Below are 114,293 nucleotides of genomic sequence, written 5' to 3' on the forward strand. Positions count from 1 at the left end.
TGGCCAATGTAGCGCAAGTTGAAGTGCTCAAAGGGCCCGCGTCTGTCCTGTATGGAAGAGGCGAACCCGGAGGAACCATCAACATCGTTACCCGTCGTCCGTCCACGACCTTCGGACTTGAAGCCTCGGTGCAGGCGAACGACTATGGCCTGCGCCGCGGACAGATGTCAGTGACCGGCCCGGTGAGCGACACTCTGTCCGCGCGCGTCAGCGTAGCCGCTCAGCAGACCGGAAGTTTCCGCGATTTTCAAGCCGACGGCGAAAGGATTTTCTTTGCTCCCACAATCGCATGGCGACCATCAAGTTCGACGCGCGCGGACATCGATTACGAATACACTTACCAGAAGAGCCCGGGCGATCGCGGCCTTGTTGTAGTCGGTGATACAGTTCCCGGACCGGCGTCGCGAAGCTTTGGCGAGCCTTGGTCCGAGAATGAGGGGCGCTCACATACTATCCGTGCGCGCATCGAGCAAGATGTTGCAGACTGGCTCACATTGCGCCAGATCGTGTCGCGTCAGGCCGGGGATAGCGGCCGGAACTTTGCAGACTTCACCGGCATCTCGGCCGATGGTCTTTATCTTCTGCGTCGCGGCGTGAGGCAAAACCAGCGCGTTGAGGCGACAACCAGCCAGACCGAGGCCCTTTTGCGTTTTCGCACCGGCCCTGTACGCCATCTGGTCTTGGCCGGATTCGAGTATGTCGATGCGCATCGCGACACAATGGAGGACCGGGCAACGCTCGCGCGGATCAGCATTGCGGATCCAATCCAGGGAGCGCTGCCAGGGCCATTTGCTTTCGCACGTGCGGTTAGTGTCGATGCGAAGTTCATGGCGCCGTATCTGCAGGATCAAATCAAGCTGGGCGAAACTCTGAATATTGTAGCCGGTCTGCGCTGGGACGATGTCGATCAAACAACAACGGATAATGGCATCCGTACAGTCGAAAACGGTCGCCGGGCTTCTCCCAGACTGGGCCTGGTATGGCATCCCGATCGGTCGCTGGCTCTTTATGCGAACTGGTCGACGTCCTTTCGTCCGCGCGCCGCAACTGTCTTTGGCGGTGGCGCTGCTCCCACCGAGACTGGTCGGCAATATGAAGCCGGTGTAAAATGGACACCGGAAGGCGGCAAGATCATTGCGTCGGCGGCTGTATTCGAGATCGTGAAAAACAATGTCAGTTCCGCGGACCTTGTCAACAACGGTTACGTCGTTGTAACGGGACAACAGCGTGTACGCGGAGCCGAATTCGATCTTAGCGGAGAAATTCTTCCCGGCTGGCAGGTTATCGCCGGTGCGGGATATCTCGATGCCGAAGTGACGCGCGATACCGTGATACCTGTCGGTAACAATCTGCGGGGCGTTCCTCGCTTCAGCGCCAATGTGTGGACCACTTACCGTTTTCAGAACGGCCTACTGGAGGGGCTGATGCTCGGCGGTGGGCTGACACAGATTGGCAAACGCTCAGGCGATCTCGCCAATAGTTACTCGGTACCAGGCTTCACTCGCTTTGATTTGACTGCGGGCTACAAGTTCGCCGATCATTATCGCATCAGCCTGATGGTTCGCAATCTGACCGATCGCTATTACATCGAGCAGCCGGTCACGCGCACCACCAACTATCCTGGGGCACCGCGTACCATTTCAGTGACACTGGGTCTGGAAATCTAACGTTTCCTCGCCGCGCCATCCAGGGTGCGGACTTGCGACATCGTCAATCCGTAAGCTCTGCCGAGCATCGGCACGAATACAATTGGAACGATGGCCGCCGCTGCACGACTGCCTTGGGCATTTTCCAAGCACATGTTGATTGGAAAACGCTCCAAACCAATGAGGCAGAGCAGCCCAGACCCAGCAGCCGGATCTAAACTTGATCTAGCACATGACATCGACAGAGAAGGGAATGTCTATCTCGAAAGCGATGCCGTCTTGATCCTTGAGCCGACAGCATGTGACACTTCCTCCGTGCGCTTCAATGAGTGCGGAGGCGAGCGCGGGCCCAATCCCATTTGGCTTGTAGGTTTGTTCTTCGGAATGAAAAAAAGGAATGAAGAAGTCCGCAGCCTCAGCTGCGGTAAGAGTCCATCCAGGGCAGCAGAGGGTCAGGACCGGATCTTCGCCGGAGCTTCCTTTAATGACAACGGATCGACCTTCAGTCAGATGGCTTTGCGCGAAGCGCAGGAGTATCTCCAGCGCCTGGGTCAAGCGAAGGTGATCACAGCGCACAAGCGCTGGGGCATTTCCTTCAAGCAGGCCGGTTTGCGTGAAGCTGGCTGAATGGCCGATCCGGTCGATTGCACGCTGGACAACTTCGCGCAAATCAACGACGCGATAGTCGAGAATGAGATCGCCGGCGTGGGCTCGGGCAAATGTGCCCAATTCGTCGACGATGCGCAGCAGCCCATCGACCTGATCAAGCAAGCGCTGGCATTCTCCGCTCTCAGGCCTGATTACGCCATCTTCGAGGCCATGAAGCCGACCCTTCAAAATCGTGAGCGGTGTGCGCAGCTCATGAGCGAAACCCGCCAAGAAGATATCCCGCTCCCTCGTGCGGCCTTCCGCCTTATGGTTTCTATCGGCTGGTGATGCCGCTTTGCCAGGGACGGCCATTCCATTGCGCTCCGTTGAGCCAGTCATGTTCTTCCCGCCCATCATCGGTAACCGTCCCACCAAAGGCGAGGGGAGAGGCAGAGGGAGAGAAGCCACGTATCGGTGAAGTTACGCATCACGCTTCCAACCACAACCGATAGCCCACGCCGCGGACCGGCTCGATAAGGTCTCTGCAGCCGACTGCGGCAAGTTTCTGCCGAAGTTTGGAAAGGTGGCTGTCAACGACCCTGTCGAAAGCTTCACTGCCCGGTGCGGCAGCTTCCAGAAGCTCCGCCCGTGTAAACGCGCGGCGCGGGTAGCGCGCCATATGCGCCAGTATCTCGAACTCGGTTGGTGTGAGATTGAGCCGCTGCTCACTGGCCTCGCCTTCAACACAACTCGCGAGCCGGGACTCGAGATCGATGACGAGCGGCCCGATCGTGATACGTTTGGGCTCGCGGGCGCCAGATGCCCGGCGCAGCACCGCTCGAATGCGTTCAATCACCTCGGAAGGATTGAAAGGCTTCACGACATAGTCGTCAGCCCCTATCCGGAACGAGGACAGCTTGGACACATCGTCGTCGACGGCCGTCACCATGATGACCGGCGTATCCGTTCGACGCCGCACGGCAGCGAGGACGTCCAGGCCATCGCCCCCGGGAAGGCCGATATCCAGCAGCACCAGATCCGGCGCGCTCTGGCTATGGATCATGATTGCTTCCGGGACCGAGACTGCGCGCAGGACCTGCATGCCGGCCCGCTCGATATAGGCGACCAGCAGGTCGGCGATCTCACGTTCATCTTCGACAACCAGTATTTTCGACATTTTCCATTCACCTCAGGAACCTCCATGCCGCAGCTTGATGGAGATATGGTGGAGATATGTTCCTGGCGGGATCATCTGCTGCCAGAAGGCCGCGCGGTGAACGGAATTTATCAATCGATGAGACGAGGTAGGGTGGTGGGCCATGCCTGCCGTCTCCTGATTGAACACCCAATCTCGACGGGATCGACATGAAGCATCCATCATTCACTCTCCGCGCCTCGCGAGCTTTCCGTGCCAGCTTGGCGCCGCGCGCGGAAACAGCCGTGATCTATCCGTTCCCGTTTTCGCCCCGGGAAGGCGCACGGACGAGGGTTGCGCATTTCGGCTCAGATTACCAGAAGGATGGGACATCCATGCCCTTGCAGATCGTCACGTCGAGGCAGCCAGTCGTTCAGCCCCACACGGCGAATGAAAAGCTTATGCTCACCGCCGGCATATCCCATGAGCTGCGCACGCCCCTCACGATCCTCAAGGGCAGGCTCCATGGCATCGAGGATGGTGTTATCGAACCGGACAGCGGAGAAACCGCGCGTTTGCTCAGGCAGATTGATCATGTCCTCGAAATCGTCAACGACCTGGACATGCTCGCACAGGCCGATCTTGGACGCCTTTCCCTGGCGCTTCAGCTTGTCGATCTCGGCGATGTCGCCCGAAAAGTCATTTCTGATCTGAGGCCGCTGTTCGAGCGGCACGACATCACTATTGTGGAGAATATCGCGTCAACGGACGTCATGGGTGACCCGGTACGCCTGACCCAGATCATCACGAACCTCATTACCAACGCGGCGAAGCACTCGCAGGTCGGTGGTCGTATTCTTGTCGATGTCGATAGTCACGACGGTGAAGCACTGTTGACGGTGCGGGATGAGGGCCCTGGTATCGAGGCGGGCGATGAGGAGCGAATCTTCAAGCCTTTCTGGCGTTCGGCATCGACAATCAAACGTGCCGGGTGTCCCGGGACTGGCCTTGGCCTTGCTCTTACGGCGCGTCTTGTTGAAGCGCATGCGGGCGCCATCACTGCTAAAAACAGGCAGGATCGGTCCGGAGCCAGCTTCCAGGTGAAATTTCCGGCGTCCGAAAGTGAGCGAAAAGGACCTCTGGCGCGGAACTGAATTTGGAACAGAGGTGCCAAGGGTCGCCTCGATTGACCTGATCCAGGCGGGCTGGAGATAAGTCTCCATCATATCTCCATGGAACTATGCTCAACCGTGGCGACGGACGTCAGCGACCCCTTCGCGAACAGGAACGAGAGATCATGCTCACAAAATCTCAAATCCGCATCAATCACGAAGCCATCAAGCCGAACATAGGCAGTTATGTCCTTAACGCGAAGCAAGAATTGCTAGGCGGCGAACTGGCGAGTGATATTCGTGAATTGCTCGAGCTTCGCGGTGTGCTGGTCTTTCCTGAGATCGGTTTCACCGATGAGGAACAGGTCGCATTCACAAGGACACTTGGCACATTCGCGCCGGAACGTGGCGATGGCCAGGGCGTCACAAAGATCACTCTGGATGCAAAAGAGAATCCGGCGGCGGCCGAATATCTCAAGGGCTCCCTCTACTGGCATATCGATGGCACCCGCAACGATGTGCCGATCCTTGCGTCGCTTTTGTCGTGCAAGGTTCCCGCGAGTTGGGGCGGAAATACCGGCTTCTGCAACACATATGCCGCGTATGAAGATCTGAGCGACGAAGACAAGGCTCGGTATGAGCAACTGCGCGTAATCCATGCGCCTTGGGCTTCGCTCTTTTATTATGAGCCCGAGCCGAGCCTCGCAAAACTCAAACTGATGCAGTCGATTGGTGAAAAGGAGTTGCCTCTGGTCTGGACGCACCGTTCTGGCCGCAAATCGCTGGTTCTGGGTTGTACCGCTCATCACGTCAAAGACGTCAGTGCCGAGGAGAGCGCGCAAATCATCGTAGGCCTGCGGGAATGGGCAACAAGTGAGCCATTCAGCTATAGTCATGAATGGAAGGTGGGCGACCTTGTCATTTGGGATAATAGCGGCACGATGCATAGGGCCGAACCCTATGATCCTGCGTGCGGCCGCATGATGTTGCGTACCAAGCTGGAGGGCGAAGAACCTTTCGAGTAGGGCCAATACGTTTCGAAATTCACGAGAGAAATGGATCACAACTGGCATGTCGATATCGACTGGCCTTGCGGCCATTTAAGCTGGAGCGATAAGTACCGTCACGAATAATCGATTTTGCGGGCTGTGGCGCCCCTTTTGTTACTCACTGACCAATGTTGAAAACATGCTCAGTGAGTAACATCGACCTATAAGCGTCGATACGCCACAGCGCTCGGATGGCGGGAGACCATTATTGCGCCTCGTGCGATCGAAAGATGGCCTCGCGATCTGAAATCGCAATGGATCATTGATGCCATGCCAAGGACAGCCATCAAATAAATCCCATGGCAGCCAATGCTCCACCATCAACTTTAATATCACAGCCACTAATATAGGATGCGCTTGGTGAGCACAGGAAATGTGCGACCGAAGCTATCTCTTCTCCAAGTCCAAGACGTCCGAGCGGAACTTCGGCAACCATGCTCGCAAGCCGCGTACTTGTTTCCAACTCACTTCGGGTCATGCCGGTATCTATGAAGCCAGGAGCGATCGACACTATACGAGCTTTCATCTTACCAAGCAAAATCGCTTCACGGGCCACCAGGGCGATGACTGCTCGCTTGGATAGCGGATAGGCGGCTTCAGGCGAGCTGGCTAGCGCCAGCGCGGGCTTTGGATCGCGATCGTTGACCAAAGACGCGATTGCGGCGGCTACGTCCTGCGAAGAAACCATATAAGCCGAACTTGATGAGATGAGGACGATGCATCCGCCTTCTGCCATCTTCGGGCGGGCCGCCTCGACCAGACGCTCCGTCGCAAAATAGTTCACCTCCATGATGCGTTCCCCATCGGCCATGCTTGGCGACAGGCCAGCCGTATGAATGAGTGCGTCGATAGTGCGGGTGCCAATAGCAGAGGCTAGGTGTAGGGAATAAGTGGGATCCGCGACATCGCCGACCAGCGTTTCCACGAGCGCTCCAGAGTCCCGCAGCGACTGGGCGAGCGCCTCCAGTCGATCCTGGAAAAGGTCGCAAAGCAGGAGTTCCCGCCCATCCTTTGCGAAGATCTGGGCGGTGGGCGAACCCATTCCGCCTGTAGCACCTGTTATAATCACCAAACCCACGCAATCCTCCTCCATCCATTGTATTGGCGGCCGGTGTCATTCAACAGACCGGCGGCTTTCAGTCCCGCATTTTTGCATTTGTATACGAACTATACGCCTTTCCAGATCGCTAAAGCGTCCGTGCTGCAGACAGGCACGCTGCAAGCCTTGCTTCATGCCCAACACCGGCCTTGGCCTGGGCCATCAGCGGCACTTCAAGGCCGACAGGACAGCCGTTTGGTAAAGCTGCTAGGAACGCGGTCAGAGGCAGTATGCCGTCCCCGGGGATTAGTCTTTCGTTTCGGGCATCGTGGAAATATCCGTCGTAAAAGCTCATATCCTTCGCATCGCAAAGCTGCGCATAGGTGATGAGGTCGGACTCCGCACCGCTCAATTCGTCGACTGTCCCGCCAGAGCAGAACCAATGCATAGCATCGACCAATATGCCGGCGTTGCTCGCTCCCGAAGCCCTGACCAAGGCGACTGCGGCCTGGAAGGAATCGACCGGTGTGCCGGGCATGAATTCCACTGTCACAGGTATGCCGCGCGCATCGGCCATTTCCGCAAGGGCGGCAAACTGGTCAATGTTACGAACGGCATCCGTATCCATTGCGCAGGCGTTGAGACGGGATGCGCCGAGGTCCGCCATCAGGTCGAAATCAGCTTCCGCATCTGAGATGTCGCGGCCGGGCAGGATAATAAAGCCTTCCCCAAGGCTGATGGTAACGGCGTGATCCGCCAAAGCCTGCTTCATGTCGCGAACCAGGGACGCATTGCCCCTGAAACTCCAGGTCGGTTCGCCCGGAAGCGGCCCAGTGACCGGCGCGGGAGCCATGCCGATATTGGGACAGCCAAGCTTACGGGCTAACGCGACGAATTCAGTCGGTTCCAGTCCAAGCACGCTGATCAATTCGATACCGAACGCCTCCTGCCAGTGTTTCACGGTGACTCTCCCATTTTGAGTTCTATTTGCGGTCAAGCAGTGAACCGTTAGCGCTGGAGGAGGCGCTCGCTTTCCGTCCAGAACCGCTCCAGCAGGGCTAGGTCGTCGACGAGCGGGTTCGGCGTGCGCGGCTGCCTCTGATGCCAGTACGTGCCACTATTCCGGCCGCCATCCTCGGATGTCGCCAACCAAATGATCGTGTCGGCCCCATCCGCTTCCGAGATCTTGGGCATGTCCTTCGTACGCTCCAGCGTCTCGGCTGGAACATAGGAGAAGAAGTTGGTCGCCACGGCGCCGGGATGGATCGAGTGGGCGACGATCCCGTCATCGGCCAGCCTCAGCGCCAGCGCGCGCGCAAGCAGGACATTGGCGAGCTTGCCGGTGCAATAGGCAGTACCGGGATTCCAATCCTCGAGATTTTCCAGATCGTCGAGATTGATCGTGGGAATGAACTCGCTGGCGTCGGACGCGACGTTGAGAATACGAACTGAATTTGAAGGCATAGCCTTTGCCGTTTTTCGCAGGAGTGGTAGCAGGCGCTGCGTCAACAGAAACGGACCCAGATGATTGCCCGCGAAGCTGGCCTCGTAGCCTTCACTGGTGATGACCAGCGCATTGGGCATTCCTCCCGCATTGTTGACGAGGATATCGATCCGGTCGGTCAGGGCTGCTATATCACGAGCGATTTGGTCGGCTTGCGCCATCACCGATAGATCCGCACGAAGCATTGTCACCTCGCCCCCAGCGCCCACAGCCCGGATCTCCGCTTCGGCTGTAGCCATGCGTTGGGAATCGCGCCCCGTTCCGATTACGTTCCAGCCTCGGCTGGCCAGCGCCTTCGCGGTTTCCTTGCCGATCCCGGAGCTGGCCCCCGTTACCACCGCAGTGCGTTTTCCTTCGAGCATGGTCGTGATCTTTCTAGAAGCGGCCGTGGCCATTCGTTTCCATGGTGCCCCTCTTTCACCGCAGCATCAATCGGGTGCTATATTGCATCTTGGTGTTCTGACGACGTCGTGACCTGAGCCGGAGACGGACGCGGAAGGCGCAATAAAAGAAGGCTACCGACAATCACCGATGTCGCACCGATTGTGAGGAACCAAACGAAGCTGCCGGTCAGGGCCAAAATCCACCCCAGAAGCAGTGCGCCCAATGACGTCGAAATAGCGGTCGCCGCGGTCATGAGGCCCATCACGCTACTGAACAGCCTTACTCCAAAGCTGCGGACGACGAGATAGGCGACAAGATCACCCTCCGCGCCGAAGGAAAGGCCAATCAGAAGGACTGAAAGCATCAGCACTGGAGCTGCGTCGAAGGGGGAAGCAATCAGATACAGCCCGATTGCTGGAAGGGAGAGGCTGCATGCAGCGATCAGATGAGGAGACCAGCGGTCCAATGCGATGCCGCAAGCGAACCGACCCAGAAGAACGCCAGCCGCGAAAAGGGAAATCATGAGCGACGCGCCGCCCGATGTCACCCCGTTGTCCAGTAGGAGTAACTTCATCTGCGTGAGGGCGAGGACGTTGGGCAGGTTGCACAGTAGCATCGTGGCGATCAAAACCCAGAAGGCTTCGTTACGCAGGATTTCTGCGTAGTCGATCTTGGCCGCGCCCCTCCTGACAGGCCTGTCGGTGCGTTTCGCCTCTGCAGGAAGCATCGAAATGGCCGCCACCCCTGCGACTGTGGAAAAGGCAGCTACGGCCAGATATCCCGCTCGCCAGCCATGCGCGATGACGAACTCGTTGAGAAGGGGCGCGCCAATAACGCCTGTCAGCGCGGGGCCTGAAGCCACGATGGCCAGTGCCAGGCCCCGGGCTCGTACGACATGCTGGACGACCGTCCTGCTGTAAACCGTCGCCGTTGTTGTTATGCAAAACACGGAATGGACGACATAAAGCGCGATGTAGATGCGGATGTCCCCGTTGAACAGTGCGAGCGCGAGAAAGACTAGTGGACCGCAGATGACGCCGATCATCGCCGTCTTCCGCACCCCGAGTAAGTCGGCGAGGCGCCCGACAACAGGCAAGGTTGCGACACTGATCAGGCCAAGGCTACCGATCATCGCGAAGGACGATTGCGACCATCCAAATGCCTGCAGCAATTGCGGTGCCATAATGCTGGTCACATAGCTGAGCATCGAAAGCCCCGAAGCCATTCCGATCAGTGCAGCTGTCAGTGGGCGCCATTGCTCCCGAAGCTCGGCAAGATAGGTCAGGTCTTGTCCGAAGCTTGTCGTAAGGCGCGGCGAGCGGTGGCGAACAGTCACACCCCCGCGGCCATGCCGCCAGTGACGCGCAGGATTTCTCCCGTGATGAAATTCGCGTGCCGCGAGGTCAGGAAGAGCATTGCGTCCACGATATGCGCTTCCTTGCCGTCGTCGCTGATCATCTGCATCGCCTTGATCCGCGCCTTGGTTTCGGGTGGCAGTTCAGCGGCGATCGTCTCGGTCAGCATGAGGCCGGGCGAGATTGCATTCACTCGTATCCCGTCAATTCCCAGTTCGCGGGCGAAAGTGATGGTGAGACCGGACACGGCAAGCTTGCTGTCGCCATATGCGGATCCACCCATATGTGCAGCGGAGGAGGAAATGTTGATGATGCTGGATCCCGTTCGCCCCTTCATGTGAGGCACAGCGGCCAGAGTGCAGGTGATGACGCCCATGACATTGACATCAAACAGCCGTCGTACCTTGGCGAGGCCGAGCGTCTGAATTGGCTGTCCATATTCCTTGCTGTGCAGCCCCGCATTGTTGATCAGGATGTCGATCCCACCGTGAAGGGCGGCTGCCTCTGCCATTACATGGGCCATACGGGCTTCCTCAGTTACATCACCCGCTACACCAGTCGCGGAAAAGCCAAGGCTGCGGATCTCCGCCGCCGCTGCTTCAGCCTCGGCGCCATCGACGTCGATCAGCACCGCATGAGCGCCTTCGCCGGCCAAGGCGTGCCCGAAAGCCTTGCCAAAGCCGCGTCCGCCGCCGGTGATAACCGCTGTCGTATTTGCGCGCGGAAGTGGAGTTTCACTGCTCAAGACTATTTCCTTACTCGCTTTGATTACTCGATCCTGGGCCAGGCCAGCGGCAATTTGGGTCATTCGATGCCGGATGGATGGGGCAGCGATGGCAGCGCCCTTTCGATGGTTCTGGCAACGCGCAATATTGTCCCCTCATCGCCTACGCGGCCGATAATCTGGAAACCTGCCGGCATGCCGTGGACCAGACCACATGGCACCGTAATCGCGGGACGCCCCGTAGCGTTAGCGATGAATGTGAAATGTGTGCCCGAATAGCTGTCAGGGTAGGGATGGGCCCATCCGTGCGGCACGCGTGGCGCAACCGTTGCGGTCGTAGGAGAGCAAAGGACATCGCAAGTCGCAAAGATCTGATCCATCGTCTCTCGCAGTTCGCCGAGGGAAGGCTGCACGGCCTCACGGTTCATATAGGCGGCAATCAACTTTTGTGGCGGCGACAAGAGGTGGGTCCACCGCTGAACCCACTGCATGACAGGCGGCGCTGAGAAATAGCTTTCCAACCTGCCGCTGGCCGCCGCAATATCTGCCTCGGGAAAGCCGGTCTTGGGTAAATCGCCGAAGCCTGCAGGGTCCGTCTTCGCCCATGTTTCTGCGGCTTCGCTCACGGCCGCCATAAGCGCGCCGCTGCCCCATGGATGGGGGATTATGCTATCCAGTGGTTCGATTATGGCTCCACCCGCGATGAGTGGGTCCAATGCTTTCTGGGCGGACAAGACGATGTCAGGGTGGACATCTATCCGGCCAAAATCCGGCGACCAGGCAACCCGCATTCCATCCAACGGGCCCTCGATGCCGGACAGGATATCTGGAGAGGGGCCGTCCAGCGAAGCAGGCACGTCAGGATCAAAGCCGGCGATGGTCTGTTGCAGTAAAGCGACGTCGCTGACCGTTCTGGCCATCGGCCCGGCACTGCTCATCGGGCTGCAAAGAAAACTGCCATAGTCGGGCACCCGGCCGATCGTCGGCAACAACCCCACCAGCCCGCAGAACGCTGAAGGAAGCCTCACCGAACCGCCGCCATCGGTTCCGATGGCAAGAGGCGCCATGCCGGACGCAACGGCGACTGCCGATCCTCCGCTAGACGCGCCCGGAATGCGATCAGTGTCCCAAGGATTAAGTGACTCCCCGCCGACGTAGGATTTTGATCGCGGCCATGAGGTGAACTCGGGTAAGTTCGTCTTGCCGAGGATGATGGCGCCGGCAGCGCGCAGTCGCCTGGCGACGGTGCCGTCGCGCGACGGGACAAAATTCGCGAAGATCAGAGAGCCAGCAGTAGCAGGCATGCCCGCCACCCAAAGATCGTCTTTGAGCGCAATCGGGATGCCGTGTAGCGGGCCGACCGGTGCACCATCTTGCATCGCTTCGTCGGCGCCGCGCGCTGCCGCAACCGCACCAGCACGATCGACAAAGGTAAAAGCACGCAATCGGCCGTCCAACTTGTCGATCCTGCCGATACAGGCTTCGACCACGGCGAGACACGATACTTGTCTACGTGCGATCAGGTCCCGCAATGTGATAGCGGACTCCCAGATCAAACTGTTCGACAAATTACCCACCTCCCCAAATGTTACTTTCGACTGCGATCGATCGGGCTCGATCTCCTCAACTATCGGACCTTAGAGGCGCGTTCGTAAGCCAAGCCATTCCTTAGAATTGTCCAAAACAGTCAGAGTTTCGCATTTTTGCCCTAATCAGACGAGAAGCGGCGCATTCTATGGTCGAGCCAGCAGTTTTCCGGTTTGTGTCGGGACGCAATCGGGCCAAGCTAGGACCAACTTGGAAACGGCACCGGTCCAACCGTGAGGGCTGAAGCCCGTCGGCGAATTTTAAGACCTGCCAGGCAAGGGGAAATCACAGTGGTAATGAGGACCGTGGCCGACCGATATTTTGCTGCAGTGCGAGCTCGGGATATCGAAGCCTGGATTGCTCTGTTCGCCGAGCATGCCATTTACAATCTACCCGACAACCGAAATTTCCAGGGGAAAGACGCAATCCGAGAGTTTCAGCTCTCGGTGTTCGCATCCGGCTCTCCCAGTCCTAGCCCGACTGCCTATATCGTCGGGGAAAATGCTATTGCTGTCGAGATTGAAGCAACGCTTCCCGATGGCACGGTCCGTAACACCGCGAACCATTTTCACTTCGACAATAACGGCAAGATAGCGAGACTGACCATTTTCAGAAAAGTCTGACAAAGTGATCGGAGCAATTGTGATGATCGAGAGAGCCGGATAGGCCGACGCAATCGGATCGAGGCGTTGAGCATGACAAGAAGTTCTCGCAAGACAGCAGTGAAATCTATCCTTGGCGCCTTGCCCTGCGCGCGCATTCTGACGCATAGCAAGGTGGGGCTGTGATGCGGCGTCATCACTGGGTTCCAGGTTCGGGCAGTTCGCCCCGCAGGGTGGGGACCGATGCCAGGTACGGCGATGAAAAGGCGGCTTGTGGCATCATAATGGCTCCTGTCCATGGCGTTCGGGATCGCAGTCCCGAGCAACTGTTCGGAAGTGTGACCAACGCGAAAGGGCCCTTGCTCCCTGTCGCGCTCCGCACCCTCGGGGGATGGGCTCCCTTCAGCAAGCACCTCGTCCCACCTTCGTCAGGCGTTGGTTCATGCATCATCGCGGGCTGACTATGGGATTGGTCCATGTCCCTTTTGCGATCGCGGGCATGCCCCTGCTGAGCAAACGCGCGCTAACACTCGAGCACGGCCATGTGACATACTTGACGCTCGCGAGGACTGTCGCCGTCTTCGTTTTCCTGCACTAACGGCCCGCGATCATTCAGCCCGCAGAACGCAACAGACAAGAGGGAGGACGGGGAACGGCCATTGGAACGGAACCTGCAGCAAATGGCCGTCTAGGCTCTTGGAAGCGACCACAAGTTAATCTACGTCGGCATCAGAATAAAGGACGCCGGGCAGCATCGTGATGCGTTCGAGAGCTGCGACTCAAACCACCCCCCTCAGTATCGTTCTGTGATGGTGTCGAGATGTTGCTGTGATGTTCTCGCAGCCGCTCATTCTTTGCGCGAAGGGATCATTATGAAGGCCTATGTAGCAACCGGAACTGCGGCGGATGCACTGCGGATCGAGAACCTGCCTGCCCCCGATGCTCTGTCGCAAGGAGAGATCAGGATCGCCATGCGAGCCGCGTCGGTCAATTATCGCGACACGGTCATGCTGGCGGGCACGTTCGGGGCGCCCGACCGGATGATCCCGTGCTCCGACGGCGCCGGCGAGGTGATCGAGGCGAACGGCAATAGCCGCTTCAAGGTCGGTGATCGCGTATCCCTGATCTTCAATCCCGACTGGATCGGCGGCGACTTCACGCTTTCCGCAGGATCGGTCGGACGCGGTAGCAACGTGATACCCGGTACGATGCAGGAGGAGATCGTCGTCCACAGCTCGGAGGCGGTGTCGATACCCGCTCACCTGAGCTTCGAAGAGGCCGCCTGCTATCCCTGCGCCGGCGTGACCGCCTGGCACGCATTGACGGCGGGCGCACCGCTGCAGCCGGGCATGACCGTGCTGCTCCAAGGGGGCGGCGGCGTCTCGACCCTGGCCCTGCAGTTCGCGAAGATGTTCGGTGCGCGGGTCATCATGATTTCCTCTAGCCCCGAGCGGTGCGCGCAACTGCGCGATTTGGGCGCGGACGAGACGATTGACTATAATGCCCGGCCCGATTGGGACGATGCGGTGCGCGCGCTGACGGGCGGCCAAGGCGTCGACCTGACCGTCGAGGTCGGCGGCGCGGCAACGATCGACCGATCCCTCCGCGCAACCCGCACGGCCGGTCGACTCGCGCTGGTCGGCCTGCTGACCGGCCGCGCCAATGCCGTACAATCGCTGGCGACGTCGGGCGTATCGATCTTCCCGACCAAGGTCGGCAGCCGACAGGATTATGAAGCGCTGAACCGCGCTGTCGCCTTCCACCGATCACGTCCCGTGATCGCTGCCCAGTACGGTTTCGATGCGCTTCAGGAAGCGTTGGACTACCTTCGCTCCGGCCGGCAGTTCGGTAAGATCGTGCTGTCTTTCAGCTGAGGGAAGGGTAGGAGCACAGGCCGAGGCTGGCGGCGTTCACAACAAGGCCCCGCCGTCGATGCAATGCACCTTGCCGGTGACGAACGCTGCCTGTTCGGACGCGAGATAGACGACCGCCGCCGCGATCTCCGAGGGCTTGGCAAAGTTGCGCGGCAGCACGCCAGTGCGCAGCAGCTTGCCCTTGAGATCGTCGCGCCCCAGCGTCTCGTCGTGCGCGAAAATCCCTTCGGGATGGAAGCGGCTGCCGCTGCTGATGTGCGACGGATCCTCCGGGAAGGTCGCATAAGGCGCGACGCAGTTGACCGTGATGTTCTGCGCGCCGACCTCCAGCGCGAGCACGCGGGTGAAGGCATGCACCGCGCCCTTTGCGGCCGAGTAGACGCCCAGCATGTAGTCACCGACCTCACCGGCGGTCGAGCCGATGTTGATGATCCGGCCCGCCTGGCGCGACAGCATGTGTGGCAATGCCGCATGGGTGCAAAGCAGGGTCGATTTCAGATTGAGGTCGATATCGGCCTGCCACTCGTCGGGATCGGAATCGGCGAACAGACCGAACTTGCCGGTGTTGCCGCCGACGTTGTTGACCAGAACCTCTACCAGGCCGAGCCGTTCGCTCACCGCTGCGACCATCGCCTCGACGGCATTGCGATCAGTCATGTCTGCGGCAAAAAAGATCGCGTCGGCTGCGCCGGCGGCTCGTGCCAAGCCGGCGATCTCCTCACCTTTGGCCTGATCGCGACCTACCAGCGCCAATGACGATCCCTCTCCCGCAAAGGCCAGCGCGATGGCTCTGCCGATGTTGGCCGTCGCGCCTGTGACGACAACAACCTTCCTAGCCAGCCCACTCTCCATGGCGTTTCCTCTTCGTTGATGCGTTCATCGTTGGGCGATGGATCATCGACCGCTCAGAATTCCCCGGCCTACGTCATCCCGCTCAGATATAACGGCCGCCGTTAACGCCGATGATCTGACCCGTGACATAGCCCGCCTCGTCGGAGGCGAGGTAGGCCGCAGCGCCGGCAATATCCTCGGGCTCACCGTGACGGCGGATCGGGCCGGCCTGGATCATCGGCTCGAACTTGTCCTTCATCTCCGGCAGATCGAACGAGTAGTTCGACATGGTTGTATTGTGGACGAAGCGGGGCGGGATCGTATTGCAGGTGATGCCCTGCGGCCCGAACTCCTGCGCCAGCGTCTTGGTAAGCGCGATCATACCTCCCTTCGACGACGAATAATGCGCCATATGCGCGGCGCCCGATTGGGCGCTGGACGACGAGATGTTGATGATCCGCCCCCAGCCGGCCGCCATCATGTCGGGGAGCACGATTTGGGTGACGATGAATGTGCCCTTGAGGTTGATCGCCAGCATGCGGTCCCAATCCTCGTCGGTGAGATCGAGGAAAGGCTTGAAGCCTGTGATGCCGGCATTGTTGACGACGATAGTGACGGGGCCGAACGCCTCACGCAGCGTCGCTACCGCTGCTTCCACCGCGCCGCGATCGGCGATGCTGGCCTTGAGTGCCAAAGCCTCGCCTCCAGCCGCCTTGATCTCTTCGGCGACGCTTTTGGCATCGTCGATCAGGATGTCGAGCACGCCGGTCGCGATCCCGTCGCGCGCAAGCCGCCGTGCGATCGCCGCGCCGATGCCGGCGGCCGCCCCCGTCACCAATGCTACCTTGCGTGCCATCTGCGTCTCTCCCAATCGTGTTCGTTAGTGCTCGATCAAAGACTGGCCGCCAGCATCGTAGCGGTTGCCCGCCACCGCCCCAGGCGGCATCAGCCGGTCGATCTCGGCCATATCATCGGCCGACAGGCTGATGCCGGCGGCGGCGACATTCTCCTCAAGCCGATGCAGCTTGGTCGTTCCCGGTAGCGGCACCACGTCCGGGCCGCGATGGAGCAGCCAGGCCAGCGAGAGTTGCGCCACGGTGCAACCCTTGGCCATCGCGAACGCGGCGAGCGCGTCGACCATCGCCTGGTTGCGGATGAGCGCCTCGCCCTGCCAGCGGGGCTGCGAGCGGCGATAGTCATTGTCGCCGATGTTGGGCGCGGCGCCTGCGAGGAAGCCCCGACCCAGTGGGCTATAGGCGACGAACCCGATCCCCAGCTCGCGGCAGGCGGGCAGGATGGCTGCTTCCGGGTCTCGCGACCACAAGGAATATTCGGTCTGCACCGCCGTTACCGGGAAGGCCGCGTGCGCCCGCCGGATCGTGTCCTCGCCCGCCTCGGACAGGCCAAAATGGCGGACCTTGCCGGCCTGAACCAGATCACCGACGGCGCCGGCGACCTCTTCAATCGGCACCGCGGGATCAACGCGGTGCTGGTAAAACAGGTCGATCGTCTCGATGCCGAGCCGGAGGAGCGATGCGTCGCAGACCTCGCGGATATGCTCCGGGCGGCTGTCGAGCCCGAGCGGACGGGTTTCGCCGGGTTTGATGCGGAAGCCAAACTTGGTGGCGATGATAACCCGGTCGCGCGCGGGCCGAAGCGCCTCGCCGACCAGCATCTCATTGGTGAAGGGGCCGTACATCTCGGCGGTGTCGAACAGCGTGACGCCGATCTCGACCGCGCGTCGCAGAAGTCGTTCGCCTTCTGCTTGGGATGGGGCGCTTCCATATCCCATGCTGAGGTTCATGCAGCCAAGCCCGATAGGTGCGACCTCAAGTCCCCCGAGCTTCCGGGCGCTGGGCAGCATCACGCGAAGCTGCCCAGTGCGGACGCCTCGAACGGAAGTAATTCGCCCTGCCGACCCGATCGCACCTTGGCGGCCCAATCAGGATCGGTGATCAGCGCGCGGCCGACGGCAACCAGGTCGAACTCGCCCCGCTCCATCCGGTCGACGAGTCCGTCCAGGCTGGTCGGCTCGGAGCGCTCGCCCGAAAACACGTCGACAAAGTCTCCCGACAAGCCGACCGACCCCACGCTGATCGTGGCCGCGCCCGTGAGTTTCTTCGCCCATCCGGCGAAGTTCAGCCCGGCCGCGCCGTCGACTTCCGGGAATTCCGGCATCCAGAACCGCCGTTGCGAGCAATGCAGAATGTCGACGCCCGCCTCCACCAGCGGGAGCAGCCAATCGGCCATCAGCTCCGGTGTCTCGGCGAGCCGAACCGCATAGTCTTGTTGCTTCCACTGGCTGACCCGCAGGATGATCGGATAATCGGACCCGACCGCAGCGCGCATCGCCGCAACGACCTCGGACGCGTAGCGCGATCGCTCGCGCAAGGTCGCTCCACCGTAAAGATCGCTTCTCGAATTGGTCCCGCTCCAGAAGAACTGGTCGATCAGATATCCGTGCGCGCCGTGGGCTTCGATCGCGTCGAAGCGGAGGCGTTTCGCCTCTTGCGCCGCTCGCGCCCAAGCGCTGATCGAGTCCGAGATATCTTCGTCGCTCATCGCGACGCCACGCGGCTCGCCCGGCGCTTGTAGCCCTGATGGACTTTCCACCGGTGCGTCAGGGCGCCAGTCGGTCGTTTTGCTTTCGACGGGTCCCGAATGCCATAGCTGCGGTGCCATCTTGCCGCCCGCGCCGTGGACCGCGTCGATGACCTCTTGCCAGCCTGCCAGCGCTGGACCGTGGAAAAAAGGAATGCCGGGCTCGTTACGCGAGGCCGGCCGATCGATCACCGTGCCTTCCGACAGGATCAGGCCGATCTCGCCTTCTGCGCGGCGTCGGTAGTAATCGATATGCGCCGGACCAGGCAGCCCTCCGTCAGCGAAGCCACGGGTCATCGGAGCCATGACGATGCGGTTGCGCAGCGTCAGCGACCTCAGCGCGAAAGGTTCGAACAGGATATCGGTATTCCGTGCCATCGGGCTTCCTTTCGACCGGGATTTTTTTCGCCGATGCCGCCGGCCAGACGACGATCAGACCTGCAACGCTTGGTGGCCAAGGATCAAATCAGAACAGGACGTCGGCATCCCGTCAATGACGACCTTGGCAATGAAAGCGCGGGTTCAAACCAACGGTTCCTCGCCCACCAATGTCGTACGATGGAGAACGCGCCCCGAGGCTGGCGGGTAGTAGGACACACGGTGAATCACCCCGGTGTTGTCCCACATGAGCGAGTCGCCCAACTGCCAGTCGTGCTTGTAGACATATTGAGGTTGCGTCGCCCATTCCTGCAGCGTCCGGAGCAGCATCTTTCCCTCGACGTCATCCATGCCCTCGATGCTGGTCGCGGACATGCCGAGTACCAAAGACTTGCGGCCGGACCGATGGTTCCAGACGAGCGGCTGCGTCCTCGGCGGCATGGTCCGCCAGCGCTCTACCTGCTCATCCGTCGGATACGGAAAGATGAGACGCTGGATTGTTTCCTGACGGTGAACGACACGGAGCTTCGCAAAGCGTTGTTTGTCGTCCTCGGACAGGTCATCATACGACGCATAGGTATTTGCGAACTCGGTTTGTCCGCCAGTCTCGGAAAGTTTTCGTGCCGTGAGCATGGAAGCACGCGTCGGAAGCTCGTCGGTCGAGCCATCGAAATGCCAGCCGAACGCTCCAAACAGCAGATCGGCGGTCGCGTTCTTCTTCTGGTCGAGCGAGATCTTATAAAAGCCATCCTCGCCTTGTCGAAAGATTTCACCGAGCGTTTCCGAAAGCGCCCAATGCTCTGCATCGGAGAGGTTCATGCCGCGAAACAGAATCACCCCTCGCTGCTCGAGAAGTTCGCGAATTCTCTCGGAATATGCGCCGCTGATCAGGCCCTCACGATCGGCCTCGATCCTCGTGCCGATGCGCGGTGTAAGGTCGATCGTTTCAAATGTCACAGGTCTCTCCCAAATTGCCTCGTCGCGGAGCGCCATAGGCCGTACGCTGGAAGCAAGTACGTGATGTTGACCGATCGGATAGCATCGCACCGTTTAGAGTGTCAATCGGGGACGTCCTCGTCCCGAGTTTAGACGATATTGGAGGCGAGCCGAGGAATAGATGAGGGCGTTTGTCGCGATGTTCTGGGCCGTGGTGAGCCCATCAGACCTGCGTGGCGCCAACGCGAGCAGTGATCGCCGACTTTTCATTAGGCGGATATTTTGCAATCCTGTGGTAGATGAGGGGCATACGGTAGAATGACATCTAAGAGAAGGATCGGTGCGGAGGGATCAAAGCAACGCACTGTACTTATGGACGCGGCGGAAGCGATTCTGTGCGACGAAGGCTATGCCGGAATTTCCGCGCGCAATGTCGCGGAGCGGGCAGGTCTGACCAAGCAACTGCTCTATTACTATTACAGGACAATGGACGATCTCATCCTCGATCTGGTACGTCGGATCAATGAGCGACGATTGGAGGGCTTCAAGGAAGCTTTGAAATCGGCTGACCCTTTAAAGACGCTATGGTCGCTCGCTATGACAAGCTCTGGTGGAATCCTCGCGATGGAGTTGTCAGCTATTGCAGGACATCGCGAGGCGATCCGGCTCGAGATCATTTCTTCTGCCCAGAAATTCAGGGCGCTTCAAATTGAGGCAGTCTCAAAGATGGTCGGCCCGGGCAAGAGTGACCAAGTCCCAATCGCTGGCATGGTCATGATTGCGGCCGCGCTCGGCCGGATTATTCCATCGGAGGCCGCGCTGGGGCTTTCTGAGGCGCATGCCGAGGCAATCGCCATCGTCGAAGACATGCTTGAACAGCTATCGAAGCAGATCGACACGTCCCCATCGCGTTAATTTGCGATACATTGACTCCGAACGGTTGCAGCGCTATCCAATCGGTCAGCATCAAGTTATGTAACGGTTTGGTATGCGGCGCTCCGACCGTTGTAGAGAGGTGATACGCGACGCCCCAGGCAACGCGTTGGCAGGGGCACGGCTGTCCGCTGGAAGGCTTTCCGCGGCCTTGGCGGCAGGGTGTCGAACTGATCGCAAACTCGATAAATGGCAATTATCTCAAGCTCGATGCTGACCGAAAAATAATAGGCTTTTTGAGAGGAGAACGGCATGCTGACGGAGCGATCTGAACTGACGGTCAGGGCGGGCACCGAAGACGATTTTGGCACTGCGCTCAAGGATAAGGCCGTCCCGCTGTTGGAAAGCGTGGACGGGGTGCTGTCGGTCAAGGCCGGTCGTGGGGTCGAGAACCCTTCGAAGTTCATCATGCTCGTCGAGTGGGCATCCATGGATGCACACACCGCCTATAGCCAGACGCCAAAGTCGACCGAGCTTCGCGGGATCATGGGTCCCTTCGTGACGGGCGGCGCAATGGAGCATTTCGAGATCGCGTAGCGATCGCGTTCGGGTTGCTGCCTCGGACGCGCCGATATGGTCGTCGAAAACATAATCGGATGAGGATCTTACTATGAAAATCACGTTCGAGAACATCAAGCCCCATGTTGGCTGCATCGTCGCCGTCGCCAAGGATGATCTGTGCGATCCGGAGGTCGTCGAGGCGATCAACGACGCTCTTGAAAAGCGGACCGTTCTGGTATTCCCTGAGATGGGACTGACGGACGAAGAGCAACTCGCTTTCACGGACGCTCTCGGTAATCGGGTGACGTTCACTGAAAAGGCGCCCGGACATGATCTGCCCGCGAAGGACATCTATCAGATCACGCTCGACCGTAAGCTGAACAAGGAGCCCGATTACGTCCTTGGTACCTTCTGGTGGCATATCGACGGCGTCACAATGGACCTGCCGCTGCCGAAGACCACCTTGCTTACCGCGCGCTCTGTCGCTGCAAGCGGCGGTGCGACCGAGTTCGCCAACCTCTATGCGGCTTACGAGCAGTTACCAGATGATGAGAAACGGGCACTAGACGGGCTGGATGTCATTCATCATACCGAGGCGAGTGTCCGGCCGGTCTTCGGCGTGCCGAGCCAACAGCGCATCGATCGCTATCGTTCTATGGCCGCTGCGATGGAGCGGCCGCTGGTATGGACCCATGACGATGGCCGCAAATCGCTGCTGGTAGGAACCCATGCCGACGGCGTGATCGGCATGCCCGGACCGCACGGCCGCTCGCTTCTGTGCCGGTTGCAGCAATGGGCGGCGCAGCCGGATTTCGTTTATACGCACCACTGGAAGCTCGGAGATCTCGTCGTGTCCAACAATCACGGGTCGATGCATCGGGTCGAACCCTATACGGACGAAACCCGATCGATGCACCGCACGACGATCGCCGGCACGGCCGAGCCCGGGCAGGTCGCGCCCATGGAAGTGGTCGACAAAATTCTTGAGCCGGTGATCTGATCGGACGCAGGTCGGCTCGTCGCGCGAGCCGGCCCTAGTTTCGGTTTTGATCCGGCAGTTGCGCGCCACCGCGTGGGTCGTCGCTGACCGTGTCGCTGAGGGGGGACAGATGGACGTGGGCGTCATTTATCCGCAGATCGAACTCGGCGGTGATCCGAGGGCGTTCGATTCGATCGTTCGCGCGACAGAAGCGCTCGGCTATGCCTCGCTTGCCATGTTCGATCATGTGGGTGGGGCCGACCATAGCGACCGCGATCCGCCGCTATGGGGCCCGTATACGGAGCGCGATCCGTTCCATGATCCCCTGGTTGCATTCGGTTACGCCGCCGGCATCACCGCGACAATAGAACTCGTCACCGGCATTCTGGTGCTGCCGCAACGCCAGACATTGCTTCTCGCCCGCCAAGCCGCCGATGTCGATCTCCTGTCAGGTGGGCGACTGCGTCTGGGCGTCGGCATTGGCTGGAACTACGTTGAGTTCGAAGCGCTAGGCATGGATTTCCATACGCGTGGGAGACGTATGGCTGAACAAATCGGCCTGCTACGCCGGCTCTGGAGCGAGGAGATGGTCGATTTCGAAGGCCTGTTCGATCGTGTGGATCGACTGGCTCTCAATCCGCGTCCTGGGCGACACATCCCGATCTACTGCGGCGGTGTCTCGGACCCGGCTTACCGCAGGGCGGCGAAACTCGCGGACGGCTTCATCTTCGGCGGGCCACCCGATCGAGTGCTGCCCGCATGGCACCAGCTGCAGAACTATCTTCGAGAGGAGGGGCGCGATCCGACGACCTTTGGCGCCGACTACCAGTTTCCCGACGGCACCGACATACCCACTGCTCTCGACCTCTTACGCCGCTGGCAGGATGCCGGTGGGACGCAATGCGCGGTCCGGACGATGAAGCTCGGATATGTCACCGCTGATCAGCACATCGCACATATCGCGGAATTTCGCTCAAAAATTGGATAGCAGACGTCCATAAACGCCAGCGTTTTGGGATTCAGCCCATAGCGGGGTAAGGACCCTGATGCTTTCTTTCGACAGTTGGAACTCGGCTAAAGACACGGCTGCGAGATGCGGACGGTGCTGTGAAGAACACTTGCAACAAGGCATTCTCCTGACGCGACAGGATCAATGATGCATCTTTACAGTCCGAGACTAACTACTAGCCTCGCCGGCCGCCAGCCATATTCTTGGCGCAAACATTCCCCTCATGGGGATACGCTTGTTTAAAGCATGATGTTCTCTGCAAATCCTGCCTCGAAAATGTCCTGTCGGCGTGGCCCGGGTCGACCAGAAAAGCACACCTGTGCCGTGTTGATCCAATCCACGTGAGTTTTCGAAAACTGATCGCTGATCGCTAATTCCGGCCATGATGCGATATGTTGGCATATTTGAGCAAATATCCAACGTTGATACGCCGCTTGCGATGAAAGTACATGCAGGCCTTAAATGAAAATCTCGTATATCCTTGTGATCGACGTGCATCGCGCGATGTAGATCATTCATCATATGCGAGATGGGTGTTTATTGCCCATGCCAAAAGGAAGACGCACGGAGATGCGTTTTTAGGGGAGTGATAATGAAGGCAACATTCAAGATATTCCTTTTGGCTACAACTTTTTTCGGAGCCAATACCCCACATGCATTCGCTCAAAGCGCTGGGAGCGAGGCTGACATCGTAGTGACCGCCCGTCGTACTGAAGAGCGATTGCAGGATGTGCCAATCTCCATAACGGTGTTCAATCAGCAGCAGATCAGTAACAGGAACGTGGTCGCCGCATCAGATCTCGCGACCTATACGCCTTCGCTGAGTACAAATACCCGCTATGGCTCGGAAAGCTCGTCCTTTGCCATACGTGGCTTCACGCAGGAGGGACAGACTTCGCCTTCCGTCGCCGTGTATTTCGCCGACGTTGTCGCGCCTCGAGCCCAGGGTGGAACGGGTTCGGGAAATGGTGCAGGCGTCGGATCTTTTTTTGACCTTCAAAATGTTCAGGTTCTGAAAGGGCCGCAGGGCACACTGTTCGGGCGCAACACCACAGGCGGCGCAATCCTGCTTGTCCCTCAGAGGCCGACCGGGCGGTTTGAAGGCTATGTCGAAGGATCGGTAGGAAATTACAATCTGAGGCGGATTCAGGGGGTGATCAATATCCCGGTTATGGATACCCTTCGTATTCGCGTGGGGGTCGATCGACAGACTCGGGATGGCTATCTTAAAAACATATCCGGAATCGGTCCCGAAGATTTCGCTGATATTGACTACACGGCTCTGCGCGTGAGTGCGGTTGCGGATCTCACACCGAACCTCGAAAATTACACAGTCGTCACTTACGGACTCTCGCATACTAACGGGTTCTATCCGCGGATCTACAATCAGGATAATATCGCGCGCGACCCGTTCCCGAATTTGCGGGCCTCGCAGTTGGCGCAGACCAATGCCGCAGGATACTATGCGGTCGCCAATGGCAACCCGAACGCGGCCCAGCGTATCAGGCAATGGTCGATCATCAACACCACCACATGGCGCGCCAGCGATACACTGACGTTGAAGAATATCGCCAGCTACTCGGAGTTCAGGCAGTCACAAGCCACGAATATCTATGGAGAGAATGGCTATCAAAACGGCACGACATTGCCCTATTACGCGGTGGCCATTGGCCCTCAACCTAACGGCGATGCGACAGCTCAATCGACCTTTACCGAAGAACTTCAGCTTCAGGGCCGCAGCGAGAACGACCGGCTAAACTATCAGCTGGGCGCCTATCTGGAGCTTAGTGAGCCGCTTGCTGGCTTCCAGGCCGGCTGGTCGCCCAATGCGGTAATCTGTACGAATATCTATGCGATGCAATGCCAGGATCGTGTTCCTGGCGCAGGCGGCTTCATTACCGTGTCGGCCAGCAAATATCACTTCCGCAATCTTGGCTTCTACGGACAGGGCACGTTCAAGCTGACAAATACGATAAGCCTCACTGGCGGGTTCCGGTACACCTCTGATATAACATCAGGACTGGGGCAAGTTCTCAAAATTTCGTTCCCGACCGCAAACGCGCCGAGTTACGGCTGTGCCCAGCCTCCCTCCCAGGTGCAAAGCGGCACACCAAGCGAGATACTGGCTGACCGGTCACGGTGTGACTTTGCCCGGCGGGTGACATCGGCGAAGCCGACCTGGTTGATCGATGTGGATTGGAAACCCAGTGACAACATGTTGGTCTACGCCAAATATTCCCGCGGATATCGCCAGGGCAGCGTGAATGTCTCCAGCTACGGCCTGGAAACCTGGGGACCGGAAAAGGTTGATCTCTACGAGATCGGTGCCAAAACCAGCTTCGACGGCCTGGTCCGCGGCACCTTCAACGTCGCGGCCTTCTATAACGACTTCTCCAACCAGCAGATCGCGATCAACACCGTCAGCTGCGGCAATGTCGCGCCGCTAGGCCCCATTTATACGACATTGTTCCCGGCATGTGCTGGCATTCCGGCCGCCGATTTTCCATCTCCAGCACAGGGAATCGGAAATGCCGGAAAATCGACCATCAAAGGGGTCGAGATCGATGGTTCAATCAGGCCTTTCGAAGGGCTGAGCATCGACGGTAGCTATGCGCATCTGGATACCAAGCTGAAGGAGATAAGCATACCGGCAATTCCATATGGCTTTGCGCGCCTTGATCCTGCCGCGATACTTGGCGGACCGCTGGCCCTCACTCCGCGAAACAAGTATGCTGTGACTATCGGATATACTTTGCCGCTACCGGAAAAAGTTGGCCGACTTACACTCGGAGGCACTTTTTCGCATCAGGATAGTACATTCGGCAACGCCAGTTCAGTGGGCGCTATGCGGTATCTTCCGCCCCAGAATAACCTGAATCTGAACGTTAACTGGAATAATGTTGCGGGTACGCCGGTGGACGTCGGCCTGTTTGCAACGAATGTGACGAAGGAAAAATTCTACGTTTTCACGACCGGAGCCTCCTTTGGCTGGGACGCGGTGGTCCTCAATCAGCCCCGGATGTACGGTCTGCGTCTGAAATATCGGTTCGGCAGCTGAAGGCGAAATACCTCCCTTTCGTAACTCAGCGCGAATACCTGGCCGCCGCTCTGGCGGCCATTTTTTTATGGACGGCCAAAAACGGTGTTCGACAGTCAGGTGGGTAGGACGGGAATGGACTGTGCGCTGGGATCGGCGCACTATGTCACATCGCCTGACATGTCGATCGAGACCCGCAAGAGGTACGTGATCAAGGGCAACGGAAAAGCTTGAGGATGGGAGAGGTGAAGCCGATGGGCGCCATGATCGCACTGCCATTTGGCCTCGTAACGATCGAGGCCGAGATGAAATCGCCGCGGATGTCCGTTCAGCTTCTTCACGTCGAGGCGTCGACACCTAAGAGAGCCGTCCTGAGCGATGACAGGGGCTTCAGGCTAGATTTATCATTGACCCCTCGGCCAACCACCCGGCTATCGCTTATCGACCGTTGGCTACCTGGTCGCACTGAATTGGCAGGGCGCTTTTTTGTGTTGCCACCCGGCCAGGTGGCCAAGCTTGAGGCGGAGGCTGGAAGCAACATGTCGATCGTCTGTCATGTTGAACCCGCTATTTGCCACGATCGGCCGGACAAAGACATCCGGTGGTCTGAACAGCAGCTGGAAGCAGGAAGGAATGTAAAGAACGCAAGTATTATTTCTTTGCTTTTGAAGCTTGCCGAAGAAGTTCGTAACCCGGGCTTTGCGAGCGATGCGCTGATGCAAGCCTACGGTATCGAAATTATCGTAAACGTTGAGAGATACTTTCTGGGCTTCGGTGAAGGATCAGCGGCTGGTGGTCTTAGCCCGTGGCGCTTGCGCTTAATTGACGAGCGTCTGCGCGATGGCGATGCAGCACCAACACTAGCGGAATTGGCGTCTTTATGTAAATTGTCCGTTCGTCAGCTTTCACGGGGCTTTCGGGAAAGCTGTGGCGTTTCAGTGGGTGAATATGTGTCGAACCACAGGCTTGATCAGGCGAAAACCCTGCTGGCAGCAGGGCAGTCCATCAAGGCTGTAGCATTTGCAACGGGCTTTCGGTCGGCTTCCAGTTTCTGCCACGCTTTTCGCAAGGCAACGGGGCTGGCACCAAACAAGTATCGCGTTTCTTCAACGGCTTGCCGCACTCCATTATGAGGCTGCTGCCGAAATTGTCGAGGTTGGAAGATTTTGGAACCCGAGCCGCATAGATAGGCATATGGAAGCGGTCTTACGGGCGGCTATGACGGCCGTGGGAAGTATGAGCCGAGGGTGGAAGGCGCATAGTCCCTGCGCTGTAAATGAATGGAACGTTGGATGCACGATCGGATCGCAATCAATCATCTTTGTTTTATGAGCGACCCAATGCCGAAGTTTTGGGAGCATCTGACGGGCCTCGGCGCGCGTCGGGTGAGCTTGATCGGCCCCTATCTTCTCGCGGAAGGTGGTCACGCAGCGGCGAAGGCACTCATCGCATCGAACAAATGCGCTCTCGAAACCATTACGCATCCTTTTCAATCCGGACAGCATATCTCGGATAACGAGGAAAATTGGGCCGTGCCGCGCGCCCGCCTTTCAAGGCTCATCGAAATCGCCAGTGATCTGGGTGCTCAGTCAATCTACATGGTGACCGGGGGCCACGGCTCATTGGAATGGGAACAGGCAGCACGCTGTTTTGCAGAGGCACTTTCGCCATGTGTCACCCAGGCGGATGCGGCTGGCGTGCAGCTTATGATCGAAACCACCAATCCCTTTTTCGCTGACATCGACATCAGTCACTCGTTAGCAGACACGATTCTGCTCGCGGAAATGGCAGGGATCGGCGTGTGTCTGGATATCTTTGCGTGCTGGACGAATGCCAGCCTCAAATCGCTCGTATCCAGAGCATTGGCAAAGTGCCGCGCGGTCCAGTTCAGCGATTATGCCTATGGCGACCGCACTATCCCTGAACGCGCTGTACCTGGTGACGGTGCGATTCCTTTGGAGCGGATCGTGGGTTGGATCCTTGATGCGGGCTATAGCGGGGCTTTCGACATGGAGTTGAGCGGACCTCGCATTCAGGCGGAAGGCGAGTTTGCAGCCGTCAGGCGCTCGGCAGACTATATGGGCGAATTGCTGTACAGGTTGGGCGCATGACCATTTTCTGGTTCACTATCGCGGGGAGCGAAGAACGGTGTTCCAGATCGGAGATATGCTCTCACAAATGCCGATACGATCGCACCAGCTCTGAATTTCTCCCCTTCGCAGGGGAACATGCTTTGGCACGACCGCCACGCCTCCCGCATCTGGGAGAGCCGGAGGAATCCTAAGTCAAAAGAGGCAACGGCGTTGCAGGAATGCCAAGATGTTCGCGCAAAGTCGTGCCCTCATATTCTCTGCGTACCAGACCGCGGCGGCGCAGTTCCGGTATGACCTTGTCTATGACATTCTCAAGTGACAGCGGATTGACAGCGGGCAGGAAGTTGAAGCCATCGCACGCTCCCTCCGCAAACCAATGCTGAAGTTGATCTGCAACGTCGCTCACAGTGCCGACCACGGAGTAGTGCGCGTTGGAAGTCGACGCCCGGATCAGAACCTGACGCAACGTCAGCCCCTCGCGCTTTGCTGCCTCCACATGATTCTTGCCCCGGCTTATGACGGATTCCGGTGGAACATCGGGGAAGGGGGCGTCCAGATCATAGCTGCTAAGGTCGAAAGCCTTCAACGAAAGTTGCAGCGATGCCATAGCTGCTCTCAGGTCGATCAGGTTGGTTAGTTCGGCTAGCTTGTCCTCCGCTTCCTGACGCGTATCGGCAACGATAACCTGCGCGCCCGGCATCACCTTGATATGATCCGGGTCACGCCCCCAGGCAATGGCACGCGCGCGTATGTCGTCGCGAAATCCTCTACTTTGCTCGAAGGTGGACTGAGCAGTAAATATGACTTCCGCCACGCGCGACGCCATGGCTCGCCCTTCCGGGGACTGACCTGCCTGTATCAGGAGCGGTCGCACTTGCGGCGAGGGCACGCCCTTCAGTGGTCCGCGCACCCGATAATATTTGCCCGCATGATCGATCAGGTGAATCTTGTCCAAATCCTTGTAGATGCCGCCGTCCTTGTCACGAACATAGGCGCCCGGCTCGATGCTGCCCCACAGCTTCAGCACAACATCGACAAACTCGTCGCCGCGCGCATAGCGTTCCTCCTGCGCGACAAAAAGCTGGTCTGCATATTGTGTCGCATCGTCCGGCGAAATGCCTGTCACGATGTTCCACCCGACCCGCCCACCGCTGATGACGTCCAGCGACAACACTTCGCGAGCCGCATCATAGGGTGGACGATAGGATGTGGCGATGGTGCCGGCGAGGCCCAGATGGGTAGTATGCTGGGAAATGGCGGCGAGGAGCGTCATCGGCTCCAGATTGTCGCCAGCTGCGAGATAACGAAATACGTCGGGATTCTCCGCGTTGCTTGGGGATGCGGTATCCGCCACGAACAACATATCGAACCTGGCTTCCTCCAGCTTGCGCGCCAGTTCGATCCATTGCTTGATGTCAGGCGCGAACGCTGCTTTGCTTTGCGGATGCCGCCAGCCGGCCTGATGATAGCTGCCCCCGCAAAAGGCGCCAAGTTTCATTTGTTTGATCTCGCGCTGCATATCTGATCTTTCGTCCTCGCCACTCACACTCAGTCACCGAAGCGATATCTAATTCGAACGCCATACGCCCGCGGTTCGCCTACAGACATGCCATCGAACCCGAAGCTCGGATAACCGCCGAAGGATGCTGTTGCGTACCGCTGCTTTGTGACATTGGTTGCGAACAGGGAAAGGTCCACGGGCGAACCCGCCACTGACGCCCAGTTGATGTTGACGTTGAGGAGGTCGAGAGGAGGCAGGATCCCCGGATCATATCCTAAAGCTCCGCTCCTGGCACAGTTGCCTATGCCCGTGATGCAATTGGTACCCTGGTAGCTGACTTGTTGACTGTCCACATGGGAAAAGGTCGCGCCTACCGAAATCTTTCCGAAGCTCTCGTCCAGCGGCAACACATAAGTGCCCGTGATCGTGAATTTGTTCTTGGGCGAGAAGGTCAGCGGGCGGCCGACCAGCGCGCCGCTGGGCGTGAGCAGGTCGAAGGGCGTATTCGCTGTAGACGGCGCGACTATGGAAACCACCTTGGTATCGAGATAGGCGTAGGCCGCGTCGATTGTCAGTCCCCGAAGTGGGCTTAACGACGCGTCGACCTCGACACCGGCGATACGGGATTTGCCGGCATTTGTTATCAGGGCGGCCGGTGTCTCAGTTGGGAAGGCCGCAAAACGGCCGGACGTCGCTATCTGCTGATTGGAAAAATCATTGTAGAAGCCGGCAAGATTGAATGTGCCCCGCACCGGCCCGCGCCAACTGGTCTTCAGGCCTAGCTCATAGGTATCGATTTTTTCGGGATCGAACGCTGGCCGGCCATAGCCTTGTGGTGCAACCTGCCCCTGACGATAGCCGCGCGCATATTTCGCATAGACCAAGATCGCATCAGTCGGCTTGTAATCGAGGCCGAGAACCCAGGTGGGCGCCTTGGAACTTCCTTGATAAAAGGTCTGGCATTGTGCCTCGGTAAACGTCCCGGGGTTCCTCGGATTGCTGGGGCCGGCGGGGCCGAAAAGAAAGGTGTCCAGACAGTTGCCGATGGGTTCCGGGGTCGTCACTGGCGCCATTATCATGATCTGACGAGAGACTACATTATAATAGTCCCACGTATATCGTGCGCCTGCAGTCAGGCTGAATTTGTCTGTCAGCTTGAATGTGCCTTGAGCATATATTCCATAGTCTTCAAAAGAATATTTGTTGCTCCGCGCCGTCACGGACATCCTCGACTGTGTCGCTCCGGCAGCAGCTTGAAAAGAGCGGCAGTCTACAAGGCCGTTCTCGCCAGTGCAAAGTGCCGGGTTGTTGGAGAGCGCGCCTGAGAAACCGAGGGGGTCGGACAGTTCAACATAGACACCTGCCTGCCAGGCGAGGCGGTCGTCGAGCAGCGAGCCTTGAAGGCGAAATTCTTCGGTGAATGTCGATTGCGACGCATTTTTGCGATTGGGAAAAGGACTGGAAAATACGCGTAGCGCGTTGCGGCCGGCATCCGGCCCCGTTTGAATGACAAGGTTTTCGCCGTAGATTGTGCCACGAAGAGCTTCGCGGAACTGACCATAGCTGATGATATTACGCGCTGTGAGCGTGTCCGAAATGCTCCACGTAGTCGTGTTCATGATCTGCCACTGCTCAATCCGCTGAGAAGGATTGATGACGCCATTTTCGCCCGTATAGAAGTCGCGATTATTAGCTCGGTCCAGTTGGTTGCACGCCAGAGCAGACAGCGGGTTCGGCGTCGGCGGATTGCGGTCGCAGACAGAAACGCGGGGTAGAAAGCCATGGGTATCGGACTTGCTATAGGTCGCGATGAAGTAATTTTCGAGATTGGGCGTCAGATCGGCAACGGAGCTGAAGCGGACAGCTGTATAGTCAATGTCATTGAAGTCTGATGGGCCGATTCCGGAGACATTCTTCATATAACCGCTACGTGTCTGACGATCGACGCCAAGTCGTATACGCAATGTATCCAACAATGGAATATTTGCCACCGCTTGCACCCGGCGCAAGTCGTAGTTGCCTATCGATGCCTCGACATAGCCGCCCAGTCTGCTTGTTGGCTTCTGAGGCACCAGAAGCACCGCGCCACCCGATGTGTTGCGACCAAAGAGTGTGCCTTGCGGCCCTTTGAGGACCTGTAGATTTTGGAGGTCGAAGAAGGCGCCGGGACCAGCACCATTTCCGCCCGTTGTACCACCAATCGACCTTAGGGCCGGGACATCGGCAAAATAAACGCCAACCGAGGGAGCAGTGCCGTTGTCCTGATTAAAGCCCCGGATTGCGAAGCTGGTCTTTTCAGGTCCGAAACGACTATTGGCGGCGAGCGAGGGGGTATAGGTCGCGATGTCTCCTGCCGAGACGATGTTGCGATTGGCCAGCTGCTGCTGGGAGAAGGCCGTGATTGAGATAGGGACATCCTGCAGGCGCTCCTCTACCCGCCGCGCTGTGACGACTATGGCGTCGGAATCCTCCTCCTGTGCCATGGCAGGGACGACGGTCGCGGCCATGGCAGCCATGCTTACGGGCAGCATCATCGTGTACGATCGGTTTTGTTTCATGTCACCTCTCCTGTTATGATGGGGGTCGCCCATTCACTTTTTTTGTCGGCCAGAATGAATCCTTGCCTAATCTGACGGGTATTGGCCTTGGCGCCCTGGCTAGACTGAAGCAGGGGCTGGTGATGCCTTCCATGCGGGGTAACTGGGCAGAGTCATCATCAGGATGCCGCTCAGCGCGCAGCCAATGCCTCCGATAGCCAGGAACGGGGCATAACCCTTTCCTTCGTCATAGATGATCCCGGCAAGTAGTGGGCCAAAGCCCGCAGCCAACGCCATCAGCGCCGCCATCACGCCATAAATGGCGCCGAAATTCTTCATCCCGCCATAAGCTGCGGTCAGATAGCCGGTGATCTGGGTCTTGGTACCTGCCGCGTAACCGTTGACCAGCATCGCAACGATGATGAGGGGTGGCGAGCGAACGCCGTCGATGAGCAGAAAAAAGGCCAGCGCCGCTGCGCCCAGTGTGACTCCTCCAATGAGGTTTGGGCGAAAGCGGTCCAGGAGATAACCCGTCAACAATTTGCCCACGATGCCCACAATTCCTGCAAGGCTCATCAGCCAGGCTGCGTGTGTTCGCGTAACGCCCGCTTCGGTCAGGATGGGGAAGATATGGATCATCAGGCCGATGGTCAGGGTCATCACCAGAAAATTGGAGATGCCCACGCGCCACAAGGCGGAGTCCCGCACGGCTTCCCGAGGAGTGAGGCCCTTCAGCGCCGATATGGCTTCTGGCTCGCGTCCGGCCCGCACTTCCTTGCTGGCACGGTCGCGCGCGTCGTAGAAGAACAGAAAACAAAGCAGCAATGTGATCCCGCCCCAGCCAAGAGAGAGCCACACATAGGAGGCGCGCCAGCCCAAGCTTTCGATCAGCCAGTTGACCAGGGGCGGCACGCCGGCCTGAGCGACCGCCGTGCCGGAAAGCGTCAATCCAAGCGCGAGCCCGCGAGACTGGTTGAAAATGCCCAGCACTGCGGCAGTCCAAGCCGTTGATTTGATCGCCCCCGATACAATGCCAAAGACAATCCAGAGCATCGTCCAACGTAGGGTGGACCCGTCATTCAGACTGAACGCCGCGATCGACGCCATCACGACCACTAGTCCAGGCAAGGCAATGCGCCGGGATCCGAACCGGTCGATCAGGGCGCCGATGAACGGCGACAAGATGGCGGTGATGATAGCGGCTATCGATGGTCCGGACGAAATGAGGGTACGGCTCCAGCCGAAATCCTTCGCTAGCGGACCCACGAACAGTCCCGTTGCTGACAGCAGGATAGAATAAAAGGAAAACCCCATCGAGGCCGCCAGGACAAGCGTCCAGTTGGATTTCCATTCCTTCAATGCGAAGGTCGAGCCGGCATCTTGCATGGGGTTTCCGATATCGGATTGGCTTTTGGAGGATGTAGCTGCGGCTGGCACGAGCCGCAGTCTCTCAGGCTTTTGCCTCAGAAGGTGTTAGATGGACGAAATGTCGGCAGTTGTAGCGACGCCTGCCGGGATCAGAAATTCAGCCCGTAAAGCTCGACTGCGTTGGTTTCCAGGATACGCTTTCGCGTCGCGTAATCCTGATTACCCAACACTTCGACAAGCTTGTCCTGAACGCCAGGATACAGGCTGGTTGGATGAGGATAGTCGGTTTCGAACAGGAGTTTGTTTACACCAATATCATCCAGAAGCTTTGTGGGGGCCACGGTCTCGAACCAGAAGGTCACCCAGAAATTGTCCTGAAAATATTCCTTCGGCCGCTTTTTGAGACCGTGACTTTCGGCGGTGCGGAATTCATCGAGTTGATGCTCCATGCCCTCGAGCCAGAAGGGAACCCAGCCGGCGCCGCTTTCTATCAGCCCGATCTTCAGATTTTCGTATGTGTCCAGAAGACCCGAAACCATGAAATTCGACATGGTCGCCGCGCAGCCCATGTGCAGGATTAATGCGTTGATAGGGAGACGCTGGTCGAACGCCAGATTGTCCCAGATTGCTGTGTTGGGGTCCAGCGAGGCGTTAAGGTGGAAGTTGAGAGGAATGCCGGTGGCGTTGCAGGTTTCGAACACCTCTTCCCAGAAGGGCGATACTTTGCCGTCGCGGCCGATATAGCCTTCGGAAAGGCGCTCCGGCCGGTCGGGCAGGACGATCCCTCTGATCCCCAGATCGACGATCCGCCGCATTTCCTTGTTCATGACATCCTTGTCCCAATAGGGCAGGGTGGCCATGCAGTTGATGCGCCCATCCGACGCCTTCATCCTGTCTGCGCAGGCATCGTTGAATATCTGCGTGATGGAGATTGCCAGCGGCTCGTCATTGAGCGCAACCAGCGATCCAGCCTGTGTCACGCCGCCATTCTGGAAACAGATCTGTGCCCATACCCCCATGGCATCCATCGCCTCCAGGCGGGACTTAACGTCATAGGAGCCGGGGTCAATCTGGTCGTAATTCTGGAAAGCCAGACGGCCGAGCAGCTTGTTCTTGTCCTTGGCAATGACATTGCCGCCGATAGAGCCGAAATGCTTGTCGCCGACATACCATTGATCGGCGCCATCAACCCGCTTCACATGCGGCATCTTGTCTCTGAGGCCTTCAGGAGCGTTCGCAGTCCACAAATCGGCAGGCTCGGTGTAATGAGTGTCGCAATCGACAATCTTGATGCCCTCGAACAGCGGGTCGACGCCACGTGAATTGGCTTCGAAATCTATCTCACGTATAAAACCACCTGCAGCACGACCCTCGTCCAACCAATAGCTGCGCGCGTCATCCGCGCCTGCCTTCACCACCGTTACTGTGCCCGTCTTGTCCACCATCTTCAGATCCTTTACCGCATAAATGTCAGCAGGCACGGCGTGCCGACTGTATCAGTCCGCCCGCAGCATCACCGCTGCAGGATCATGGAAGAGGCTTCCACCGGGACAGACGAGGGCTGTGCTGGCACCCGTCGCCTGTCGGTCGCCTTCGGTGCCGCGGAGCTGACGGACCGCCTCGCTATAGAAATTGAACCCACCCGCCCGGCCTTGCGACAGTCCGCCGCCATGGGTCGTGACCAATGTCTTGCCGCCGTTGAACCGCAATATGTCGTGCTGAGGGTCCCACGCCGACCGCGCGAGATCCGATGCTTCGCCAGGTCCGCAGAAACCTGCCGCTTCTGTTAGCGCAACTGTGTTGATGGCATAGCCGTCATAGGGGTAGAAGAGGTCGACATCTTCCACCTTGATGTCGCTGCGCGCCCACAGGTGACGCATAACGTCCCACAGGGCATTCTCCGTCCAGGGCAGGCTGTTCTCATAGAATTCGCCCACGCGGGTTCCGGCGAGAGCCATTGCGTGGATGTAAACAGGCTTGCAGCGCAGATCTTTCGCCCGCTCTGCGGTGGTGATGATGATCGCTTCGCCGCAATCGACGGGGACATCCATATCCAGGATCTGCATCGGTTCCCATACCGTGCGGGAGGCATGATAGTCGTCCAACGTCAGGGGCGTCCGCATGACCGCGTTGGGATTTGTGACGGCATGGCTGCGGTTATTGACGACAAAGCGCCCGAACACTTCCTTCGTCACGCCAAAGTCATGCATGTATCGGCCCATCCACGCGGCATAAGGCTCGCCTGAATGGATCCACCGGCGGGCAAAGTCCCAGCTATCGCTTGATCCCCCCGCGCTAAGTCCTGCCATCTCGGCATTGCGCAGCCGGAAAGGATCACGGGCGGCGGAACGCGACATGGTGACTTCACGCGTGTAGGCCTGCGCTACGAGCGCCACATCGCACAGCCCGGAGAACACTGCCTCAGCGGCATATACGAAGCAGGATCCGAGCCAACCATTCTTGACCCAGGAAGCGTTCCTGATACCCAACGTTCCTTGCAAAGAAAGGAAGCCGGCACCGCCCATCTCCAGTACGGTCTGGCCCGACCCGCAGATGCCATCTACGTCCTGCCGATCGATGCCGGCATCCTCTATCGCCCGAATGGATGCCTCGGCGGCGAGCGACAGCTGTGTGCGTTCCAGGTCACGACCGTACGGAGTGGAGCCGACGCCGACTATGGCGATCTGGTCCCTTAGCGGGTTGCGCGCCATGTTCAGTTCACCCCGCCGCTGTGCATCGGTTCGAAAGCAGGCACTTGGTGTTCGCCCTGCGCGACCCATGTCAGTTGGAGAGGCATATCGTGGACAAGCCCATGCAAAGGACAGTTTACGACCGTTGAGAGATAGCGCAGTCCCTGACGCTCTTCGAGCTCCACCGCCGCGGCAACGAGAGGCTCCATCAAGGGTGCGTTCGGGTCGCGCGCCTGATGGATCAGCGTATACATGAACAATTTTGCACGCCCGCTGACCTGTGTTGGCACGACATCCCAGCTCAGGCATTCTGGGCAGACTGGGCGATGTGGATAAATCCAATAACCGCATTTCTGACACTGATTTATCAGCAGCTTCCTTGCCAGAAGGCCGCGATAGTGGGCGATATTGTCCCGGTCGATCCGTAGATTCGGAAGGGCCGCAAATACCCTCAGGTCTTCGAGAATCTGGTCGCTCATGCCACTTGCTCTTCCCGCGCGGCATTTTGCAAGGTTACCCTGTCCAGTTTGCCATTGGCGAGGCGAGGCACTGCGTCGAGGAAGATGATTTCACGGGGCATTTTGAAGACGGCCAGCCTTGGTTTGAGCCAGGCCAGCAGTTCCTCTTCCGTCAATGCGCCGCCTTTCCGCAACGCGGCATAGGCACGGGCGCGTTCGACCTTGCGGGCGTCGGGCACCCCGATCACGGCGCAATGCTCCACATCCGGGTGACTGGCGACGACCTTTTCGATCTCCTCGATGGAGACATTCTCACCGCCGACCTTGAGCATCAGCTTGAGACGGCCGACATAGGTGATGTAGCCTTCGTCATCGACCTTGACGATGTCCTCGCTGCGGAGCCAGCCATCGGAGCGAAGGACCTTTGCCGTAGCTTCCGGCTTGTTCCAATAGCCACGCATGATGTTTCCGCGCAGCCATGCTTCCCCGGGTGTGCCGGGGGGGACATCCTGTTCAGTTTCCGGATCGACGACGCGGATTTCATTGCCGTCCAGCATCCGGCCCGAGAAAGCAAAGCGCTTTTCGGCCGGATCGTCCGGACTGTTGGTCGCGGCAGGGCCATAGGTTTCGGTAAGGCCGAAGGGAAATATGCAGAAACTTACGTTCGGCATGACCGGATCGGGGCCGCCGGGCGGCAAGTGGCCGATCCGCAATGAGGGGAACGTCTTGCCTCTTTTTTTAGCTTCGTCGATCACCTCTTGCGCCAGCACGCCCATCATGACTGTCGGCTTATATGTTTCGATCAGATCAACGGCGTATTCAGGCGCAAATGCCTCGGTAAAGACAAGGGTGCTGTGATTGACCAGCATGGTGGTGAGCCCCCAGATGCTGCCACCGCCGTGGAAAAAAGGCATCATACTGAAAAAGATGTCGGTATTGCTGATGCCGACCCGGCGTGAGTGCATTCGCCCATTCAGGACAATCCCGCCCTGTTCCAGCATGACGCCCTTGGGGAAGCCAGTGCTGCCGGAGGTGTATTTGACCATGGCAAGATCCGTCGGCTTTGTGCTGGCAGCCAAATTGTCCGCCAACGCCAAGGCATCTGCATCATCTGTCTTTGCCAGTTCCCGCCATTCATGAACCCTGTCATCGACGGGGTTACCCTCTCGGTCGAAGACGATGACGTTGCGAAGATCCGGCAGGGCCTCATCATAGAGATCGCCCGCTGTATGCGGCGTCGCGAAGGCCGGGCATATTTCGGCCAGCATCGCAGCCATGTCCAACTGGCGAAAACCGTCGATCATGATCAGGTGGCGCGCGCCCGATTGCTGGATAATATAGGCAATTTCAGGCGGGCGCAGGAAGGTGTTGACTGGCACGATTGCGGCGCCGAGACGGACAACTGCAAGGTAGGAAACCACCCATTCGATGCGATTGGTCATCCACAGGACGACGCGGTCCCCCCTGCGAACGCCAATCTTCGCAAGCCCGGCGGATACTATTCTGGCGCGATCAACCAGCTCTGCGTAGGTGATTTCGTTTACCACCCCCTGATCATTCGCTGCGACCAACGCTGCGCGTGCCGGGGCATTCACAGCTGACTGAGTCAGCATTTGCCAGATACTTTCGGACCGTAAATTGCTCATGCTCTCTCCCGCCATGACTCGGGTCAATCGCGCCCCTCGCCTGGTCTGAAGCAGCTAAGCCGGTGAATGTATTTCGGTAATCCCCAATTCATCGAAGAAGGGTTTCGGCTAAACCGAAGTCTATCGTATTTGAGGGAAGGGGAGTTTCGAAGATTTGTTACGTAGGCGATATGATATCGCCGCGCACAACGCCAAATCAGAGCAACCCTCTTACCGCTGAAATGCGCCTTTTACGGCAACTATTCTATCTCCGAACGAACTACCCACAACCAAGTCGGAGCCGCTTTGAACCGCTACCGTCGCGCTGCCAAAAATTGTGCCCGGAAGCGAGAGGAAGCGTTCGGCGGTCATTCGAGCAGTATTGACCAGATAAATATCGGACGGGGAATGGCACACCGACGCGGGGTCGGCGAAGCACGGTGATGACGAGGAGCCGGCTGCCACCCCGGCCACCAACAATCTGCCGTCCTTGGTCCACGACGCATTGTCGGCATTTGGCACGGGAACGCTGCCAAGGATTTTGCCCGTCAGCAAATCCAGCTTGCGAATATCACCACCGCCACCTGCGGTCGCTATAAAGGCAAGGCGACCTGATCCATCCACCTGCACGCCGTTGGGGCTTGGTGTGTCGCTGCCAATCTGCTTGCTCAACCCGGAACGCGGACTCCACCGCCAAAGGAAGCCAGTATTTTCTCCTTTGCGGGCCCGCTCCATTTCGGTTCTGGTTTCGGCGTTGTCGCGTCTGTGCATTGTCGTAACGAGAAATCCGCCGTCTGGAAGAGCGACGACGTCGTTCAGTCGGTTGGGCGGTGGAGGCACAACACAACCGCGCCAGCTTAACGACCAGCGCCCGGCTGACTCGGAAAGTTCAAAAAATTCCACGGACTCGCGCGCGCCATGGTTGACCACCAACAGTTCTCTGGCGCCATCACGGCGTCGCGACAGATGGATACCGTGCGGTAGAAGAGCAGAACCTATCTCGCCCGGGCAAGCTGGATCACCCCAGTCCGGGCGAACGGGAGGAGAGAATGCGCTGGGATAGAGGATTGTCACAGCGCGAGTTTTGAGATTCACGCTCCTCAGAATGCCAGGCTGGCCAGCAATACCGGTCGAGCCACGAGTGATATGCATATCACTCGTGAGCACTTCCACTCCGTCTGTCAGTACCTCAAGATCTTCAGGATGTGAAAGCCCGCAATAAGGTATGAGCGTCCCTGCGGCTGTGCAATCATCAGTATCGCCATTCACAACAGCTTTTGGGCCGGGCTGCTGGGCATTGGCTGGAAGTGCGTAGAGAAGAAGGATTGCTATCGCTGTGATCGACGCCGATCGGTCCGACATATTGATGAACTCTCCCTCCATGCGGCGGACAAGCGGTCCACTCGTCAGTCCGCGGGAAAGCAGGCTACGGTCTATCGGATAGTTCTCTAACCCCTAATTGGTCGAACTATATATTCGGCAAAACCGATGCCTTTGCGTCACCTGACGGGGTCGGAAAGTCGCCATGGTCCAGAAGAAAGCTATCGAATGCCCGTGCGAGGCGGCTGCGCCACATGTTCCGGGGGCGGGCCAGGCTGAGCGTGCGCGTGAAATGGAAATCCACGACATTCAATCGTACTAGATGGCCATGATCGATATCGCGGTCCACAAGGCTGCGTGACAAGCATGCTATTCCGCCCCCCGCGATGGTCGCGAGACGAACGGCTCCGTTGCTGGTGGCTGTGAAAACAGTGTTCATCTGACCCACCTCTTCATGGACGAGGACACGCAGGCGCGATGTGATGGAGGCGTGCGGTTCTCGTGAACACCAGTCAACACCTACCAGATCTCGTAATTTCAAAGTGCGGCGAACTGCCAGCGGATGGCTGGGGGCTGCAACAAGCCATAGTTCGTCAGTTCGCCACGGGCTCAGTTCTATATTATCCAGTTCCGGAAAATACTCGATAATCGCGGTTTCGAGTTCGAAACTGGCGAGATTCTGAAACAGTTCTCCAGCCGTCGCAGACTGAATGTCTATGTGCACGGCGGGAAATCGTCGCATAAAATCTACGCAAATGTCTGGAAGCGCCGTTTCCGCAATCAGTGCGGAAGCACCTAGCCGCAAAGTACCCTGTAGGGGCGCATCGACGCCGGTTTCGAATGCCTGTGCCTCGGTGAGTATCGATCGGGCATGAAGGCGCAGCCGCTTGCCCTCGTCTGTTATCTGAAGACGTGCCTTCGCCCGAATGAACAGTGGGCGTCTGATGATGATCTGAAGGTCCGTAAGCGACCCGCTCACAGCACTCTGGCTCATGCCCAGCTTCTCTGCTGCGCGTGTCACGCTCCCCAGCGTTGCAACCGCATCGAAAATTTCAAGCTGTTTTAAAGTGATTTTCATGCGGAGTATCCACGATCCTGTTCTTCGGCAGAACCGAACGATATAACAGATCGCTTCGGCATTGCCTAATCTCTATGCGGTGCCGGGCGCTAGCCAACAATATCCCGAGAAGAGCGCTGCTATTGCCGCTCTGAAATCCTATGGAGTGCTCGACACACCGAATGAGCCTGAATTTGATGCTATCGTTAAGGAAGGTACGAAAGTCTTGCGTACGCCGGTTGCACTGATTTCTTTGATTGAGGAGCAACGTCAATGGTTCAAGGCGAAGATTGGTATCGATGCGGCGGAAACGCCGCGCTCCATCTCATTTTGCACACACGCTCTGCAAGGTAACGACGTATTTGTCGTCGAAGACGCTACGAAAGACAAACGGTTCAACACCAATCCCATGGTCACAGGCAGTCGCCATATTCGCTTTTATGCGGGAGCACCGTTGAGAACGGCGACGGGAAAGCGCATTGGGACCATCTGCGTTATAGATAAAAGGGCTCACGGCTCCCTCACAATTCGCCAAAAGTCTGAACTGGCCGCTCTCGCTAGCCGGACGATGGCGGAGCTGGAGGCACGCAAGCAGCGGCTGGCCAGCAAAAAAAGAGTATGACAACGCCAGAAGCAAATTCGTGCCTTTTGTCACCTCCGATATTTGATGTTGTCCGACACTGGCTGAGGCGATGCCAAGCGTGACGATACGCTCGGAGCATTTCGAGGCATGTATCGCAGCGCTATGCCGCCCAAGGCCCTGTCGAAGCTAAATTGTTAGAAGCCGATTTTGCGCGTGTCCTTCACATGATGTGGGAACGAGCAGGCGGGCGAATAAGCCTGCGAAAAGTGGTGGAAATCGCTGGTCGTCAATCTGAAGTCGCCTTCGATCTCGTGCGGGCGAAGCGTTCCAATATGTCGTCCCGGCGTCGTTGGGCCTCGAACCGCGCGAGGCCGGCATCCTGCTTGAGGATGGCGTCGATGATCCCGTGGCGCTCCCTCTTCCAGCGTTCGGTTCCCTCGACGCCCGTATAGATGGGAAATCGGGACCCCGATTCATGATGCTGCATCGTCACGCGGGCGAGCATCTCCATCAGCGGGCGGTCCACCATGGCGTAGATGATGTCCTGCATGACATGTTCGAAGGTGCCGCGCTGTTCCGCTGTGTCGCAATCGTCAATCTGTCCTGCGAGGTCGCGCAGCCGGGCGCGCAGGCTCTCGTCGGTTGCGAGTGCGGCCGCCGGTAACAGGTCGCAGTCCAGCAGCGTCATGATCTGGATCGCCTCGCGCTCGTGCGACTGGTTGATCTGGAGGAAGCCGGCAATGGCCCGGCCCAGCGCCGCGGCATCCGGCCGGGCGCCATAATAGCCGCCGCCATTGCCCCGGCGCACCTTTAGGAAGCCCTCATGCTCCAGCACGCGCGCCGCCTGCTGTACGGTGACGACCCCGACGCCCAGGGTGTTGGCGATGTCGGGGAGGGAGCCGATCTGGGTGTCCGGCTCCTGCGCAACGATCATCTCGCGCATCCGGGTTGCGGCCATCGTGACCAGATTCTCTTTCGACGGCTTGCCAGCCATTTCGTTGATGCTCCCACCGTGCCGACTATCGCTTGTGATTGCGGACGCCTTCCCATGCGGGATGGGCGGCCTTCAAGTCCCTGTTCAAATATAGCATTGTTTGTTAGGATTATGGTGTATTATCGCCGATATGGCCAGTTGACGTTCCCATAACATGCCTATTATGAATGGGCGAAGGGGATTGATGGTCTGGACGGAGGAGGGATGATGTCTGATGGATCGGCCCGCCCGGCGATGGCGTCCACGCGCAATGCCGCTCGCCGCTGTACGGAGATCGAGGGGGTGGCGGGTCGTGTCCGGCTCGTGCGCGTCGAGGGCGTGCCCGCCGATCTGGCGATCGAACCGGATTGTTTCCTCGTCAGCCTCAGCCTGACCCCCCGGCGCAATGCGAAGGGATGTTTTCCCCGATGCTGGGGATCGCATCATCATGTGCCGGTCGGTGAACTGATCGCGCTTCCTCCGGGCGAGCCGGTCAATATCGTCGGCGATGGCGCCTTATTTTCTGAAGCCCTGGTGTGCGAACTGCGGCCCGAACTCGTCACCCGCTACATCGGGGCGTCCTTTGAATGGTCCGACCGTCATCTGGAATCGGCTCTCGGCATATCCGATAAGGGCATCCATGCCATATTGCGCCGCCTCGCGGACGAACTGCGCAGTCCGGGCCTAGCGAGCGAGGCTCTGGTCGATCATCTCGTCGGTCAACTTGCCATTGACCTTGCGCGCTACTGGAAGGCGATCCCCGACGGGCCGGTTGCCGGAGGTCTGGCGGCGTGGCGGCTCCGCCTTGTCGACGCGCGGTTGCAGGCGGCGGGCGCACCGCCGTCCCTTCAGGAACTTGCCGAACTCTGCCGGATATCGGTGCGGCAGTTGACCCGCGGCTTTCGGGCGAGCCGGGGCGTGTCGCTGGGGCAGTATATCGCCAACCTGCGGATCAGACGCGCGCAGAAGCTTCTGATCGACGGCCAGCCCGTGAAGTCGACGGCCTATCAGCTCGGCTTCTCGTCGACATCCTCCTTCTCCTACGCATTTCGCCGGGAAATCGGCGTGAGCCCCCGCGAATTTGCCCGGACCATGCGGCCCGCCGGACTTGTCCACTGAACCCCGCTCCTTCCTCCCTTTCCTCAGCACAGGCATAAGATCATGACGCTCCATCCGGCGGCCAATGCCGCAGTCCAGCAGGTTTTGAACGATCTGGTCGCAGACGGCACCGAGATCGGCGTTCAGGTCGCCGCCTATCTGGACGGGGAGCTGATCGTCGATGCCTGGGCCGGGCTTGCCGACCCGGACAAGGGCATAGCGGTGGACGGGACGACCCTGTTCAACGTCTTCTCCGTGACCAAGGCGGTGGCGGCGACCGCGCTCCATATTCAGGCCGAGCGCGGCCTCGTCGACTATGACAGTCCGGTCGCGCTTTACTGGCCCGAATATGGCGCCAACGGCAAGGAAGCGGTGACGGTCCGCGATGCGCTGTCGCATCGGACGGGAACGCCCCAGATGCCGGAGGGCGTGACGCCGGAGATGATGTGCGACTGGGATGCGATGGCGGCCGGCATCGCCGCGCTGGAGCCGGCCTATCCCGTTGGCCAGCCCGCCTATCAGGCGGTGTCTTTCGGCTGGGTGATCGGGGAGATCGTGCGCCGCACCGATCCCAAGGGGCGCAGCTTCCACGATTTCGTGGCCGAGGAGATCGCGCAGCCTTATGGCATAGAGGATCTCTGGATCGGCATATCGGATGCGGTCGAGCCGCGTATCGCCAGACTGGTCGATGCGCTGGGTTCCAAGCCGCCGCCGCTGGGCTCCGTGCTGGAAAAGGCGATGCCCTTTCAGGTTCGGCTTGCGCCGGACATTTTCGAGCGGCCCGACATTCGCCGCGCGACGCTGGCGGGGGTAGGGGGCATCTTCACCGCGCGCAGTCTCGCCCGTTTCTGGGCGATCCTCGCCAACCATGGCGTGCTGGACGACAAGCGCCTGCTCTCTCCGGCGCGTGTCGAGGAATGCTGCCGGATGCGGCCGGGCGGGACGCTGCCCGATCCGGTCTTCTTCGGCATGCCCATGCCGCTCAGCCAGGGCGGCTTCTGGATGTATGACGGCCAGTCGCCGCTGACCATGGCGCTCGCTTCGAAGACGGCCATCGCCTGCCCCGGCGCGGGCGGATCGCTGGGCTGGGCCGACCCGGAGACCGGCCTTGCCGTCGCCTATTGCCACAATCGGATGAGCGGCGCGGATGGCGCCAGCCTTGTCGGCAATGCGATCCGTGCCGCGCTGGACATCGGCTGATGCGGCCTGCCTATGATTATATCATTGTCGGGGCCGGCTCCTCTGGCTGCGTGCTCGCCAATCGCCTGTCGGAGGACCCCCGCAATTCGGTGCTGCTGATCGAAAGCGGGCCGTCCGACCGGCATATCTTCGTCACTATCCCCATGGGCCTCGCCAAGCTGATGGGACCCACAAGCCCCTATGTGTGGAGCTATATGGCGTCTCCGGGCGGCAACAGGCCCGGCGAATATTGGATGCGGGGGCGCACTTTGGGTGGCTCCAGTTCGATCAACGGCATGGTCTATACGCGCGGCGCGCCGGACGATTATGAGGATTGGAAGGCGAGGGGCTGTCCGGGCTGGGGCTGGGACGAAATGGGTCGCTGCTATGCGGAGATGGAAAGCCACGAACTGGGCGCGGCACCGTCGCGGGGCGGGGAGGGGCCTCTCCATGTCGGCATCTCGCCCGACGACGATCCGATATTTCGGGCGACGGTAGAGGCCGCTGCGGCGCTGGGCACGCCGGTTGTGGACGACATCAACAGCATCGAGGCGACGACGGAAGGCGGCGTCGGCAGGCAGCCGCGCACCATCCTGCGTGGGCGGCGGTTCAGCGCATCGCGGGCCTTTCTGAAGCCCGCCATGCGCCGCCCCAATCTCGACGTCATGACCGAGTGCGATGTCCTGACCGTCGAATTCGAGGGACGGCGGGCGACCGGTGTGCGGGTCAAGCATCGCGGGGTGGAGGCCAGCGTCTCGGCCAATCGCGAGACGATCCTCAGCGCCGGCGGCCTCAACACGCCCTGTATCCTCCAGCGGTCGGGCATTGGGTCGGGGGAGTTGCTCTCCAGCCTTGGCATCGCGACCCTCGTGGATCGTGCCGAGGTCGGGCAGAATATGAGCGACCATCGGACTTTGCCGATTCAGTATCGGATCAAGCGAGGCGGCAGCAATGCGGGCCTGCAGGGGCTTGGCCTCGTCCGTTCGGTGCTGGCCTGGGGATTGCTGCGGCGGGGGGCACTGGCGCGTTCGACCTTTGTGGCGGGTGGGTTTGTGAAGACCGATCCGTCACTCAGATTGCCCGACGCGCAGATCGGCCTTGGTCCCTTTACTTCGGGACGAGCGGGGCCCAGCCCCTATCCCGCGATCACCCTCTATGGCTATACGCTCAGGCCAGAAAGCCGGGGCGAACTGGCGATCACATCGGCGGACCCGTCCGCGCCTCCCCGCATCGACGCCAATTATATGGCGACGCCTTTTGACCGGGAGAATGCGGTGGCGATCCTGCGCTATCTGCGCAAACTTGCGGCGCAGCCTGCGCTGGCGAGGCATATCGTGGAGGAATTGATTCCGGGAGCGGCTGTCCAGAGCGACGAGGCGTTGCTGGAGGCGACCTTCACCCATGGCACCACGGGCTTTCACGCCGTCGGGACCTGTCGGATGGGGTCGGACGAGGGAGCGGTGCTCGATCCGCAGTTGCGTGTGCGCGGCGTAGAGGGTCTGCGGGTGGTCGATGCGTCCATCATGCCCTCGATCACCGGCAGCAATACGAACGCGCCGGCCATGGCCATCGGCTGGCGGGCCAGCGAAATCATCCTGGGGCAGCAATAGATGGAGGGCGCGGAGGCGCATCGTCGGCCCGGAGTGCTGCAGACCTGCCTGCTCGTGCTGGGCGTGGTGCCGTTCATGGCGGGCCTCTTTTCCCTCTACACCCTGCTGGGGATCGGCCTTCCCTATTTCGGTTTCCTGTTCCTCATCTATTGGGCGGGGATATTGCGGCAGGAGCCGGCGCACTATCTGCCATCCGTGCTGGGCGGAGCCGGCGGCATAGGTCTCGGTTGGGCGCTTGTGACGCTTCCCCATCTCCCGGCGCCATTCGGAATGATCGCCGCCGGACTTGTCCTCGCTGCGGTGTTGTTCTGCTTCATGCGGGGGCATCTGCCATGGGTGTGGAACAATGCCGCGATGCTGTTCCTGATCGTGGCGACGATCCCGGACCTGAATGTCGGCCGGACGGTCGTCACGATGCTCTGTTCGCTGGCGCTGGGTGCCGGATATATGGGGGCGGTGGCGCTTCTGGTCCGATGGATCGCAAAGCGGCGGTCGGCGGAGTGATCGCTACTCCTGCATCCGTTCCTGCAACCGGTTACGAATATTCTCCCGCCTTTCGAGGAGCGGTTGGTCGATGGAATCGAGACGCTTTGGAGAATCCGTGTTGTTCAAACCGTAATCGCGCGCAATTGCGAGTGCACGGCGTCGATTGTCTGAAGGTCGTGGCTTACCTTGCGCATGGCCTCGATTGGCGGTCGCAATGCGAATGGCACCGGCCATGGCTGTCGGCTTACGGAGCAGCGAGATAGTCTTGGAGCGCTGATCCAGTCATCTGATTAGGCCAGTAAACCAGGCGGAATCCTCCGATCCTTGATCAAAAGCTACGTTCCAACCTGAGCATTATCGTTCTAGGCTGTTGGGGCGTAATCTGCGGCTGCAGTCGATAGGTGAAGGGGTTGCCAAAAGCGAAACTGTTCGAGCGATCGTCGAGAAGATTGGAAACGCTTAGTACGGCGCGCCACTGGTCACGCGCGATCGATACACCGGAGCCAACCATCCATCGGGAAGGGACTTCGAGCGGCCGCGTTGGATCGAATCCGAGGCGCGCAGTATCCCAGTAATTCGCGGAGACATAGGCGCCAAGCGTCCAGTCACCGAGCCGACGTCCCCAGGTCAAACGAGTGCGACCGGAAATGTCAGGCAGAACGGGAAGCCGCACATCATCCTGCACCCCCTCCGCGCTGTCCAGACGGCCGTGCTGAGCCGTCAGCGACAATTCAAGGCCAAAGTCGCGCCACGTGCCTCGCGCCGCCATTTCAATGCCGTAGTTTGTGGCATTACCGATGTTGGTGGTGACAACCAGCCCGTCAAAACCGACCCTGTCGCTTTGGAGATCCCGCCAGCGAAGTGCGAATGCCGTCAGGTCGAGGTCGAGGTAGCCGTCTAGAAGCGAGAGTCTGCCGCCTAGCTCGACATTCCGGAGCTTGTCCGATCGAAAAGTTGTGAGAGTGCCCGCACCGTCCACGCTCCTGCCGCCGGGACGAATGGCGCTGGCATAGCGTAGCCAGAGCATCCGGCCATGAGCAGGGCGCCAGGTCAACGCGGCGCTGGGGGATATGCCATTCTGTTCGATCGAGGGACCGGTGGTGGAGCGGGGATCGTCCCAGATATTGGAAACGAAAGCACGAACACCCGCCGTCAGGTCGACCGTCGATGTCAATGCCAGGGTGGCCTCTCCGAAAGCGGCAGATTCCAGGCTGAGATTGGCCTGAGTGCGCGCTTCCTTAGTGGCAGCAGTACCGGATGTGAAACTGCCCATGTTGGTATTGATGGCATCGACGATCGATACGCCGGCCAGCCATCGAAATGGTCCTTGCGAACGGCTCAGTCGGAATTCCTGCGTGATCAGAAAGACCCCCCGCGTCTCATCGAACGCGACCGGGCCTTCCAGGCCCAGCGAACCAGCCATGCTGCTGGCATCATAGCGGCTCTTCACCTCATTGCTTTCGATCGCGGTCGATGACAGGAAATCCAGGTTGCCGATCGGCCCCTTCGCTTCGACGCGGAACAGCATGAACTCATTGCGGCTGGGCTCGGCGACAGCCGTCGAGCGCGTGGTTCCTTGCGTGGCGTAGGGGGTATCGCGAGAGCGCAGATTCTGGGCGACGAGAGAGACGTCCACCGTCCAGTCGTCATCCGGCTTCCACCGCATCTCGAGGCGCCCGCCAGCGCGGCGCGAGCGGTTGATATCGGACCGGCTTCGCCCGGCGTCGTCGATCCAGCCGCCATCACTTTCAAGATAGGCATTGGCGCGCAGGGCAAGCGTGTCACGGTTAAGAGGCACGTTGACCCACCCCTCTACGGCACCTCCCAGACCGCCGCCTTGAACGGTCGATCCCTCGATCGCGACATGCCCCGACGCCTCATTCAGTTGTGGCCGGTTGGTGACGATCCTGATGACCCCGCCTAGGGTCCCGGCGCCATAGAGGGTCCCTTGGGGGCCGCGCAGAACCTCCACGCGGTCAATATCTACGAGCCGCAGGTCGGGGTCGGGCAGGGCATAGTTTATCCGTGCATCGTCAAGAAAGAGCCCCACGGTAGACTGGGTCGGTCCATTGAACGGACTGTCCGCCACGCCCCTGAGGAACAGCCTCTCTTTCCCTGGCCCGAGATGGGTGGAGAAAACACTTCCGGTTTCCTCGGCGATGTCGCTCGAGCCGCGAGCAGGCGATCCACCCGAAAAGCGATCGCCCTTGACGACCGAGATGGCGACCGGTGCCGTGGAAAGAAGCTGATCCCGTTTAAGAGCGGTTACGACGATTTCGATAGGTGGGGCGGGGACAGGTTCGGGTGCGACGGGCGGCCGCACCGCTTTGCTCGGGTAGGATGGAGCTGGGACGAGCTGCCACAACGCCGACGTTACACGCCGAGCCCTCCACCCGCTGCCTGCCAGCAATTTGCCCAGAGCTTGTCCCGCCTCCATGCGGCCACGCACGGCTGGCGTGCGGATCCGCGGCAAACGGCCCTGCACGGCGATTGAAATCCCGGCCTGCCGCGACAAGACGGCGATGGCTTCGCCCAACGTGCCTGCAGGAACATCGACTGTCCTGGTCTGCGCCGCTGCAGGATCAGCGGCCAGACCGGCCCACAAGGCGAATATGCCGATCGTCACGACGTGCCTCGATGGGAAGTATCGCACTGATCTGATCGACAAGGTCGGAACCGTTCCTGATGAGTAATATGCCGGACAGCTTAAGATGTGCGATCGCCGGATCGACCTCTACCGGCTTGCCGGTATATCGGGACAGGTCAGCGGCGACCAGCGGCAGCGGCGCATTATCGTAAACGAGACGCCCTTGCCGCCAACTGGCAACCGATGCTGGATCGGTCTCGCTGATCACTGCATCGCCCGTTTTCTCCTCACCCTGGAACGCGTGGCCGGCATTCACCCTCGTGGCCTGTTGATCCTGCCACGCGACATCGACGATGCCCTGCTCGACAGCGACGAACAACTGGCTTTCGCCGCGTGTGACGGTGAACCGTGTACCAATGTCGTGAACGGTGAAAGCACCCGACTGGATTTCGAGAGGCCGGCTATTCTCATGACGGACATCAAAGTAAGCGGCGCCCTTGTCCATTCGGACCTTGCCGTTCGAGCTCATTGCGAATTGGCTATGCGCATCGAGTGTCGCCTTGCCTCCTCCGGGCAGGCTGATGGTCCGCTGGCTATCGGCAGTCGCATAGACGACGGGCTGATCCACAGGCCCAAGAATATGTGGCAGGCCCAGGAGCGCGGCCGTCAGGGAGGCCGCCACCGCTCCGCCAATCCACCAGCGGCGCGAGCGGCTGGCAGGTTCGACATCATTGACGCCCATATCGTTAGCGGCGGCCAGCTCCATCTCGCGATTCTCCGGCATGCCATATTCACGCGTATGCGCCTCGACTTCGGCATCGATCATGGCGATGCGATCATAGGCCGGCTGGTGATCCGGCGCCTCATCGAGCCAGTGCGCAAAGGCGTCCCAATCGGCACTGCCCGTCAGGACCTGGACATGCCACTGCGCGGCTGCCTGTTCTATGTCGTTGTCGAACTCGCGGGTCACGGCAGCGGCCTTTTCATCATCGATCTGGGGTTATAAAGGGGAGACGGCATGGACGGCCCATCACCCCACCTGCAGAAATGGCTCATTCGTCGATTTCCTTCGCGAGATGGCGAAGGGCCGTCGACATATGCTTCTCGACACCTTTGCGCGAAATTCCAAGTTGCCCGGCGACTTCGGCGTGACTCAACCCATCGATGCGATGCAACCGAAACACGCGCGCGGCCCCGGGCGGCAGGGACGCCAGCGCCCGGCCGATGCGCGCGGCTCGCTCTTGTCCCGAAACTTGTGCAAAAGGGGAGGGGGATTCATCGAGAAAATCATCGCCCAGACGGCTCGTATTGCTGTCCGTCCAATCCTCTTCGCGCCTGGCACGACGCGCCCTTTCTCGTGCGCGGTCGACCACGAGGTTAAGTCCCATGCGGTGAAGATATCCGACCGGATCGGCGACGGGCCCATTTGTCCGGTCTAGCCGCAGATAAATCTCCTGGACGATTTCCTCCGCTTCGGAAGGGTCTCGCGTTCGCGCGAGAAGAAAACGGAACAACCGGTCCCGGCTCGAAAGAAAAACCGCGGTTAGTCCATCAGGGCTCGATGTCTCCCTAGACATGGTCGCAGCATCCCTGACAAGGCTCCAAGCCGCAAACGGATAGAGGATTTTGATCTTCTGGCATCATGCCTTCTGCTTACATCCAGTCATGCCATCACGCCAAATTTCGCGAAGGCCAAACAGGCAATTTTCATCGCGCGATTGGGTGGAGGAATGATGGAGGTGGTCTCCACCGCTTCTCCATGGAATGCCGCATCTTCCTCCATGGGCGAGGGCTATCGCTCCTTTTACCCAAATCGATGCAAGGAGCATGAAGTGACTTCAAATCTTTCTTTGAGACTGGCGGCAGCCTTTCTGGCCGGCGCGTTGCCGACGATCGCCCATGCCCAGACTTCGGAATTGCGGCGTGACCGCGAGGAAATCCGCAGGGCTGAGCGCGATCTCGATCGGGCCGAGCGGTACGGCAAGGATCGCCATGTGCGTCAGGCGCGCGAGAACGTCCGTGATGCCCAGCGCGAGTATCGCGCGGACTGGCGCGACTATCGGTCGCGCAACCGGAGCGTCTATGCGCGAGGACAGTGGCGGGCGCCATTTGGCTATCAGCGCTTCTCGCAAGGATCGACGCTGCGACCGGGCTATTATGACCAGCGCTACTTCATAAGCGATTATCGCCGCTACCGTCTCCCCCGGCCGCCGGGCAATGCCCGCTGGGTGCGTCATTATGACGATGTGGTCCTTGTCAATCCACGGTCGGGCAGGGTGCTCGACGTCATTCACGGCTTCTTCTGGTGACCAGGGAGGGCTGGCTCGGACGGTTGCTCGAGCCTGCCCTCCTGCACATTATCCGCCGGAAAGACCAAAGCCCTTCAGGCCTTTGAGATACTGCATGCGAATACGCAGCGACAGGGGGGCGCTGGCGAAGGTCACAGTGGCCTGCGAGACGCGCGGCCTCGCCGAGCCCAGCGAGCGAGCGGTCGGTAGACCGAGGCCATCCTTGCCGATGCTGAACTTGTCGCGGCCGTCGCGATCGTGAATGACGATGAGAGCGTAGCGCCCCGGCCCCGGCGCAGTCATGCAGAGCCGGACCGGTCCTTGCGCGGGAACGGGCGTTACGGTCCGCCGAAAAGTCTTGCCTTCCCCGAGCAGTTCATCCTTGGCCTTCAGGAAGTCAGCTTCGGTCGCCGGATACAATTCGATGAACAGGCGGCCTGTTCGATCTTTCAGGTCTTCGACTGAAACATCGATCGCAGAACCGCTACAGGAGGCGCCATGCGATGCCTGCGCTGCAAATGGCACGAAAAGCACCGCGAACGCGGGAATACAAGCGATAGCGAAGTCGGACGATTTCATGTGGCTATCCATTGAAGCGCCGACCTCGCATTTACACGATGACCACGCCGCTCTTTCAAGCGGCGTGGTCGGCCCTGGTGCGACCCGAGGGCATGCTTTGCAGTCAGGCAAAAGGGTGGATCAGAACTTGTAGCGAACGCCCAGAGTGCCGGACAAAGTGCGCATCGTCGGCTCGTAGACGGCCGCCTGGCCGCCGCTTACGCCGTCGAACTTCAGGCCGCTGATCTGCGTGTAGCGTCCGCCAACCTCGACCGTCACCTTGGGCGCCACCTTGAAACCGACGCCGGCACCGACATGCCACAGCAGGCCCCAATCCTTGCCCGAATAGCTGCTGCTGGTGCCCAGCAAATTGTCGGTGCGGGTCAGGTTGGCGTCCACCCGCGCCACGCCCACGCCGCCGCCGACATAGGGTTCGATGAAGGTGCCGGTGGGAATGTCGACATAAGCGCCGAGCGCCACGAACATGGCCTTATTCTTGCCTTCGCCCGAGAAGCCGTCCTCGTCCAGGCCCTTCGCCTTGACGCTCATATAGCCACCGGCCTGCTCGACGCGGACCAGGCCGAAATCATAGCCGCCGCCCAGTTCACCGATGACGCCCGACTTGTACTTCGTCTTTTCGTCGAACGTCGATCCGCTGGGCAGATCGGCGGTGTCGAGCTTCTGATCGGGGCTGACGGCCATGCCGGCGCGCGCGACAGCGTAGAAACCTTTGTCGTCGTCCTGGGCGTAAGCGGCGGAGGTCATTGTCGGAAACCCGATCAGGGCAGCCAAGCACATCTTGGTCGTATAACGCATTTCAATTTTCCCGTCGTTTACGCCGCTCCCTGTGAACGGCGTTTGCAAGGGGTTTAGGCCGCCTTTCTGGATGTCCGTGGTAGAAGCGATGGATGTTCGATGAAGATCGCGCATTTTCATTCGATAGATTCAAACATGAACGTGCATCACATGCGTGAACTCTCGAAGCTTGGCTCGAAAGCTTATACCAAGAATCTCTGATCATGACCTATGCGCCCATTTGCGTAACCCGATGGACATGATGCGCCATGGCTGATCGGTGAGGCGGTTCCAGGCGTGGCAGCAGTGGTCCACGACGTTGTTGTACGAGGAGAAGATGCGGTTCGACAGCCAATTGTCGCGCATGAACTGCCACACGTTCTCGACCGGATTGAGTTCGGGACATTTGGGCGGCAGCGGCAGGAGGGTGATGTTGGCCGGGATGTCGAGTTTTCCGGACATGTGCCACCCGGCGTGATCAAGCATGAGCACGGCGTGAGCACCGGGTGCGACCTGGCTGCTGATCTCGGCGAGATGCATGTCCATGGCCTCGCTGTTGCAACGAGGCATGACCAGCGCGGCGCCTTTGCCTTCTGCGGGACAGATCGCCTTAAAGATCCATGCCGAAGCCCGGCGCAGATCACGGGGCGCGACGGGTCTCGTCCCGCGTTTGGCCCAGCGGTGGGTGATCTGCGTTTTCTGCCCGATCCGGGCCTCATCTTGCCACCACAGCTCTATCGGCGTGCCTTTGGGCAGGCACCTTCGGATTTGCGCCAGACGGGCGGGGAAGGCTTTTCAAAAGCGGCAATATCTTCAGGGCGCTGCCCCTGATGGCGTGGCCGGGCCGAGAGCTTGCGATAGCCCATGTTCCGAAGTTCATGTCCCAGCGCCTGCTTGCTGATCGAGATTTCGAACTCCTCCCATAGCCATTGGACGAGGTCGATGATCCGCCAGCGAACCACACCGTGAACAGCAGGAATAGGGCCCGCTTCGATGGTTTCGGCCAGCGCGCGTCGATGGCAGTCGTCAAGGATAGTATCCGGCCCCGGCGCCTTGCGGGTTTCCAGACCGTCAGCACCATGCGCGTTGAAGCGCAGCAGCCAGTCCCTGACAATCTGCAGCGTGACCCCGCCGACCTTGGCTGCGTCGCTTCGGCTTCCGCCGTCGAGGATCGTCGCAATCGCGAGCAGACGACGTACTTGGTCTGCATCCTTGGCGCGGCGAGCAAAGGCCGGAACCTACCCTGGGCTGAAATCATCTCGAAGTCTGACTGGCGCGGCCATGGCAAAACTCCAACCGTTTGCGATGGTGAATAGCGTCAGCGCCAAACCCGATACCCTCGGTGAGTCAGATTCCACAGGTTTTGGTATTATTGACGGTCTGTCGAGGGACAAGAGCAAGAGTTTAACGGCCTCGCGCTCTTGGGGTGAGCATGACCCAATTGAAATTGCGAGGCCTCCACCATGCCTCCACCGATCCTCGCATAGGCATCCATCGATTGCCCTTAATCCCGCAAGCACAATAGCCGGGATTTCGACATGGCACGTCCCATCGAACCCGAGACGTCAACTCGCGGGCCACCATGGCCGGCCAACCATGTCGAGACAGCAACATGAATACTCTTGTACAACACCCTCTGCCGCGCTTCATCCTTGCCCTGTCGGTCGCAACCCTGGCCGTCACATCTCCAGTGCTTCTCCCGTCAGATGCCTTCGCCCAGGCCGACATCGAGGTTGTTGGCCGTCGGCATGAGGCTCCCGCCACAATGGCAACCGTCGCCGTCGAGGATGTCTTCAACATCATCGGCTTCGACAATGTGAAGCCTGGAAGCAAAGGCCGTCTCGAAATCGGCCCAGAAGGGCTGAGACTGCAGACGGACAAATCCGATGGGAGCATCGCTGCAAAAAACATCGGCTTCTTTGCCATAGATCATAGCACCAAAGCGTTGCTTCGAGGGGCTCCCGGAGTCCTGGCCAGTCTTGCTCCCAATGGGGCAGGGCAGATCTACAGCGCGATTCGGCCCGGAGCCGAAACACTGACTCTCTTCTACCGGGATGACAATGATGCCCTTCATGGGGCCGTCCTCCTGCTTCCCAAATCCAGCAAGGAGGAGGTGATCCGTGCCTTCGCTGCGTTGAACCTTGAGCCAGGTGACAATGCCACGTTGGAGGAAGTGTTTGCCGACCGACATGATGCTTTTCTTCCGGTCAAGAATATGGACCCATCGGACGATTTGCCTCGACCGCTGAGGAGAGCCGTAGCGATCACGCCGCCGAAGGCGAATGGGCTCATGCCCCCGGCCTTTACCGCCGCAACCTATGAGGCGATGATCATCGAAGTGAACAAGGGCGGCACGTTCAGCGACGTCTGGCGGGAGGGCGACAATCGCGCGGACCCTGATGCCTTGCATCTTAGCCTCGACATCACGGAGTATAAAAAAGGCAATGCGGGTGTCCGCGGCGCCATACCGGTGATCGGTATGATAGCCGGGAAAACGCTCATTCAGGCTGATCTTCGGCTGCAAGACGCATCGGGCGAACTGCTGTTCGAAAAAGAGGTGAAGGGCTCAAAGCGCATGATGGGTGAAAGCATTGCCGCGAGCACTAGTCTGGCGCAACGTGCCAGCAAGGCGTTGGCAAAAGCGCCGGGCTTGTCAGGCACCCCCTCAGCGAACCGAGAAGTCGCAATGAGACAGCCAACGCCGCGCTGATCCGCGGTTGACCGCGATGGTGCCTCGGTGTCCATGCATATGAGTTGGCCACATTCGTGGTATGCATGGGCACCGCGGTATCGATATGTAAGAGGGTCTCTCGCTATATTGGGAATCTGCCACGTAACTGATGTTGCAGGCATGTCTTGCCGCACCGAGTGACCAAGTCAGAGAGATTTTCTCTGCACAAAACGCTCGCCGTCGAGGTAGCCCCGCTAGTCCTATTTGCGCAACTGACGCGCGCCCTTCAGTCAGGTACCAGGAATTCCAGCGGTGGGAGCTGCCTTATGATCAAATCGCCGCCTGGAAATGCTTCGCCATCGAGAATGAAGTTGCTTTCCAATCTAAGAGACACCTCATCGGTCGCAACTTGCTGATATCCCATCGCCGCTATGCTCGGCGGATAGCGCCCGGCCAATAGGACGGGAGCAGCAATCGCCAGAAACCGTGGAGGTGCTGCCACGTTCAAGATCCGCATCCCAGGCTCTCCCGTTCCAAACGGCTTTACTCCCGCAGGCAGATGTCGAAGCGTAGAAGCCAGGAAAAGATAGCGCCGCTCCATCTCCGCGGGTTCATTTGGTAAGCGAACGCACATTTCCTCGCCCCGACGCCAAATATTGGCGTTGTTAGCAAAGGCAGACTGCATGATCGCAGTCGCGAGTGCGCAGCCCACTGCCAGACCGCTGAAAGCCCCAAGGCGATGGAAACGTTGGGCAAGATTGGTGGCATGCACGAAAGCACCTGCGCCAAAGAGAAATCCCACCAAATTGCTGTGTGAAAGGTCTCGATAGGCGATTTCTATTGGCGACCGTCGAACTGTCCTTAGTCGCGTAAAGAACGCTAACGCGTCCAGAAGGTGGAAATCCATCGGTACGTTCAGATCATGCGCAAGGGCATTGGTCTTTCCGGATGGCAGGATAATCAGGCGCGGCATCTGGTCTCCATAGTGACGGCCCGCCACACTCAACACGTCGCGAACCGTGCCATCTCCTCCGTCAATAATGATTGTTCGCACGGAGCGATGCCGGAACTGAGCAAGCACAAGATTCAGCTCGGCTCCTGTCTGCGGCCTTCTCACCATAATGTGGGAAGGCAACAGCCCGGGCTGGCTGAAGGCCAGTTGGTTCCGATGCGCTCTGGCGTTAGAGATGACACCCAAAGGCGTTCTCTGCTCCAGGTCGAAGGCTGATGATAAGCAAATTGGCCGGGTAGCCTGACGCTGGTCGAGCACATGCGGTGGCAAGAAGAAGGGCTTTCAATATTCCTATGTCTTGCGATTGTGTCGTTCATTGATGTGGGATGGCAGGAGATATGATCGAGAACCAATGGAGGATCTGAGATTTAAAGGAATGCGCTAGTGCTGGTAGGAGTTTGAGGGGATCCCAAAAACCAATTCTATCTCCAGGAGATGAGTAGCGGTCGTTCTGACCCAGTCCGTGAAGATGTATCCGGTGGGAATGAGAACGATTTTGGCAAGATCGAAGCTGATTTGGGCTGCAGATTTTGCATGAAGAAGTCGAAGTTTACAGGCGAGCAGATAGCGTTTGCGCTGCGTCAGGCGGAGGTGTGCCGGAAGAAGATGGGCGTGGGGGTTAACCACAGCCGATGAAGCGTCAGATCTTTCTTTCTGGCCGGCTCCATTCCGGGAACAGGGTCCCCTACATTCCATTGAAGGGAAACCGGGGGGCGTCGATCCGGTACGACCCCTGCTTCCGTTAGCCCCGCAAAACTCAAGCCATGTTCAGCAGCCTTAACTACTGACGGCGCCTCCACACCCGCTACGATCGCTGTGCCCACGCCTTTGTCTCAGCCATCTGCATCGCTCCCGACGTCATTTCGCAGGTCGATCAATCAGCCCTGTTCTTAGCTTCGTTACTGCCTCATCACAGATTTCGACCCGCCCAAGCGAGGCATGACCATGCATTTCGATAAGTGTGACACAACTGAAGATGTTCAAACGGCTTTTCTGACCACCTGCGCTTTCCTTCCGCGTTTGAACCAAAAGGTCCACACCGTCAGGCTGCCGAGCAGCCCGAGCGCAAGGCCGGAAATTGTCATCATGAGGCGAAAGGCCAGTCCGCCCACTTTCCCGGCATGCAGCGGGAAGAGCATGTTATAGCCCTGCACCTGCCGGGGCGCGGTGCTGGCATCGCGCGCCTCCACCAGCATGCCCGTGTCCGCCGCGAACCACAGGGTCGTGCGGCCGTTGGGCAGCCATTCCCAAGGCTGTTTCATGCGCAGGGTGATGAGGCCGTTGTCCTTGCGCGGCAGGGACAGGCTGCGGAAGCTGGCGTCCGGGAAACGGGTCCGCGCCTGCCGGACCATCGCGCCCCAGTCGAGCGTCTCGCCCATCGGCACCGGTTTGCCTACCGGCGGCTTGGCCGCGCGGGCAATGGTCTCCGCCGCGCCCGGCCCCAGCAGGACGGACGAAAGCGGACGGAACACCAGGATGCTGCCCGTCACGAACGACAGCAGCAGCAGTGGCGCGACGATGACGCCCAGGTCGCGATGATGGCGCACGATCGCCGGGCGGCTCATCCGTTTGGGCAGCAGGCGGAATTCAAATGTCCGCCGCGTCCGCCACCAAAGGATGATGCCCGTGACCACGAACAGTAGCCCCGCCAGTCCGGCCACGCCTATGATCATATGGCCCGTCTCCCCGGCGAACAGCGTCTTGTGGAAGTCGGTCAGCCACAGTTCGGGCCGCGCCCATAGGCTGTCCCAGCGGGTGACGATCATGCCCGCCTGATCGGCATAGGCGCCCGCGCCATGGCGAAAGGCGAGGCGATCCATGCCGAAATCAGGTGAGGCAAAGGTGATCATCTCCGGCCGTTGGGCTGGATCCTGCATCATCGCAGTGACCGCCTGTGCGATCCGCCCCGTGTCCTGCACCAGCGCGTCGCCCTTGTGAGGGGCGATGGTCCACAGATCGCGATGCACCAGGATCGCGCCCGACAGGCCGAGCAGGGCGAGCAGTAGCCCCACCAGTCCGCCGGTCCAGCGATGAAGAAGGTCCAGCCAGCGCATCAGAAGCGATAATTCCAGCTCAGTGTGAAGTTGCGTCCGCGCCCGCTGAAGAAGCGTGCATCGTCGGTCGGTCCCTGCGTGTCGGTCAGGTAGGTAATATAGTAGCGGTTGGTCAGGTTCTGCACGCTCAGGCTGACCTGTCCGACGGGCAGGTCGTAGCTGACATAGGCGTCGAACACCTCATAGCCCTCGAAACCGTTGGCGTCTGGTTGCCCGGCGAAGGTGCGCGACAGGTAGAAGCGGCCCTGCGCCCGCGCCGCGAACTTGCCGAGGCGATAATCGGCGGTCACGTTGATGCGGTCGGGCGAGATATTGCCGCCGTCGAGGTCCGCATCGAGTATGCCGTCGCCATTGGTATCGGTGCGGCCGAGGATATGGCTGTAGCCAAGGCCCAGCTTCAGCCCCTTGAGCGGCATGGTCGCATTGAGGTTGAGGTCTAGGCCCTCGACGCTGACCGGCTGGCGCGTTGTGCTGTAAAAGCCGTCCGCGCCGCGCACCAGAACTTCGCCCAGCTTGCTGGACGACCAGTAATAGCTGACGCTGGCATCAAGCGGGCCGCGCACGATCTCGAAGCCGATTTCCTTGTTGTTGGATACGACGGGCGTCAGTTCCAAGTAATTGTCGATCCTGACATTGGCGAGATTGATCGACCGCAGGATGCGGCCGATATCGGCGACCGTATAGCCCTCTGCATAATTGGCGTAGGCGCGAATGCCCTTGACCGGTTCCAGCACCACGCCTCCATTCCATAGCGCGCGGCTGAATGAGGGCTTTCCACCCGTGACTGCCCGCGATCCGGAGGAGGCGAGGGTGGTGTAGTTCGGCACGTTGAGCTGGACATTCTCGTAGCGCACGCCGCCCGCCAGCCGGAGGCGCTTGTCGAACAGGCCCCAGTTCAGCTGCCCGAAGGGCGCCAGGCTGCGGAAGTCGGTCTGCGGCACCCAGCTGCGCCCCGTCACGACGAGCGATTGTGCGGTGCGGTCGAACAAGGCATCGAAGCCGGCGGTCGCGGTCAGGTCCGGCACGCCCGGCACCGCGCGCTCATAGCTGATCTTGCCGCCCAGCTTGCGTGAGATGTTCTGCGACTGGTCGAACAATGTGCCGCTGGGCGCGATTGACGCGTCCTGGAAGGTCGTCAGCGTGCCGCCGCTGAACACATTCTGGATGCGGTTGTAGAAGCCGAGGAGCGAGAAGGTGCCGCCGCCCAGATCATTGTCGATCAGCGAGGCCGCCAGCATCTCCGTCTTGCCGGACGCCTGCTCGCCCAGCGTCGTGCCGAGCTTGCTGGTCGAGGGGATGTTCAGTGCGCGGTTGCCGTCGACATTCACATAATGATTGTTGCCGGTGATCTTGAAGCGGCTCGCCAGCACCTCGAACCGGGTGCTGGCCGACAGGTCGATGCCGACGCGCGCGAAAAAGGACAGGGTGTCGGTATCCTGCAACTCGCTGTGGTTGGCGTCGATACCGACGCCCTTGTCATGGCCGTCAAGGAAGACGCCGCGCCGCTCGAACGCTATGCCACCGGTCGCATCGAATGCGCCTTGACGATAGCTGAGCAGTGCGCCGACCTTTCCGCCAAGCGATGCGCTCGAAAAGTCATTGCCCGCATTGCCTTGCAGGAGGAAGCGGCCGCTGATCCCGTCCTTCTTCGGCGGGCGGACCGTCACCTGATTGACGACGCCGCCGGTTGCGCCGATCCCCTGCAAAGCGTTGGAGCCATAGATCACCTCGATCCGGTCGACGAAGAAGGGGTCAATGGCATAGCCATCGCGCGCGTCGTTGCGGATCGGTGTGGACTGCGGAATGCCGTCGATGGCGTAGAGCGCCGAGCGGCCGCGCAGCTTCACGCCCGACCCATTGATCTTCTCCTGCGTGGGGGAAAAGGCGGGGAGCAGAGCGGAGACCGCGTCCACCGTCGATCCGGACACCGCGACCTGCCGCGCCAGTTCCTCCTCAGAGATGACGTCGATCGTGACGGGCAACGCGCTCGCGGGGAGCTTCGTGCGGGCTGCGGTCACGATGATATCGTCGCCGCGCGACCCGACATCGGGCGTCTGGGCGAATGCCAGCGACGGCGATAGGGCGGCTGAGGCCATGAGGAAGATCACTAGGTGGGTGCGAGAAAGTGGATTGGACATATGGACCCCGTTTAACTAATGCGTCGCATTCGCATTTTTCTGGCGCTCTAGCGGTAGGAATCTGATTTGTCGCCCATAAGTTGCGGCGAACATCGGTTTCGTGCTGCTCCTAACTAGTGATCGTGGTTGGACTGCAATCGCCCGGTCATCCGACGATCGCGGCTGTTATGGCCTGCCTTCGCCGCCACCGTTCGCCGCGCTGATCCAATCCGTCGAGACCGCCCCGCCCGGCGATGCGGCCCGGCTTGTCGACAATTTCAATGGCTTGCCGTTCTCGGTTCGGCTCGAACGCACCGCGCCGGACGACCTAGGGGAGGTGCCCGAAAGCATGGCGTCGCTCGCCGACGCTTATCGCCGCGCGCTCCTGCATCATGCCGTCCTCATAGACGGCGGACCGAGCCGGCTGAACGGCCTCTTCGGCGATCGTGCCCGCTCGTTTTGGTTTCTTGTTCCCATCCGCATCGCGATGCAGCACCGACACGGCGGTGTCCTCGTACTGACCGGCAAGCCCGCCGACGTTCTGCGCGCTTATCTCGCCCAGCGTAGTCTCATCCGCCTCGTCGGCTAAGTGGCGCAGTTGATTGTTTTTAGTTCGCCCTGCCCAGACGACGGGACCGCTCCAGCGGCTGACGCTGCGCGTTCGCGCGTTCAGCGACGACCTGAAGATGTAGGATGTCACAACCGGAAGCAGTCGCGATATCCATGTGCTGGCAGGCCTTCGACGAGATGAAGCGCCGCATCGTGAAGTTGGTCGAGGAGCGGACCCGCCTTCTCGCGAGAATTGCGCATGACATGCGAACCCTTCTGACCCACCTGCATTTCGGCGCACCGAAGTATTTGCGCTCTTTGATGGGCACTGAGGCGTGACGTACTCTAGCTCCTCACGCCCGACAGCGTGTTTATAGAAAGTTCGCCGCATCAACCAGCGTCGATCTTTTCGGTGCGGTTTCGCGGGCGCACCGACTCACTAATGTTGGAAAATCGACAGGGTTTTCGCTATAATCGCAGTCAAGGAATGACCGATGACTATCGAAGGCAACATGAAGGCAATCGATCCCTCAACGCCACGGCTGAAACTGGCCGACTGGCTATGGCGCCCGTGGTACGCCAAGATGTGGTGGACCGCGATCCCTGTCTGGTGGCTGGGAAAGGCTGCATCGACACAGATTTCGATGCTGGAGAATTTCTACGAAAGCGCGCTTTCCGGATATCTGAATATCCTCTTTTTCCCAATGACAGCGCTTATGGTGCTCGGGGTTGGGTTCGCGCAACGCTGGTTGGATCAGTTTCAGTTCCATAGTTCTAAGGAAGCCGTGGACGGTGAGGATCACGGTGACGAGGGACGTCGCTTTCGCGATCCGTTTGATGATTTTCCCAATGGACGGCCGGGCCAGCCGCACTGGTCGGTGGACATTTTTGATCCAAGATCCGGCTCACTATATATTGGAAATCCTCTAAATCCGTTGAGTGGGTCACATATCCCCAAGAACGGAACCAATACTATCGGCTTTTAAAGCGGCTATCGCCATCTCCGGGACTCCCGTCGATATCCGTCGAGAACCGGCCGGTTCTCAGTACAGAATTCTGCTCGATTGAGGTGAGCGGTCCGGTGATGTCGAAGGTGGCCCGTCCGGCATCTGCCTCCTTGAGATAGCGATTGCGCAGGCCGTCACTGCCGAGAATTCGGGTCGAAAGTTCCTCCGAGAAGGCCGCCTCAGGAGTGCTGGAACGAGCCGCAGCACGATCTGCCGCAGCGAGTGCATCGCGAACCTCATAATTGACGATATCGAGGCTCGATTGGGCACTTTCGGTGGTTTGTCCCATGTCGGAACTGCTGAATCCCAAATTCGCACCAAAGCGGCCGGAGGTCGATCTTTCGAGCCTCGGATCCTGGGCTCGCCCCCGCTGATTACCCCGGCGCGGAGCGCCGGTGCCACCCCCCAAATCCTTCGTATTAGATGTGGCGACCGATCCGCCGATCTCAGCGCCGACCGTCGTTCCCATCGAAACCTGATCTTGTGCCGATCGCGTAAGCCCCCGCTGCCATCCCGTCTGCGCGATCACGGCCTGCACGTCCCGCTGAAGCGTGTCGGCGACCTGAGGCTTCAGTCGCCATTCGCCCTTGCGGTCCATTTCGAACCCGCCACGCAGCCAGTTGGCAAGCATCGCCTGCCCTTCGGCACCGCCGCCCATGAAATGTTCGATCGTGTCCGGCCCTGCCTGTTTGCCGGCTTCGAAGCGCGTGCTGGTATCGCTGCGCGCCGATCGACTGAATGCCGTTCCGCTGGAAACCAGCAGATCATTGTGGGCGAAGCTGAAGCGTGCCTGACCGCCATTGGCGATCGCGCCGAGTTGGCTCTCGTTGATGAGCCCCGCCTTCCACATGGCGGCGGCAGTCTGGGGTGTGAGATTGAGGCTGAGGTCGCCGTTCTGGTCCGTCGCAATCTGGCGTTTCGTGAGATTGATGCCACTGTCGGCCAGAAGGCGCTGCATGCGAGTCAGTCGCTCGCGATCGACGATCGACGTTAAACGCTCATTCCGCGCACGGTCGCCGATGCCCTCGGCGCCCCCCTCTGCCATGTCGACCTGATTTCCCGCCGTACGGCTGAGGGCCTGGATGAAACTGTCCAGCCGCGCCGCCTCGCGCGTCGAGACCCCCGCCGCTGCGGCGCCTTCGGCATACCCAAAATTCTCCGATTGCCGGCGCTGTTCACCGATGCGCGCCGCGGAGCGTGTACCATCGGGGCCAGCTTCCCGTTGGGCATCCAGCTTCCCTGAACGTTCGGCGAAATCATAGCCAGCGGCTTCTTTCGTGCGGCCATAGATAGTGGTGCCCTCGCGAGCCGCCTCCGCGCTGGCACCGTCCGCAGTACCGAGACGCGTGGCGGCGCTGTACCGTTCGAGCGCGGCTTCCACCTGGGCCTCATTCCTGCCGGTCGCGCGGGAGAGTTGGGTGATGGCAGTGCTTCGCGCCTCGCCGGACAGCGCATTGATGAAGCCGATCCGCCGCGAGGTTTCATCGACGGAAAGGCCAAGCATCGACGCTGCCTGCCGTTGCCCCTGGTTCCCGCCGCTACGCCAGGCCTGTTCGGTCGCGACATTGGCCCGCTCGACGCCCGTGACATTGTCACCTGCATAGTCTCGCCGCCCCTCCATCGCGCCCACCTGGACCTGCGCGCTCGTGAGATCGTTTCGGAGCATCTGCTCCTGGTCGAAGCTGTTGGCGATCAGCTTGGCGAAGGTCGGGTCCGCCTGGGCCTCGCCGACAACGCCTGATGCCTTGAGCTGTGCATCCTCAGAGGAATAGCCGGCCCGCTCGAAATGCCGCGTCGCCGCCTGCATCATCATTCCATAGGCTCGGCTGTCACCGAACGCTCGCCACTGGACCAGATTCTGACTGAAAGCCGCGAAGGTTTTCTCACCGGTCTCGCCTTTCCCGAAATAGCTCGTGCCGAGACTTCGCAACGCGTCTTTTTCGGCGAACTGGTGGATCGCTGTCGTGGCGGCATTGGCCTGCACGGCACGGGCAACCTGCGGATCGGCCAGATCGCGTCCGCCAAGCACTGGCGCCAGGCTCCCCAATTGACGAGCCCCCTCGAGGCCACCAAGCGCGAAGGCAGTGCCGCCGGCCGTTCCAGGGCGTTCGCCGAGAATGTGGCCGGCCTCGCCATAGATCCGATTGGCACCGAAGGCCGAGCGCTCACCAAAGTCGCCGAAGCTCGTGGCCGCAGCGGCGCGCGAACGTGTGCCCATCGCCGAGGCCTGCGCTTCAAGCGCCGACGCCTGGCCTTCGGCCGTGCCCATGGGCGCCGCTGCGGCCGTGCCCTGGCCCGCAATGCCAAGCGATCCCGACGTGAAGGCGGTGAACACATTGCCGCTGAAGCGAAACACCGTGAAGACGAACGCCCCGGCGAGCCCCGCTGCCGCCGTGCGGAAGCTGCCAAAGATCGCCAGTGCTTTCATGGCCGCAGAGGGGGCAAGCAGCCACGCATTGGCGGCCAGCGCGTTCGAGCGCAGTTCCTCAAGCGTTGCGATCGCGCGCCCCAGCGTGAGTTGATAGATGCCAGCGTCGATCACGCCCCAAAGTGCCACGAACACAAACATGCCCAGCGCGAAGCTGGCAACGCGCAGATTGATCGGCGTCAGGATGAACAGGAGGGCAATGGGGATCATGAAGAGCATGATACCAAACACCGTCGCACGGATCGTCGGCATCCATTCGTTTGCAACGGACATGGTCGCAAGGCCGTTGGAAATTACGGCGCGGTTCGCCATCACCCGCGCGGCGCTTGCCGGAGAATCCTCGAACAACACATCGCCCACGGTGCTGCCGAGCAGGATATGCGTCATGAACGCCTGCGCGGTCAGCGGATGGCCAAGCATCATCTGGCCCATTTCGCCCAATTGCTGCCGGCATCGGGCCATCTGCTGGGCATTGCCGGTATCATAGCCGGTGCGCGCGCAGACCTGGCGGCTATATCCCTCAAACAGTGTCGGGTCGGACAGGCGTTCCGTGATGTGCGTCCAGGAATCGGCGCAACTCACGGTCGTCCCTCCCTTGTCCGCCGCCGTATAGACCGTGGAAAAGGTTGCGGGACCGGCCATCGCTGCGAATGCTGCAGGCAGGTCGGTCGATGTGCGAAATAGCTGATCATCATCCACGCCATAGGCGGCCGAGACCCGGGCGACGGGATAGCATTGGCGGACATAGTCCTTGATCGTCGCGTCCAGGAAGATGTCGGTCATCGGACCGCGCGGCGAAACGGCATTGAGGAACAGATCAAAGCTATGCCCGCCAGCGCCGAATTCGATCTTGGCATTGGGATCGAGCGTGTTGTCGTCGATCGTCTCAACGACCGCGCGCTCCATCATATTGGTTGCGCCCGCGACGAGCACGAGCAGGTTCGGCACTCCGCCGACGGGCTGATAGGCGTTTCGTACCCGATCATAGACATGGACCGTCCCGGTCGTCGCGATCAGGCCGACAAACAGACCCACCCCTATGAGAATCTGAAAGCCAAACGCGACCAGTCCCATGCCGGTCCCCCGCACGCTGGCGATGATCGCGCCCAGCCCGATGCCGACGGTCGCGACGATCATCACCAGAGTCTCGTAGCGTGGATCGCCAAAGATCATCGAGACGAGGCGGAAAGCATCGACCGTCTCGGCGAACCCGTCATAGGTGTGGAAGCTCGTATCGACCGCCAGTGCGGGCGATGCAAGGAAGAGGAAGGGAAGGGTGACAAGTAGCCTCAGGGCCCGGTGCATGGCGGTTCGATCCTATTGATTGCGAGCGGCAGCACCGGCGGCGTCGCGGGCATCGCGGTCCCGGTCGCGCAGTAGTCCTGCATAACTGGCCGAGAGATTCGCCTGGCCCAGCGCCGCCATATAGCTCTGACGCATCTGCGCGCGCTGGCGCAGCACCTCGTCCCTCAGATCGCGCAACTGCTCGAGCCCCTTGGACAATATTCGAGTCTGACAGACATTGGCATTGTTGCCGTCGGCCGATCCCGCGACCGTCGCCCCACGCTCGGCATTCGTCACGGTGAAGTCGATTGTGCGGGTGAGGTCGTTAAGCATCTGATAGGCTAGGGTAAGCGCAACCAGTTCATCGGTATCCGCAATCACGGAATCGACTACGCCCTGGCGTACACCCCACTCCAATATTCGGTAGACCGGAAGGGTTCGAACATTGGCGACGAATTGGCGCTCCTCCGCAGATAGCGCCGCGCGGGTGCGGATCTTGGTGGCGATCGACTGCATGCGCTCGCGCGCCAGGACGAGAGCGCCACGGCCGGTTCCATCCTGCGCGCAATCCGCCGCCGTCGGCGGCAGGTTAAGCGAGCGACGCTGCACTCGCCCGGTGAGGAAGTCCTGGGCGCTTTCGGTGTCCTGCGCCGGGCATTGCGGAATAGCCGTAAAGAGCGGCACCCTGTCGCCATCATCCCAGCGCATATAGACATCTCCTACACGCGCACGCATCACGCTCGCCCAGTCACTGGCACCTACGCGCGAGGCAGCATGAGAGAGGAGTGAACCGGTGCGGAAGATGTCCGTGACCTCTGCCGGGCAGTTCGCAAGCGCATCCTTCAAATCCTCCGTGGGATTGTTGTTGTTGGCCTCTATCTTTTCGCGACTATTCTGATAGCTCTTCGCAAAACCCTGTTTGACCGATCGATAGCCAGTCATCTCCTCAATGATCCCCGACATATTGTCGTCGCCCTTCGCAATCTGGACCATTCGATTGGCGAGGCGGCAATCGTTGACCTGGATCGAGTTCAGGAAATTGGTGGCGGCCTCCATCTTCGAGATGATGTTCCCCATCTTCTCATCCAATGTTTCGAGAAGATATTGGAAGGCGACAGCAGGGGCCGCCTGGAGAATACTTTCCAGCTTCTGGACAAGATAGTCTGGATCGAGGAACGACATGCCGCCTAAGAACATGTCGATCCCGCCGCAGCCGGCGCGCACCTTCGGCAGGCTCACGGACATGAGATAGTCGTTATGGACATCGACCCGTCCCGACATGCCGCCGGCCGTGACATAGCCCCGGGTCTGATCCTCGAAGCTGCCAGGGGAGGTGTAGGTAACATTATCGAACCAGCTTTCTGCCCAGCTCTGTGCATGGGCAGGCGTGGTCGAAACCACCGTGGCGAGGAAGAGGGTGATCAGCGCGCTTAGGGCTGCGCGGGGGCGAGCGAACATGGCGGACTCCGGACAAGCGTGGCTGTTCGAGGAAGGACTGAGGTCGCCATCGCTCAATGCCTTCCTAGTCGGGTCGCCGGCAGCCCCACGATGCCAGTGAACTTCGACATGGCCCGGACACCGACAGCGGGCCTCACGCCCGTCAGCATCTTCGCGGCCAGATAGAGGTTGCGCGCAAGGTTCGGTGCATGGTCGGTGCCGATGGCCATTGGGACAACGCGCGCATCGTCCGCGATCGGTCGCACCCAGGCAACCGGATGCCCGACCCAGGGCAAGCCGAGGCGTCCCGAACGCATCATCGCCTCCCGGGCACCGATCGTGCGGACCTGCCAGCCATAGCGTGTGCTCAGAGCCGTCAACTTGTTCCAAAGATCGCCACAAGGCACGCAGCCGGGTGTCGTCGTCATCTCGATAACGAACGCTGCACCGTGCCCGCGCAGCGTGGTCGTGAAGTCGTCAGGGAATTCGCGGGTGAGGGGAACCCGCGACAGCCATGCCTGCATCGTTTTCGCGTCGCTGACCGGGTGGATCGCAGCCCGCATGGCATCCTCCCGAGGGACAGTCTGCGCTGCGGCCGAACCCATGCCGACAACCAGGCCAGGGATTCCAAGGAGGATGAGCGCACGCATTACGGCCTCTGTCCGGTTGAAGCTTCGACGAGGTCGCCGCCGAGCGCCCTCGGATCGGTCGCCGACACCGGACCATTGCCCAAAGCGTCGAAGAAACCGGCATCCTCGCCCGGACCGGTCATGAACTGCTCGGGCCGGATGTCGCCGCGGAGCAGACGCACCGCTTGATAGGCCATCTGCGCGAGATTGGGATAGGCCTCGACGCCCGAAGCGATGATCATGCGTTGCTGGCTACCCCGGCGGATGATCATCGTGGTGGGCGTAGTCTCGACCCCGAACCGCGCGCTCACGCCGGGCCGCTTGTCGAGATCCATGAGCGTCACCTGCCAGCCCATTTCCTCCTGGAAGCGCTGGATGATTGGCCACTGGACCCGGCAATAGCCACATGTGGTGCGCGAGAACATCACCAGCGCGAACTCGCCCGCGTGGGCGCGCAGATAAGAGCGTCGGATTGCATCCTTCTCGGCAGACATTTCCGAGCGCGCGTCGCCGACCATCGGATTGGCGGACTTTGCGTTGAGTTCGGGATATTGCAGCATCGCGATTTGGGTGACACCGGCGAACGCGCGCGCCTTGCGCCGCGCAAAATCTTGCAACCGCCAGAAGTCTGCTACGGCATCGACGGTCAGGACAGTCGCAGCATAGTCCCGCTGATCCTCTATGAGCTTGCGGATCTTGGGCGGCGTCCAGGTCGCCAACTCCGCCATCGGCGGGATGACCGGTTTCACGAGCGTATCGGGCTCGCTCTTTTCTTCCGGCTTGGGCCTAGGCGCTTCATACCACCAATAACCCTGACGTTGCGCTTGAGGCTGCCCCGTCGCTTGCGCATTCGATGGTTGCGGGGCGCAGAGCATCGCCATCACCGCGAGACCTGTTCCTCCTACCCGAAAATAGGTATCGCGTGAATGTATTGACAATGTCGTGGCAAAATACCAGATACGCCCAAGGAGTTTAGAGACATGGCACAAGCTCGTTCGGACCGAGGCGCCTCGCCGCGCAAGGATGACGTGATCCAGATCCGCGCGGCTGCGGAGCTCAAGGCACTGCTGAGCCGCGCGGCTTCGCTGCGGGGCCAGAAACTCTCCGAATTCATGCTCGCGAGCGCACGGCGGGAAGCGGAAGCTGCTATTCTGGACCAGCGAACCTTCTTCCTCGATGCCAAGAGCCATGAGCGGTTTCTGTCCATGCTGGATGCGCCGCCCGCTCCGTCGCCGAAGCTTGCGGAACTGATGAAGCGTCAACCGCTCTGGGAACGCTGAGCGAACGTCGCATCCGATCCGATGACCAAGCGCCGCGTTACGCCTCCTGAGCGATTGAACCTCGACCATATCGTTGACGGGTTCGACAACGGCCGGCATCCCTCGCTCGACCACTGGCTCGCCGAGCGGGCACTCGCCAGCGAAGGCGCTTCGGCGCGCACCTATGTCGTGTGCGATGCCAGGCAGCAGGGCCGGGTTGTGGGCTATTATACGATCACAACCGCCATGGAGGAGCGGGCGGCCCTCCCGACTGCCAGGCTGCGTCGCGGGATGCCGGACAAGGTTCCACTGCTCCTGATCGCCAGGCTCGCCGTAGACCGGACCTTTCAGGGTATTGGCCTCGGCGCCGACCTGCTCGCCGATGCGCTGCGGCGCTGCGCTGCCGCCTCGGAGATCGCCGGTGTCCGCGCCGTCATCGTGCATGCGATCGATGAGGATGCGGTGGGCTTCTACGAGCGGCGCGGCTTCATCGCATCGCCTCTCGGAGAGCGGGTACTGCTGATGCCCATCGAGGCCGTCCGGGCTCTGCAAGCCTGATATTAGCCAGCCGGGTCCGCGCGCCCTCACAGGATGCGCTCCATGCGAACGAGATCCGCGATCGGCAGCAGCCCAAAATAGCGGCTGTCAAACCCTTGGGGATGCGTCGAGCCGACATAGGCCTTGCCGGCGGGAATGATGCCGCTCCATTTCATATGGGTGAGCTTCAACCCGTTATGGGCCTGAGGGAGGCTCACACCCAGCAGTCGACCATTGCAGTAATAATGCCCGTCCCGACTTTCCGGTTTGAGCAGGGAGGGTGTCTCGAACATCGTGAGACGGTCGCCGGGCAGGCAGAGCGCATGCTTGGTGACGGAAACAGGTTTCGGGCCGGCAATGGGATGGTGCAGCGTGAACATCACATAGTCGCCGCGCATGATCGGCCTGGGACTTTCGATCACGGCGTAGGCTTCGATTGACGGGCTCATGACCAACGTAATCTTCGGCATGAAACATGCTGCGAAATAAGCGGGAGGCAAGACCACGAGCATGGCGCGCCAGAGCCGACCGGGGTGGGCAGGCTGATCAGCCCCCGGGGCTCCGAGCGCGATCGCAGCCTTGCGCGGCAATTGTCGCAGACGCGGCCAGAGGCCGGCAATCCATCTAGCGAGCAGACAGAAGAGCCTGAGCATGGCTTACCTCCTCTTTCCCGCCGAGGCGGGCATAGGCTTCGAACATTCCGGAAAGAGCGCTGTCGCCGAGGACGACATGGCCGGCGCGGGGGCTGTCATCGTCGCGTTCGCAGTGGGCCTCGGTCGGATCGCCAGGGATCATCGCGAGAGCGGGGACCTGGACGATGCCATGCTGTCGGAACACGATCGGGTCGATGACGAGCTGGACGTCGCGCATGACGCAGTTGGGACCTTCACAGCCCGGATCGAGCCGCAGGATCTGGGCCGTCAGCTTCGCCATCGGGCCCATCTTGCGAAGTCCGCCCGGCACGCCGCGAAACGCCATCACTCCATGAACATGCTCGAGCTGGACGGCATAGTTGCGCAGCGTCGAGATCGGCATCGAGGAGGAGACGAACAGGACCGGTACCCAGCCCCTGGCGGTCACCCCCGGGCCAGCCTTGGCGAGCGCCTGTTCCTCAGCGGGCTCGAGCCCGAGTGCCCGGCGCAATGCCTTGGCCTGCCGCTCTCGCTCCGCCGCAAGGCTCGCTTGCCCGCGTGCCTGGGCCGCGCGAGCACGGGCCTCCATGTCGGGCGCCGGTGTTCGGCCACGAAGCCCCTCGAACGCGCGTCGTCGGTGCGCGGGATCGTCCGTCCGCGGAAGCGTGGGATCGGGCACTCGCCCTGCTGCGTCCTGCCCGCGCGCGATAGCGCTTTCGAGCCGGTCCATGCTGACCTCGCCCTGATCGGCGGCGGCTTGCCTGGCAGCGTCGCGAGGGACGTCACTCGCGCCGCCCTGCGCAAGTGCAGCGGTGGCCGCGCCAATGAGCATGATAGCACAGGCGCTATGGATTGACGGCTTTGAGATACGCATCGATGCGCTCCCCCATGTCTATCTGGATGTCGGATTGGGCGCGGGCCTCGATGTCGGCATAATATTCGGAGAGGTCGATCTTGCTGAAGTCGAGCGCCTGAAACTCTTCGGGCGTAAAGCCGCGGCACATCGGCTTCTTGGCTGTTCCCCAGAGATTGCCGTTGAACGCCTTGAGCTGAGGACGGCCCTGTTCCTGGATGATGCGGCCAAGCTTCGTATTGAAGCAGCAATGGCCCCGCGCCTTCTGCAGGCAGATGCCCAGGAAACTCGATGTGCAATAGCTGCCGATCTCATGGCACATGCCCGACGAGCGCAGCATCGCCGTCTCCATGTCCTGCTGGTCACAGCCCGAGAACAGGAACTCCATCATGAAGTTGATCGCGAGACTGACCGCGATCGAGGTCGGATCGAGCCCCACGATCAGCGCATTCGCTCCAGAACTTGCCGCCTGGCTGGCGGTCGCCCCGGCCTTGAACGCCGTATAGGCCGCCTTCATGCCCGTGAACACGCCCTTGGCGACCGCGATCTTGGTGCCGATCGACGAGATGGATGAACCCATTCCATCCTTCACGATCTTGCCCTTGTCCTTGCAGCAATTGGCGAAGGTGGTGCTGAGCCCGGCCGGGCGACAGCGCACGCCTCTTCCGGAGAAGATCTCGATGGTCCCCATGCAATTGCCGTCGGCATCGATCCCGCCGTCGGGTTCAGTGCCGGGATCATCCATGGGCGGCTCATCGACGATCGGATTGGTCGCAAGGTCGGCGCATTGATTGGGCGAGCAGGCGGGCGGTCCACCAGCACTCTTGATAAGGCAGGCATATTGCGGGCCGATCGGGCAACTATATTGCCCCATGGCATCCGCGACGCAGTTGGCCTCCTGGATCGGACACAGCCATGCGCCGGCGGTGGTGGCAAGACAGCTTGCCTGCTCCCCCTCATCGGCGGCATCGCCATTATTATTGAGATCGGCCGCACAAATCTGTTGCGCCCTGACCATCGTCGGGCAGGCCAGGGATATTCCTAGGCCGAGCACCAGCATGAGTGCGGCACTACGTGGGCCGAGGCTCCAATATCTGGCGTCCGCGAGGCCGATCATTGCACGCTTCCCGTGCAGACCAGGTCAGCGCCGGCAAGACGCACCGTTTGCATCATCACCACGGCTTCAGGGAAATCGTCGAGGCAACCGCACGCCGAGACGATTTCCTCGCCAGGGCCCGCCGGGCATCGATTGTCGGCGGTGCAGGCGTGGAAGAAATTGTCGTAGCCGGTGGGCACATTCTGCTTCGCACCCACCACGCCATCGAGCGCGGCGTCGCTGTTCGGCTTGGGCGCGCGCGTCTTGCAGACGGGTTCGCAGGCCGGAACCGAGCCACGGTCGGGTAGACCGAAGGGGCGCGTTGACGCTGTGAAGCCGCCGTCGCTCTGCCGCGTCCGGTCGGCCAGAAGCGTCTCTGTCGAATGGTCTATGATATAGGCGCCGCGGCTGGTGTCGGGCTTCGCGATGTCGTCGATGCTGCAGCGATAGGTGCGGTCCTTCAGGAAGAAGTCGCGGGTGAGGTCGGTCGGGCAGGCAGGGCCGCCCAGGATACGGGTCTGGGGCAGCGGTCTAAGTCCCGTCGCAACGCCATTGATCCAGGTCTGGACGCCGTCGACCAGTTCGCTGTCGAGCTTGCACTGCGGATCGGCGGCAACTGTGCCGCAATCGTCGACGAGCTGCTCAAGCGTCTTGCAGCTATTGTCGACATCGACATGAATTTGCGCATAGGCTTCGCCCCGATCGCCCACAGCGGCGCGCAGCCATATTTCGTGATTGCCCGGTGTCAGAAATGGTTTCAGGTCGATATTGGGGGACGCATAGAAGGTCCTCTTCAAATCGCACGCCCCAGGCGGATAACCGCTTGAAGTCCAGGATGAAGGACCGGAGGCAATGAGCGTTCCATCGATGCGGACCTGAGCCCAATCATCGGCGAATATCTGGCTCAGACGTGCTTCGACTATGCGGTCTGAGTCCCCGACGTGCAAAGTCATGCGAAAGTCGAAGAGCCCGCAACCGCCTCCATAGAGACTGTTGTCTGCAGGGGAGCCCATCAGAAAGTCGAAGGAAGAGCCATTCTCAACAGTCGAATATCCGCCTGAAATGCGGCTGATGATGTCCTCGGCCGCAGGCTTCAGCACCGTCACGCGTCGCTCGACGGTGCAATGGCGATATTGCAGCGATGTCCCGGTGCCGACCGCCGAGCCCTTGAGGGCCTGGAACACGGTGCTCCCGGTGGAAGCGGCATAGGCGTCCGATGCTATCGACGCAGGATTGGCACGATAGGCCGTCTGCGGCAGGTCTGGATTGGGTGCGCACGCGGTGGATTGCGCGCCGACATAACGGATGGCGGGCCCGTCGATCACAGCCTCGGCCACCCCATAGCGGGGGTCGGCGGTCGTAAGCGCTCCAATCATGCCGCCACCCAGATCGCGCAGGACGGAAGTCATGTTGCTCCAGGCGAGATTGGTGCCGCAGCTATTGTTGATGCAGTAGCAGCCGGCGAGCTTGGGCATGTCGACGGAGGTCAGCTTCAAGGCCTTGGCCGCATCGACCTCCCAAAGGTAGAAGCTGCAGCCATTCCAGCTTCCGGGCTGGCATGACACAACGCCGTTTGCGCAAATGGCCGAGACCGGCACAGGCAGGTTCGAGGTCGCATCGACCGTGCCATCAAGATCGGTGTCGCGCGCGATGGTGACCCTGCCGAGGTCGCCGGTGCCCGAAGGCTGGACGAGCACCTCGAGCATCGTAGCAGTCCTTTGGCAGGCAATGTTGGGCGCAAAGGTGCGACTGTTGTTGATGGTCGAGATTTGCTGTCCGGCGAGCCCAGGCGTCACATAATTCTGCTGGAGCGCGTCGCTGTCGCTGGTCTTGGCGCGCGACGCCTCGGCGGCGGCGCGCGCGCGCTCGTCCATTGTTTGCGCCGATGCGCACGAAGAAAAGGAGATGGCCAGCGCGGTCGCGATCATGGGACAGGCGGAGAGGAGGCGCCGGTCCCACCGGGGGAGCATTGCGGCCGCGCTGGCCGGGGGTGGAGCGACGTCGCCAGGGGGGCTTGGCGACGCCGCTCCTGTCCCGCGCGGCAGCCCTCGACCGTAGGGGTCTTGGCGAACAGACCTCCGGAAAGGACGGTTGTCGCGCGCGGGAACAGGGGAAAGTGATCGGCTCATGGCACCGGTATCCCGGCGCAGCAGATCACCTTTTCGAAGAGCATGAACTGGGCATTGTCCTTGCCCGGTGCGTGCTTGGCCGAGGACCAGAGCGCGCCCGGGCGCCCGATATTGACGCATTTGCCGCCTTTCACCGGCTCCATGATCTGGAGCTTGTAGCGGGACTTGGTCCACACGGGCTGGGGGATGAACGAGCACCCGTCGGCCGAACTGATGGTAAGGGCGCCGAGGCGGCCCATCATGAACACGCCCCGTGCGGCGAGACCTGCCCAGGCTTCGACGCTGTCGTCGAAATGGATGTCGCCGGCGATCGGATAGGTCGCGCCCCAGCTCCCCATGCACCAGAAGAGCGGATCGATGACCTTGCCAGCGGCGGCCGCAGCGCTGTCGCCCATGCAGGCAAGGCCGGCGGCGGGATTGCCAAAGAGGATGCCCTCGGGCTGGATGATCGCGCCCAGCGTTCCCGACTGCCAGGTCGGCAGCACCTCGGTGATCATGGCGACATCGAAGCCGTCATTCTCGAGGCAGGGCAGGTCGGTAAACATGTCGAGCATCGCCCAGACCGGCGAGATATAATAATGCATCTGCGCGAACATCTTGCGGGTGTTGGTGCCATCCGAGATCGACGACTGGCTGCCCTGCAGCTTACCGCCGGTCGGCAGGAGATCGGCGCCAAGCGCCATCATGCAGCCGGGCTCCGTCACCACGTCCATCATGCGGTTCGGAGACCAGTAGGAGACCTTCACTCCGAACCAGAACTGGATTCCCTTCCGACAGGCGCATAGCGGCTTTGCCGCCGACTGCGCATCAAGCGCCTTGTCGAGCTTGTCGTAACTGCCGACGCGAATGCCCCCGACCGTGATCGGGAAAATGCAGGTCCACCGCACTTTCGTGATCGGATTGAAGACGGTTCCCGCCTCGCATTTGGAAGCGTGGGCCTGGCTCGGCCAGGCGAGCGTCATCAGCAACCCGATAACAAGGCCTGTGACGAAAAGGGGAAGGCGCCCGATCATTGCATTACGCCTTTCGCAGGAGACGAGACGGCGCGGCGCCTGGGACCATATTCAGTGAGCACGAGCCGTGTGCCGGACTGCTCGACAATGACCGGCGCCACCGTCAGCCCGAGCCGCTGCTTGACACGCTCCTCCAGTATGTAGATCGGGCGACCGGTCTTCTCGCTGAGGTCGATCGCGTCGCCATTCTGGCTCCCAAGCGCGGACAAGAGGATGAAATCGCTGTTCCGCGCATTGCGAAGGGCCCAGCCGAGATCGCGCGGATGCACGACGACGAGACGCTGCGGCAGCTTCACATAAGTCAACGGATTGAAGGTGAAGCCCTTGGGATAAAGCGTCTTGCCGTCGGGCAGCGTGATGTCGAAATCGAGCGTGTAGAAGGGTACCACACTGCGCACCCGGTCGGTGCCGGCGATCCCGAGTGGAGCGGCCTTGAGCGCGGTCCATTTGTCGCGCGGGCCGAATGCCTTGCTCATGTCGTTGGGCAGCGTCGCGGCCTTGGCCTCGATCTCCGCAAGCGCGTCGGGTTCCGCAATCGGCCAGGTGCGTCCGATCGTACTACGCGACGGAGAGGTGATGCTCGCAGGCCCGGCCGCCGCGAAGGCGGCAGCAACGACCAGAAGATTGCCCGTAGCGAGCGCCAGCAACATGGGGCCACGCCGAACACGGCCGAGCGGACTATCGGCCATGGCGCTGCCTCCAATGCCGTTCGGGCGGCTCGGGAATACCGATGAGCGCTGCGACGAAGGCTGAAAATGCCAAAGATGTGAGGACCCAGATCAACATTGCGCAATTCCCGTCGAGCGCGGGCGAGAACAGCAGGAGGGCGCTTTGCACCAGCATCAGCAGGAAACCGCTCATCGTGAGCCGGATGGCCGAAGGCGACGGCGTGGAAGAGGTGAGGCCGTTCATTTGCCTCTCCACCGGCGCAAGCGGCTCATCAGCTTCGCGGTGCCCGCCGAAAGGCCGAGCAGCAGGAGACCGGTCGCGAGGCAGGATGCCGCCACCAGCAGCGAGGCGCGCAGCACCATCATGGTCGGCTGCCTGAGCACAAGCCCGGCGACGAGCACGAGGAGGCCCATCATCACCGTCTCGATCATGACGAGCCGCAGGCGCCATTGGAAGGATTCCGCCTCGAACCGCTCGGCAAGGCGTTGCTCGACGATCAGTTCGATCGCCTCATTGTCGGACCAGTTGAGCGGCAACTGGTCGGGGTGCGGAGTGAAGCGCGCCATGCGATCAGGCTTCCACAGGGCCAGACGTGGCAGGCACGCCCAGGATCTGCGAGGGTTCGACGCCGGCGAGACGGCAAATGGCTTCGAGCGGCGAAAGACCCTGGCGCATCAAAGCCTCGAAGGCGGCGACTTCGTCGGGCGCGGAGGTGTTGATCCAGTAGCTGAAGGGATCGACCACGAGCCGGGCGATACCCAGACCCAGCGGGGAGTCGATGAACACCTCGCTGTAATTGGGTTTGGAGTTGCGGACCGATTTCAGCAGGTCGAGGACGAACCCCGAATAGTCGAGGATCTTGTTGTCGACCGCGCGATCGTAGGTCGAGCCCTGCAGCAGGAAGCGCGTCGCGGCATTCTCGAGGATCACCTGACCCGTGCCGCCGAACAGCGTCAGGTCGTTCATCGACTGGAGCACTATGCCGAACGAGCCACGATATTTGCGCGCGCGCCGGTAGCCCTGGCCGAAGGCCTCGGCGAGACGCGAGAGGTCCTGCCCGTCGGTGCGCGTCATGAACTGCGCCGCCTCGTCGCACAGCACGAAGCGCGGGCGGTCGCGTGCTGAAAGGTAGAGCTCCTGGGTGACCGCGTTCACGACGACCATCACGATCACGTTGAACAAGTCCGGCATGGATTTCAGGCGCTCGAGTTCGAGCACCACAAATTCGTCATGGCGGATGTCGAGCGTCGAGGGACCGTTGAAATAATGGCCATAGGCGCCCCCCGACCCGAAATCGCGCAAGTTGAAGGCGAGCTCACGGGCGACGGGAACGAGATGATCGACATGATCGAGCGCGGTCTCGACCAGCTCGGGATAGGTGCCGAGCCACTCGCGTACGGCATCGATGCCATGATCTGCGCGACCCGTGTCGATCGTCCATTGGACGGCCGATTTCAGCAGGTTCCATTCCGATGTCGTGACACCCTTGCGGGTAGACGCATTCGCCATCTCGGCGACGATCGCCACTGCCATGGTGATGGCGGACTGCTTATCGTCGCCGTCGAGCGCCAGCCCCATATCGAACGGGTTAAGGACAAGATGTTCCTCGCCGATGTCGATATAGCGGCCCGAACAGAGGGTGCAGAGCTTGCGATAGCTGCCGCCAATATCGATGATGCGAATGAGCGCGCCGCAGGCGAAATATTGCTGGCAAAGATTGTTGAGCAGGAAGCTCTTGCCAGCGCCGCTCTCGGCCGAAACGATGAAGTTGTAGTTGTTGATCCTGGGGTCGAACAGATCGAGCGTAATGAGTTGGCCCTTGCGGCCCGTATAGAGTAGGGCAGGGCGGCCGCCGCCGCGGAAGTCGGTCTGGATCGGCGCCATCAATACGGCCGCCTTCACCGGCATGCGGAAGTCGCGCTCGAGCAGCCTGAGCGTCGTACGGTCGGGATAGAGCCCAAATGGCAGGCTCATCACCAGCAACGTCGGGTTGAGATAGCTTTCCTCCTGCATCGAGAAGGGGAGGGGCTCGCCTTCCCAAAGGCGCTTGGCGCGCGCCGCGAGATCGCGGGCATGGGCGCGGTCGCGACCGAATACCCAGACAGTCGGAATGACGCGCACGAACTTGCTGTTGCCCGCTTCGTCGAGGATCCAGCCGATCTCCTCGATCTGCTTGCCGACCTCGACCGCGAAGCTGCCCGCAGCCTTCTGTGCCGAAAGGATCTGCGCGCGCTTGTGGATCTCGAACTGCGAATGGTCGAACAGGATGTTGAGCGTGTAGAGGAACGGGCCGCCGATCTGGTCGCTGTCCTCGGACGCGCCACGCATCCCGCCCATCAAGCGGTTCGCCCGTTCTGCCGTGATCCGGCGCGCGGGTGCCTTGGGCGTGAGGCAGCGCGCGACCTGGTTGCCGAGGAACACCTCGGCCCCCTCGAACACGAGATCCGGCCCGGCATCTATGATCTGCTTGGCGATCGGCGGCGCACCCATCGCGGTGCCATCGGCGAAGACGCCGGGCGCGCTATCCGCGACGCCGTTGAAGATGCGCCGGTAGAAGGCCACTAGTTCCTCCGGCGGCAACCGGCGGATGCCGAGCTTCGACAGCTGCTCCTCAACCTGCCGACGCAGATCCTCGCCCAGTGGCCGCCGTGTCTTGATCGAGAGAAGCGTGCGGAAATTACGAACCGGGATGCCGTGCAGGGCCTTGAGGCCATGACGCCCTTTGCTCAGATAGGCATGGGTGTAGCGCGCCGAAGCCTGGATCAGCGGATCGTCGCGGGTCTTCAGATCAAGGAAGGCGTCGAGCGCATCGTCGATCAGCGGGTCCGCGAGGGTGTGAAGCTGGAGAACCGTTCCGTCCGGAAAATGGATGTTGAGCAGTCCCTGTAGCGCGCCCTGGACGTGTGCGAACATGTACGCCGTGGGCAGCAGCTCCCAGGCATGGCCCCAGCTATCGTCGATGCAGAGGAAGGCCTCGGTCTCGGCCTCCCAGGCGACCAGCGGGAGATAGTCTGAAAAGCTGTCGCGCCGCACGGCGCTCCGCAGCCGTGCATAGGAGAGGCCGCTCATGGCTTAGGCTCCGGTGTGGGCGGCACGATCGCGGGAGCAGCTGGCACGGTGGCCGGCGCTGGCTCGCCATCGGCGGTTACCGGATCACGCACCTGGCCCAGGATCGGTGCCTGAGAGGCACGGTCGGGCGCGGCCACGAGCGTGCCGCCCACGACCCAGACCGGCTTGTCGACCACCGAATAGACGTAGCGCGGCATGTAGAGCCGGTCGGGCCGCTGACGATCGGCATAAGGCAGGATGAGCGTGCGCACCGTCCATGCCGGCTTGAGCATCGGCGTGACCGGCGCCTCGATCAGACCCTTGAGCTCGCGGTAGACGCTGTCGCGGTAGCTGCCATAGGCGCCGCCCGCGGCATCGGAGCGCGACCTCGCGCCTTCCTTCTTTACCTCCTGACCGCGCAGCATGGCCCGGTCATTGGTGACCCTGGGGTCCGACTTTGACGCAACGCCTGCGACCGCATCGGCATAGGCTTGGGTAGGATGGATGCACTGCCCATGATCGCTGTTCTTGCAGTCGAACTTTTCCGAATAGGGCGACATCATCGACCCGACCGCCGCACAGCCTCCAAGACTGGCGAGCAGACCGACAGACAGAAATGTCCGGTGTAGAAACTGGTTGGCCAATATCGGCATGGCGGAACCTCCGGTGGGTGAGGGCGGGCGCATCAGAATTTGCTCCCGACCGATGGCTTGATCTCGAGCGCGAGGCCTTCCTGGATGACGACCACGACATCCTTGGCCGCGCCGACTTCCACGACCGGGCCGGCCTGGCGGGCGAGATCGAGGTAGAAGTCGGTGAGCTTGTCCGAGGACTTGGACAGGCCTCCGGCGATCCCCGACTTGACGGCGTCACCGGCATCGAGACTGCGAACACTCCCGAGCGCTGAGGTCGAAAGGCTGCCGAACGACCCTTCGACGCTCTGCGAAATGCCCGCGATCGTACCGGCAATGAACGAGCGGGCGAGCGTCGCTCCGGCGCGGGTCACGACCTTGCCGGACAGGCCCTTCTTGCCGTCGGCATCGACGAAGAAGCCCTTGATCGCCTGATCGACGACCGCATGGCTTTCGAAGTCCACGCACGAAATCGAGACGAGCTGGATCTCGACCCGTTCCTTTGCAAGGCTTCCCGTAGCATTGCCGATGACGAAGCACCCGGCGAGATTGGCCTTGACCTCGTTGGGCAGAACAGCAGGCGCCTGGACGCGCGCGATGATCGGCTCCGGGTTACTGGTCGCGTCCCGACTCGCCAGCGCGTCGATGCCGGTCAACAGCCGCGCCTTCATGAAACCAGGTGGCAAATAGATCGTCCGCTTCCCTTTTTTTGATGCGGCCCCGCCGCCGGCGCCTCCTTCCGACGCTTGCGTGGCGGTCGCCGCGCCGATCGCGCCGACCTGCCGCTGCGTGGGCGGAGCCGGCGGCGCTGACGGTGCGGCCGGCGCAGCGGGCGGGACAGGAATTTCATCGGCCGCGCCCCGGGCTTCTGGCGGCGCGGGCGGATAGGCCGGAGCCTCGCCGGGTATGGCCGGGGGGAGATCGCCACCATCCCCGGTAGCGGACACGTGAGAACCGGCACGGGTGCCGGGAACCACTTTGCCTTCCTCGATCGCAGTGACCCGGTCGCCGAGCAGGCTCTGCCCATCGAGGATCTTCTGAAGGTCGCCGCGCAGTTTTACCTCAAGGCTGTCGCCGCGGAGGCCAGCGCCCATGTCGAGGTTCGAGGCCTGGGGCGCTTTGGGCGCTTCCTTGTTGCCGCTGGTGCTTGCGGTGTAGAGGCCTAACCCGAGCAGTGCGATCGTCGAGACGACGCCCAATTGTTTGGCGCGCAGCTTCTGATCGGACGTGAGCTTCGCCCATTGTGCCGGCAGGTCGAGAAGGGCGGGGCGCGCGGCAGCGCTTTCCTCGCGATCGTCGTGGGCTGCATAAGATGTTTGTTCGGGCGCCATATCCCGGTTTTCATCAGGCGTGGTCATGGCTGGACACTCCGGCGCACGACGATCAATCGGGCGGTCTCATTGGGGCCCAGCGTCAATCGGTCGATCGTGATGGCAAAGATGTCGGCTCCGAGCGCCGTGTCGAGGAAGTCGCGCTCATCGAGCGTGGTCGCGGCGCCGGCGCGAACGAGATACTCGCTGACCGAAAGGCCCGCCCCTTCGACTTCGAGCCGCCGCCGTTCGGTGAGCGATGCGGTGGGAAGGTCGGCAAGGATGAGCCGATCGCGAGACGGCGCCACCTCGGAAAATGAGGCCGGGATCCGGTCCTGAAGGATTGCAAGCGCGATGCCCACCGCCCGCTCTTCCTCGACGAGGGGGCCGAGCAGGGCCTCGTTCGCCCGGGCGCGCTGGGGACTGCCCGGGGCCAGGGTAACCGTCTGGGCGGGAATGTCGGCGGGCTCAGCGTACAGCGGATAGATTGCGCCGTTACACGAGACGAAGAATTCCGACGGCGTGGTGACATAGGTGCGTGTTTTCGCGTCACTCCCGGCGAAATTGAGGTCTTCCGTCTCGAGAACGAGAAACTTGATCCAGGCGTCCGAGCCGCCGCGTTCGACAGCAAGTCCTTTCTCGGCCGAGAATTTGATGTCCTCGATCTCGCCGCCGACACACACCACATGATTGACGTCATGGTTGGAGAGCCGGATCCGGCTTGTCTGGTCAGGGAGGGCCGTGATCGATTGCGCGAAAGCGGGCGCGGCTGCAACAAGGGATGCGGCCAATATGCAAAGGGTGGGCGCCCCGGCGAAGCAGCCCATCCGCGCGCGGTTACCGGATATCGGCACTGAAATTCTCCTCCTGGAGGGCGGTCAGCCAGAAACGGCCATTCTCGAGCGCGTAGCGAATGCGCAGATTGCCGCGGAATTTGCGGATCACGCCGCCGATCACCCGGACCTTTTCTACGGGCACGAGGATCTCGCTGCCGGTCCAGGTTACGGGCTGATCGCCGCGGATATACGTGGCGATCGACAGCGTCGGGTTGTTGCCGAGCTCGTCGAGCAGGCGGCTCAGGCTGTCGCGCAAGCCATTATAGGCACTGGGATGTGCGATCCGCAGCAGCTCCTGGAACTGGCGGTCGGCTGAATATGCCGAGTAGGTGCCGACCAGGCCGACAATGTTGAAGGTGATCGACCGGAGATAAGCCTCGGAAGGCTTGTTGCCCGTCACATAGAGGTCGCCGTCCGCGCCGAAGGGCACGATCACGGTGCGCGTGTTCTGGTTCGAGGTGTAGATGACGGTGCCGAGCACCGCGGTGATGCCAAACAGCCCCGCGATCGCGACCTTAAGCAGCCGGTTTTCCTCGAAGAGGTTTGCCGATCCCTGCAGATAACGATGCAGGTGCCAGCTGGGCCGCGTGTCGCCGATCATATCGGGCTGGCGCTTGCGCCTGAAGGGAAAAGCCATCGCGCCTACTCGAAGAAGCGGGTCTGGGTTGGACCCGGATAATTGCGGAAGCGGGCGAGGCCCCAGCGCCAGGCCATGTGCGGGATGAAACCGCGCGGCTTGGTCCGCTTCCATGGGATGAACAGGAGAAGAGCGCCGATGAGCAGCCAGCCGATGACCCCGCCGACAATGACCGCGACGAAAATCACGCTCATGACGACGATGAATTCCTGACTGTCGAACCAGAGGATCTGGACCGGCCGATGCAGGAACTGCGGCAGACGTTCGTCCACGCTCTTCTCCCTTGCTTCACCACGTCGTTGGACGTGGGTTGCGGAAGGCGACCACCGCCTCCCGTTCGGTTGCACGGGTGCCGGCTAGGCGGCGGCCCGGCGAGCTTTCAGATCAGCATGCCGAAGGTCTGGAGGATCGAATCCGCCTTGATGAGGCAGACGGCCGCCACGATCGTCGGGATGCCGATCATGATGTTCGAGAAGAGCCGCGAAACGCCGAACAGGAAGGCGGCAACGCCGCCCACAAAGCCGAGCGGGCCCTTGACGCCCTGGTTCACGACGATGTCGTAGATGTCGTAACCAAGGTCGCCGGCCGCCGGCGCCTGAAAGGCGTAGGCGACACTCGTGCAGGCGATCGCGGCCAGGAGGAAAAGGCCCACCGCGTCGGTCGTGCGGAACGTCCTTCCCTGGATCATAGTCAACATATGCAGTCTCCATGTCATTGGAGCCGTCCGGATCATGCTTGCCGGTCGCGAGGTCGGATCGAGACACATACTTCGTTCCGACATGTCCGGCCGACGAGGGCGTTGGACGGCCCCTGGAGGCACGCACCCGCCGGCATCCCGGCCCTCGCTGGCGCCGCCGTGAGCGCGCTCGCGCGAGGTCCGCCAAATCGCTGAACTGTTGGCTCAGGGGCTGGCCCTGGGCTTCTTGCTGTCTGCCTCGAGGAAGGCTTCGAGTTCGGCCTGCTGGAAACCCGAGACGAGCTTGCCGTCGACGAACAGCGTCGGCGTCCCCGAGACACCCATCTTCCGGACGGTGTCGGCGTCGCGGGCAACCTTCTGGGCACCGGCGTCGCACGTGCGCAGCGCGGTCGGCTGCGCGCCGGCGTAGACCGCCTTGAAGGTGGCTTGCGGGTCGGGCGAACACAGGATGTGTTCGGCTTTTGCCGCCGCCTGCGGATGGATGCCGCTCACGAAGTAGATGAGACGCTGGACTGGCTTGCCCTCGGCTTCCTTCGCCAGCCAGAACCGCTCGAGCGCCTGGCAGTAGGGACAATCGGGATCAGTGAACTCGATGACCCTGGGGGCACCGGCAGGTCCCACGACCAGGGCGTCGGCGGGATCGATCGCACCCAGGCGCTTGCGAGCGCTTGCGTCCTGCGCCAACGCCGTAAGATTGGTGCCGTTCTTGTCGTAGATCGCGGCGAAGAGAAGATGTTCGCTTTCCGGTGCGAAGTAGATGACACGTCCGCCGGCAATGGCCTGATATATGGGGCCAGTGACAGGGGCCGGACCAAAGTCCTCGAACGTCAGGTTCGTGAACGTCTGCCGCAATTGACGCTGGGCCTCCGCGACTGCCTCCGCCAGTGTTTCCGCCGTCTTCTCTTGTGCAAAGGCCGGAAGCGGCGCCCAGAGTAGCGCGGCCAGGATCAGCTTATTGTTGCGGAACATTGGCGCTCTCCGGACGAACGAGGGAGGTGCGAGCGAAAAGTCCGCTGTCGAGGCTGAGTGAGGTGCCGAGCCTGATCGCCGCGGGTCTTGCGGGAGGCGCAGGAGCCTCGGTCTTCTCGCGGATCGCGAAATTGCCTTCGCTCTGGACAACCGTAAGCTGACCGGAGCGGGCGCAGGGATAGCCTGCGGCATCTGCCTGCCGCTGCTTCGCTGCGACTTGCCCGAAGGCGCTATGCGGGAGCATGATGGCGCCGCATGCGGCGGCCAGTATCGGAAGCCCATAGGCGGGGTTTCGAACCATGAGTTGCGGTCCTCCATTGCGGGCCGCGCATCGTTCTGCCGGCCGGATCGTCTATTCGGTTCGGCTGGGAGCTTTGATCATTCGGGTCTGCTCACCGTCACCGCATTCGATGCGATGTCGTTGGTCGAGGAGGCGTCGGGCTACAACGAGCAGGGCAATATAGTTCCGGTTCGAGGAACTATGTTGCCGGAAACCGGAAATGAGCTGCCGGAAACCGGCAGTATATTTCCGGTTGCAGCATTTCCAGCACGTTGCTGGCTTGGCATGTTCGTGCCTTGAAGCCCGGTCGAATCGACATCACTCCAATGTCGGCATCCAGACAGTGACTGTCCGAACAGAACCGCAATCTGGGAGCGAAATCATGACGGTCAGATCTTCGCGCACATACAAGCTCAAGCTCTCAAGCATGGGCATCGGCCTGTACCTGGAGTGCCATTGCAGGCTATGTCATCTCGTCGAGGACCTACTGCCCTATGGCATGACGCTCTATGTGGCGATGCGGCTGGTGGAAATCGGCCCCGTGGACGAGGTGATAGGGGATATGATTTCGCCCGAGCTAAACTCCCTGGGCGGCCGCGAGGTGAAGTTCGTAGGCACCTCTCCAGACCTGGCCGAGACCACGAAGCGGATAGCGGATCGCATCGCGGAAGCGGGTTGCCTCTATCCGGCGCCACAGATCTGGAAGCTGTATCTTGCAGCACTGATGGGCTTTCGCGCATCGGAGGACAGACGAATTGTTAAGATATATCAGGATATTTGTGGATGCGCAGCGCCCGGTCAGGGCGGGTACAACTGAAGACCGCCGATAGTGGCAGGTGAGTTCCAGTCCTATCAAAGTGATAAGATTAGTTCTTGCATACAGGCGGATAATACACCAGCATTTCGGCATCGGGTAAATGCTACCGGGAGCTTTGAGCCATTGCCAGGGAGACCTGTCCATGTCGTCTCAAAGTCGTCCGTCGAAAGAGTTGCCGGTCATCTCCTTCATGAAGGAGCTCTCGGGCAAACGAATTGAGCAACGCCGCCGTCGAGATCATATCTCGCAGGCCCGAATGGCGAGCGAGATCGGAATAAGCGAGCGGTGGGTGAGAGAATTGGAGTCTGGCGGCCCCGCGCCGACCATCGAGGACCATGTGCTGTGCTCGCACTGGCTCAATCTCTCAACCTTTCACATGACCGCGCCGCTGCTGTTTGTGGAGCGCCGGATGCCGATACCTTATGAACTGCTGGCGATGGAGGATCTGTGGGACCTCGAGGAAGCCTGCGTCGCGCTGATATCCGAACGCCAGGACGCCGCAAAGGCAAGGCTGGCGTTTTCCGGCCGTGGCCGCCAAGCGCCGTAGTGCGGAGCCATGTCGCCCAAGCCCGTAACCACTGCCACCATCTATGAGCGGCTGCGGGCCGATGTCCTGAGCGGCCGGTTTCCGCCGGGGGCGCAACTGAATATCCATGCCCTTGCCGTGGAATATGGCGTCAGCATCGGCCCGGTTCGGGATAGCGCGGAGCGCCTCGTCGGCGAACGCCTTCTCAGGGTTCATCCAGATGGCGGATTCAAGCTGCCGGGTCTGAGCGCGAAAGGGCTCCGCGATCTTTATCTCTGGCATGGGCAATTGATCCGCAACGCGCTCAAGCGTCCGGCTCGCGGCGACCGGGCAGGGGCATCGCCAGGCATTCTTTTCGCCGAGGCGCTTCAGACACCCACCGAGGTAGCCGAGGCTGCCTCATCACTGTTTGTGGCGATCGCACGCCGATCGCGGAACTGGCCCCATGTCGAGGCGGTCATCCTCCTGAGTGGGAGGCTGAATGCGCCACGACTCGTCGAGCCGCTGGTCATTCGGAATGTGGCGAGCGAACTCAAGACGATCGCTTCCTTGACCGCGCGCGGTAGTGACCCTGACCTCAGGGAGGCGATTTGGGCGTACCATCGCCGGCGTCTGAGACGAACGCATGATCTCGTCCAGCGGGTCTGGCTTGCCGGCAACCTCGGTTAAAGGCTCGTGAGAGCATGATTCCGGTTGTCGATGCCGCTCTAGGGAGCGCCATCAAAGACCTTCCAATGCCGTTTGTCGCGCGACCGAGACCTTATAAGATCGGCGATAAGCGCAAACTATCATATCCTCTGCATGTCGTAATTCCCTGCGGCACAATCGAAGGAGGTTATTATGGAGCGCGATCATGAGACGGCCAGCGACGAACTGATCGACCTCGGAGCGGCAACCACCCAAACCAAGGGGCGGGATTCCGGAGCCAATGACCATGACGGCGGTTTGCAGTCCGACATCGGTCTCCTGAGCGATTGATCTCGTTACGAGGGGCGCGTTGCCGCCGCGATCGACTCCGTTGCGGTTGGCACGCGTCCTGAAATAATCAGGGATGCGATATGCCCTATAGGCTCCGAGACAACGTCCACTACTGCATAAGGTCAGGCTGGGCGATATTTTTGGACGTTGAGCGCGATCGATACTTCTGCCTGCCAGACGAAGCAACTGCTGCATTTGAAATGTTTGTAGCTGCCCCGCGCGACGAGACAGCGCGACATAGTGCCCTTCGTCCGCTGTTCGCCCACGGGCTATTGGTTGAAAGCGACGACCTGCACCGCTGCCCTCCACCAGCTAATATGCCCACCGCTGAACGCGAGATCGAAGAATCGGACAACCGACAGCGTTCCACGAAATTAATTTCATACGCGATTTTGGCGAGACTGAACGCTCTTGTATCCCTCCGTTACCGTAAATTCTCGCACATTATAGCCTCCATCAAGCACAGAAGAGCCGCTGTCCGTGTTGGAGAGACACAATCAGTGACTGACCTTCCTGCAGTTCTGTCCGCTTTCATTGCTTCAGACAGCCTGCTTCCGCCAGCGGATCGCTGTCTGTCGCGATCTCTCGCATTCCTCCTCGTATGTTATCATTTTCGATTCACTCCTTCTCTCGTCATTGGTGTGCGAGCTGCACCATTTGCTGCCCATAGCTGGGTGCAGGTTGATGATTGCGTGCTTACGGGAGATTTTGACTACGCCAGGCGCTTCAGCCCGATCTTGGTGATCTGATGAATACGCATTATCTCCTTATCGTCGCGTACGAAGATATGGATATAAAGGACATTGCTCAACAAGTTGAAGTGCATTTAAACCAATATTGCCGCTTTCAGGTCGGTTCGATTGCTTTATTTCTCGATGAGCGTGGCGGCGATTTCATGCCATTTGACAATGATCTTGGTTTTATCATAGGGACGGCGTTCCAGCGGCCCGAGGCAGGCGACTATGCTTCGAGCAAAAGTTCTTCTAAAGGCTGGTCTACGACTCCGGCTTTGCCAGAGGATATGGCGAAAATATACTGGGGCGCGTATGTTTCCGCGTTTCTCGGTAAAGATCGCATGGTCCGTGTAATGCGAGATCCTTCTGGAGCTTTGCCATGCTATTATACCTACTGCGATCGATATGTTGCGTTCGCGTCGAGCATCACGCTCTTTCGTCTTGCACATATTTTTGCCCCGTGTGTGGACTGGGATGGAGTAAGTCGCTTTCTATACAGCGCTGGACTTCCAATGGCGCAAACAGCCATGTCCGGCGTATATGAACTTCTGCCCGGTACCGAGATTGCCATAAGCCGAGGTCTTGGCGTCACAAGAGCCTATTGGTCGCCTTGGGACTATGCCAAGCCTCCTTGCTCTTGCAGCCCCTTCGACCTAGCCGATCAGTTAAAGGACATTGTCGAATACTGCGTATCGATGTGGTCGTCGCAATATAGCCGTACATTGCTGACCGTCTCGGGTGGCCTCGATTCTTCTATCGTGGCGGCATGTCTGGCGGCCGCAGCGCCGCAGTGCTTGACCATGTACACGGACGATCCCGCTGGTGACGAGCGAATTTATGCTCGAACACTGTGCAATGCGCTCGGTCTGGACCTCATCGAGAAACGCTATGCTGTTGAAAATGTCGATATAACCGAATCCGTCAGTCAGCATCTCCCACGACCGGTCGGTAGAACTCATAGTCTGGCCTATGAGCTCGCCCTCATTGATGCCGGGAGGGGATGCGAAATTGACGCCTATTTCACGGGTAACGGCGGGGACAATGTCTTCGGGTACTCGCAAACGGCAGATGCAGTAGTAGATCAGTTCCTGATGGAAGGACTGCATCGGGGCATTCTACGGACAGTCGCGGACGTCTCGAAACTGACGGGGGCGGGACTGAATGCAGTGCTGAGGGCGGCTCTGAAGAGGTTGAGGTCCCATTCATTCGCCTTCACCTGGCGACCTGACAGTCGCTTTCTCCACCCGGATGTTGTATCACATCAATCGAAATATGAGCTTTCGCATCCTTGGCTTGAGGGGCTGGACGACGCCATGCCTGGTAAGGCGTCGCACATAGCGGGGCTATTACGAGTGCAACAAAACTTGTATCCCATGAGGACGACTTACGCGCCAGTTATAAACCCGCTGTTGTCTCAGCCAATTGTCGAGCTGTGTCTTCAGATTCCAAGCTGGTATTGGTGCGCTGGCGGCCAGAACCGGGCAGTCGCGAGATTGGCCTTCAGCAAGTTACTGCCTGGCCGAATTTTGAACCGGAATTCGAAGGGGGGACCGGACGGATTTAGCGTCCAGATCCTCAGGAGGTATCTGCCTGCTATCCGCGAAAGATTGCTAGACGGCAACCTGGCCAGCCGCGGTATTTTAGAACGGGTTGCGCTGGAGGCTATGTTAGCAAGTGTCGGTCCCAATCTTGGGCTCGAGCATGTCCGAATAATGGAGTTGCTCAATACCGAGGCCTGGATCGCAAACTGGTCCAAGTTTGCCGCATGAGAAGATTTCAGTCAGATGGTCGCCATTCGTGCCTCAGCGATTCCCAATGTGAAAGCTCGGACTGTTCGCCCATTTCCGGGGCGTGCTGACCTTTGAGCCAAAAATCGAACCAGGCGATACTGCGGTAAAAGACGGCGAGACGGTGAGCCGGCTGCCACTTCACATGGGTCTCATTGGGGAAAACGAAAAGGTCGATCGGCTTCTTCTGTTCCCGCAATGCCGTGAATGCCATCAGCGCGCTCATATATTCGCTGTCAGCCATCTGCAGCAATATAGGAGCAGACATTTTTCGCGCGTTCGGGACCATCGAGACTTGACGCCAGAATTCGGTGCTTTCATCGCTTACACGTGGCCAACCTTCCGCGCTAAAATGCGCCGCCGCGTAAGGACCGACACGAGCGGGCAGGGTGAGGTCCCAGCAGCAACTGCTCATCGCAGCGGCGGCAAACAAATCGCTGTGCAGTAGCGCAAACTCCGCAGTCGATCCACCATCACTCATTCCGGTGATACCAACTCGCTTGGGGTCAACAATTCCTCGTAAAACTAAGTTTTTAACACCGATTTCCAGGGACGATTGCACGCTGCGGCGGTCGGAAAAATCCTTGAGGTCTGCCTTTCCAAATTCGTCAGCGTTTGTAGCAGCGCTTAGATAGCCCATCTCGAGCGGACGGCTGAAACTCAATACGGCATATCCTTGATTGGCGAAGGCCTGAATCGGAAACTCATTGCCCGTGCCCCCACGAAGGAAGCCTCGCGTATCATATTGCACTACGATCAGCGGATATTTTGTGCCAGCCTTGTAATCAACCGGTAAGACAAGGTCGCCGATGGTGGTGATCCCAAAGCTGTTTTCCCAGGAAAATCGTGTCACTCTTCCGAGGCGGAGATGATCGAATTCGGGGTTAGGGTCGAACAGGATTTTTGACGTGCCCGTATCCGGATCGAGCAATGATATATAGCGCGGCGATATGGAGCCCTCCCGAACGCAGATTAGGAGGCGGCGGAGGGGGCTGCAATCGTTCAAAACGTCTTCTGTCGAATAGATCCGTCGAGGCGATCCTTTGCGCGGTGACCATTCGTAGATGGCCGTTTCAGCGAATGCAGTTCCTTCGCGGCGGAAATAGCGTACTTTGCCCCCGTTAACTGTCCACCATAGATTGCTGATGCGTCCGCGACAGGAGGGCGCAACGCAGAGAGTTGGTACGCCTCGCTCATTCGCCACGATGAGGCCTATCGGAGGTCTTATAGGGTTGCCGGGCAAATTAATCAGCCATGCTGCCTGACCGGTCGCAGATTTCGCGAATTCCAGAGCCTCGTCCGGAGCATCCGACGGTAGCTGCAGCAGGCGCGCTTCGGCTGGCAGCGCCGGCCGGATCGTGCCCGTCTTGAGATTTTGAGCGTAGGCTTCGGTCGGAATCGGGGTGGCGGGGAAGGGGCGATCGCTAGCGGACGGAGCATAGCGTCCATCATAGTGGAAACCCGCGAGCGCTTCGCGCTCAATATCCGCCAAAGCCTCCCGCAACTTTGGTTGGCCCGAGTATATGATTGTCGTGCCATCAGCCGTGATCTCGAAGTCAATTATATCGAAATTCTCATGGGTCAACGGACTACTCCCGTGTCCATCTTTGAAGGCCCGCCATATTTGAGTGGTTGGGCCCACCCTCTTAAGGAAGGCGATCCATTGTCCGTCGGGAGCCCATTTTGGTGATATCGTCTTTGGAATACCGCTCGGAAAGGCGGCTTTTCCTCGGAAATCGAACGTGGACCGGACTAGTTCTCCTCCCTCGTCGACGATCAGTGGTTGCGCGCCTGCTTGGGTCTTCATGACGAATATTGCTAGGCAGTAGCTGTTGTTTTTGGTGTCGGCCTGTCTCAGCTGAAATGCGATCATTCCTTTGTCGGGAGATAACGAAAACATTCGACGATTTGGCGGAGATTGCCCGTCGGAACCGATGTCTCGCAGTCGCACCAAATCCTCAGGCAGCAAAGGACGATTGCTAAGCGAGGAGATTTTGGTGGGCGGGGCAATCTGTGAACAGTTTGTGGTTTGGCCGGATGCCGGGCTTAGGCTGGCAGCCATTGCGGCTACCACACCCAATAGGGCTCGCCGAAACGATCGCATTACCATGCCCTAGTTATTGTGAGACCGACAACACGGCCAGTGGAGGGATAATTAGCCGAGTCATAAGGCGGGTTAGATGGATCGCTACTTCGTATGATTGACGGCTTGGCGTTAAGGATATTCTGGACCGATATTATGAAGTCGAAACCTCCAAGCAGTCCTTGGCTGTCTGTTGCCTTAATCCTTGCGGTCGTATCGACAGTAGTGAAGGCACCAACGCGTATGATGGGCTGAAATCTGTTATCAAGCGTACCGCCAATGTAGCTCAGCGTCGTGGCCAACGCGACGTTGCGCCGCTCCCAAGTCCCGCCGAACCGCGCTCTCCAGTGTGGCGGATTGAATATGGTACCCGCCAGGTCAGCGGTCGGCTGACCAGAACTCAGTTGCCGTTTGCTATCCAGGTAGCTTCCAGCAGCGGTGATCCGCAGTTGGTCATCGGTCCCGAGACTGTGCGTATAGTCGGCGGCGACGTCCACCCCCTGAATTCTCTGGCGTGCGGTATTGCGTAGCGAGTTGTCCATGATCGCCGCGACACTCGCTGGATCGAAGGGTTGCCCGGTCTGATTGAGAATCCCTTGCGGAAGATCCGCAATGGCATCAGCAATTTGCTGAGAGGTGGGGCTGAAGGTGATAAAATCCTGATAAATCGGGTTCAAAAGCGCGCTCGATGTGCCGATGATCGGGGTTGCAACGCGATCATTGTAGTGAACGTCGAAGTAGCTCGCTTCGACGCTCAGACCACGAATGAACGCGGGGCGAAAAGCAACTGAAGTCGTCCAGGTCGTCGCGCGCTCCGGTTTCAGATTCTGGTTGCCGCCGGCTAGCAGTAGCACGGTTGCTCCCTGCGGTAGATTGGAGGGAACGAAGTTGGTGCCCGAAATGAGATTGCCCTCGCGGAGTTGAAACTCCTGGAAAAGCGTTTGCGCTTTGAATGATTTTCCCCAGCTAGACTTTAGCGTGACGCCCGATAGTGGTTCGTAGGTAAGTCCGATCTTCGGCGTTGCGATCGATCCGACGCCGCGGTAGTTTTCATAGCGAACCGCCCCGGTTGCGGTCAGCCGGCGTATTAGAGGCATCGTGTTGTTATTCCCGACCACAGGGATCGACAGTTCGCCATAGGCGAAATACACATCCCGCCCGCCCGTAAAATCGGAGGTAACCTGCGTTATGCCGGCGGCTGTCGAATTAACGAAGACATCGAGTTTCAGCGACCGATAGCCCGCGCCAACAGCCATGCGAGCGATACCGCCGGGAGCACGGAATACCGGCCCCTCGCCATTGAGCTCGACGGAGTCGGTCCGGTTATTGTAGATTAGGAGGCCCTGGCGTGTTTCAGCACCCCCCGAAAAACGGCGAGAGCGGATCGCTGTTTTGCTTCCGGCATGTGTGGCACTGAGGGATGCTTCCCATTCCGAAGGGAGGGCGAATCGAACCGAGGGCGTGACAGAGTAGGATCGAGCCCCGACCTTGTTAACGTTCCCATTTGCAAATGCGCTTTGCGTAACGGAAAAAGGGGTTCTTCGTTCGGAGTTACGATTGTTGAACTGTGCGTCCAACTCTAACCGGATTATGTCGGTCAGTCTTTGATGGCTGGAAATGACGAGGCTAATTTGCTTTTGCGACGGCAATAATGTCGCAGAGTCGTCAAGCGTCGCGGTATATGACCTGTCCCGAGCGGTAACTGCCGTTGAGTGGCTGAAATCGACAGCAGCCATCAGGCCACCACCAGACCATCGCTTGCCCGCTACCGCACTATATTGTTGTTGCTCATTTCCACCGTCAGTAGATGCGCCAAAATGTGCAGAAGTCTCAAGCCCGTCGAAGTCACGCCGCAAGATCACGTTTGCGACTCCGCCAACGGCGTCGGATCCGTACAGGGCCGACGCGCCATCTGCCACAATCTCGACCCTCTCAATGGCAGCAAGGGGTATAGCGGAGATGTCAACGCCTTGACTGATGGCATCATAGGCGACCCGATGACCGTTCACTAACGTCAAGGTGGCGTCCGGGCCCAGCCCTCGTAAGTTCAACGCCGACGAGTTGTTCAAATTTTGATTCGCCGCCCCGCCTCCGGGCACTACTCCTGGATTCTGGCCGCCGCTGAAATTTTGAGGGATACTTCTGGCGTAACTGCCCAGGTCAGTGAGCCCTTCGCTTTCGATGTCTTCTCGGCTAGCCCTGATGACCGGCGAGGATGGGACAGCGCCTCGGATCCGAGAGCCGGTCACGATGATGTCCGACGATTCACCCGCCGCGTTCGCTACATCCGATCGCGGCGTCGCCGATCGCCCCCGGATTTGAACGACCTTTCCCTGCACCTCGGCGTAAAGGCCGGATCCTTCGAGGAGAAGTCGAATCGCCTCCTCGACAGTGAATCGACCCTTGAGAGCAGGCCCGCGCTTGCCTTTCACATCGTCGGAGAAGGCGTAGAGCCTGTAGCCGGCTTGGCCGGCGACGGCGAGAATTGCGCTCTTCAGATCCTGGGCCGGAATGTCGTAGACTTGCTCATCTGCCTGTTGAGCGTAACTGGTCCCAGCCGAAATCAGCGCAACCGCAGTTATCCCGATCGCCAGCCCCTTTTTCGCAATTCCCATCGTGTCCGCCCTTCCGAGTGCCCGACCGTAATTTGGTCATTGCACTGAGGAGACGACGCTCAGGGAAAAGAAATGCTGGGAGAACGAGAGGGGGCCTATCTGAGGATGATTTTGCCGCGCTGACTACGATCAACCTGCAGTCGGAACAGTGTCGCCAATCCTTCCGCCACGTCAGAAATGTCTCGGATGTCGCACTGGATCACGACCAGCTTGTCCGCGAGCGCGGGATCCGCGAACTCGATCTTCACGCTTGAATATGTGTTGGCTTCCGCAACGACCTCACGCGCGGGCACATCGTCAAAAAGCTTCACACCCGACACCCATTGCGGATCAGAATTCCTGATCTTCCCGCGCTCGACGGTAGCCTGTCCCGCACCGGCTGTGAACGAAATCTTTTGTCCGGGCCTGAGGATGAGAGGGGCATGGGGCGCGGCGCCTGGTCCCGCTGACGGAAGGGTGATCTCGACACTCCCCTTCAAGAGCTGAACTTCAAAGCCATTGCGCAGGGTCACATCGAACAGCGTACCGATGGCGACAACCTTGCCGCCACTTCCTGTCACCACGAAAGGCCGTTGCCGGTCATGTGCTACGTCAAATCGGGCCCTTCCGCTGATCAGCGTTATCTCGCGCTTTTCAGCAGAGAATTGCACCATCATCGCGCTATCGGTGTCCAGCACCACGGCGGAACCATCGGGCAGCCTGATTGATCGGACTTGCCCGACCTCATTGTAGTAGATTCGGTTCTCCGCAGCAAATCTTGAAGCATTCTCCCGGCTGCCATTGCTGAATATCGGCGTCGCGATGTATAATGCGGCGCCGCCCACTGTTAGGAGCGCGATAACCGCGAAAGCAGGTGTCGGCACAATTTCCGAAAACCACCACCGCCTCGCAACTGACGCATTCCCGGACTTCGGACGGACGAGGCGCCTGGCACCGACACGGGAAGCGTTGAGCGCTCCGACTATATCCTCATAACGCTCGCGGCGGCCAGGCTTTGCCGATGCCCATTGCTCAAACGGGCGTTCGTAACGCGACCGGTCGCGGATCATGCGTTCGACCCATTTCTGTGCCGAGCGCTCTTCGAGCCAGTTCTTGATTGTTTCGCCAAGCCCGGCGCGGGGTCGATTACTCACCGTGAGTTTCCCGCATCTTTGCTACGTGTCGAATAGCCTTGAGCATATTGCGTTGAACGACCCATAGGGGAACACCGAGGCGGGCTTTGATCTCGTTGTATGTGTAACCCTCGACACGGCTCAATAGAAAAATCTCCAATGTAAGCGGCTTGAGTTCCAGAAGCACGTTCGACCAGTATTCGATTTCCTGCCGCGCTTCGACCTCGCGATGGGGATCAAAATCGGCCGCCCTGTCGAAACCTTCCTTCAGTGGAACCGACAAACGCGCCAAGCGCGTCGAACCTGCGTCCATCCGGTCGCGCAGCAGATTGGTCGCAATGCGCCGCAGATAGCCCTGAGGGGATTCGATGTCGGATGACGGGGCGATGCGCAGGAGGCGAGTCATCGCCTCTTGGGCGAGATCGTGGGCATCCTCCGCAGACACGGAATGCCGCCGGAAATAGCGTACGAGCCACGGCGTTTCGGCTTGATAGAACTTTGCAAATGCTGCCTTGCTTCTGCGCCCCGGCGGGGACCCGTCCTCCACTTCGTTCGGTTCACCCATCCTTTGTCCCTTTGGCGCCGTCAAATCTGCACCTCGCGCGAGATTGGAAAGCCGTAACAGGAGCGGTAATGGAAATCAATAAAGCGTTGTATTATACAACACAATTACGTTTATGGATGGGCCCCGTGGCTTATTGTTTTGCGGGTGAGCGTGCCGTCGGACATAAACAAGCGATTTGGAAGCACGGTGTCGGCTCGCCGCGAGCAGTGTCGGCCAAAATTGACCCAGGCCGGGCTGAGTGAAGCCGTGGGCATGTCGGTAAACATGATTGGAAAAATCGAGCGCGGTGAGACGGGTGTTTCGTTTGAGAACGTCGAGCGCTTCGCCAAGTTTTTCGGCGTCGATGTGTCGGAGATGTTCGCTTACGATCCTCAGTCTTCCCATGACAAGCGCCCGGCGCTGCTGGATTTGACCACCGAACTCGCATCGCTTTCTGACGACGAACTGAAATGGACGGCTCAGTTTCTCAAGGTCACCCTTGACATGCTTCGGACGCGTCCAAAACGGTGATAGCCACGCTTATCAGGGCCTCTCGCCGATCGGCTGATCCAGGGGCTTCGCACTCAAAGTTGCTCGAAGGCGAGGCGTGTCGGGCTGAATGACATAGGATCGACCAGCATCCTCGCGGCTGCTTCTCAACCGGATTGGAACGGACGCCTTCAGCATATCTGAGGGTCGCTGGAAAACCGCCCAATATTTATGCTATCCTCCGCTCATTGCAAACCTTCCCCAATGAAGCACCGTACTTTTCCGTCACTGACCAACTGTTTCAGAGCATGCCTATGATGAGCGCAACGGACATCTTCAGGGATATTCTCTCAGCAGCCAAAGCCTTGGCCCTTCATCATGGCATCACAAACGAGCTCGGCGACGATTTCGACCGTTGGCTCGGCCTGGGGCTGGCCGAGCGCTATAGCGAGAGCGAACATTCGGAAGCCGACTACCAAATGATGGGTCAGGCGCTTAGGTTTCATTGCGGCTTCTCGGCTACTGCATCCTTTGCCAGCGCAATGCTTGATCAAGACGTTGAGATGCCCTTCTTTCTTAACGCGGACGGAAGGTTTGAGGATGATGAGAACGATCCTGGGCGGCTTCTCCTGCCGACTATGGACATTTTCGCCTTGGCTTATCAACTTCGCGAGAGTGGCGAAATGATCCCCGAGTGGGGGCCCTTCAGAGGTCCCGCAGGAGATTTGTGGCAGGCGGGGATGACTGGTGCTGATCCTGAAGATCCCGATATCGTCCGCGCAAATATGGAGTTGGCTCGACTTCTCATGGGTGACGACGCTACGCCGGAGCGTCCCGCTGCTGCCTCGCCGATCGCTAAACAGGGAGGTTTCCGCATTGCGCTAAAGCGCTTCTTTGGTTAGCGTTCAATTTCAACGAGGTGCAGGACCAGATAGACTCCTCAATCACGTCAACTATCACCAACTCCGTCACCTCACGATATATCGGTCACCTTGCGGATCATGGCACGGAAAGGTTCGTTCCTGACGCCGGTCACCAATATTATAGCAGAGCATCGTGTTCACACGCGGTGGCCGGGCAGGTAGGGACGGGTGCCGCCTTCGCAGCGGTCCAGATTAAAACCTCGACTTACACCAAAACCTGTAGGATCTGACTCGTGGAACCTTCTCGGTTTGGTGCGGAGGTGATTCATCATAGCAAACGGCTGGAGTTGGGCGGCGATAGCACCTGTCAGGCTTGGCGATAATTTACGCCCTGCGGGGGCTCGCGGCGCGAAGGATACGGCCCAGGCCATCCGTCTTCTAGCGATTGCGAAGATCCTAGACGGCGGCAGCTAAAGCGACGCAGCCAAGATTGGCGGGTCGATGCCGCAAAATCCGGAACGTGGTACTATCCTTCAACGCGCGGGGCCCCTGAGGGGCTGGGAAGGCGAGAGGCCCAGGCTCAATATACGCACTTAGCAAGTCAATTTAAAAAAATCAGGTGTATTGTCCGTAGCCAGCCACCGCCTGAACCACATTATCGATCGCCTGCCGCGTTGATATTGCTGGCATGGTGACTTTCCACCCGAATGCCCCCCAAATGGGTACACCCACATCTCAACGGGTTTGTGCAGATCCTGCAAACGGGTGAACAACTCCATGGTCGGTTGCCACCCGTCGCTCTCCGGTAGCTGCATGAGCAATGGTGTATTGATTTTCCCCGCGTTGAGCGCAGGAGCAATGTCGCTCCAAATACCCGAAGGATCGTTCGAAGGGGGAGGCAGGCCCATAACGTCGAACGTCAGTTTCCGCCAGGAATCAGCGGTCGGCGCGGTCAAATAGTAGGCGAGAGGATCGATGGTGCTCCATGTCCCCATGACAGCAGCCGCGAACAGACTTGAATGACTGATCGAGTATGCCGTAACCATGCTGCTGAAGCTATGGCCTGCGATGCCAACCCGCGTTCGGTCAATCGTGCCTTTTCGCGCCAGCAGATCGATGGCCGCTTGGTAAGAAGCCAGCGCGGCCTTATGTTGTGCCAATGGGATCACCTTGCCCGCGTCGTCGCGTTCGCGTTGTGTGCCGTTATTATTGTTCACGCAAAGGGCCGCGATTCCATTTTCGGCGAGGATTTGTTCTGGAGCCAGAAAGCCGGTGCCGCCCTTGAGAAAGCCACGGCAGCGATATGTTGTGAGCACCAATGGTGGCGGTGATGCGCCGGGGGATGGTAAGAAAAGGATGCCGTTAGCGGGCCGGTCCAGATTATCCCTCCATTCGAGGTATTCCCCTTGAACGAACTTCTTTCTCGCCAGGTCGAAATTGGGTTCTGCAAGAACCTTAATCGCACCATCGAGCAGATCGACGCGAACCAGACGGGGGGGCAGCGATGCCTCCGCCTGCACACAGATGATGGCGTTGGTGACTGGAATGCAGCCACGGGGAGGGCCATCGCTGGTGCTAATGCCATCCCCGGTACCGCTGCCCAATGATCCCTTTGGAGCGATGAGAGTACGTTCCTCACCTGAATGGGGATTCCAGCCGAAAAGACCGGTTCGACCGGAATAGTCCTTTTCATATAGGATGAAGACTTCATCGGTCGAGGACTGATACAACACCTGGCGGATGGCGGGCGCGTCGCCGGAGCAGAACTCCGCGAGGCAAGGCTTCATTTCGCCGTCAGCGTATCGAACGGCAACCCTGAACCGGCCGTAGCGTTGGGCGAGAACGGGATCGGGCCTATCGAGGGCTTGGAGAATGATTCTGGCACCAGATCCGCGTAGTAATATTGACTCGTTGGATCCTTCAACACCAATCCCGTTTATCTGTTGGTAGGCCGTCTCGCCAGTGGTTTGGGCCAGTGCTGATGGCTTTCGTAGGGCAACGCGTTTGGTCTGGGGTGGCCCAAGAAATGCTACATTGATCCGCGCAGGGCTTTCCCGGCGTATAGCGACCTCGCGATCTCCTATCCTGAAGCTTCGGGTTAACCGCAAACCCTCGGCGGCAACGGTTCGATCAAGTCTTATGCCATTGCGCTCCGCCGCAGTTTGTTCCTTCGCCAGATAATCTCTGGCGTTTCCCGTCCTATATTCCAGCCAGCGCCCATTCGGATCGACGGTAAAGTCAATGACATCTGCTGAGTCATGCGTCACTTGGGTCATACGTCGACCGATTCCGATCTTGTAGACCTGTATCTGCGATTCCTGCTGAGCGGTTATAAAAAATGATCGGCTATCATTGCTCCACTGACCAACATCACCTTGCGCCAGGTCGTATACCGGAAGCCAGACAGGCTCGGTCCTTTTGCCCATAGGTGTGGCTGGCTGGCTACCATTGGTTGGCACGGAGTACCACTGGACGAAGACCTTGTCCTCTTTCAGGGAGGGCATAAGAACGCGAAAAGCGATCTTCTTGCCGTCCGGCGACAATGTCAGGCTATCGATAGATCTGGCTTCAACGATATCGATAAGTGAGGGTTGGGGATTTGCGGCAAGGCCCGGGGCTGTGACTATTGAGGCAAAACCGCCTGAGGATAAACAGACAGTCGCGGTCCAGACCGCACTGAGTAATTTGCACGCCATCGGATTTCCATCTTCCAAATCGTTTATTACTGCAGAACTCTTGCCGCTCAGAGCAAAGAAGGTTGCAAGTGCTAGAAACGTTTATTCAAGCCGGCGATCACAAACCTCCCGATCGGAGAGTAGTTTGTTGAATCAAAGGGTGGTGCCGTAAATGCATAGTTCGGCACCGGCGTCGGCTTGTCGTTGAAAAGATTCTGAACAGAGATCGATATTTCGATCTGCCCAAATGCGCGCCCTCGCAATCTCAAACGAGCAGCAACATCGGCGGTCGTCATGGCGTCAAGACGATTATTCGCTGCGGTCCTCACGTCTGTTACGCCACCGATATAATTTACGAATGTGCCCAACGTTAGTTGGGCTACGGACCACGTTCCGCCAGCCCGCCCTCGAATATGTGGCGGATTGAAGATTGTACCGGCAAGTTGGCTGACGGGTTGTAGGGAGCTCAGTCTGCGGTCGCTATCGATGTAGCTCGCTGAGCCGGATAACGCCAGCTTTCCATGCGGGCCGAGGTCAATGTCATAGGATGCTGCCACGTCGACCCCGCGAACGTTCTGGATCGCGGAGTTCATATTAGTGTTCTGGACTAAGGCCACAACTTTGGTAGGGTCGTAGGCAACGCCTGCGAGATTAAAGAACGGCTGAATGGCAACCGCCGCTGCTTTTTCAGCTTCGGACGGGTTCAAGGTCACCAGATTGCTGTAGATCGAATTGCTAAGCGCCTGATTCGTGAAAGTAAGTGGCGTCACTACACGACCGCGATAGCTGATATCGAAGTAACTCACCTCAACCCGTGCTCCCGGCACCGCCCGAGGATGCACGACGAAAGAGGCAGACCAGGTTGTGGCGCGTTCAGGCTGTAGTGAAGTGTTGCCGCCAAGTAGCATGAGTGCGGTTGATCCGGACGGATATCCAGATCCGCCCAAAGTGGAGACGGGGTACAGCGCCGCCCGAGGCGTAAAATACATCTGGTATAGCGTTGGAGCCTTGAAAGACTTTCCCCATGATCCCTTGACTTCAATATCCGATGTAGGCGCGTATATCAGGCCTATTTTGGGTGTCGCAACCTGACCCATGCCAGGATAGCGTTCGAAACGCATAGCCCCACTCAAATGCAGGCGGTTCACATACTTCATTTGTTGGAACGGGCTGACGATCGGAATATCGACCTCGCCGTATCCGAAATACGAATTCTGCCCTTCATCGATTGCGGTGCTGCTCATTCGAAACGTATTGTTGCGATACCCTATCCCGAGAGCAACTCGGACATCGCCAGCCGGGAGGTGAAATAGAGGGCCATCGGCCCCCAATTCCACCGAACTTGCATTGTTGCATGCGCAGTATATTGTATTGATTGTGCGAATATTATTGAGAAACTGTTGCTGCTGTGTGTTGCCGCGATCCTCAGCATAAAGGCCAGATAAGGTGGCTCTCCAGTTCCCACCAAGGGTTAGTTTCAAAGAGGGTGCGATAGCGAACGAATCGCTATTGGTCGATCGTAGCGCTCCATTGAGAAGATAGTTGCCTCTCGCATCGATGACGACGGTTTGATCGGTCCATCGCTTGTTGTAGAATGCATCGATCTCAAAGGTCAGATAGGGGGTCAGATCTTGATGGCCCGTCAAGACCACACTGTGCCGCTTTATCGAGGGATACAAGGTATTTCCCGGTGATCCTGCCGCATAGGACCGCTGACTTGCGTCGATATCCGTGTTTCGTCCAAACTCGTAGGCCGCCATTATGCTGCCGGATTTCCACGACGTTCCCGCCAACATGCTATATTGTTGCTGGAAGTCTCCACCATCTGTGGATGTGCCTAGTGTTGATCCAATTTCGACGCCGCTGTAGTTTCTTCGGAGGATAATATTTGCTACCCCGGCGACCGCGTCAGATCCATAAAGGGCGGAAGCTCCGTCGGCGACCACCTCGATCTTATCAATAGCAAGTAACGGGATCGACGAAATATCTACAGCCTGCAATTGTCCTCCATATGAAAGGCGATGCCCGTTTATGAGAGTTAGCGTCGCGTCTGGTCCGAGACCTCGAAGATTGATCGAAGATGCTCCGGTCGTATTTCCTCCGCCGGGCGCGTAGATGCTGACGCCGGGATTCTGACCGCCACCGAAATTCTGTGGGATGCTTTGCAGAGCCCCTGGTAGTGTATTTTGGCCCGCATTCTGCATTTGTTCAAGAGTAAGGCTGATTAGAGGAGCGGTCGGTGCGGCTCCGCGGATTCGCGAGCCAGTCACGAGGATCTCCTTGCTTCCATTCTCGGCTTCCGCAGTTCCAGGAAAACCATCTTTCATTTGCGCGATTGGCCGCATACTATCGGCGTTTCCCGTCTTCACGATCGCCAACGCGCCGGTGCGGTCTGCCTTTGCCACAAACCCCGTGCCCGCCAGAATCGTGTTGAGAGCGTCGTCGGCAGTGCGCACACCGCGCACGCCGCCGGAGCGGGCGGAACGGACGTCTGCACTATAGATCACTTGGCGGCCGGACTGCCGGGCGAACATGTCTAGGGCCGCCCGGAGCGGGCCTGCTGGCACATTGAATTCGCGCGTTTGCGCTGCTGCCGGCGTGGCGAATGCCATAAGGCAGGTGGTGGTTGTGAGTGCTGCGGCGAGTGCCCGGATCATATTGCCCCCCTTGGACGGGGCGAACGTTCTAGCCCCACCCAATATGCGACAATCGGGCGTCACAAATGGGTAACACATCAGTTCGAGATTTTGATGTGATCGCCATCCTGTTCGGATTTGAGCCCATAGGCATCGTGCAGTAACCGCGCGAACGCATCGACGTTCGAGGCTTGGAACGTGCCGCCGATCGGCAGGCCGGCCGCCGACGGATCGACGACCAACTGGGTACGGTTGTAGCGATTGAACTCGGCGGCAGCTTCAGACAGTGGAACAAGATTGAACGTCAGCATGCCGTCACGCCAGGCAAGTGCATTCTCGACCCGCTCTTCCGACCTCGCGGCGATCAGCGTCGATCCACCGCGCGTGATCGCGGTGTCGCCAGCGGCAATGATCGCCGCGCTCGTGCCGCGGTTCTGTCCGTCGTCGACCCGCACGCGCCCTTCGATGACATTGACCGTGACCCGATCTTGGTCTCTGCGAACCGAGAATTTGGTTCCCAGCACCGTGATCGTCCGCTTGCCCGCATGGACCACGAACGGCTCGCCCTCGCGGTGCGACACCTCGAAATAGGCTTCGCCCGAATCGAGCCAGACATCACGGCGCTTGTCGTCGACCGCTGCTCGCATGACCGACTGGGTGTTGAGCTCGATCTTGCTGCCGTCCGAGAGATTGATGATCTTACGCCCACCCACGGGCGTATCGAACCGGGCTTCCTGCACCTGCGGCTGACTGGCAAACTGCGGGGCGAACGAGTAGACGCCGATTCCGGCGATCGCAAGGATGCTCGCCGCGATCGCGCCCGACCACCACCGTCCCATCGGCCGGTAACCATTGCCAGCGCGAACCTCGCCCCAATCGCCGAGCGATCTGACTCTGTCCGCCTCCTCCCAGCCGTGTTCGGCGCGCAAATATGCTGCCCGGTGCGCCATCGATTCCTCAAGCCACTCGTTCAGCTCCGCTTGGTCAGCTTGTGACCAGTCGGGCTCGTCCTTCCGGATCAGCCAGTCGATCGCCTCGTCCTCGATCGTGGCGTGCCTGCTTGCGGGCCGGCTCATGGCTGTCCCTCCTGCGTGGAACGCCCGACAAACCGCGGGCGTACGATCCTGCCGCTGCCCCCAAGCATATGATCGATCAGCGCCTTCATTCCATATTTGAGCTGTTGGCGCACATTGTCGGTAGAGACGCCAAGCGCGTCGGCTGCCTCTTGTGTCGATAGGCCCTCAAGCTTGCGTAGCCGCACAATCTCGCGGCAGCGCGGCGGGAGCTTTTCGATTCCTGCCTTGGCGTGGCGCAGTTCGTCGCGTGCGGTCAGGGCCCGCTCGGCTTCGAACATGTCGAAATCGAGCGTCTCATGATCGAGGTCGGCGACGATCTCGAACGACACGATCCGCGACCGCTTCGCCTGGTTGATCAGATGATTGCGCGCGAGCGTGTACATGAACGCGCGAGTGTTGGCCGGCAGCTCGCGGCGGGCCCCGACCAGCGCATGCTCATATATGTCCTGCCGCAGTTCGAACACGTCTTCTGCCACCCTCCAATTTCGGCGCACATAGGCCGTGAGCGCCCGTTCGAGCGGGAGCACCTCTCGTTTGAACCATGCGTGGAGAGCGTCGTCGTCGACCATCCCGTCCGTCGGAGCATCCTTGCGTTACACTTGCCCAAAGAGCGAGAGACAACTTCCCGGCCAAAATGGGTAACGCGAATGATCTTCCGGCAAACAGATTTTTCAGGCGATAGCTATTTTCGACTACGGCCTCAGGCGATCCGCTTGGTAGGCGGACAGCCATAGGCCATTAATGAATATTGATGACACTGCTTCGCTCTGCCCCGATCAGCGCGTGCTCGATATGAGTTTGGTGGAAAATTTCCTGATCAGTGAATATGGACAGGCTGTCGTATATTCGATAAATCAGCCATATTCACTGGACATAAAATATGTTGAAATATGAGGCTGAAGAACGCGAGCTACTGGACGGCCTGATCGACGCGATTGGGGCGCTACCAGACGGCCATGCCGAAATCGATGGGCATGAGGTTGCGGTCGGGCCGCGTGGGCGGGTCGATGCGTTGGTCGACGCCCAGATTGGCGGGCAGATGGTCCAGCTCCTTGTCGAAGCCAAGCGCGAGGCATTTCCGCGCGATGTCCGCGAAACCGTCTGGCAGTTGCGCAACCACCTCGCGCACATGTCGGCCGATCGCGAAATCCTGCCTTTCTTTATCGCGCGTGCCATCTCCCCTGGCGCGCGCGACATTCTGCGCGAAGAACGGGTTGGTTTCTACGACCTTGGCGGATCGCTCTACATCCCCGCCCGCCATGCCTTCGTCTATGTCGATCGCCCCATCCCGAAGAAGAATGCCAAGATCTTCGGTTCCCTGTTCCAGGGGCAGAAGGCGCGGGTCGTCCAGGCCGTGTTTGATCGCCGATCCGAATGGCTGAGTGTGAAGGAGTTGGCAGAATCGACCGAAGTGTCACCGGCTACCGTTTCAGCGACCCTCACTGAACTCGAGCGACGTGAATGGCTCGACGTCGAGGGCGCCGGCCCCTCCAAACTGCGGCGCCTGCGCTCAGCCAATGCGCTGATCGACGCATGGTCCAGCTACGTCGCCGACCAGAAGCCGCCGAAGCTCGCACGCTACTATGTTCCTGGCAGCAACGCGCTTGAACTCACCCAGCAGCTGGATCGGGCGTGCCGCGATGCCGACGCAGCCTATGCCGTGACGGCGGAAGCGGCAGCCCAGCTCTATGCGCCTTACCTGTCAAACATCTCACAGGTGAAGTGCCGGATCGAACCGGGCCGCCGGCAAGAAGAAGCGCTGGAACGGTTGAATGCGCGCTCCGTCAGCGAGGGCTGGAACCTCGGTCTTCTCGAGACCCGCGCTCGGGGCGATGTCACCGTGGCAGAAAGCATCGAGAATGTGCGGCTCGCTTCGCCGCTGCAAGTCTATCTCGACTTGCTGCAAGGCACCGGCCGCTCCCGTGAGATGGCCGCGCACCTGCGGTCGGAAAGGCTCGACGCGTAATGGCTAAACCCCAGACGATCGGCGGCTACGGCTCCGCCGTAACCGACGCGTGCGAACGCGTGCTGGTGACCCTCCTGCGCGGTCTCGGCCCATGGAAGGATTCTGTCTTCCTGGTCGGGGGATTGGCGCCTCGATACCTGATCACCGCGCGTCCGCCCAAGGTGCCGGCTCACGCCGGTACCGGCGATGTCGACATCGTCGTCGATGTCGGCATCCTCACGAACACCGAAGCCTACAGCACGCTCGAAGAGAATCTGAAGGCGATGAAATTTGAGCGCGCCGAGAACGACAAAGGCGCCAAGCAGGCCTGGCGTTGGCAGACCGAGATCGACGGCGGCGCCAGGATGATACTCGAATTCCTCGCGGATTCCCCGGAACTGGGTGGCGGCAAGGTCCAGGAGCTGCCAGCCGAAGGCAATGTCACCGCGATCAACATTCCGCATGCATCGATGGTGTTCGACCTGCACGAACGCGTCGCGATCACGGCGGATCTGCTGAACGGCGGCGGCCGGGCCACCGAGATTATCCGCTATGCCGACATTGTCAGTTTCACCTGCCTGAAGGCATTCGCCTACGACCAGCGTCATGAGCGCAAGGACGCTCATGATCTTGTCTATTGCATCGAGCATCATGACGGCGGGATCGCGGGCATCCACAACGCATTCCACCAGGCGCTCGAAGGCAAGCATGCCGACGTCATCCACGAGGCGATCGCTCGTCTCACTGCCCGCTTCCTCGATCCCAATCCCGACGAGAGCTATCTGCGCGATGGGCCCGTTGCCGTTGCCCGGTTCGAAGACGACGATGCCAATGTCGAGGCCGACGAGGAATTTCGCAATGCCCGGGTTCTCCGCCAAAGGCGCGCCGCGGATGTTATGGCCGCTTTTCTCGGCCCCTGGCTGCACTAACAAGCCCCAACCCGGACACGTTGCCATCTAGGCCGCGGCCATTTTCGCATCGAGGCGTCGCCTCACTGTGCGGTTGCCGGCACGATGGTGGGGCAGGGGCGCCCGTCGTGCGTGGCCGTGCTTGCGAAAATTCGACCTACGAAGAGATGCCTGCTGCCTGGTGTCCGGTAGTCCAGGGATCGATGATCGGCATACCCGCCGCCTTGAAGGCGCTGGCGTCACGAGTGGCGACCGCAAAGCCATGGGCGGTGGAAATGGCTGCAATGTAGCCGTCCGGTGTCGGAAAGCCTTTACCCGCATCGCGCGCCGCCACGGCGAGATCGGCATAACAGCGGGCGGCATCGGTGTCGAAGGGCAGGATTCTGCCGTCGAACAGGCCGAGAAGCCCATCGAGCGAGGCGGTGAGCTTTTGTTTGCGCCGTCCGTCCGGCAGCGCGCCGACACCGAACAGCAGTTCCGCGACGGTGACGCTGGTGAGATAGAGGGTTTCCGCGGCCTGCTCGTCCAGCCAGTCACGCACGCCTGGAGAGGGTTCCGGTTTCATCGCCTCGGAAACGACATTGGTGTCGAGAACGATCATTCAAAGCTCATGGGCGTGGCGGGCGTCCGGTCGCGGCCTCTTTCCAGCGTCTCGAAATCGGCATTGGTCAGTCCGGCCTCCCGGCTCAAGGCCGACAGGGCGGAGCCGATGCGGATGCGGTTCGCGGGGCGAACAGCCGCCTCCAGAATGTCACGCATTTCAGCCTCCGCGCTGCGGCCGTGATGAGCCGCGCGTACTTTGAGGGCGCGATGGGTTTCTTCGGACAGGTTGCGGATGGTGACAGCGGGCATCTGATGGCACCTCGTGGAAACCGATGGCGATGCTATCAATATAGTCAACATGCTATCGAGCGGCAAGGCCTCGGCGATCCGGTCAATGGAAATATGCGAATTTCTAATTGAGGCCTTGGGCCTCCCGCCATTTGGTGCGCGAATTCAAAACCTTTCTCCACCGTCTAACCGACAACGCGAATCTGCGTCCGACTTCCTTGCAGGAGGAAAGCTCGGTGCGTTGTTCCGGATGACGATAGGATCGTGCATGCCCCCAAGAAAAGTTGACCAGTCCGAAAGCCGGGGAGAGCGTGGGCAAGAGGGTTTCAGAAGCGAATTGACGCAAGTCGATCGCCAGGAAGCGCAAGCCAGGGCAGGGCGTTATCTACAAATGGGCCGGGAATATATCGCTGCGGTCGAAATGCTCGCGGCGCAGTCGAGCGGGACGAAGGCTTTGCACGCATTTTGGGCCATGGCGTCCCATGGTCTTGAGCTGACGCTCAAGGCTTTCCTTCGCGCTCGGGGCTGCGATGAGGAACGATTGATGATGATCAATCACAGCCTGGGACATGGGGTCGAAGTCTGCCGCCAGTTGGGAAGCGATAATTGGGATCCGGAACTGGTCGCGCTCCTCCAGGCGCTGGACGTTCCCCATGCGGCCCAGAGCTTCCGTTACCCTGGTTGGAAAGTCGATTTCGACGCCCTTCCATCTCCGGAAGAGGCGGCACGAACCCTGATTTTGCATCTGGACCGGATGGCCGCGTCTCTTGAGGATGATGGCGCCCAATCGGCCCGATCGTTGCCGACCGACTAACGCAGCTATGCCCTAGCCTGTTCGTCGATGATCCTGTCCATAATCTTGTCCATCGCGAGAAGGGTTTCGGGAGCAAGATAGACATTCATTCGGCGATGGTCGGCTTGATCATGTACGATCGAGACGACGCCCAGTTTCGCGAGTTTCTTAGATCGCCGATGCGTGCTCGAGATCGTGCCCAGCGCATCGAGTCCGAGTGCGGATTGGTAAAGGGTGCGTCGCTCCAGATCGGCAAGATAGAGGTCCAGCAACATGTCCCAATGGGCGTTGCGGCATAAAGTGCTGCCAAGATGCTCCCGTATGATTTCACGTTCACGAATGAGCGCCCGGCAAGTTCTCGCACGCGCCTGCAGCCGCTCCTCGTCCGGCGCTTGCGGTTCGGGCCGTGGGGCGGAACTACGATCACCCTTCATGGCCGCGAAGCCCTTCTGCCGGTCGTGGTCCGATCGTTCCACCCGGCGCCAACAGCCCGGCACGCCAGGCAGCGATCAGCTCTTCCTGCTCGGGTCGCAAAGCGTCCACAGCGCCGCCCGATGATTCGCCCTCGGTCAGCAGCGTGGAGGGGCATCTACCCTCGAACGTTCCGAGATTAGGCCGGTGCGCACGGTAGCCGGCGAGCGCGGCGAGCTCTGCGGGGAAGGATTGCGCGATCTCGGGCGGATAGGCGAGCCAGGGCAGCTCATAGGGCTTCAGCCATCCCAGGCTGTAGCTCACGATCATACCTCGGCGTGGTAGATCCGTCTGATTGGCACCGCCCGCGTGCAGCGTCGAGCCGAGGAAAAGAAGCGCCGCGCCCGGGGCCATTTCTGCGGCAATCGCGTCCTCGGGATCGAGAATGAGCGCGTCCTGCGCCCTGTGGCTGCCCGGCCAGATCACCGTCGCACCGTTCGACTTGGTATATGGCGTAAACGGCCACATGACGTTGACGAGATATTCGACGCCTTGTGTCCGTACGGGCCACATGTCCTGATCGCGGTGGGGCGGCTGCATCTCTGCGCCGGAGACGATCTCGATAGCCTGGGTGAGGTTCAGCTGGATGCGATCGCAATTGTCGCCCAAAACATGCTCGACGATCGCCATGACGAGCGGATCGAGCACGAAATCCGCCATGTGCCGGCTGCGGCGAAGCAAGCCGTGAAAGCGGCGCGTCGCATCGCCGTAGAAGGGTCCGGAGGACAAGGGCGTCGATCCGAACCCGTTGCCCAGATCCTGGGCAAGAAGGTCGACCTTCGACGGGGGCATGGCATCGGGTATGATGCAATAGCCATCGTTCAGGAGCTTCTCGAGCCATTCGAGCGCCCCCGTCGGAGCCGTTTGAAGACTTGGAAATGTCATCGTCTTGCTCCTCAGGCTGCGATTGTCTGGCCGGGGTCGGAAGGCACGATGATTTCCAGGGGAACGTAGGTTCCTGCGGCTCTGAGTTGATCGGGCGTCTGCCGGTCGAGATCGATGCGCAGCGCGCCCGTCATGGCGCCGCCTAGCTGCTGCATCAAACCCAATGGGCGCACAGTCCAGCCGAGCGATAGAATTTGGCTGTACCAGCCCGCATCGGCGATGCACGTATAGGCTGATATTCCTTTCAAAAGCCCATATTCCACCACTGCCGACGTCAGCGCGTTGCGGACCTGCAGGCGGTCGGGGGCGCGCAGTCGTGTCGAAAGACAGCCGCGGCTCAACTCGCGCATGTTCGGTGCCATCGGCACGCCGCCGTCGCAAAGCTCTGGGAAGATCGAACCCAGAATGTGGGGCCCGTTGGTCGGCAACAACCTGATTGAGCCGCGATGGCGACCCAGTTCGTCGGTCGCGATGACATAGACTGCATCGGGTCCGTCGAATTGATCGACCTCGAACTCGCCATCCACGACAGGTACGTCCCATCGGAGTAGATCGACGAAGACACGCTTGCGGTCGCGATGCATGGCACCGAAAAGCGGATGGTCTGCAGGTGATTGAAATCCTTCCACAATTTGGATCATGATGGTTCTCCTGATGAACCAACACACCATCTTCAGTCGGACGAGATTCCCCTATCCCCAACTTTGGGGAGGAGAATGCGTTTTTTTGGCGGCGCTGGAGTGAATGCTGTCGAAGGCTGCAAGCGTGCCGCAGAAAGATGGCGGGTTCCGCAGGGGAACGGGCCAGGCGCGCGCATCGTATCTGTCGCCCTCGGCAATCTCGCACGGAGCTGGGAACAGTGAAGGTTCGTCCGCTCCTGACGGCGATCATCGGCGTCTGCTTGATCGTCAGCCCTGCTGGCGCTCAGCAGATCAGGGGCGAGCAGGCGGGGGAAGAATCCGAACCTGTTTTACGAGGCAGGTATCCTTCGCGGAGGTCAGGTACCCGGCGTCGCTCGCACCCCCGGGTGATCGCCTCAAACACAGCCTTGAATTCTGGCGCGAACGGCATCATCATGTCGATGAGATCGGGCTCGACGCTGCCCTCGGGCACCTCGAGTACACCAAGCTTGAAAATGATGGTGCGTCCGCGTGCGCCGTTGGTCGACACCAGTTCGCCTTCGTCCCCATAATGGTCACGGATGAAGCGGGCGATCAAAATTGCGGGGATCGCACTCCACGACAGAGAAGAGGACGCCGTGGGCGTTACCCGAGTAATCCGGATCCCCGAAGCTGAGGCTTCTTAGAAGTAGATCATTCCCGCGAGAGCTTCCTCATTTGCTGGCTGCGCGATGGGGTCGACTAGGTGGCCGTCACCGAAGCTTGCTGCGGCGCGATCCCAGGCAGGAAGCGCTGATGGTATGTCTCGGATATGAAGTCGATGAAGGCAACAGCGGCCCCTACCGCGAGCCGTGCATGACGGGGCTCGAGGCCGCGATGCTTGCCGTCGCGACCATGGCCGGAACCATAGAGGCTGCGGATTTCGGCGAGATATTGGGTTATTGTGGTCAGATTCCGTAGAAGAAGCCTGATCGCCTCGGCGCCCTTAGCCTCGTCCGAGATTCCTTCGGGTACGAGCTTCAGTTCCTTTGTGAGGAGCTTAGTGAGCTCAGGAAGGGTGGCCGTTTTCGAGAAGGACACCGACTGCCGGGTCAGAATCGACTTGCAACAAGTTTCCACCAGGTCCTTTGCCGTGCCGATCGCCAGGGCCGGATCGGTATCGACGGCGACCTCGAGCCGTTCGATCTCTTTTTGCATCCAGCCCGCATCGAGTGCATCGGCGACGGTCCGTGCGCGCGAGACCGATCGCCCACCAGAGAGGCCCGCGCGTCGAGCGACGAACCGGGGACGGCCGGCGATCCGCTCTTCCTCGACCAGCTCCCAGCCATCCTGGCGTAGCTGGTCATTATATTGCGCAACGAGCTTGATGGCCTCGTCCTTGTCGGGTCGGACGGCTGGGTGAACCGTTTCGCAAAGGAAGCGGAGGAAGGTCTCGTCAGGCCCGTTCGGCAAGCCGAAGCGGCTGTCATCGTAAACCCAATCGTCTTCCCAGTCGAAATTGTTGACACGATGCTGGTAGATGTCGCCTGCGGCATCCTTGTACCGAGAGTCGTAAGAGGGGAGCGCGTCCAGCGCGTAGATCCGAGCTAGAAAGTCGACATCGTCGAGCTTGCCGCTCCAGGCTACATTGTCGATCCGGAGCCCGTCGATGATGTTCTGACGAGTTTGCCTTCGTATCCGCGCATTCGGCCGCGCCAGCGCTCCCGGTTCCGCCAGCCTAGGAACGATCTTGGTGCTGTACCATTCCTGCGTGAAGGGCTCGAGCACCGCCTTCAAGCGCTGAGTTATCTGCTCTTCGATCCCGTCTTTAGCGGCACCGAGCAAGGCGTAATCGGCAGGCTCGACAGATAGGAACACTGTCCACTGCTCGGTGCCGCCATTCCAATTATCGTAGCCGGTTCGCTCCACGCGCGGTGTGGCTGCCCGCAGCAGCTCGGCCGCCTGCTGCATGCGCTCGGCTATCAGCAGCTCTTCTACCGTAGCCAGATAGCGCGAAGGCTGTTGCACCAGATCCTGCACCGCACCGCTCCCCGTTCAGCGATCCGCTAGCGGATCACCACCACCTTCGCCCCGACGGTGGCCGCGACATCTTTCCAAGCGTGGTCGGCGGTGTAGGCAGGCACCTCCAGCCGCTTGGCCAACGCCAGGCAGAAGCCATCGCCAAGCGATAGACCGGCCGCGCTCGTGACCGAGCGAAGTGCGCCGGCATCCCAGCCTAGCGCCTCATCGGCTGTGACGACGCCGTACGGCAGCGCGCCGAGCATCGCCCTTATTTCCTCCACCGGGGGCCGATATGGACAAAGTGGCTGACCACCTCGGCCTGATTGAACACCCCCACGACGGCATCGGCCACCACGCCCGCGACCATACTCGCTCCACGCTCGTCCTTGAGCAACGCGATGATTGCGGATGCGTCGAGAACGGCGGTGGTCATTCCCCGCTGTCTGCGCGGCGGGCCTCGAGAAAGGCGTCTACCGATGCGTCAGGGTGCGCGGCATATTTCTTGGCGATCGCCTGTGCCCGCGCGACCGCCTGCCCGACGGTCCGTAAGACTACGCCGTCGTCGGTCTCTTCGATCAGCACCGCGCCACCGCCTTCGAGGCCAAGACGTTTTCTGATGCCAGCCGGCAGGCTCATGCGACCGTTTGCCGTGATGTTCACCTGGAGCGACATGCGACACGAACCTCTGCGTAGGAAAGACTGACACTCATAGCACCTATCGGCCATCCGCAGCAATGTTCCCGTTTGGTACACCGATCTGAAGGTGTGGTACAGTCGCAGTGGGGTGGCGCACTCGCGCCTATCTGTCACGCTATATGTCCGAGCTCTTCTCGGGTCATAGCCTCCTAGCCGGTGTCCTGATCGACGCGGACGCCAGAACGCAAACCCCTTCATGATGAAAGTGCATAGCCCGCACCCGTCGCCCAGATGGTCGCCAAATATATTCTCGATCATGAGCGGTTCGACAAGTCGACCCGAACCAGAGAAAGCCTCTATCCAGTATTTCTGGACATCTCAGTCCAAGCCTCCTTGTGCGCTCCGGCAAGGAAGGCCTCACGGTTCTGGTTTCGCACGCGCATTTCAGGCGGCATCGGCATCAACCGGGCTTGTCGGCTCGCCAGCGTCGGAGGTCGGGAGCAGCTAGAAAGGGCGGGGGGCTTGCGGACCTCTATATGTATATGGCGCACAGTGGCCATCCATGCCGCCGCCGTGCGCAATTGAGGACTAAGGCAACCCGCCCCGACAAGCTGGCATCGGCGCCGAAACCGCCAACGCCAGCTTGTCAGTCAGGCGTGCGTAGGCAAGCGGAATTCACGCCTTGGCGGTCAATCATGAGGCGGAGATGGCGGCGTTCTTGACGCGGCGGCTGCCATGCGAGGATCAGACACCGAGGCCGCCATCAGGCCATCGTTTATGGTTTTACCGTCGGGAGCAATCGTTTCAAACTTCCGGTGCTGCTGCTCTGTGCCCTTTGCATGAAAGCGAACAGTTCACGCTAGAAGTGACGGCTTGCAAACGCCCGGTCACGGCGTTTGCCATACCCGCTCAGCCGTTGAGCTTGTCCTTGACCGCTTTGGCGGGCGTGAAAGCAAGCTTCTTTGATGCCTTGATGGTCATCGTCTCACCCGTTGCGGGATTGCGGCCTTCACGCTCGGGGCTGTCCTTCACCTTGAACTTGCCAAAACCGTTTAGCGAAACTTCCTCGCCTTTGGCAGCGGCATCGCCGATGGCAGCGAACACGGCATCGACGAGTTTTTTCGCATCGGTCTTGGTGACGCCATGATCGACGGCCAGCGTTTCGGCAAGATCTGCATTGTTCATGATAGTCTGCTTCCTTCTCGTTGAAATTGGGCCTGACGCTTAGCCGCAACCGCAGCCGCCGTCACCACATCTGCGTCGCCGCCAGAGGGAGATCATAAGCAGCAGCGCACCAATCACCACAAACGGCGCGCCATTGTCGATAGCATAGACAAAAGTACCGACGATCGGTCCGAGGATCACGCCAAGTCCCTGCGCGGCTGCGATCGTCCCGGCGGCCGCGCCCTGTTCCTGTGCCTGGACCGAATTTGCCGCGAGCGCAGAAACCGATGGATATACCCATCCCATGCCGAAGGCGGCTATCGCATAGCATATCCACAGCGCTGGAGCGCTGGCCGCTAGCGTGACGGATGCAAAGCCGATTGCCCCGATGACGCCTCCAATCCGAATGAGACGCTCGGGTGCCCAGCCGAGCTGTTGAAGCACGATCTGCGCTGCCACCAGCGCGACGCCCACGGCGGCGAGCGCGATTCCGGCGGCATTGGCGGCGCCCGCAGGATCAAGTCGCAGTCGGTCCAGGGCGTAGAATCCAACCGTGATCTGCGCGATCGCGACGCTGAACATCGCGACGAACGCCACAGCCATGGGACGGCGCAACCGCGCATCGGTAAGACCCAGCGGTTTGCTCTCGGGCGGGACATGATGCTCCATTCGGGGAAGTACGCGCCACAAAACGATGAAAGCGACGGCT

105 protein-coding genes and 4 pseudogenes (2 of these 109 only partly in view) are annotated in these 114,293 nt (G+C 60.0%); 36 read left to right on the forward strand and 73 right to left on the reverse strand.

Features of this window, described 5'->3' with window-relative positions; genetic code table 11:
• A protein-coding gene (locus ACXJ16_RS16880; RefSeq protein ID WP_463922694.1) for a TonB-dependent siderophore receptor crosses the window boundary here: on the forward strand, window positions 1–1,667 show its 3' portion. Its footprint begins 388 nt before the window's first position; 1,667 of the gene's 2,055 nt are visible here — the last part of the coding sequence; its start codon lies off the left edge, out of view; the stop codon is at window positions 1,665–1,667.
• A 90-nt stretch (window positions 1,668–1,757) separates the two neighbouring features.
• Window positions 1,758–2,273: a hypothetical protein gene (locus tag ACXJ16_RS16885; protein ID WP_463923322.1), complete on the forward strand. Its 516-nt coding sequence runs from the start codon at window positions 1,758–1,760 to the stop codon at window positions 2,271–2,273.
• Between the two features lie 132 nt (window positions 2,274–2,405).
• Here the strand turns inward: ACXJ16_RS16885 and ACXJ16_RS16890 are convergent.
• Both ACXJ16_RS16890 and ACXJ16_RS16895 read right to left on the reverse strand, forming a co-directional pair.
• Window positions 2,406–2,651: pseudogene (locus tag ACXJ16_RS16890) on the reverse strand (histidine kinase dimerization/phospho-acceptor domain-containing protein); the annotation flags it as partial.
• 70 nt (window positions 2,652–2,721) lie between these two features.
• Window positions 2,722–3,411: a response regulator gene (locus tag ACXJ16_RS16895; protein ID WP_463922695.1), complete on the reverse strand. Its 690-nt coding sequence runs from the start codon at window positions 3,409–3,411 to the stop codon at window positions 2,722–2,724.
• Window positions 3,412–3,674: 263 nt separating this feature from the next.
• Here ACXJ16_RS16895 and ACXJ16_RS16900 point away from each other — a divergent pair, with 263 nt between their 5' ends.
• Window positions 3,675–4,523: a sensor histidine kinase gene (locus tag ACXJ16_RS16900; RefSeq protein ID WP_463922697.1), complete on the forward strand. Its 849-nt coding sequence runs from the start codon at window positions 3,675–3,677 to the stop codon at window positions 4,521–4,523.
• 143 nt (window positions 4,524–4,666) lie between these two features.
• A complete protein-coding gene (locus ACXJ16_RS16905) occupies window positions 4,667–5,506 on the forward strand; it encodes a TauD/TfdA dioxygenase family protein (RefSeq protein WP_463922698.1) in 840 nt (279 codons plus the stop codon).
• A 310-nt stretch (window positions 5,507–5,816) separates the two neighbouring features.
• On the opposite strand, the gene ACXJ16_RS16910 is transcribed toward ACXJ16_RS16905, so the two are convergent.
• From ACXJ16_RS16910 to ACXJ16_RS16935, 6 genes are all read right to left on the reverse strand, one after another.
• The gene (locus ACXJ16_RS16910; protein ID WP_463922699.1) at window positions 5,817–6,623 is read right to left on the reverse strand and encodes an SDR family NAD(P)-dependent oxidoreductase; all 807 of its coding nucleotides are present in this window, start codon (window positions 6,621–6,623) and stop codon (window positions 5,817–5,819) included.
• Window positions 6,624–6,717: 94 nt separating this feature from the next.
• Window positions 6,718–7,530 carry a sugar phosphate isomerase/epimerase family protein gene (locus ACXJ16_RS16915; RefSeq protein ID WP_463922700.1) on the reverse strand — a complete coding sequence of 271 codons (813 nt, stop codon included), beginning with the start codon at window positions 7,528–7,530 and terminating at the stop codon, window positions 6,718–6,720.
• Between the two features lie 47 nt (window positions 7,531–7,577).
• Window positions 7,578–8,468: an SDR family NAD(P)-dependent oxidoreductase gene (locus ACXJ16_RS16920; protein WP_463922701.1), complete on the reverse strand. Its 891-nt coding sequence runs from the start codon at window positions 8,466–8,468 to the stop codon at window positions 7,578–7,580.
• 44 nt (window positions 8,469–8,512) lie between these two features.
• Window positions 8,513–9,793: an MFS transporter gene (locus tag ACXJ16_RS16925; protein ID WP_463922702.1), complete on the reverse strand. Its 1,281-nt coding sequence runs from the start codon at window positions 9,791–9,793 to the stop codon at window positions 8,513–8,515.
• The gene (locus tag ACXJ16_RS16930; protein ID WP_463922703.1) at window positions 9,790–10,557 is read right to left on the reverse strand and encodes an SDR family NAD(P)-dependent oxidoreductase; all 768 of its coding nucleotides are present in this window, start codon (window positions 10,555–10,557) and stop codon (window positions 9,790–9,792) included. Before ACXJ16_RS16930 ends, ACXJ16_RS16925 begins: the two co-directional genes overlap by 4 nt.
• Before the next feature lie 59 nt (window positions 10,558–10,616).
• Complete coding sequence (locus ACXJ16_RS16935) at window positions 10,617–12,068, reverse strand: amidase (protein ID WP_463922704.1); 1,452 nt, start codon at window positions 12,066–12,068, stop codon at window positions 10,617–10,619.
• 360 nt (window positions 12,069–12,428) lie between these two features.
• Between ACXJ16_RS16935 and ACXJ16_RS16940 the strand changes: the two genes are divergently transcribed.
• Window positions 12,429–12,746: a nuclear transport factor 2 family protein gene (locus ACXJ16_RS16940; protein ID WP_463922705.1), complete on the forward strand. Its 318-nt coding sequence runs from the start codon at window positions 12,429–12,431 to the stop codon at window positions 12,744–12,746.
• Window positions 12,747–13,579: 833 nt separating this feature from the next.
• The gene (locus tag ACXJ16_RS16945) at window positions 13,580–14,599 is read left to right on the forward strand and encodes a zinc-dependent alcohol dehydrogenase family protein (RefSeq protein ID WP_463922706.1); all 1,020 of its coding nucleotides are present in this window, start codon (window positions 13,580–13,582) and stop codon (window positions 14,597–14,599) included.
• A gap of 36 nt (window positions 14,600–14,635) precedes the next feature.
• Here ACXJ16_RS16945 and ACXJ16_RS16950 read toward each other — a convergent pair whose 3' ends face one another.
• From ACXJ16_RS16950 to ACXJ16_RS16970, 5 genes are all read right to left on the reverse strand, one after another.
• A complete protein-coding gene (locus tag ACXJ16_RS16950) occupies window positions 14,636–15,451 on the reverse strand; it encodes an SDR family NAD(P)-dependent oxidoreductase (protein WP_463922707.1) in 816 nt (271 codons plus the stop codon).
• 82 nt (window positions 15,452–15,533) lie between these two features.
• The gene (locus ACXJ16_RS16955) at window positions 15,534–16,286 is read right to left on the reverse strand and encodes an SDR family NAD(P)-dependent oxidoreductase (RefSeq protein ID WP_463922708.1); all 753 of its coding nucleotides are present in this window, start codon (window positions 16,284–16,286) and stop codon (window positions 15,534–15,536) included.
• A gap of 24 nt (window positions 16,287–16,310) precedes the next feature.
• Complete coding sequence (locus tag ACXJ16_RS16960) at window positions 16,311–17,294, reverse strand: aldo/keto reductase (RefSeq protein WP_463923286.1); 984 nt, start codon at window positions 17,292–17,294, stop codon at window positions 16,311–16,313.
• Entirely contained in the window at window positions 17,294–18,409 is a 1,116-nt protein-coding gene (locus tag ACXJ16_RS16965; RefSeq protein ID WP_463922709.1) for an NADH:flavin oxidoreductase, read from the reverse strand. The genes ACXJ16_RS16960 and ACXJ16_RS16965 overlap by 1 nt, the downstream gene beginning before the upstream one ends.
• Before the next feature lie 144 nt (window positions 18,410–18,553).
• Window positions 18,554–19,366 carry a TauD/TfdA dioxygenase family protein gene (locus ACXJ16_RS16970; protein ID WP_463922710.1) on the reverse strand — a complete coding sequence of 271 codons (813 nt, stop codon included), beginning with the start codon at window positions 19,364–19,366 and terminating at the stop codon, window positions 18,554–18,556.
• Between the two features lie 297 nt (window positions 19,367–19,663).
• On the opposite strand from ACXJ16_RS16970, the gene ACXJ16_RS16975 reads away from it, so the two are divergent.
• The 7 genes from ACXJ16_RS16975 to ACXJ16_RS17005 all read left to right on the forward strand — a co-directional run bounded on the left by ACXJ16_RS16975 (window position 19,664) and on the right by ACXJ16_RS17005 (window position 27,915).
• Complete coding sequence (locus ACXJ16_RS16975; RefSeq protein WP_463922711.1) at window positions 19,664–20,260, forward strand: TetR/AcrR family transcriptional regulator; 597 nt, start codon at window positions 19,664–19,666, stop codon at window positions 20,258–20,260.
• Window positions 20,261–20,530: 270 nt separating this feature from the next.
• Window positions 20,531–20,815, forward strand: a complete 285-nt coding sequence (locus tag ACXJ16_RS16980; protein WP_463922712.1) for an antibiotic biosynthesis monooxygenase family protein — start codon at window positions 20,531–20,533, stop codon at window positions 20,813–20,815.
• A gap of 73 nt (window positions 20,816–20,888) precedes the next feature.
• Complete coding sequence (locus ACXJ16_RS16985; RefSeq protein WP_463922713.1) at window positions 20,889–21,779, forward strand: TauD/TfdA dioxygenase family protein; 891 nt, start codon at window positions 20,889–20,891, stop codon at window positions 21,777–21,779.
• 109 nt (window positions 21,780–21,888) lie between these two features.
• On the forward strand, window positions 21,889–22,746 hold the full coding sequence (locus ACXJ16_RS16990) for an LLM class F420-dependent oxidoreductase (RefSeq protein WP_463922714.1): 858 nt from the start codon (window positions 21,889–21,891) through the stop codon (window positions 22,744–22,746).
• Window positions 22,747–23,359: 613 nt separating this feature from the next.
• The gene (locus ACXJ16_RS16995; protein ID WP_463922715.1) at window positions 23,360–25,825 is read left to right on the forward strand and encodes a TonB-dependent receptor; all 2,466 of its coding nucleotides are present in this window, start codon (window positions 23,360–23,362) and stop codon (window positions 25,823–25,825) included.
• A gap of 233 nt (window positions 25,826–26,058) precedes the next feature.
• On the forward strand, window positions 26,059–26,937 hold the full coding sequence (locus ACXJ16_RS17000; protein ID WP_463922716.1) for an AraC family transcriptional regulator: 879 nt from the start codon (window positions 26,059–26,061) through the stop codon (window positions 26,935–26,937).
• Window positions 26,938–27,096: 159 nt separating this feature from the next.
• Window positions 27,097–27,915 carry a sugar phosphate isomerase/epimerase family protein gene (locus tag ACXJ16_RS17005; protein WP_463922717.1) on the forward strand — a complete coding sequence of 273 codons (819 nt, stop codon included), beginning with the start codon at window positions 27,097–27,099 and terminating at the stop codon, window positions 27,913–27,915.
• A 169-nt stretch (window positions 27,916–28,084) separates the two neighbouring features.
• On the opposite strand, the gene ACXJ16_RS17010 is transcribed toward ACXJ16_RS17005, so the two are convergent.
• The 9 genes from ACXJ16_RS17010 to ACXJ16_RS17050 form a co-directional block, all read right to left on the reverse strand.
• Entirely contained in the window at window positions 28,085–29,416 is a 1,332-nt protein-coding gene (locus tag ACXJ16_RS17010) for an LLM class flavin-dependent oxidoreductase (protein ID WP_463922718.1), read from the reverse strand.
• A gap of 29 nt (window positions 29,417–29,445) precedes the next feature.
• On the reverse strand, window positions 29,446–31,956 hold the full coding sequence (locus tag ACXJ16_RS17015; protein WP_463922719.1) for a TonB-dependent receptor: 2,511 nt from the start codon (window positions 31,954–31,956) through the stop codon (window positions 29,446–29,448).
• A 99-nt stretch (window positions 31,957–32,055) separates the two neighbouring features.
• A complete protein-coding gene (locus tag ACXJ16_RS17020) occupies window positions 32,056–33,321 on the reverse strand; it encodes an MFS transporter (protein ID WP_463922720.1) in 1,266 nt (421 codons plus the stop codon).
• 131 nt (window positions 33,322–33,452) lie between these two features.
• Window positions 33,453–34,748: an amidohydrolase family protein gene (locus tag ACXJ16_RS17025; protein WP_463922721.1), complete on the reverse strand. Its 1,296-nt coding sequence runs from the start codon at window positions 34,746–34,748 to the stop codon at window positions 33,453–33,455.
• Between the two features lie 51 nt (window positions 34,749–34,799).
• Window positions 34,800–36,014 (reverse strand): thiolase family protein, encoded by a 1,215-nt coding sequence (locus ACXJ16_RS17030; protein ID WP_463922722.1) that lies wholly within the window; start codon window positions 36,012–36,014, stop codon window positions 34,800–34,802.
• Between the two features lie 2 nt (window positions 36,015–36,016).
• Window positions 36,017–36,472, reverse strand: coding sequence for a Zn-ribbon domain-containing OB-fold protein (locus tag ACXJ16_RS17035; protein WP_463922723.1), 456 nt, complete (start codon window positions 36,470–36,472; stop codon window positions 36,017–36,019).
• Window positions 36,469–38,112 (reverse strand): class I adenylate-forming enzyme family protein, encoded by a 1,644-nt coding sequence (locus tag ACXJ16_RS17040; RefSeq protein ID WP_463922724.1) that lies wholly within the window; start codon window positions 38,110–38,112, stop codon window positions 36,469–36,471. The genes ACXJ16_RS17035 and ACXJ16_RS17040 overlap by 4 nt, the downstream gene beginning before the upstream one ends.
• 195 nt (window positions 38,113–38,307) lie before the next feature.
• The gene (locus ACXJ16_RS17045) at window positions 38,308–39,459 is read right to left on the reverse strand and encodes an SMP-30/gluconolactonase/LRE family protein (protein WP_463922725.1); all 1,152 of its coding nucleotides are present in this window, start codon (window positions 39,457–39,459) and stop codon (window positions 38,308–38,310) included.
• Between the two features lie 85 nt (window positions 39,460–39,544).
• Complete coding sequence (locus tag ACXJ16_RS17050) at window positions 39,545–40,474, reverse strand: LysR family transcriptional regulator (protein WP_463922726.1); 930 nt, start codon at window positions 40,472–40,474, stop codon at window positions 39,545–39,547.
• A gap of 61 nt (window positions 40,475–40,535) precedes the next feature.
• Here ACXJ16_RS17050 and ACXJ16_RS17055 point away from each other — a divergent pair, with 61 nt between their 5' ends.
• Window positions 40,536–41,075: a GAF domain-containing protein gene (locus ACXJ16_RS17055; protein WP_463922727.1), complete on the forward strand. Its 540-nt coding sequence runs from the start codon at window positions 40,536–40,538 to the stop codon at window positions 41,073–41,075.
• 247 nt (window positions 41,076–41,322) lie between these two features.
• On the opposite strand, the gene ACXJ16_RS17060 is transcribed toward ACXJ16_RS17055, so the two are convergent.
• Window positions 41,323–41,979, reverse strand: coding sequence for an FCD domain-containing protein (locus ACXJ16_RS17060; protein WP_463922728.1), 657 nt, complete (start codon window positions 41,977–41,979; stop codon window positions 41,323–41,325).
• Window positions 41,980–42,237: 258 nt separating this feature from the next.
• Between ACXJ16_RS17060 and ACXJ16_RS17065 the strand changes: the two genes are divergently transcribed.
• From ACXJ16_RS17065 to ACXJ16_RS17080, 4 genes are read left to right on the forward strand one after another with little or no spacing between them, the layout of a single operon-like run.
• Window positions 42,238–43,128, forward strand: a complete 891-nt coding sequence (locus ACXJ16_RS17065) for a helix-turn-helix transcriptional regulator (protein ID WP_463922729.1) — start codon at window positions 42,238–42,240, stop codon at window positions 43,126–43,128.
• A gap of 42 nt (window positions 43,129–43,170) precedes the next feature.
• Window positions 43,171–44,307, forward strand: coding sequence for a serine hydrolase domain-containing protein (locus tag ACXJ16_RS17070; RefSeq protein ID WP_463922730.1), 1,137 nt, complete (start codon window positions 43,171–43,173; stop codon window positions 44,305–44,307).
• Window positions 44,307–45,896 (forward strand): GMC family oxidoreductase, encoded by a 1,590-nt coding sequence (locus ACXJ16_RS17075; protein ID WP_463922731.1) that lies wholly within the window; start codon window positions 44,307–44,309, stop codon window positions 45,894–45,896. Before ACXJ16_RS17070 ends, ACXJ16_RS17075 begins: the two co-directional genes overlap by 1 nt.
• The gene (locus tag ACXJ16_RS17080) at window positions 45,897–46,400 is read left to right on the forward strand and encodes a hypothetical protein (protein ID WP_463922732.1); all 504 of its coding nucleotides are present in this window, start codon (window positions 45,897–45,899) and stop codon (window positions 46,398–46,400) included.
• Between the two features lie 310 nt (window positions 46,401–46,710).
• On the opposite strand, the gene ACXJ16_RS17085 is transcribed toward ACXJ16_RS17080, so the two are convergent.
• The 3 genes from ACXJ16_RS17085 to ACXJ16_RS17095 form a co-directional block, all read right to left on the reverse strand.
• Entirely contained in the window at window positions 46,711–49,008 is a 2,298-nt protein-coding gene (locus ACXJ16_RS17085; RefSeq protein ID WP_463922733.1) for a TonB-dependent receptor, read from the reverse strand.
• Entirely contained in the window at window positions 48,965–49,939 is a 975-nt protein-coding gene (locus ACXJ16_RS17090) for a FecR family protein (protein WP_463922734.1), read from the reverse strand. The genes ACXJ16_RS17085 and ACXJ16_RS17090 overlap by 44 nt, the downstream gene beginning before the upstream one ends.
• An 82-nt stretch (window positions 49,940–50,021) precedes the next feature.
• Window positions 50,022–50,546 carry an RNA polymerase sigma factor gene (locus tag ACXJ16_RS17095; RefSeq protein ID WP_463922735.1) on the reverse strand — a complete coding sequence of 175 codons (525 nt, stop codon included), beginning with the start codon at window positions 50,544–50,546 and terminating at the stop codon, window positions 50,022–50,024.
• Window positions 50,547–50,801: 255 nt separating this feature from the next.
• Between ACXJ16_RS17095 and ACXJ16_RS17100 the strand changes: the two genes are divergently transcribed.
• A complete protein-coding gene (locus tag ACXJ16_RS17100; protein WP_463922736.1) occupies window positions 50,802–51,278 on the forward strand; it encodes an RcnB family protein in 477 nt (158 codons plus the stop codon).
• 48 nt (window positions 51,279–51,326) lie between these two features.
• On the opposite strand, the gene ACXJ16_RS17105 is transcribed toward ACXJ16_RS17100, so the two are convergent.
• The 3 genes and pseudogenes from ACXJ16_RS17105 to ACXJ16_RS17115 all read right to left on the reverse strand — a co-directional run bounded on the left by ACXJ16_RS17105 (window position 51,327) and on the right by ACXJ16_RS17115 (window position 53,893).
• Window positions 51,327–51,836 (reverse strand): DUF2141 domain-containing protein, encoded by a 510-nt coding sequence (locus ACXJ16_RS17105; protein ID WP_463922737.1) that lies wholly within the window; start codon window positions 51,834–51,836, stop codon window positions 51,327–51,329.
• A gap of 120 nt (window positions 51,837–51,956) precedes the next feature.
• Window positions 51,957–52,631 carry an outer membrane protein gene (locus tag ACXJ16_RS17110; protein ID WP_463922738.1) on the reverse strand — a complete coding sequence of 225 codons (675 nt, stop codon included), beginning with the start codon at window positions 52,629–52,631 and terminating at the stop codon, window positions 51,957–51,959.
• Window positions 52,632–52,832: 201 nt separating this feature from the next.
• Window positions 52,833–53,893 (reverse strand): annotated as a pseudogene (locus tag ACXJ16_RS17115) (IS630 family transposase).
• Window positions 53,894–54,222: 329 nt separating this feature from the next.
• Here ACXJ16_RS17115 and ACXJ16_RS17120 point away from each other — a divergent pair.
• Window positions 54,223–55,320, forward strand: coding sequence for a hypothetical protein (locus ACXJ16_RS17120; protein ID WP_463922739.1), 1,098 nt, complete (start codon window positions 54,223–54,225; stop codon window positions 55,318–55,320).
• Between the two features lie 247 nt (window positions 55,321–55,567).
• Here the strand turns inward: ACXJ16_RS17120 and ACXJ16_RS17125 are convergent, their stop codons facing one another.
• The 3 genes from ACXJ16_RS17125 to ACXJ16_RS17135 form a co-directional block, all read right to left on the reverse strand.
• Complete coding sequence (locus tag ACXJ16_RS17125; protein WP_463923287.1) at window positions 55,568–56,401, reverse strand: diacylglycerol kinase family protein; 834 nt, start codon at window positions 56,399–56,401, stop codon at window positions 55,568–55,570.
• 872 nt (window positions 56,402–57,273) lie between these two features.
• Window positions 57,274–58,347 carry a PepSY-associated TM helix domain-containing protein gene (locus ACXJ16_RS17130; RefSeq protein ID WP_463922740.1) on the reverse strand — a complete coding sequence of 358 codons (1,074 nt, stop codon included), beginning with the start codon at window positions 58,345–58,347 and terminating at the stop codon, window positions 57,274–57,276.
• Entirely contained in the window at window positions 58,347–60,485 is a 2,139-nt protein-coding gene (locus tag ACXJ16_RS17135; protein WP_463922742.1) for a TonB-dependent receptor, read from the reverse strand. The genes ACXJ16_RS17130 and ACXJ16_RS17135 overlap by 1 nt, the downstream gene beginning before the upstream one ends.
• Window positions 60,486–60,585: 100 nt before the next feature.
• Between ACXJ16_RS17135 and ACXJ16_RS17140 the strand changes: the two genes are divergently transcribed.
• The 3 genes from ACXJ16_RS17140 to ACXJ16_RS17150 all read left to right on the forward strand — a co-directional run bounded on the left by ACXJ16_RS17140 (window position 60,586) and on the right by ACXJ16_RS17150 (window position 61,999).
• Complete coding sequence (locus tag ACXJ16_RS17140; RefSeq protein WP_463922743.1) at window positions 60,586–61,053, forward strand: hypothetical protein; 468 nt, start codon at window positions 60,586–60,588, stop codon at window positions 61,051–61,053.
• A 104-nt stretch (window positions 61,054–61,157) separates the two neighbouring features.
• Entirely contained in the window at window positions 61,158–61,352 is a 195-nt protein-coding gene (locus ACXJ16_RS17145) for a hypothetical protein (RefSeq protein WP_463922744.1), read from the forward strand.
• Window positions 61,353–61,507: 155 nt separating this feature from the next.
• Window positions 61,508–61,999 (forward strand): hypothetical protein, encoded by a 492-nt coding sequence (locus ACXJ16_RS17150; protein WP_463922746.1) that lies wholly within the window; start codon window positions 61,508–61,510, stop codon window positions 61,997–61,999.
• Here ACXJ16_RS17150 and ACXJ16_RS17155 read toward each other — a convergent pair.
• The 4 genes from ACXJ16_RS17155 to ACXJ16_RS17170 are packed head-to-tail and all read right to left on the reverse strand — an operon-like array spanning window position 61,986 to window position 68,673.
• Entirely contained in the window at window positions 61,986–65,753 is a 3,768-nt protein-coding gene (locus ACXJ16_RS17155; RefSeq protein ID WP_463922748.1) for a conjugal transfer protein TraG N-terminal domain-containing protein, read from the reverse strand. The two genes, ACXJ16_RS17150 and ACXJ16_RS17155, sit on opposite strands and share 14 nt — an antisense overlap.
• A 12-nt stretch (window positions 65,754–65,765) precedes the next feature.
• Window positions 65,766–67,190: a conjugal transfer protein TraH gene (locus tag ACXJ16_RS17160; protein ID WP_463922750.1), complete on the reverse strand. Its 1,425-nt coding sequence runs from the start codon at window positions 67,188–67,190 to the stop codon at window positions 65,766–65,768.
• Between the two features lie 53 nt (window positions 67,191–67,243).
• Window positions 67,244–67,819, reverse strand: coding sequence for a hypothetical protein (locus ACXJ16_RS17165; protein ID WP_463922752.1), 576 nt, complete (start codon window positions 67,817–67,819; stop codon window positions 67,244–67,246).
• On the reverse strand, window positions 67,819–68,673 hold the full coding sequence (locus ACXJ16_RS17170) for a conjugal transfer protein TraF (RefSeq protein ID WP_463923288.1): 855 nt from the start codon (window positions 68,671–68,673) through the stop codon (window positions 67,819–67,821). Before ACXJ16_RS17170 ends, ACXJ16_RS17165 begins: the two co-directional genes overlap by 1 nt.
• Window positions 68,674–68,778: 105 nt before the next feature.
• On the opposite strand from ACXJ16_RS17170, the gene ACXJ16_RS17175 reads away from it, so the two are divergent.
• Both ACXJ16_RS17175 and ACXJ16_RS17180 read left to right on the forward strand, forming a co-directional pair.
• Window positions 68,779–69,078, forward strand: coding sequence for a type II toxin-antitoxin system TacA family antitoxin (locus ACXJ16_RS17175; protein ID WP_463922754.1), 300 nt, complete (start codon window positions 68,779–68,781; stop codon window positions 69,076–69,078).
• Window positions 69,079–69,099: 21 nt separating this feature from the next.
• Complete coding sequence (locus ACXJ16_RS17180; RefSeq protein WP_463922756.1) at window positions 69,100–69,615, forward strand: GNAT family N-acetyltransferase; 516 nt, start codon at window positions 69,100–69,102, stop codon at window positions 69,613–69,615.
• Window positions 69,616–69,641: 26 nt separating this feature from the next.
• Here ACXJ16_RS17180 and ACXJ16_RS17185 read toward each other — a convergent pair whose 3' ends face one another.
• The 17 genes from ACXJ16_RS17185 to ACXJ16_RS17265 all read right to left on the reverse strand — a co-directional run bounded on the left by ACXJ16_RS17185 (window position 69,642) and on the right by ACXJ16_RS17265 (window position 84,416).
• Window positions 69,642–70,247, reverse strand: a complete 606-nt coding sequence (locus ACXJ16_RS17185; protein WP_463922758.1) for a S26 family signal peptidase — start codon at window positions 70,245–70,247, stop codon at window positions 69,642–69,644.
• Entirely contained in the window at window positions 70,219–71,058 is an 840-nt protein-coding gene (locus ACXJ16_RS17190) for a type-F conjugative transfer system pilin assembly protein TrbC (RefSeq protein WP_463922760.1), read from the reverse strand. The genes ACXJ16_RS17185 and ACXJ16_RS17190 overlap by 29 nt, the downstream gene beginning before the upstream one ends.
• Before the next feature lie 13 nt (window positions 71,059–71,071).
• A complete protein-coding gene (gene traN, locus ACXJ16_RS17195) occupies window positions 71,072–72,196 on the reverse strand; it encodes a conjugal transfer protein TraN (protein WP_463922762.1) in 1,125 nt (374 codons plus the stop codon).
• Window positions 72,193–74,049, reverse strand: a complete 1,857-nt coding sequence (locus ACXJ16_RS17200; RefSeq protein WP_463923289.1) for a hypothetical protein — start codon at window positions 74,047–74,049, stop codon at window positions 72,193–72,195. Before ACXJ16_RS17200 ends, traN begins: the two co-directional genes overlap by 4 nt.
• 251 nt (window positions 74,050–74,300) lie before the next feature.
• Window positions 74,301–75,317 (reverse strand): TraU family protein, encoded by a 1,017-nt coding sequence (locus ACXJ16_RS17205; RefSeq protein WP_463922764.1) that lies wholly within the window; start codon window positions 75,315–75,317, stop codon window positions 74,301–74,303.
• Window positions 75,314–76,006: a conjugal transfer protein TraW gene (locus ACXJ16_RS17210; RefSeq protein WP_463922766.1), complete on the reverse strand. Its 693-nt coding sequence runs from the start codon at window positions 76,004–76,006 to the stop codon at window positions 75,314–75,316. Before ACXJ16_RS17210 ends, ACXJ16_RS17205 begins: the two co-directional genes overlap by 4 nt.
• On the reverse strand, window positions 75,996–76,229 hold the full coding sequence (locus ACXJ16_RS17215; protein WP_463922768.1) for a hypothetical protein: 234 nt from the start codon (window positions 76,227–76,229) through the stop codon (window positions 75,996–75,998). The genes ACXJ16_RS17210 and ACXJ16_RS17215 overlap by 11 nt, the downstream gene beginning before the upstream one ends.
• Complete coding sequence (locus tag ACXJ16_RS17220; protein WP_463922770.1) at window positions 76,226–76,552, reverse strand: hypothetical protein; 327 nt, start codon at window positions 76,550–76,552, stop codon at window positions 76,226–76,228. The genes ACXJ16_RS17215 and ACXJ16_RS17220 overlap by 4 nt, the downstream gene beginning before the upstream one ends.
• 4 nt (window positions 76,553–76,556) lie before the next feature.
• A complete protein-coding gene (locus ACXJ16_RS17225; RefSeq protein WP_463922772.1) occupies window positions 76,557–79,055 on the reverse strand; it encodes a TraC family protein in 2,499 nt (832 codons plus the stop codon).
• Window positions 79,052–79,687 (reverse strand): TraV family lipoprotein, encoded by a 636-nt coding sequence (locus tag ACXJ16_RS17230; protein WP_463922773.1) that lies wholly within the window; start codon window positions 79,685–79,687, stop codon window positions 79,052–79,054. The genes ACXJ16_RS17225 and ACXJ16_RS17230 overlap by 4 nt, the downstream gene beginning before the upstream one ends.
• 32 nt (window positions 79,688–79,719) lie before the next feature.
• Complete coding sequence (locus ACXJ16_RS17235; protein ID WP_463922775.1) at window positions 79,720–81,024, reverse strand: TraB/VirB10 family protein; 1,305 nt, start codon at window positions 81,022–81,024, stop codon at window positions 79,720–79,722.
• A complete protein-coding gene (locus tag ACXJ16_RS17240; RefSeq protein WP_463922776.1) occupies window positions 81,021–81,830 on the reverse strand; it encodes a type-F conjugative transfer system secretin TraK in 810 nt (269 codons plus the stop codon). Before ACXJ16_RS17240 ends, ACXJ16_RS17235 begins: the two co-directional genes overlap by 4 nt.
• Window positions 81,814–82,413, reverse strand: a complete 600-nt coding sequence (locus ACXJ16_RS17245; protein ID WP_463922777.1) for a TraE/TraK family type IV conjugative transfer system protein — start codon at window positions 82,411–82,413, stop codon at window positions 81,814–81,816. Before ACXJ16_RS17245 ends, ACXJ16_RS17240 begins: the two co-directional genes overlap by 17 nt.
• A 41-nt stretch (window positions 82,414–82,454) precedes the next feature.
• Window positions 82,455–82,721, reverse strand: coding sequence for a type IV conjugative transfer system protein TraL (locus tag ACXJ16_RS17250; RefSeq protein ID WP_463922778.1), 267 nt, complete (start codon window positions 82,719–82,721; stop codon window positions 82,455–82,457).
• 107 nt (window positions 82,722–82,828) lie between these two features.
• Window positions 82,829–83,146: a hypothetical protein gene (locus ACXJ16_RS17255; RefSeq protein ID WP_463922779.1), complete on the reverse strand. Its 318-nt coding sequence runs from the start codon at window positions 83,144–83,146 to the stop codon at window positions 82,829–82,831.
• Window positions 83,147–83,350: 204 nt separating this feature from the next.
• Window positions 83,351–84,115 (reverse strand): DsbC family protein, encoded by a 765-nt coding sequence (locus tag ACXJ16_RS17260; protein ID WP_463922780.1) that lies wholly within the window; start codon window positions 84,113–84,115, stop codon window positions 83,351–83,353.
• Entirely contained in the window at window positions 84,099–84,416 is a 318-nt protein-coding gene (locus tag ACXJ16_RS17265) for a hypothetical protein (protein WP_463922781.1), read from the reverse strand. The genes ACXJ16_RS17260 and ACXJ16_RS17265 overlap by 17 nt, the downstream gene beginning before the upstream one ends.
• Before the next feature lie 361 nt (window positions 84,417–84,777).
• Here ACXJ16_RS17265 and ACXJ16_RS17270 point away from each other — a divergent pair, with 361 nt between their 5' ends.
• The 6 genes from ACXJ16_RS17270 (at window position 84,778) to ACXJ16_RS17295 (ending at window position 89,219) form a co-directional block, all read left to right on the forward strand.
• Window positions 84,778–85,212 (forward strand): hypothetical protein, encoded by a 435-nt coding sequence (locus ACXJ16_RS17270; RefSeq protein WP_463922782.1) that lies wholly within the window; start codon window positions 84,778–84,780, stop codon window positions 85,210–85,212.
• Between the two features lie 142 nt (window positions 85,213–85,354).
• Entirely contained in the window at window positions 85,355–85,759 is a 405-nt protein-coding gene (locus ACXJ16_RS17275) for a helix-turn-helix transcriptional regulator (protein WP_463922783.1), read from the forward strand.
• Window positions 85,760–85,768: 9 nt separating this feature from the next.
• The gene (locus ACXJ16_RS17280; RefSeq protein WP_463922784.1) at window positions 85,769–86,407 is read left to right on the forward strand and encodes a GntR family transcriptional regulator; all 639 of its coding nucleotides are present in this window, start codon (window positions 85,769–85,771) and stop codon (window positions 86,405–86,407) included.
• 171 nt (window positions 86,408–86,578) lie between these two features.
• Window positions 86,579–86,716: a benenodin family lasso peptide gene (locus ACXJ16_RS17285; RefSeq protein WP_463922785.1), complete on the forward strand. Its 138-nt coding sequence runs from the start codon at window positions 86,579–86,581 to the stop codon at window positions 86,714–86,716.
• 317 nt (window positions 86,717–87,033) lie between these two features.
• Window positions 87,034–87,465, forward strand: coding sequence for a lasso peptide biosynthesis B2 protein (locus ACXJ16_RS17290; protein ID WP_463923290.1), 432 nt, complete (start codon window positions 87,034–87,036; stop codon window positions 87,463–87,465).
• On the forward strand, window positions 87,465–89,219 hold the full coding sequence (locus ACXJ16_RS17295; RefSeq protein WP_463922786.1) for an asparagine synthase-related protein: 1,755 nt from the start codon (window positions 87,465–87,467) through the stop codon (window positions 89,217–89,219). Before ACXJ16_RS17290 ends, ACXJ16_RS17295 begins: the two co-directional genes overlap by 1 nt.
• A 7-nt stretch (window positions 89,220–89,226) precedes the next feature.
• On the opposite strand, the gene ACXJ16_RS17300 is transcribed toward ACXJ16_RS17295, so the two are convergent.
• The 4 genes from ACXJ16_RS17300 to ACXJ16_RS17315 all read right to left on the reverse strand — a co-directional run bounded on the left by ACXJ16_RS17300 (window position 89,227) and on the right by ACXJ16_RS17315 (window position 95,612).
• Window positions 89,227–91,347 (reverse strand): Atxe2 family lasso peptide isopeptidase, encoded by a 2,121-nt coding sequence (locus tag ACXJ16_RS17300; protein WP_463922787.1) that lies wholly within the window; start codon window positions 91,345–91,347, stop codon window positions 89,227–89,229.
• The gene (locus tag ACXJ16_RS17305; RefSeq protein WP_463922788.1) at window positions 91,341–93,935 is read right to left on the reverse strand and encodes a TonB-dependent receptor domain-containing protein; all 2,595 of its coding nucleotides are present in this window, start codon (window positions 93,933–93,935) and stop codon (window positions 91,341–91,343) included. Before ACXJ16_RS17305 ends, ACXJ16_RS17300 begins: the two co-directional genes overlap by 7 nt.
• 95 nt (window positions 93,936–94,030) lie before the next feature.
• Complete coding sequence (locus tag ACXJ16_RS17310; protein WP_463922789.1) at window positions 94,031–95,068, reverse strand: FecR family protein; 1,038 nt, start codon at window positions 95,066–95,068, stop codon at window positions 94,031–94,033.
• The gene (locus ACXJ16_RS17315; protein WP_463922790.1) at window positions 95,061–95,612 is read right to left on the reverse strand and encodes an RNA polymerase sigma factor; all 552 of its coding nucleotides are present in this window, start codon (window positions 95,610–95,612) and stop codon (window positions 95,061–95,063) included. The genes ACXJ16_RS17310 and ACXJ16_RS17315 overlap by 8 nt, the downstream gene beginning before the upstream one ends.
• 144 nt (window positions 95,613–95,756) lie before the next feature.
• Between ACXJ16_RS17315 and ACXJ16_RS17320 the strand changes: the two genes are divergently transcribed.
• Both ACXJ16_RS17320 and ACXJ16_RS17325 read left to right on the forward strand, forming a co-directional pair.
• A complete protein-coding gene (locus tag ACXJ16_RS17320) occupies window positions 95,757–96,122 on the forward strand; it encodes a helix-turn-helix domain-containing protein (protein WP_463922791.1) in 366 nt (121 codons plus the stop codon).
• 275 nt (window positions 96,123–96,397) lie between these two features.
• A complete protein-coding gene (locus ACXJ16_RS17325) occupies window positions 96,398–96,982 on the forward strand; it encodes a hypothetical protein (protein WP_463922793.1) in 585 nt (194 codons plus the stop codon).
• A gap of 554 nt (window positions 96,983–97,536) precedes the next feature.
• Here the strand turns inward: ACXJ16_RS17325 and ACXJ16_RS17330 are convergent.
• The 4 genes from ACXJ16_RS17330 to ACXJ16_RS17345 form a co-directional block, all read right to left on the reverse strand.
• On the reverse strand, window positions 97,537–99,657 hold the full coding sequence (locus tag ACXJ16_RS17330; RefSeq protein WP_463922794.1) for a S9 family peptidase: 2,121 nt from the start codon (window positions 99,655–99,657) through the stop codon (window positions 97,537–97,539).
• Window positions 99,658–99,710: 53 nt separating this feature from the next.
• Entirely contained in the window at window positions 99,711–102,275 is a 2,565-nt protein-coding gene (locus ACXJ16_RS17335; RefSeq protein WP_463922795.1) for a TonB-dependent receptor domain-containing protein, read from the reverse strand.
• A gap of 77 nt (window positions 102,276–102,352) precedes the next feature.
• On the reverse strand, window positions 102,353–103,330 hold the full coding sequence (locus tag ACXJ16_RS17340) for a FecR family protein (protein WP_463922796.1): 978 nt from the start codon (window positions 103,328–103,330) through the stop codon (window positions 102,353–102,355).
• Entirely contained in the window at window positions 103,327–103,899 is a 573-nt protein-coding gene (locus tag ACXJ16_RS17345) for an RNA polymerase sigma factor (RefSeq protein ID WP_463922797.1), read from the reverse strand. Before ACXJ16_RS17345 ends, ACXJ16_RS17340 begins: the two co-directional genes overlap by 4 nt.
• A 311-nt stretch (window positions 103,900–104,210) precedes the next feature.
• Between ACXJ16_RS17345 and ACXJ16_RS17350 the strand changes: the two genes are divergently transcribed.
• Together ACXJ16_RS17350 and ACXJ16_RS17355 are read left to right on the forward strand one after the other, a co-directional pair.
• Entirely contained in the window at window positions 104,211–105,296 is a 1,086-nt protein-coding gene (locus ACXJ16_RS17350; RefSeq protein ID WP_463922798.1) for a hypothetical protein, read from the forward strand.
• Window positions 105,296–106,204 (forward strand): antitoxin, encoded by a 909-nt coding sequence (locus tag ACXJ16_RS17355; RefSeq protein WP_463922800.1) that lies wholly within the window; start codon window positions 105,296–105,298, stop codon window positions 106,202–106,204. Before ACXJ16_RS17350 ends, ACXJ16_RS17355 begins: the two co-directional genes overlap by 1 nt.
• 136 nt (window positions 106,205–106,340) lie before the next feature.
• Here the strand turns inward: ACXJ16_RS17355 and ACXJ16_RS17360 are convergent, their stop codons facing one another.
• Together ACXJ16_RS17360 and ACXJ16_RS17365 are read right to left on the reverse strand one after the other, a co-directional pair.
• The gene (locus ACXJ16_RS17360) at window positions 106,341–106,784 is read right to left on the reverse strand and encodes a type II toxin-antitoxin system VapC family toxin (RefSeq protein ID WP_463922801.1); all 444 of its coding nucleotides are present in this window, start codon (window positions 106,782–106,784) and stop codon (window positions 106,341–106,343) included.
• Complete coding sequence (locus tag ACXJ16_RS17365; protein WP_463922802.1) at window positions 106,781–107,035, reverse strand: FitA-like ribbon-helix-helix domain-containing protein; 255 nt, start codon at window positions 107,033–107,035, stop codon at window positions 106,781–106,783. Before ACXJ16_RS17365 ends, ACXJ16_RS17360 begins: the two co-directional genes overlap by 4 nt.
• A 13-nt stretch (window positions 107,036–107,048) precedes the next feature.
• Between ACXJ16_RS17365 and ACXJ16_RS17370 the strand changes: the two genes are divergently transcribed.
• Window positions 107,049–107,828 carry a hypothetical protein gene (locus ACXJ16_RS17370; protein ID WP_463922803.1) on the forward strand — a complete coding sequence of 260 codons (780 nt, stop codon included), beginning with the start codon at window positions 107,049–107,051 and terminating at the stop codon, window positions 107,826–107,828.
• A gap of 5 nt (window positions 107,829–107,833) precedes the next feature.
• Here the strand turns inward: ACXJ16_RS17370 and ACXJ16_RS17375 are convergent, their stop codons facing one another.
• From ACXJ16_RS17375 to ACXJ16_RS17420, 10 genes and pseudogenes are all read right to left on the reverse strand, one after another.
• Window positions 107,834–108,241, reverse strand: a complete 408-nt coding sequence (locus tag ACXJ16_RS17375; protein WP_463922804.1) for a MarR family transcriptional regulator — start codon at window positions 108,239–108,241, stop codon at window positions 107,834–107,836.
• Window positions 108,231–109,163 (reverse strand): phytanoyl-CoA dioxygenase family protein, encoded by a 933-nt coding sequence (locus ACXJ16_RS17380; RefSeq protein ID WP_463922806.1) that lies wholly within the window; start codon window positions 109,161–109,163, stop codon window positions 108,231–108,233. The genes ACXJ16_RS17375 and ACXJ16_RS17380 overlap by 11 nt, the downstream gene beginning before the upstream one ends.
• 11 nt (window positions 109,164–109,174) lie before the next feature.
• Window positions 109,175–109,804: an acyl-homoserine-lactone synthase gene (locus ACXJ16_RS17385; protein ID WP_463922807.1), complete on the reverse strand. Its 630-nt coding sequence runs from the start codon at window positions 109,802–109,804 to the stop codon at window positions 109,175–109,177.
• A gap of 283 nt (window positions 109,805–110,087) precedes the next feature.
• Complete coding sequence (locus ACXJ16_RS17390; RefSeq protein WP_463922808.1) at window positions 110,088–110,381, reverse strand: hypothetical protein; 294 nt, start codon at window positions 110,379–110,381, stop codon at window positions 110,088–110,090.
• Window positions 110,359–110,472 (reverse strand): annotated as a pseudogene (locus ACXJ16_RS17395) (hypothetical protein); the annotation flags it as partial. The gene ACXJ16_RS17390 and the pseudogene ACXJ16_RS17395, both read right to left, overlap by 23 nt.
• 52 nt (window positions 110,473–110,524) lie before the next feature.
• Window positions 110,525–111,802, reverse strand: coding sequence for an abortive infection family protein (locus tag ACXJ16_RS17400; RefSeq protein ID WP_463922809.1), 1,278 nt, complete (start codon window positions 111,800–111,802; stop codon window positions 110,525–110,527).
• 26 nt (window positions 111,803–111,828) lie between these two features.
• Window positions 111,829–112,217 (reverse strand): annotated as a pseudogene (locus ACXJ16_RS17405) (PIN domain-containing protein).
• Window positions 112,214–112,456 (reverse strand): AbrB/MazE/SpoVT family DNA-binding domain-containing protein, encoded by a 243-nt coding sequence (locus ACXJ16_RS17410; protein WP_463922810.1) that lies wholly within the window; start codon window positions 112,454–112,456, stop codon window positions 112,214–112,216. Before ACXJ16_RS17410 ends, ACXJ16_RS17405 begins: the two are co-directional and overlap by 4 nt.
• Before the next feature lie 873 nt (window positions 112,457–113,329).
• A complete protein-coding gene (locus ACXJ16_RS17415; protein WP_463922811.1) occupies window positions 113,330–113,605 on the reverse strand; it encodes an HU family DNA-binding protein in 276 nt (91 codons plus the stop codon).
• A 39-nt stretch (window positions 113,606–113,644) separates the two neighbouring features.
• Window positions 113,645–114,293, reverse strand: partial view of an MFS transporter gene (locus ACXJ16_RS17420; protein WP_463923291.1) — the 3' portion only. It continues 557 nt past the right edge of the window; only the last 649 of its 1,206 coding nucleotides appear in the window; the start codon falls outside the window, past its right edge; its stop codon occupies window positions 113,645–113,647.

The organism is Novosphingobium sp. TK71, from assembly GCF_055361505.1.

What these genes read in the sequence shown, in the direction of transcription:
- ACXJ16_RS16950 (WP_463922707.1), bottom strand. Translation starts at nt 15,451, where the DNA reads ATGGAGAGTGGGCTGGCTAGGAAGGTTGTTGTCGTCACAGGCGCGACG.
- ACXJ16_RS17005 (WP_463922717.1), top strand. Translation starts at nt 27,097, where the DNA reads ATGCACGATCGGATCGCAATCAATCATCTTTGTTTTATGAGCGACCCA.
- ACXJ16_RS17380 (WP_463922806.1), bottom strand. Translation starts at nt 109,163, where the DNA reads ATGACATTTCCAAGTCTTCAAACGGCTCCGACGGGGGCGCTCGAATGG.
- ACXJ16_RS17200 (WP_463923289.1), bottom strand. Translation starts at nt 74,049, where the DNA reads ATGGACGAGCGCGCGCGCGCCGCCGCCGAGGCGTCGCGCGCCAAGACC.
- ACXJ16_RS17325 (WP_463922793.1), top strand. Translation starts at nt 96,398, where the DNA reads ATGAGCGCAACGGACATCTTCAGGGATATTCTCTCAGCAGCCAAAGCC.
- ACXJ16_RS17225 (WP_463922772.1), bottom strand. Translation starts at nt 79,055, where the DNA reads ATGAGCGGCCTCTCCTATGCACGGCTGCGGAGCGCCGTGCGGCGCGAC.
- ACXJ16_RS17160 (WP_463922750.1), bottom strand. Translation starts at nt 67,190, where the DNA reads ATGTTCGCTCGCCCCCGCGCAGCCCTAAGCGCGCTGATCACCCTCTTC.
- ACXJ16_RS17215 (WP_463922768.1), bottom strand. Translation starts at nt 76,229, where the DNA reads ATGAACGGCCTCACCTCTTCCACGCCGTCGCCTTCGGCCATCCGGCTC.
- ACXJ16_RS17000 (WP_463922716.1), top strand. Translation starts at nt 26,059, where the DNA reads ATGGGCGCCATGATCGCACTGCCATTTGGCCTCGTAACGATCGAGGCC.
- ACXJ16_RS17375 (WP_463922804.1), bottom strand. Translation starts at nt 108,241, where the DNA reads ATGAAGGGTGATCGTAGTTCCGCCCCACGGCCCGAACCGCAAGCGCCG.
- ACXJ16_RS17125 (WP_463923287.1), bottom strand. Translation starts at nt 56,401, where the DNA reads ATGGTGAGAAGGCCGCAGACAGGAGCCGAGCTGAATCTTGTGCTTGCT.
- ACXJ16_RS17065 (WP_463922729.1), top strand. Translation starts at nt 42,238, where the DNA reads ATGTCTGATGGATCGGCCCGCCCGGCGATGGCGTCCACGCGCAATGCC.
- ACXJ16_RS17070 (WP_463922730.1), top strand. Translation starts at nt 43,171, where the DNA reads ATGACGCTCCATCCGGCGGCCAATGCCGCAGTCCAGCAGGTTTTGAAC.
- ACXJ16_RS16920 (WP_463922701.1), bottom strand. Translation starts at nt 8,468, where the DNA reads ATGGCCACGGCCGCTTCTAGAAAGATCACGACCATGCTCGAAGGAAAA.
- ACXJ16_RS16895 (WP_463922695.1), bottom strand. Translation starts at nt 3,411, where the DNA reads ATGTCGAAAATACTGGTTGTCGAAGATGAACGTGAGATCGCCGACCTG.
- traN (WP_463922762.1), bottom strand. Translation starts at nt 72,196, where the DNA reads ATGATCGGCCTCGCGGACGCCAGATATTGGAGCCTCGGCCCACGTAGT.
- ACXJ16_RS17105 (WP_463922737.1), bottom strand. Translation starts at nt 51,836, where the DNA reads ATGAAATCGTCCGACTTCGCTATCGCTTGTATTCCCGCGTTCGCGGTG.
- ACXJ16_RS17275 (WP_463922783.1), top strand. Translation starts at nt 85,355, where the DNA reads ATGTCGTCTCAAAGTCGTCCGTCGAAAGAGTTGCCGGTCATCTCCTTC.
- ACXJ16_RS17315 (WP_463922790.1), bottom strand. Translation starts at nt 95,612, where the DNA reads ATGGGTGAACCGAACGAAGTGGAGGACGGGTCCCCGCCGGGGCGCAGA.
- ACXJ16_RS17060 (WP_463922728.1), bottom strand. Translation starts at nt 41,979, where the DNA reads ATGCGCGAGATGATCGTTGCGCAGGAGCCGGACACCCAGATCGGCTCC.
- ACXJ16_RS17210 (WP_463922766.1), bottom strand. Translation starts at nt 76,006, where the DNA reads ATGGCCGATAGTCCGCTCGGCCGTGTTCGGCGTGGCCCCATGTTGCTG.
- ACXJ16_RS17120 (WP_463922739.1), top strand. Translation starts at nt 54,223, where the DNA reads ATGAATACTCTTGTACAACACCCTCTGCCGCGCTTCATCCTTGCCCTG.
- ACXJ16_RS17165 (WP_463922752.1), bottom strand. Translation starts at nt 67,819, where the DNA reads ATGCGTGCGCTCATCCTCCTTGGAATCCCTGGCCTGGTTGTCGGCATG.
- ACXJ16_RS16955 (WP_463922708.1), bottom strand. Translation starts at nt 16,286, where the DNA reads ATGGCACGCAAGGTAGCATTGGTGACGGGGGCGGCCGCCGGCATCGGC.
- ACXJ16_RS17340 (WP_463922796.1), bottom strand. Translation starts at nt 103,330, where the DNA reads ATGAGCCGGCCCGCAAGCAGGCACGCCACGATCGAGGACGAGGCGATC.
- ACXJ16_RS17030 (WP_463922722.1), bottom strand. Translation starts at nt 36,014, where the DNA reads ATGGCGCGCAACCCGCTAAGGGACCAGATCGCCATAGTCGGCGTCGGC.
- ACXJ16_RS16995 (WP_463922715.1), top strand. Translation starts at nt 23,360, where the DNA reads ATGAAGGCAACATTCAAGATATTCCTTTTGGCTACAACTTTTTTCGGA.
- ACXJ16_RS17205 (WP_463922764.1), bottom strand. Translation starts at nt 75,317, where the DNA reads ATGATCGGGCGCCTTCCCCTTTTCGTCACAGGCCTTGTTATCGGGTTG.
- ACXJ16_RS17020 (WP_463922720.1), bottom strand. Translation starts at nt 33,321, where the DNA reads ATGCAAGATGCCGGCTCGACCTTCGCATTGAAGGAATGGAAATCCAAC.
- ACXJ16_RS17365 (WP_463922802.1), bottom strand. Translation starts at nt 107,035, where the DNA reads ATGCCCGCTGTCACCATCCGCAACCTGTCCGAAGAAACCCATCGCGCC.
- ACXJ16_RS17220 (WP_463922770.1), bottom strand. Translation starts at nt 76,552, where the DNA reads ATGGCGCGCTTCACTCCGCACCCCGACCAGTTGCCGCTCAACTGGTCC.
- ACXJ16_RS17130 (WP_463922740.1), bottom strand. Translation starts at nt 58,347, where the DNA reads ATGCGCTGGCTGGACCTTCTTCATCGCTGGACCGGCGGACTGGTGGGG.
- ACXJ16_RS17355 (WP_463922800.1), top strand. Translation starts at nt 105,296, where the DNA reads ATGGCTAAACCCCAGACGATCGGCGGCTACGGCTCCGCCGTAACCGAC.
- ACXJ16_RS17270 (WP_463922782.1), top strand. Translation starts at nt 84,778, where the DNA reads ATGACGGTCAGATCTTCGCGCACATACAAGCTCAAGCTCTCAAGCATG.
- ACXJ16_RS17170 (WP_463923288.1), bottom strand. Translation starts at nt 68,673, where the DNA reads ATGCTCTGCGCCCCGCAACCATCGAATGCGCAAGCGACGGGGCAGCCT.
- ACXJ16_RS17110 (WP_463922738.1), bottom strand. Translation starts at nt 52,631, where the DNA reads ATGCGTTATACGACCAAGATGTGCTTGGCTGCCCTGATCGGGTTTCCG.
- ACXJ16_RS17035 (WP_463922723.1), bottom strand. Translation starts at nt 36,472, where the DNA reads ATGAGCGACCAGATTCTCGAAGACCTGAGGGTATTTGCGGCCCTTCCG.
- ACXJ16_RS17280 (WP_463922784.1), top strand. Translation starts at nt 85,769, where the DNA reads ATGTCGCCCAAGCCCGTAACCACTGCCACCATCTATGAGCGGCTGCGG.
- ACXJ16_RS17415 (WP_463922811.1), bottom strand. Translation starts at nt 113,605, where the DNA reads ATGAACAATGCAGATCTTGCCGAAACGCTGGCCGTCGATCATGGCGTC.
- ACXJ16_RS17260 (WP_463922780.1), bottom strand. Translation starts at nt 84,115, where the DNA reads ATGTTCCGCAACAATAAGCTGATCCTGGCCGCGCTACTCTGGGCGCCG.
- ACXJ16_RS17045 (WP_463922725.1), bottom strand. Translation starts at nt 39,459, where the DNA reads ATGGAGGGAGAGTTCATCAATATGTCGGACCGATCGGCGTCGATCACA.
- ACXJ16_RS17360 (WP_463922801.1), bottom strand. Translation starts at nt 106,784, where the DNA reads ATGATCGTTCTCGACACCAATGTCGTTTCCGAGGCGATGAAACCGGAA.
- ACXJ16_RS17385 (WP_463922807.1), bottom strand. Translation starts at nt 109,804, where the DNA reads ATGATCCAAATTGTGGAAGGATTTCAATCACCTGCAGACCATCCGCTT.
- ACXJ16_RS17295 (WP_463922786.1), top strand. Translation starts at nt 87,465, where the DNA reads ATGAATACGCATTATCTCCTTATCGTCGCGTACGAAGATATGGATATA.
- ACXJ16_RS17255 (WP_463922779.1), bottom strand. Translation starts at nt 83,146, where the DNA reads ATGTTGACTATGATCCAGGGAAGGACGTTCCGCACGACCGACGCGGTG.
- ACXJ16_RS17050 (WP_463922726.1), bottom strand. Translation starts at nt 40,474, where the DNA reads ATGAAAATCACTTTAAAACAGCTTGAAATTTTCGATGCGGTTGCAACG.
- ACXJ16_RS17265 (WP_463922781.1), bottom strand. Translation starts at nt 84,416, where the DNA reads ATGGTTCGAAACCCCGCCTATGGGCTTCCGATACTGGCCGCCGCATGC.
- ACXJ16_RS16985 (WP_463922713.1), top strand. Translation starts at nt 20,889, where the DNA reads ATGAAAATCACGTTCGAGAACATCAAGCCCCATGTTGGCTGCATCGTC.
- ACXJ16_RS17230 (WP_463922773.1), bottom strand. Translation starts at nt 79,687, where the DNA reads ATGCCGATATTGGCCAACCAGTTTCTACACCGGACATTTCTGTCTGTC.
- ACXJ16_RS17175 (WP_463922754.1), top strand. Translation starts at nt 68,779, where the DNA reads ATGGCACAAGCTCGTTCGGACCGAGGCGCCTCGCCGCGCAAGGATGAC.
- ACXJ16_RS17305 (WP_463922788.1), bottom strand. Translation starts at nt 93,935, where the DNA reads ATGGGAATTGCGAAAAAGGGGCTGGCGATCGGGATAACTGCGGTTGCG.
- ACXJ16_RS16910 (WP_463922699.1), bottom strand. Translation starts at nt 6,623, where the DNA reads ATGGAGGAGGATTGCGTGGGTTTGGTGATTATAACAGGTGCTACAGGC.
- ACXJ16_RS17300 (WP_463922787.1), bottom strand. Translation starts at nt 91,347, where the DNA reads ATGGTAATGCGATCGTTTCGGCGAGCCCTATTGGGTGTGGTAGCCGCA.
- ACXJ16_RS16965 (WP_463922709.1), bottom strand. Translation starts at nt 18,409, where the DNA reads ATGGCACGGAATACCGATATCCTGTTCGAACCTTTCGCGCTGAGGTCG.
- ACXJ16_RS17150 (WP_463922746.1), top strand. Translation starts at nt 61,508, where the DNA reads ATGACTATCGAAGGCAACATGAAGGCAATCGATCCCTCAACGCCACGG.
- ACXJ16_RS17040 (WP_463922724.1), bottom strand. Translation starts at nt 38,112, where the DNA reads ATGGCGGGAGAGAGCATGAGCAATTTACGGTCCGAAAGTATCTGGCAA.
- ACXJ16_RS17285 (WP_463922785.1), top strand. Translation starts at nt 86,579, where the DNA reads ATGGAGCGCGATCATGAGACGGCCAGCGACGAACTGATCGACCTCGGA.
- ACXJ16_RS17190 (WP_463922760.1), bottom strand. Translation starts at nt 71,058, where the DNA reads ATGCTCATTGGCGCGGCCACCGCTGCACTTGCGCAGGGCGGCGCGAGT.
- ACXJ16_RS17015 (WP_463922719.1), bottom strand. Translation starts at nt 31,956, where the DNA reads ATGAAACAAAACCGATCGTACACGATGATGCTGCCCGTAAGCATGGCT.
- ACXJ16_RS17345 (WP_463922797.1), bottom strand. Translation starts at nt 103,899, where the DNA reads ATGGTCGACGACGACGCTCTCCACGCATGGTTCAAACGAGAGGTGCTC.
- ACXJ16_RS16980 (WP_463922712.1), top strand. Translation starts at nt 20,531, where the DNA reads ATGCTGACGGAGCGATCTGAACTGACGGTCAGGGCGGGCACCGAAGAC.
- ACXJ16_RS17185 (WP_463922758.1), bottom strand. Translation starts at nt 70,247, where the DNA reads ATGCTCAGGCTCTTCTGTCTGCTCGCTAGATGGATTGCCGGCCTCTGG.
- ACXJ16_RS17290 (WP_463923290.1), top strand. Translation starts at nt 87,034, where the DNA reads ATGCCCACCGCTGAACGCGAGATCGAAGAATCGGACAACCGACAGCGT.
- ACXJ16_RS17075 (WP_463922731.1), top strand. Translation starts at nt 44,307, where the DNA reads ATGCGGCCTGCCTATGATTATATCATTGTCGGGGCCGGCTCCTCTGGC.
- ACXJ16_RS17080 (WP_463922732.1), top strand. Translation starts at nt 45,897, where the DNA reads ATGGAGGGCGCGGAGGCGCATCGTCGGCCCGGAGTGCTGCAGACCTGC.
- ACXJ16_RS17235 (WP_463922775.1), bottom strand. Translation starts at nt 81,024, where the DNA reads ATGACCACGCCTGATGAAAACCGGGATATGGCGCCCGAACAAACATCT.
- ACXJ16_RS16885 (WP_463923322.1), top strand. Translation starts at nt 1,758, where the DNA reads ATGGCCGCCGCTGCACGACTGCCTTGGGCATTTTCCAAGCACATGTTG.
- ACXJ16_RS17410 (WP_463922810.1), bottom strand. Translation starts at nt 112,456, where the DNA reads ATGTCGCTCCAGGTGAACATCACGGCAAACGGTCGCATGAGCCTGCCG.
- ACXJ16_RS17155 (WP_463922748.1), bottom strand. Translation starts at nt 65,753, where the DNA reads ATGCACCGGGCCCTGAGGCTACTTGTCACCCTTCCCTTCCTCTTCCTT.
- ACXJ16_RS17095 (WP_463922735.1), bottom strand. Translation starts at nt 50,546, where the DNA reads ATGTCTAGGGAGACATCGAGCCCTGATGGACTAACCGCGGTTTTTCTT.
- ACXJ16_RS17025 (WP_463922721.1), bottom strand. Translation starts at nt 34,748, where the DNA reads ATGGTGGACAAGACGGGCACAGTAACGGTGGTGAAGGCAGGCGCGGAT.
- ACXJ16_RS17135 (WP_463922742.1), bottom strand. Translation starts at nt 60,485, where the DNA reads ATGTCCAATCCACTTTCTCGCACCCACCTAGTGATCTTCCTCATGGCC.
- ACXJ16_RS17350 (WP_463922798.1), top strand. Translation starts at nt 104,211, where the DNA reads ATGTTGAAATATGAGGCTGAAGAACGCGAGCTACTGGACGGCCTGATC.
- ACXJ16_RS17010 (WP_463922718.1), bottom strand. Translation starts at nt 29,416, where the DNA reads ATGCAGCGCGAGATCAAACAAATGAAACTTGGCGCCTTTTGCGGGGGC.
- ACXJ16_RS16905 (WP_463922698.1), top strand. Translation starts at nt 4,667, where the DNA reads ATGCTCACAAAATCTCAAATCCGCATCAATCACGAAGCCATCAAGCCG.
- ACXJ16_RS17145 (WP_463922744.1), top strand. Translation starts at nt 61,158, where the DNA reads ATGTCACAACCGGAAGCAGTCGCGATATCCATGTGCTGGCAGGCCTTC.
- ACXJ16_RS17335 (WP_463922795.1), bottom strand. Translation starts at nt 102,275, where the DNA reads ATGATCCGGGCACTCGCCGCAGCACTCACAACCACCACCTGCCTTATG.
- ACXJ16_RS16975 (WP_463922711.1), top strand. Translation starts at nt 19,664, where the DNA reads ATGACATCTAAGAGAAGGATCGGTGCGGAGGGATCAAAGCAACGCACT.
- ACXJ16_RS16960 (WP_463923286.1), bottom strand. Translation starts at nt 17,294, where the DNA reads ATGCTGCCCAGCGCCCGGAAGCTCGGGGGACTTGAGGTCGCACCTATC.
- ACXJ16_RS16990 (WP_463922714.1), top strand. Translation starts at nt 21,889, where the DNA reads ATGGACGTGGGCGTCATTTATCCGCAGATCGAACTCGGCGGTGATCCG.
- ACXJ16_RS17180 (WP_463922756.1), top strand. Translation starts at nt 69,100, where the DNA reads ATGACCAAGCGCCGCGTTACGCCTCCTGAGCGATTGAACCTCGACCAT.
- ACXJ16_RS17245 (WP_463922777.1), bottom strand. Translation starts at nt 82,413, where the DNA reads ATGATCGGCGACACGCGGCCCAGCTGGCACCTGCATCGTTATCTGCAG.